This is a genomic window from uncultured Tateyamaria sp. (assembly GCF_947496075.1).
Lineage (GTDB): Bacteria > Pseudomonadota > Alphaproteobacteria > Rhodobacterales > Rhodobacteraceae > Tateyamaria.
Window position 1 is genome coordinate 113040 of record NZ_CANMBJ010000001.1, and the last position, 113279, is coordinate 226318.

Here is a 113279-nt window from a genome sequence, read left to right on the forward strand (position 1 = left end):
AAACGAAAGGAGCCGCAAGCCGCCTTGAGCCATCGGCAAGTCCGCCGGTGGCAAGCTGCAAAGGAGGTCCAACATGTTGGATTTTTCGCAAGACACCCTGCGGGATTTTCGGGGGTTCGTTCAACACCATCGCGAGGGGCTGCAAAACGCATCCCTGCTTCTCGGAGGGCAAGCCTGGCTACAGCGCATGCAGGCGCTCATCGACGACGTGACTGGATCGACCGTTCTGACACGTCGGATGAGCGTAGAGCTGCAGGCTCCGGGCGATTTGCTGTCACTGGAGAATGTCCATGACGTTGATCGTATCGAGGCTGCCTATTTCGCGGATCTGGATCCCGCGTCGCCCTATGTCGAGGATATCTGCCTTCTCGCCGAGGCGATGAAGGATCAGACGCTTCGGTGCGGCGCGATCGACGCTGTCCTTCGGCCGGTCCTGATGATCGCTTCCTGAAATGAAGGGCCGCCACCGTTGTTTGCGATCAGAGGCGGTCGCCAATCCCCAGATCAGGAAAAGTGAAAGGATACCCAATGCAAGCGACATTGCAGGACGAACTCGAACGGCTGGTTCTCACGGCCATCAGGAAGGGGCGCTGGCTGGCAGAAGGCTGGCGCGACGCAGGTCTGACCGTGCAAGACCCGTTGAAACGGCTCCTGCCCCAGACGCTGGATCGTCTGACTGCGGGAGAACAGATGGCCATCAACGATGAAACCGCGCTGGACCTGATGGGTGACGCCATCAGAAAGGCGCTGAACGAATTCAGCCCGAAATACGGAGACGTTGTTATGCGAGAAGAATTCTCCGAGCAGGTGTTCCTGCGCGAACGTATCGAGACGCTTCGAAAGCTGGCGGAGCGCTGGAAAGCATATCAGCGTGCCCGCCGCAATGTCCGCGACAGCATCGCCGCTGTGAAGCAGTCATCCTGGTTGCTGCGTCGCGAGTGTATTTAGGTTCGGCAACAGCCAAATCGTGGGGGTGCCCCGAAGGGCACCCTCAAATTCAAAATCGGGTATCGGTAAGAATTTTGTCGATCAACTCGGAGATTCAACCGTCTCAAGAGTGTCGATCAGCGGCGAAATATTCTCCGCGTCGAGCATGCAATATTGTGAGGATCCGCACTCAACCCCGCAAAAACTCGGAAAAGTATTGTTTGATTTCCGATGCTTATAAGAAACTTTGATGTTCGTGCTTCTTTTTTTGTTTGGCTAATGTTCTTTCCGCCAAACGCAACGAAGCAAGGAGCCTCAGCGAGCAAATAGGGACCGGAATTGAGTCGTTCAAGTCCAGTCCACATTCCATCGCTGCAAGAGCAGCAGCCACCCCGAAACATCTTGTTGCGGTCGCTGTGACCGCCCGGACCGACAGGTCTGTAAAAAACCGGAAAAAAGGAAATGGTCATGGAAAACGTCTTTACCCTCCAACAATTGGCTGAGCGCTGGAAGTGCTCGCCTCAAACCATCAGGTCTGCCATCGATAGCGGTCTGGTGCCGTGCTTCAAGGTCGGCAGGATGACCCGCGTCTCGAAGAAGGTCGTCACCGCCCACGAGCGGCGCACCTAAACACCCCAACAATGAGAGCTGATGGCGATCTCCGGAGCCGAGCCTCCGGCCAGTGACCTGCGTCCGATCGCCATCGGCTCTCGGAAAGGACAGACAAGATGGAAAAAAGTTCGACACCCGAGCAGCTCGCAAAGCGCTGGCACTGCTCTTCCAACACCATCCGGAATCTCATCTCAGCCGGCAAACTCGACGCCTACCGCGTCGGAAAAAAGCTGCTGCGCATCCCGGCCACTGCAATCGAGGAGTATGAAAATTGCACGACATCAGAATAGGAAAATATCGCGGTGGTTTTTGCGTCACGTGGTATGAGGTTGTTGACGGAAAAAGGTAGCGGCGTCGGTTCCAATTGGAGGCCAAGACTCTTTCGGAGGCCAAACCGGAAGGGCAAAGGGTCTACAATTCCCAACTTCTATTGTTGGGGTCCGAACTGACCTTCAAAAAGGTCTGGGAGGCCTTAGGAGAGGATCTCGAGGGCCGCCGCACAGCTGAGCAGATGAAATCGATTTGGAAGAACGTCGGACCGTTTTTCGGAAGCTACCATCCTCTCGAAATCGACGACGCATTGGTCAGAAAATATCTGGAAGTGAGCCGAAAAGAATTTCAAAAGAAAAACGGGCGCGAGATCTCAAGAACGACGCTCTTTCATGACGTTAACTTTGTCCAGATGGCGCTTAACTTTGCAAAGCGAAAAAAGTTGATCAAGGAGTCGCCTCACCAGCTAAGGAAACCATCAAGATCACGCCCGGTGGACCGCTGGCTCACACAGACGGAAATCGATACTTTGCTGGCCGAAACCCTGCAAACGCCACATCTTCACATCGCCACAGTTCTTATGCTATCAACTGCTGGCAGATTGGGAGCAATTCTGGAACTCACCTGGGACCAGGTCGACTTCACCAATCGAACGATCGATCTCAGGGACGATGAATTAGAACACGTCAAAAATCGTGCCTTTGTTCCAATGAATGACGGAACAACGGATTTGCTCCTGGATTGGCGTGAATCCTGCTATTCGGACTTTGTGGTTGAGTACAAGGGTGATCGGGTTCACAGCATCCACAACGCGTTCAGGAAAACCGTAAAGCGCGCGAAGCTACCTGGCAAGGTGACACCTCATGTGTTGCGCCACACTTCTGCAGTGCATCTCATCGCCAATGGCCACGAAATGTCCCGGGTATCGCAATACCTTGGACATTCCTCGGCCAAGGTGACCGAAAAGATCTACGCTCGCTATGCGCCGGATCATCTTCGAAAGGAATCAGACACGGTAGACTTCACCAAAGGGCGAGGCTTCCAACTGAGAAAACCTGTATCAAGGAAATAGGGTTTGCTTCCAGAGGGCTTCCATGAGACCCGGCCCGCCGATCGAGGCGGGCCTATTCGTTTTACCACTCCGGTCTTAGACTGAGATCAAGTATCGATCGTTGATCGTTCGTGGTGCTCGGCTATTCACTTATGACGTTGGAGACAACGCTACTATTTGTGCGCAGGTTCAAGGAACCAGGGTCCCGCTTGAAAGGCGCCTCGGATGCATGAACCCATGTGCCAAACACGCCCATATGCACCAAATATCAATAGGTTAGCTGCAGAATACCTGGCTGTTAATCAATTGGTCGTAGGTTCGATCCCTACCGCCGGAGCCAATTCCCCCAAAATAAAATGCGTAGTCAGAACTGCCGCGCCGATTCCGCTGTCAGTCAGATCGCATTGCTGATGCCTGTAACCGGTGTTGTAACGCCAGTGATAGCGGATAGCGCTTTCAGAAATTGGGTGTACGGAGCCTCTACCGCATACAGAATGTCACCATCCCCGATGTTGAACCGTCCGCCAAAGAACAGGTCAGATGGTTGGGTCAGATCAAAGGCATAGATGGCTTGCTGCTGTCCGGTAAAGGCCGCGCCTGCCAACTGTTGCTACCTCTCCGGGGACTCTTCGCCCAGGACAAACACGCTGCTGGGATAGCCCGATTGCGGTGCCAAGCCGCCGACGAGGCCAAGTGTTTCAATCAGGTTGATCGTTGGTTTCGGAAACTCGACAAGGGCCTGCCCGCTCACCGCGCCGATCCCGGTAAAGGCACGTCGGTCCTGCCGGACCGTGATCTGATCCCCCGGGAGCAAAGCAACGTCAAACCGCGGCTCTGCCAAAAGATCATCCAGCCAATATGCTGCCGGTCGTTTCACCGCGTTGTACCAGAACCTCGGTCAGTTCCGATTCGACCGTAAACCCACCTGCACCTCGGTCAGCGTGGTGGGTCCACCAACCGTTTCAAACAGTCCATCATCGACGTTTTCTGAGATCGTCAGGTTCAACAGATCGCCGGAATAAATCAACTCCGCGTCAATGCGGCCATGGGCCAGAAAGCTGTTCGGAAAGCAGCTTCGCGCGCTGAAGTCCTCTGACCCAGCAATGCGTGCAACACGGGCGTCGACGGGAACAGCCAGCACTTCTGCATTCAACGCCTCTGCCAATGCAAGTATTTCACGTGCATTCGGTCCGGGACGCGGGAAGCCGCATGCGACAAGGGCGCAGCAAAGAAGCCCAAGTTAGAGAGTTTTCCGCACCATCCCGATACCGCCGAAACAAGTCTTGCGCACCTGTCGGTGCTGCCGAAAAAACGAGCCGCTCAAATACCAACGCGGGAAAAGGTCTGCCGAACATCCGGCCCTGTCCCGAGCCAACCGGCAATCACATTTGCAACATGGTTCACGATCCGAACGCGCTGGGTCTGCCCCGCCGCCTCTGCATCCAGAGCTTGCTGCCCGCTAAAGGCGACAAGATCTGCCGACACGTCCGGCTCCGCCGCCAGAACCGCACCGCTGCGCGCATCGACGACCTGAATGGCAAAGTTGATGTTGTGCACACCCGCAGCCGAAAGCTGCCTCCGCGTCCGATCCGTCACTGCGTGAAAGCGGGTCACCGTCACGCGCAGATCGACGGCACGCCCCCGATTCCGCAACCCCGCGGCTCCCTTTTCGATTGCCTCGCGCATAATGCGTTCGACCTGTGCGTAGCGGTCACCGGGCAGCTCACCGCGCCACACGATATCTGCCTCTGCAGAGAACGTATTGGCTTCGGTAACGGTCAGCGTCCGCGGTACGTCCACCGACACAGCATTCAGTCGCCAACCTTTCGATTGTTCTGCGCTGGGATTCTGATCGTAGTTCGTTTCCCAAACCTGCGTGCAAGCCGAAAGCGCGAAGGCTGCGAAAACCCCCAAACTGATCTTCCGAAAAGCACGAACTCTTCTCGTCAAACTCACCGTCAAAGCCTTGTACACCTTGAAACCTCAAGCTCTTAGAAACGCAACTCCACACATTCAAAAATCCCGGACACCAGCATCAACGCGGCTTCGTTTAATGCAATAGGGGAAAGGCCAAGAGCACATACACCAGTACACCCTCGAAACTTCTCATGTCCCCCAATACGCAGCACCTGGCAGCATGTTCGGCACGGAGTATCTTTTTACGGTAACGTGTGCTGTCGCGATGTAACAAGCCAGTCGTTTTCAACCGGAACAATTCCGCCGACACGAAATCAAGCGGGACTTCTCCGTCATCAAACGGATCAACGTCGGCTGGCAATCAGTGCCTTGTGCTCCGCACAGCAGTTCAAGGAAATCGAGCCTACCAACCCGCACAACCACCGGCCTGGAACACCGTGGTGTGCGCACCAAAGGAGCCTGTCAAAAACGCTTCGTCCGTCGCACATGCGTTCAAAAGGGAATAGTTCCACTCAAAGGCCGGAATACACGCCGCACGACACAGGCAGCAAGGATCAAGGCAAGGCCAACGTTGCCGGTGGCGCAGATCTGCTTGTTCACCGGCGCACGTAACACGGTACAGGCGTTACGAGCCAGCCAAACAGCCAATCCGATATTTCAACACCCGGAAGCACCGCAGCCCGCTTTGGCGTGCGGCAAAGTCCTGGCCTCGACCACACAAACAGTGTCGGCGTTTTGTATGCCTCAGGCCCCAGCGGTGAACCCATTGCGGAATACTTTGATCACCCCAGCGAACACCGGCACATCCACGACACGCCATAAGATGTCATTTTCATGGATGCGCCGATTGAATACGATGCTTTCTAGCAGTTGACCCATCGCACGGATGGTCGTCAGCGTTCGGCCTTAATCAACCGTTTGTAGGCCGCGCGTAGGCGCAGGAACACAGGGCCGGCCTTGCCGCCGCCAATGACGCGACCGTCAATCTCGAACACGGGCGTTTGCGCACCGAAGGTTCCTGTCAGAAACGCCTCGTCCGCCGCATAGGTGTCCACCAGAGAATAGTTGCGCTCGAAGACGGGGATGCCCTCGGTCCGGCACAGATCAATGACCTTCTGCCGGGTGATCCCGTTCATGCAGTAATCCCCGGTCGACGTCCAAACCTCGCCCTTCTTCACGATAAAGAAGTTGCAGGCATTGGTGGTGTTCACAAAGCCAAACGGGTCAAGCATCAACGCCTCGTCCGCTCCGGCCCGTACGGCATGATTCAGGGCGATGATACAGTTGAGTTTGGAATGAGAGTTGAGTTTCGCATCCTGCGTCAGCGGCAGCCCCCGGTGATGCGGCACGGTATGGAGGCGAATGCCACGCTCGACCACGCTCTCATCGGGCTTTGAATGCTCGGCAATGATGACGATGGTCGCCCCCCACAGGCTCAGATGCGGGTGCTGGAACGGCTTGGCCTTGCGGCCCCGCGTTACCATCAGGCGGATATGCACATCCGTCTCCATCCCGTTGGCAGCGAGCGTATCCCAAACGGCCTGCTTCAGCGCTTCGCGGCCCAGCCCAATCTCGATCTCGGTATACGCCGACGCCTCGAACAGCCGATCCAGATGATCATCAAGGAACGGGATATGCCCATCATACAGGCGCAACCCTTCCCAGATCCCATCACCCAACATGAAGCCACTGTCGTAGACAGACACGACAGCCTCCGCCCGCGGGACAATGCGCCCATCCACATAGATCAGGATGTGATCGTTGCGATCATCCGCCGCCGCATCGTGGGTCGAGATTGGTGTGTCTGTCATGGATGGCCCCCTTGCAGAACCTCATGCCACCGCATTGCGGTACGGGGCAAGAGTGCGCGATTGCAAAACCTGCGGCACGGGGATACGACCGCGCTTACAGACGCTCCATCAACTCGATCCGATTGCCAAATGGGTCAAAGACATAGGTGCGCGCAAACCCTTCCAGTGGCTGGTCGTCAACACAGGCAACACCCGCCGCGTCGCACCGCCCCCGCATCTCGGACAGATCATCAACCACAAAGGCAGGATGCGCCTTTGCGGCCGGACGAAAGTCCTGCATCACGCCAAGGTGCACCTTGACACCACCACGCTGGAACCAGCAGCCGCCGCGTTTCGCAAGACTCTCGGGTTTCGAAACTTCGGAGAGCCCCAGAACACCGGCATAGAAGGCGCGCGCCGCATCTTCCTCCCCTTGCGGCATGGCCAGTTGCACATGGTCGATGGTTTTCAGCATGCCGCCTCTCGGGTTGGATTGTAGTTCCAAGCTGCCATTGCGCACAGAAAAACGAAAGTAAGGACCCCATCGCACAGCGGACGTTTGCCGGAACATGACGAATGCACATTTGCGTCACTCGGTGCACCTTGCCATTCTGTCTGCAAGTGCGGCGCCAAAGTGACCCGCTCCAACCGCCAAGAGCCAGACAACGGGGAACCTCGAAATGATCGGGTATGTGACACTTGGAACCGATGATCTGGACAAAGCCAGGGCATTTTATGCGCCGCTCTTTGAACACATGGGGCTTCCACTCTGCTTTGAGGACCCGCAGGTGGTATCATGGGGTGACAAGGATGACGAAACCGTGCCCCGGTTCTTTGTCTGCTATCCATTTGACGACAGACCTGCCAGCACGGGTAATGGAACCATGACGGCCTTCCGGGTTAAAACCGCGTCCGATGTCGACACGCTGTACGAGACTGCCATGCGCGGCGGTGGCTCTGACGAAGGCAAACCGGGCTTCCGCCCCGAAAGCTACGGTGACAAATTCTATGTGGCCTATGTGCGCGATCTGGACGGAAACAAGCTCGCCTTTGCGTGCTATGATGGCAAAGAAAACCCACATAATTCAGAGGGATAGACGCGCCTCACTCGGCGCCACGGTCACGCAGAAAAACACGTCCGTCGGCATCCCGCCTAGCCCGTATTGCCTGTTTGCACCTGACTGCTCCCTTTGACATTGTGCAGGCATGAGCACCACATACTCCATCCGTTCCAACCGTCTGATTGCCACCTTCGATCCCGACGGGGCGCGCATGCGCAGCCTGTGTTTGGACAATGGGCCAAACCTTGTTCTGGACGTAGATGATACAACGTCCCAAGAGCTGCGCGATGCCTATGGCGGCACCATCGTGGGACCAGTAGCAAACCGGGTTCGCGGGGGACAGGTATCAGTCGGCGAAACGACGCATCAGATGCCATGCAACGAAAACGGAACCACGGCGCTTCACAGCGGACCGGATGGGCTGGATCGGGCCATATGGACAGTCGCCGCACAAGACCGCACCGCATTGCAACTGACCCATCACCTGCCAGACGGTCACGGCGGTCTGCCGGGAAATCGCGATATCGAAGTCTGGTTCGAGGTTGCCGACAACACACTGACATTCCGGGTCACGATGACAACGGATGCCCCGACACCCGCTTCTATCGCGCACCACCCCTATTGGCGCGTCACGCCCGAACATACGCTCCACATCCACGCCTCGCACTACCTCCCCGCGGATCATGCCAATCTGCCAACAGGCGTCATTGTGCCCGTTGAGGATACCCCATTTGACCACCGGACCGCGCGGCCCATCGACCCGGGCACAGATCATAATTTCTGCGTTGCCAAACAGGCGAAGGCTCAGCCAGCCCCCATGGCAACACTGACAACACCCTCGTATGTTCTTGAGATTGCCAGCACCGAACCGGGGTTGCAGGTCTATTCTGGAGCTTTCCTTCCCACGATCCCTGAAGCAAACATTGCAACACTGACAGGCGTTGCGCTGGAACCTCAGGGGTGGCCGGATGCGGTCAACCATCCCGACTTTCCAAACGTGATCTGCACGCCCGATCACCCGTATTCACAAGTCACACAGTACACGCTGCAACCCGCCACATAATTGCCACATTTGAACCATCCCGGTGGCACAATTCCATGCTGGGCTGTGTTTACCGCGCACACGAACGCGGAGTGTTCAATGTATGAGGTGTCAAAATGTCGAGCAAAGAACGTCCCAAGCCCCCCAAACAGGGGTCCAAGAAGGACACAAAACCAGCGCCCTACTTTACCGACTACGCCAGCATCTGATCGCAGGTGACAGCACCCGGGGCTGCGGCTAATCTTGCGCCATGAGTGATCCTGTTTCTTCGATCCGCAACCTTGGCCCTGCCATGGACGCAGCCTGCGCGAAGGCTGGCATACCAGATGCTGACGCATTGCGTACGCTTGGTGCGGATGACGCATATGCCCGCCTGTTGCGATCCGGCATGCGCCCCCATTTTATCGGCTACTACGTGCTGGTCATGGGGTTGCAAGGCCGCCCTTGGAACGACTGCAAGGGCGAAGAGAAGAAAGCGCTGCGCAAACGCTTTGACGCGATCAAGGCCCAGGCCTTCGACAAGGGGCTGAGCGATTTTGAGCGGACCTTGAACGAAATCGGCGTCATCGCCAAAGCCTGACCCGTGCCCCTGCCACCGCACGGTGCAGTGACGCGATCTTAACCCGAACCAACAACAGTCTTGGCCGCGCAACATGTTGTATCGGCATCTCTCGTGACCCCAAAGACGGTGTACGGGGGGTGCACAGGGGGTGTACGCATGGTGTACAAAGGGCACCGATGAAATGAGATGGTAAATCTGTTTAATTACAGAACATTAAATAATGATCCTCATGTTGCTCTCTGCAAAAATGATAACCGTTGCCCGACCGCTCCATTAATCCTTGATCAACAAAAGAAAACCGGCGCGCCCATGGGGCACGCCGGTGTCATGTCTCTGCACGGGATGTGCCAGTGGCTTAGCCGACCAGCTCCAGACCCGAGAAGAAATACGCGATCTCAACCGCAGCCGTCTCAGGCGCGTCCGACCCGTGAACCGAGTTCTCGCCAACGCTCTCGGCAAACTCGGCACGGATGGTACCGGGGGCTGCATCGGCAGGGTTGGTGGCACCCATCACTTCGCGGTTCTTGGCAATAGCGCCCTCGCCTTCCAGAACCTGTGCCACGATCGGGGCCGACGCCATAAATTCGCACAGCTCGTCATAGAAGGGACGCTCGGCGTGCACCTTGTAAAACTCGCCCGCTTGCGCCTTTGTCAGGTGGATGCGCTTTTGCGCAACGACACGCAGGCCAGCTTCTTCGAACTTGGCGTTGATTGCGCCTGTCAGATTGCGGCGGGTTGCATCGGGTTTGATGATGGAAAAGGTGCGCTCGAGGGCCATGGGTGTCTCCTGTCAGCCGCAGCCGGGACCGTCCCGACGCGAAAATCTGGGCCCCCGTATCATGGGGTTTTGTGCTTGGAAACCCCTGTCTCGCCCGGCTCCCAAGCGGCGGCAGCGACCGCCATTGTCAACGCCAGGGCAAGCGCCGAAAGCATCAACAAGAGCAGGCCCTCGGGCGTCGCGCCATCGCCCAACACGGCTGTGGTCAACCAACTCAGCACCGCGCCAAGCCCCAACGCGACCGCTCCGCTGAACCCCGATGCGCTACCCGCAAGGTCGGGTCGAACGGACAACGCACCGGCATTCGCATTGGCCAGCGACAACCCGTTGCCGATCCCGACCACAATAGTGCTCAGGAACAGCGGCACCACCAAAACGCCCCCGTTCATGTAGTAGATGATCGCCACCCCCAGCGCCAAAATCGGCAACGTCCGCCCGATCAAGATCAGGCGCATTGGTCCAACCCGCTCAACCAATCGCGCCGACAAACCGGCGCCGAACATAAAGCCAGCAGTTGTCGATCCGAGCGCGATACCGATCTGCGCAGGCTCCAGACCAAACACATCTGCCGCAACAAAAGGTGCCCCCGTCAAAAACATGTAGAACGCGCCGACCCCCAGCGCCTGCACCCCAACATAGGCCCAGAACAACCGTTCACGCAGCAACGCGCCCACCCGCATACTGCGCCCCGGGCCGGGCGCGTGCGTCTCTCCCAGATCGCGTAGGCACCATAGCAGCAACACGGTTCCAAGCAGCGCATAGGTCACAAAGACCGAACGCCAGCCAAATGCCGTTTCCAACAGCCCCCCCACCATCGGGGCAAGCATCGGCGCAATCGCCATGGCCGAGGCAATCAACGACAACTTCGCCGCCGCCAGACGCCCCTCGTACATGTCACGCACCACGGCAGAGGCCAGAATACCGCCACCCACCGCCACGGCTTGACCGGTTCGCGCAATTAGAAAAAGCGTAATGTTCTGGGTCAAAAGACACAGCACGGACGCCACAGCATAAAGGACCAGAAGCCCCAGAATGACAGGCCGCCGCCCCAACCTGTCCGACAGCGGACCCAGCAGCAGTTGCAGCACCGCCGCCGCCAACATGTAAAGCGAGATCGACCGCCCCATGACCGCCTCGGACACGCCAAATGCCTCGCGCATGGCAGGCAAGGCGGGCAGGAACATGTTCAACGTCAGCACGCTCAGCGCCGTCAGCAAAACAAGGGTCGCAAGGTGTGGTTGGGTTCGGGTCATCCGCAGGGGCTAGCACGCCCCTGCCCCCTCTGCTAGAGCGCGGCCATGCTGCGAATATCAGACATCACCTACGCCATTGCAGGACGCCCTTTGTTCGAGGGTGCCAGCGCCGTAATCCCCGAAGGACACAAGGTTGGCCTCGTGGGCCGCAACGGCACGGGCAAGACCACGCTCTTTCGCCTGATCCGGGGGGAGTTGGCCTTGGAGTCCGGCGATATCGCCCTGCCCTCCGGCGCGCGGATTGGTGGTGTGGCACAAGAAGTTCCAGCCTCCGACACATCCCTGATCGACACAGTTCTGGCGGCGGATACGGAGCGCGCAGCCCTGTTGGCCGAAGACACCGATGACGCCACACGCATTGCCGAAATCCAGACGCGCCTGGCCGATATCGACGCTTGGTCAGCCGAGGCGCGCGCCGCCACGATCCTCAAGGGTCTTGGTTTTGACGATGACGAACAGCTCAAGCCCTGCGCAGATTTCTCCGGGGGCTGGCGCATGCGCGTGGCACTGGCTGCGGTGCTCTTTGCACAACCCGACCTGCTGCTTCTCGATGAACCAACGAACTACCTCGACCTCGAAGGGGCGCTGTGGCTGGAATCCTACCTTGCCAAGTACCCGCACACGGTCGTCATCATCAGTCACGACCGTGGTTTGCTGAATCGGGCGGTGAGCGCGATCCTGCACCTCGAGGACCGCAAGCTGACCTACTACCAGGGCCCCTATGACCAGTTCGCGCGGCAACGGGCCGAAAAGTTGGCCAATGCCGCCGCGATGGCCAAGAAACAGGAAGCCCGCCGCGCCCACCTGCAATCCTATGTCGACCGCTTCCGCTACAAGGCCGACAAGGCCCGGCAAGCGCAATCGCGGCTCAAGGCATTGTCCAAGATGCAACCCATCACAACCCCGCAAGAAGCGGGTCTGAAGCGGTTCGACTTCCCCAACCCCGAGGAACTGTCGCCGCCCATTATCCACCTCGATGGCTCCAGCACCGGCTATGGCAACACCACCGTTCTGTCCAAGCTAAACCTGCGCATCGATCAGGACGACCGCATCGCGCTGCTGGGCAAGAATGGTCAGGGCAAATCCACCTTGTCCAAGCTGCTCAGCGATCGCCTGCCGTCCATGTCTGGCAAGATGACCAAATCGTCCAAGCTGCGGATCGGGTACTTTGCGCAGCACCAGGTGGACGAATTGCATGTGGATGAAACCCCGCTTGATCACCTGCGCCGTGAACGTCCCTCGGAATCCCCTGCGAAATGGCGCGCACGGCTGTCAGGTTTCGGACTGATGGCAGAACAGGCCGACACCTTGGTCGGTCGGCTGTCTGGCGGGCAAAAGGCACGCTTGTCTCTGCTGTTGGCAACGCTCGATGCGCCTCACATGCTGATCCTCGACGAACCAACCAACCACCTAGACATCGAAAGCCGCGAAGCCTTGGTGGAAGCCCTGACGAACTACACGGGTGCCGTCATCCTGGTCAGCCACGACATGCACCTGCTCAAACTCGTCGCGGACAGGCTGTGGCTGGTGTCCAACGGTACGGTCAAACCGTTTGAGGACGACCTCGAAGCGTACCGCAAGCTGCTGCTTAGCGATGGCAAACCTGCAAAAGGGGCCAAGGCCGAACCACCGAAAGCCAAAAAGCCCAGCCGCGAAGTTGTCGTCGCGCTGCGCTCCGAACTGCGCAAATCCGAGGCGCGCGTGGAAAAGTTGAACCAGATGCGGAACAAGCTCGCCAACAAACTGGCTGATCCGGACCTCTATGAAGACGCCAAGATCAGAGAGATGGAGGTCTGGCAAAAGAAGTATGCCGAGGTCATGGACGCGCTCGATCGCGCCGAAGCCCTATGGATGCAAGATCTGGAGAAGTTGGAAACCGCGGAAAAAGCCTGACTCTTTCTTCTGACCGAAAATACCACGGGGAGTGTGAGGGGCGGCGCCCCTCATCCCAGAAGGATCAAACGCGCCGAAGGCGCCCCATGTGAAAACACCATGATAGACACCGCTTTCCTTATCACCGCCTTCGTGACCATGTTCGTGGTGATCGATCCCATCGGCCTTGCCCCGCTTTTCGTGGCCCTGACCCAAGGCGTGCCCGAACGCAAGCGCCGCGCGATAGCGGTGCGAGCCTGCGGCATCGGCATGATCATCCTGATTGTCTTCGCCCTGTTTGGCGAGGCGGTGCTGGGCTTTGTCGGTATCTCGATGCCTGCGTTCCGGGTCGCAGGTGGTGTTCTGTTGTTTCTCACCGCGCTCGACATGCTGTTCGAACGGCGCACCAAGCGCCGCGAAGATCAAGCTGACGACGAAGATCATGACGACCCGTCGGTCTTCCCCCTTGCAATCCCCCTGATCGCCGGTCCCGGTGCCATTGCATCAGTCATCCTCCTGACAGGTCAGAAACCGGGGGTTGAGGGATTGGCGCTCGTCCTGGCGATCACCGCCCTCGTATTGGGCGTTTGTCTTGTGCTCTTTCTTGCGTCCGGCATCCTCGAACGCGCGCTGGGAAAGACCGGGATCACAGTTGTGACGCGCCTTCTTGGCATGTTGCTGGCCGCGCTTTCGGTTCAATTCGTGCTGGATGGTCTCAGTAATTTCGGCCTGATGCCGGGCTAACAAACCCCAACACTTGGCTTATATGTGACCCATGAGCGGCGACAACATTGCACAACTGATCTATCTTGGAACCTTCGCGCTGGTGTTGGGGGGCGGGTTTCTTCTGACCTCGAAACTCAAGCTGGGCCAGACGATGCAGATGGCAGCGATCTGGGCTCTGATCTTTATCGGGGCGGTTGCAGTTGTGGGGCTGTGGGGCGATATTCAGGACGATTTGCTCGTCAATCAGACCCGGTTTGATGACAGCGGCACCATCACCATCCCGCGCAGCTTTGACGGGCATTACTACCTGACCCTCGACATCAACGGTCAGTCCACCGATTTCATCATCGATACCGGCGCGACAGATATCGTGCTGAACCGTGCCGATGCCGCTGCGGCCGGATTGGATCCGGCAAATCTGAATTTCCTCGGTCGCGCCGCCACAGCCAATGGTGAGGTGCGCACAGCGCCTGTACGCCTTGATACGGTGGCCATTGGTCCGCACGAAGACACCAACGTGCCTGCTGTCGTCAATGACGGTGCGCTTGATCAATCGTTGCTCGGAATGGGCTACCTACAGCGCTGGGGTCGCATCGAAATCGCGGGCGGAGAAATGACGCTCAGCCGCTAGGCCGCCCCGACGCTTTTGTCAAAAAACCGGCCATGTTCAGGTCTCGGCCTTCTTTTCCCACCGGCCACTTTCTTCGGACCAATACTGTGCGGATGCGCCCGCGTCCTTTAGTGCCTTCCACTGGGCCCGGGCCACGTCCAGCGCAGCAGGATCATTCCCGTCGAACAGGACGCAGACCCGATCAAGCTGTGCCACCTCATCGGCTGTCACCTCTGCTCCATCAATACTCATCACGCAGGTCGCCCCATTGGCCGCTGGTCCGGTGGTCAGCAAGACTGGCTGATCGGCATCATGCGGGCCACCGGCCATCCCGTGCGGCAGAAAACCTTCATCTACTCCGAGCCACAGCTTTTCATCCAGCCACCCCAACCGAGCAACATCAGGCCCACGCACGGCTACACGCCAACCCGCTTGCAAGGATTTTCCCAGAAGCATGATCAGCGTGTCCTCAAGCGGTCGCCGAGTCAGGTGATAGAAATAGGCAGCCCCCATATCACTCCGTCTCGTAACCATCGGCCACAAGGCGGCTCAATGCCATCACCCCCCAGCCGGTCGCACCGGCGGGTGCCAACGCGGTCGCTGACTTGACGGATGCCACGCCCGCAATGTCCAGATGAATCCAAGGCGTTTCGGGTTTGACAAAGCGTTGCAGGAATTGCGCCGCCGTGACGGAGCCTGCAGGCCGACCACCGATATTTTTCATATCCGCAATCCGCGACTTGAGCAGATCGTCATAAGCTTTGCCCAACGGCATGCGCCATGCGCCCTCCTGCTCCTTGTCCGCCGCCTTCAGGAACGTATTGCAGAAGTCATCATTGTTGGAAAACACACCCGCGTTCTCGTGTCCCAGACCGATGATGATGGCACCGGTCAACGTTGCCAGGTCAATCATGCCAGCAGGTTCAAAGCGCTCTTGCGCGTACCACATGACATCACACAGCACCAAACGACCCTCGGCATCCGTGTTGATGATCTCAACGGTGTCCCCCTTCATCGAGGTCACGACGTCTCCGGGCCGGGTCGCATTGCCGGAAGGCATGTTTTCAACCAACCCGACCAGTCCGACCACATTGGCCTTGGCCTTGCGCTTGGCGAGTGCGCGCATGGTGCCCGCGACGACACCGGCACCGCCCATATCCATGGTCATGTCTTCCATGCCCGCTGCGGGTTTCAGGCTGATGCCTCCAGTATCGAACACGACACCCTTGCCGACCAGCGCCAATGGTGCGTCGTCCTTGCCCCCGCCCTTCCACTGCATGACCACGACCTTGGACGGGCTGTCAGACCCCTGCCCCACGGACAAAAGCGTACGCATGCCCAGTCGCTTCAGATCGGCCTCTTCCAACACCTCGACCTCAAGCCCAAGGTCTTTCATGTCGGCCAGGCGATTTGCAAATTCTGTCGTCGTCAGCACGTTGGCTGGCTCATTTACCAGATCGCGCGTCATGAAGGCGCCATCCGCAATTGCCATCAGCGGACCGGCCGCTGCTTCGGCATCTTCCGGTTTTGAGCACATGATCGACACACCGGTGTCCTTGGCCTCTGCATCGGTCTTGTGCGCCGAGAAGTCGTAATCACGCATTACCAGTCCAAATACGATCTCGGCGACGCGCCGCGCACCATCGGCAGCCAGCAGCGCAGCCTTGCCACCGCGCAATTTCCCGAGGGCCGCACCAGCCTTGCGTGCATCTTCCACGGAATGGTTGCGCGCCAAGCAGATCACGTCGAGCGATTCTGCTGCTAGGCCAACGGGCCAATCAAAGGTCGTAACCTGCCCCGCTTTGACCTTCTCGAACGCAGCACTGTCGACAAACCGTTGAATTGCCCCTTTGGTTAGGCGGTTCACGCGACGCGCGCTTTGCTCCAACTTGCCTTCGGGTGTGACAATAACGGCCACCCGCCCTTCGTGCCCGGCAAGAGCATCCAAATCTGTGGCGGTGAAGGTGACGGGGGTCAGGTCAGTCATCATATGCTCCGTTGGTTTGTCTCAGACAGACGTAACCCGGCGCTGCTGGACTGACCAGTAGAATGGACAGTTTAGGAGTTTTCCCCGTCGATCCGTTGAGATAGGTTCGCGGCACACGCTGCCGCGTCTCAATGTAACTAAAAGACACAACCGGGGGGCTCTTGGTCAAGTTCGACCGCTATATGTTGTCACAGCTTCTGTGGCTCTTTGGCTTTTTTGCCCTTGTGCTGGTGGCCGTATTCTGGATCAACCAGGCCGTGCAATTGTTTGATCGCTTGATCGGTGATGGACAAACAGCGCTGGTCTTTCTGGAATTTTCGGCCCTTGGCCTACCGCGGCTAATCACCACGGTTCTGCCGATCGCAACCTTTGCAGCGGCCGTTTACGTTACCAATCGCATGAACAATGAGAGTGAACTGACGGTGATGCAGTCCACCGGATCATCCCCATGGAGGCTTGCGCGACCGGTAGCCGTGTTCGGCTTGATTTCGGCGTTGATGATGTCCGTTCTTAGCCACATGCTTGTCCCTGCCGCCAGTCAGCAACTGTCGGAACGTGAGGCCGAGATATCCAGAAATGTCACCTCGCGGCTGTTGACTGAGGGCGCGTTCCTAAACCCGACCCGCGGCGTTACCTTTTACACGCGTGCCATCGGCGAAGACGGCGTTCTGCAGGACGTGTTCCTCGCAGATCGACGCGCTCCGAATGAGCGCGTGATCTACACAGCAGCCGAGGCATATCTCATACGCAATGGCGACGGCACATCGCTGATTATGGTGGACGGGCTTGCTCAGCGTCTTGCAACGTCTGACAATCGGCTCTCAACCGCGAAATTCCAGGATTTCTCCTTCGATATTTCGCCGCTGATGAGCACTGATGAACAAGTCGCACTGTCACTTCAATTCTTGCGCACTGATGCATTGCTGACCAACTGGGGTCTGTTGGCGGAGTCTCTTGGAACGACAACTGGTTCGATCGCCGAAGAATTGCATAGCCGCTTCGCCCGTGCCGCATTTTGTTTTGTCACGGCTATGATCGGTTTCGCGACGCTTCTTGTTGGTGGGTATTCGCGTTTTGGCGTCTGGCGCGAGATCGTCATCGCGTTTCTCTTGCTGATCGCACTCGACGGAATGCGCAGCACGTTGTCTGGCCCAGTGCTTGCAGATGCGCGTATGTGGCCGATCCTCTATACGCCTTCAGTCATAGGGCTGGCGCTGATCACGGGGCTGCTTTGGGTTTCGTCGAGCGGTGGCCTTAAGCTGCGTAGATTGCGGGAACGCTTTACATGATCCTGCACCTTTACTTCGCGCGGCGTTTTGCTCTGGCTCTGCTCACGATCGCCGCAGTTTTGACCGCTCTTGTTGTTCTCGTTGATCTCATCGATCAGACCCGTGAGTTCGCGGATTTCGATGTTGGGTTTGGTCAGCGGATTGGCCTGACCATGCTCAACGTGCCGAAGACGCTCAATCAGATCCTGCCTCTGATCATGATACTCGGTACGATCGCCCTTTTTGTTTCTCTCGCCAGGTCATCCGAATTGGTGGTGACACGTGCGGCAGGACGATCCGCGATACGCGCACTTATTGGCCCGGTGGCGGTTTCTATCGTTATTGGAGTTCTGGCCACCACAACACTCGGTCCTATCGTTGCGGCCACGTCCAAGCAGTACGCAACCCTCGCTGAAACCTATCGTTCAGGTGGCGTATCTGCAGTATCCATTTCAGAAGAAGGCCTTTGGCTCCGGCAAGGTGGAGAAACGGGCCAAACCGTTATCCGTGCGGCGCGATCAAATGCAGATGCGTCGGTGCTTTATGACGTTACATTCGTTGCCTACGCACCGAATGGAGGACCCGTCCGTCGAATCGAAGCAGGCAGCGCGGCACTGCGGGACGGTGCGTGGTCGCTGCGCAATGCAAAAGCCTGGCCTTTGGCCACCGGGATCAATCCAGAGGCAAACGCAGTCGAGCAGGATGTCCTCGAGATTCCTTCGACCCTAACGCTCGACGGCATACGCGAACGTCTTGGCACACCGGCGGGTGTGTCAATTTGGGATATGCCCGAGTTCATCACGCAACTGGAACAGGCAGGATTTTCTGCACGCAAGCATGTGGTCTGGATGCAATCCGAACTCGCACGCCCAATCTTCCTCATGGGCATGGTTCTTGTTGCCGCAGCGTTCACGATGCGCCATACCCGCTTTGGGGGGACCGGCACGGCTGTGCTGGCTGCAGTGTTGCTGGGGTTTGGTTTGTACTTCATCCGGAGCTTTGCACAGATACTGGGCGAAAGTGGCCAGATACCAGTGCTTTTGGCGGCATGGGCACCACCTGTGGCCTCCATTCTTCTGGCAATGGGCCTTCTGTTGCAGGCCGAGGACGGATGACGTGCGGTTGACCATCAAACACATTGTCACCGCCGTAATTCTTCTGCTGGGAGCGGCCGGATACGCCAACGCACAGGCACAACCTGAGACGCCGACAGATCGACCAGCCCCTGCTGTCCTTGTTGCAGATGACATTGAAGTGACTCGGGATCGTCGACTGATCGCCCGGGGCAATGTTGAGGCATTCCAAGGCACCACGCGGTTGAGCGCGCAGTCCATCGAATACAACGGAGACACCGGGGCACTGACCATCACTGGGCCTATCGTAATCGATGATGGCGCGGGCATCGTCATACTGGCCAGCCAGGCAGAACTGAGCGAAGACCTTCAGAACGGCCTGCTGACGGGCGCAAGGCTTGTGCTGAACGATCAGGTGCAATTGGCATCGGTGCAAATGAACCGCGTTGGCGGGCGGTACATCCAGCTCTACAAGACGGCCGTCACGTCCTGCCGTATATGCGAAAATGACACACGCCCACCCCTTTGGCAGATCAGGGCCAAGCGTGTTGTGCATGACCGAGAAGCGCGCCAGCTTTACTTTGACGGGGCGCAAATCCGGGTACGGAACACGCCAATCATCTACTTGCCGCGTCTTCGCCTTCCGGACCCGACACTTGATCGGGCATCCGGTTTCCTATTTCCCGAGATACGGTCAAATTCGCGTTTGGGTAACGGGCTCGCAGTTCCCTATTTCATCAAGATTGGCGACCATAGAGACCTGACCCTGATTCCGTACCTGACAAGCAAGACACGGACACTCGAATTCCGATATCGTCAGGCCTTCGAACGCGGTCGTATCATCGTCCAGGGTGCATATTCTGACGATGACCTACAGCCCGATGACAAACGCGGATACCTGTTCGCGGCGGGTGAGTTTGCGTTGAATCGCGGCTTCGTGCTCGAATTCGATCTCGAATCCGTGTCTGACGATGCGTACCTCAATGACTATGGTTTTTTTGGCAAAGACCGCCTCGACAGCACGATCCAGGTAGCCCGCACGCGCAGGGACGAATTTATCCAACTCTCTTACGTGAACTTCAAGTCGCTCCGGGATGATGAAGATGATGACCTGTTGCCATCGGATGTTGTTGATGTGCTCTATGAAAGGCGCTTTCACCCAAGCCTGATCGGGGGTGAGATTCGCTTGTCAGCCGAAGCGCATGGGCACGAGCGTCCCTCAAATGTGAACTTCGATGCCAACGGGGATGGCATCGTGGATGGGCGTGATGTCTTGCGTTTCAATTTCGAAGCAGAGTGGTTGCGCACATACCAACTGGGTGGGCTACAAGTACAAACCGATTTGGGTATCGCTGGTGACATTATCCGGGTGAGCGATGACATAACCTTTGACGAAGATAATGGGTTGGCACCAAAGGTTGGTGTAACTTTGCGCTATCCGCTCGTGCGCCTTGGAAACAACGGGGTAAGGCAATTCTTTGAGCCGCTGGTTCAGTTGTCATGGGTCGGCGGCGATGGTCTGAACGTCCCGAATGAGGAAAGCACACGAGTCGAGTTTGACGAAGGCAACCTGCTGTCGCTCAGCCGCTTTCCGGCACCGGACAGACGGGAACGGGGCTGGGCTGTCGCCTATGGCGGCACTTGGGCGCGGCTTGATCCGAACGGATGGTCCGCGACCATCACGGCGGCCCAGGTGCTGCGGGAAAAGGCACAAGCCGATTTCAATGACACCTCCGGGCTTTCCGGCACCGCCTCCGATTTCCTGCTGGCAGGGAAACTGGAATTCGAAGGTGGTTTTGCCATGTCGGGTCGCACACTGTTTAACGAGAGCTTTGATGTGGCCAAGGCCGAAGTGCGGGGTGATTGGAGCAACACTCGTGTGGATGTTGGTGGCAGCTATGTCTGGATCTCGGAAGATACGGACATCGATTTACCTTCCCCTATCGGTGAGGTCACATTTGACGGGTCGTACAAGATTGACCGCTTCTGGACGGCAAGTGCGAACTGGCGCTACGATCTTGAGGAAGGGCGCGCCGCGACTGCAGGGGCCGGAATTGCCTATTCAAATGAATGCGTACGCGTGGGGTTGTCGATCAATCGCAGCTTCGCGGACTCGACAACTCTTGAGCCCTCGACCAGTCTGGGGTTAACAGTGTCCTTGCGCGGGTTTTCGGTCAACACCGGGGACCGGGTGGAAACACGATCATGCGGAAAGCGGGCGAAATGAGCGGTAAGAGAATTCGGCAATCGGTGATTGCGGCATGTGCCTTGGCACTTTGCACAGTTCAGGTATCTGCACAGAACCTATTTGCCCCTGTGGCGGAGGTGGACCAGCGCGTCATCTCGGAATTTGAAGTGCAACAGCGGCAGCGCTTTCTAAGGATATTGGGCGCCAGTGGTAGCAGCCGGACGGAAGTCATCGAAGAACTGATCCGGGACCGCCTCCGCGAGACTGAAACGCGTCAGGCTGGCATCGTTTTGTCCTCGGAAGAGCTGGCACAGGGGCTAAGCGACTTCGCAGCACGCGCTGAGCTTTCGACCGAGGAATTTGTTCAAGGTCTCGCCAGCGAAGGCATCGCGGAAGAAACATTCCGCGACTTCGTGAACGTGTCTCTGGTGTGGCGCGACTACATCCGCGCCCGCTACGGCAACCGGGTACAGATCGATGACCGCGAAATTGATCGCGCTGTTGCCAGTGCGCGCGGCAATTCCGGCATTGAGGTTCTGGTGTCCGAGATCATCATTCCCGCCCCGCCAGCAGAGGCAGAGCGGGTACTGGAACAAGCGGAAATCATTGCGCAAACCACGTCGGAAGCCGAGTTTTCCAACTTTGCGCGCCGCGTCTCCGCAACGGCTTCGCGCGGTGCCGGGGGCCGTTTGCCCTGGACCCCAATCAGTGATTTGCCACCTGTGTTACGTCCCCTGCTCTTGGCGCTTGGCCCGGGCCAGGTCACGGCTCCGCTTCAGATTCCGAACGCGGTGGCGCTTTTCCAACTGCGTGACATCCGTGAAACTGAAGCGCCTCAACAAACGTTTTCGTCCATTGAATACGCGGCATATTACATCAATGGCGGTCGCACGCCGGAAGGTTTGTCACGGGCCCGTGCCATTTCCGCAAGTGTGGATCGCTGCGATGACCTATATGGCATAGCGCAGGGCCAGCCTGAGAATGTGCTGGATCGCGGCAGCCTGCCGCCCGAAGAGATCCCGGATGACATCGCGATCGAGCTGTCAAAACTCGATCCGGGCGAAGTGTCGACTGCATTGACCCGCGCCGGGGGCAATACATTGGTGTTCCTGATGCTCTGTGGCCGCACACCGGCGTTGGAGGAAGATCAGGAAATTGACCGTAATGCGATCGCCAACCAGTTGCGAAATCAGCGCCTGAACGCATTTGCCGAAACGCTGCTGGCAGACCTGCGTGCGGAAGCCGACATACGCATCCTCGAATGACCACAGCTCCGGTCGCCATCTGCTGTGGCGAGCCCGCGGGTGTCGGCCCTGAAATTGCGGCCAAAGCATGGGCCGCTCTCCGGCATGATGTGCCCATGATATGGATCGGTGACCCTCGTCACCTGCCCGGCGACACACAGTGGACCGAAGTTGCGGAATGCGCTGACGCTGTAAGTACTAAGGCGCTTCCTGTCTTGCGTCACGATTTCCCGGCCAGCGCGACACCGGGTCACCCAAATATGGAAAACGCGCAGGGTGTCATCGACGTGATCGCGCGGGGGGTAGATCTGGTAATAAGCGGCGAGGCATCTGCGTTGTGCACGGCCCCCATCCACAAGAAAGTTCTGATGGACGGCGCGGGTTTCGCATACCCGGGCCACACCGAGTACTTGGCCGCTCTGACACAAGCACCACGCCCCGTGATGATGTTGGCATCAGACGCGTTGCGCGTTGTCCCGACAACGATCCACATCGCCCTCGAAGATGTGCGCACAACTCTGACGCCAGACCTGTTGCGCGAGACAATCATGATCACCGCACAATCACTCCGGGATCAATTTCACATCCTTGAGCCGCGCATAGCAGTCGCTGGTCTCAACCCCCACGCAGGCGAAGGGGGGGCCATGGGTACTCAGGAAGTGGAGTGGATCACGGCACTGGTTGCCGATATGGCAGCGGATGGTATCAATGTCACCGGCCCATGGCCTGCCGATACAATGTTTCATGCCGTAGCGCGTCGCCGCTATGACGCTGCCGTATGCATGTACCATGATCAGGCCCTGATCCCAATCAAGACATTGGACTTTGATCGCGGCGTCAACGTAACGCTGGGCCTGCCCATCATCCGGACCTCGCCAGACCACGGCACCGCCTTTGACATTGCAGGACGCGATATGGCCAATCCCACCAGCATGATCGAAGCAATCAAGCTGGCGTATCAAATGGCAAGTGGCACATGAGTGCCATTGATGATCTGCCGCCCTTGCGCGATGTGATCGCGACCCATGGGCTGAGCGCGCGCAAGTCGCTTGGGCAGAATTTTCTTCTGGACCTGAACCTGACAGCCAAGATCGCGCGGCAAGCCGGAGACTTGAGCGGGTCTGACGTACTCGAGATCGGCCCTGGCCCCGGCGGTCTGACCCGAGGTTTGTTGTGCGAGGGCGCACGCAAGGTTCTTGCCATTGAAAAGGACGCGCGCTGCCTGCCCGCCCTCGCCGAAATCGCTGACCGCTATCCCGGTCAGTTGCAGGTCATCGAAGGTGACGCGCTGGATATCGATCCGCTTGAACATCTGACGCCACCGATCAGGGTGGCTGCCAACCTGCCCTATAACGTCGGCACCGAACTTTTGGTTCGCTGGCTCACGCCCCCTACCTGGCCACCCTTCTGGCAGTCTTTGACGCTAATGTTCCAGCGCGAAGTCGCGGAGCGTATCGTCGCGCAGCCCGGATCGAAGGCATATGGCCGCTTGGCCGTCCTGGCGCAGTGGCGGTCTGATGTCCGGATCGTCCTGTCGCTGCCACCGGAGGCATTTACGCCACCCCCCAAAGTATCCAGCGCAGTTGTCCACCTGACTGCCCTGCCTGCGCCAAGGTTCGACGCGGACGCCGCTGTCCTGAGCCGCGTCGTCGCCGCCGCCTTCAACCAAAGACGCAAGATGCTGCGCGCTGCTTTGAAGGGCACGGCGCCCGACATCGAAGATCGGTTGCTTGCTGCGGGCATCAAGCCAACGGATCGGGCGGAACAAGTGCCACTTGAAGGTTTCTGCGCCCTTGCACGTGAAGTGGCCAAGGGCTGAAACGAAAAAGGCGCGCCGCCGGCGCGCCTCGTTTCAAATTGGAAGCACAGCTTACTCTGCCGCTTCAGGTGCTGGCCCATCCGCATCGGGTTGCGGCGCTTCAGGCTGCTCGGCAACCGGTTCGGCCTTGGGCTTGCGCGAGCGGCTGCGCGTTGATTTCGGCTTGGGCTTGGGTTGGCTTTCCGGTGTTTCGACCAACCCGGTTTCTCCCGCAGGTTCGACAATGTCGGGCTGCGGGGCCTGCGCAGGATCGGCACTCGCTTCCTGCTCTTGCCGAGAGGAGCGTTCACGATCACGCTCTGCCTGACGCTCGCGGTTCTGGCGCTCCTGCTCTTCACGGCGCGCCTCAATCTCGCGTTGGGCTTCGGCCAGCATCCGCAGATAGTGCTCTGCATGCTGCTGAAAGTTCTCAGTCGCGACGCGGTCACCAGACAGCTGTGCGTCGCGCGCCAACTGGTTGTACTTGTCAATGATCTGTTGCGGCGTGCCGCGGACCTTGCCCTCCGGGCCGGAACTGTCGAACACGCGGTTGACGACGTTGCCGCCACCCCCACCGGAATTGCGGTTGCGGTTGTTCTTGGACCGGGACCGTGATCTCGAAGACTTCATGGATATATATGGCTCTCTGGCATAACTCTTTGTGATCGCCCGTGCCGCATCATCTTGGTTGCGTGTCACAGTCTCTTGGCGATCTTGTGGATGGGACGCTGTTGCAAGGCAGAAGCCGGTGCATCTGCGTCTGATAAATGAATAAGCACGGACATGGCCCGCCGACAAGGGTTAAAGCCAAATTTTCGCTATTTTTGATCGTTTCATGCTGGATTCCGCGCAAGAATGACACGGTCGCGTCCATCCAGGTCTGGCAACACGTCCACGGTACCCCACCCGCTCCGTTCAAAAATGGTGCGCACTTCAGCGCCCTGTTGCCAACCAATCTCGCACAGAACACGGCCATTGGCCGTCAGATAGCTACCTGCTTGGTCTGCAATCGTTCGATAGGCCGACAGCCCGTCGCCCTCATCGGTGAGTGCCATGCGCGGTTCGTGCTCGCGCAACTCGGGCGACACCTCCTCCATCTCGAAAGCAGAAAGATAAGGAGGATTCGCCACAATTAGGTCAAAACGACCATCGACGGGATCGAACCAATCCCCCTGCTTGATCTGCACGCGTGACGCGACCTCGTGTAGCGCAACATTTGCAGACGCCTGCAAACATGCCGCTTCAGACAGATCGACCCCCACCCCGATGGCATCCTCGCGTTCCGCCAGCAACGTCACCAGCAAACAGCCTGACCCGGTGCCAAGATCCAAAACACGTTCGAAGTCTTCGCTCAATGCCGCTTCGACCAGCGTTTCGGTTTCAGGCCGAGGATCCAACACATCGGCACTGATCTTGAAACGGCGGCCATAAAATTCGCGCTCACCTATCAGGTGGCTGACAGGCACCCGCACTGCGCGCAAGGCAATCAGATGGTCATAGCGGTCCGCTATGTCAGGCGCGATGTCCTCTGGGGCAATGAGTGTGATGCGGGCGGCATCGACTTGCGCCGCATGCGCCAGCAGCACACGCGCATCCCGCGCAGGATCCGGCACACCCGCCGCGCGCAGCCGCGCCGTGGCGGCCACCATGGCTTCGGCGGCGGTGGTCACGTGCCCATCTCGGCCATCAGACGGGCCTGTGAGTCTGCGGTAAGTGCGTCAATCACCTCGTCCAGATCACCCTGCATCACTTGGTCCAGCTTGTAGAGCGTCAGGTTGATCCGGTGATCAGTCATGCGCCCTTGCGGAAAGTTGTAGGTGCGAATGCGCTCGGACCGGTCTCCCGATCCAACTTGCGCGGCTCGGTCAGCCGAGCGTTCGCTGTCTACCCGCGACCGCTCCAGATCATAGAGCCGCGCCCGCAAAACCTGCATGGCCTTGTCGCGATTGCGGTGCTGCGATTTCTCGGAACTGGTCACGACAATACCTGTGGGCAAGTGCGTGATGCGCACAGCACTGTCGGTCGTGTTCACGTGTTGCCCGCCCGCCCCGGAGGATCGCATGGTATCAATTCGAATATCTTGCGACGCAATTTCGATATCGACGTCCTCAGCCTCTGGCAGAACCGCAACGGTCGCAGCCGAAGTATGGATGCGCCCTCCGCTTTCGGTCGTTGGCACACGCTGTACCCGGTGCACCCCGCTTTCATACTTCATTCGGGCAAAGACATTGTCGCCGGTGATGTGGGCCACAACCTCTTTGATGCCGCCAAGTTCGGTGGCCTGCTCTTCGACAATGTCGATCTTCCAGCCCCGCGCCTCGGCATAGCGCTGGTACATGCGCAAGAGGTCTCCCGCAAAAAGCGCGGCCTCGTCTCCTCCGGTGCCCGGACGGATTTCCAGCATGGCAGGCCGCGCGTCCGCTGCATCCTTTGGGAGCAGCGCAAGTTGCAAAGCGGCCTCCGCATCCGGCAACGCCGCCTTGAGCCGCGGCAGCTCTTCTTCGGCCAGTTCAGCCATGTCCGGGTCGGACAGCATCAGCTCGGCCTCTTCCATGTCCGTCACGATCTGCTGATAGGCTTCGATCTGATCAACAACGGGTTTGAGGTCGGAATATTCCTTGGCCAATGCCGCGATGTCGCCGGACCCATCGGCCATAGCGGCTTCAAGATACTGAAAGCGCTGAGTGATCTGGATAAGGCGGTCTTGGGGGATCATAACGTCGGTTTGATCCAAGGCAGGGTATTGGTCAAGGGGCCGGGTGTGCTATATTGCCCAAGATGATGCGCAACGCCTTGATATTCTTGCTCATGGCCAGCCCGACGTTGGCGGATGTCACCTCACCCTCTGGCAAGACGGTTGAGTGTTATTGCACCGACAAATCCGGCGCCCGAGTCGAGTTAGGTCAAACCATCTGTCTTCAGGTGGATGGGCGTATGTTCATGGCGCAATGCCAGATGTCTCTGAATTCGCCCATGTGGCGTGAAGTTCAAGAAGGGTGCCTCAGCTCATCCCTCTTGGGCGGCAGCCAGCAACCGCTCCAATCGTTCCCTGTTGACGCCAAAATCTGAACGGCCAAACCTCAGTCTGGCGTGCATCTTTAGTAGGCCGTCGCTGTATTCAACCGTCGTATAGTCGGGAAAACCAATCCATTTGGACCGAGTCACATACGTCACGCGTCCTTCATCGACAGAGCCGGCGACAACTTGGGTGCGAGACAGAGCGCGCGCGGCAGCATCAACGCGTGCGAAAGCCATATCGTCCGCCTCTACAACGCGGATTGCACCGCCCACCATGTTCTGACTGTTCGTCTCGGCAATGAGCACATGCCACCGCGCAGGATCGGTCGGTGCCAGGCGTACGAAAGCAAGTAACCCCACCAAAACAATACAAATTAAAACAGTGGCATACATTGCGAACTTCATTTCACTTCTTCAATTCCGCCTGATGGGTCCCAGTCGGGATGTTTCCAGCTCAACGGTAGGTAACACCCGGAAGAACACACAACAGTTCGTACAGAATATTGGCCCCAGTCAGGGCAGTGTTGCCTGAGGTATCGTAGGGTGGCGAAACTTCGACAAGATCACAGCCCACAATGTTCAGACCCTTGAACGCCCGTATCAGCTGCAGTGCCTGCGGAGTCGTCAACCCACCAATCTCCGGTGTGCCCGTACCCGGAGCAAAAGCTGGATCAAGGCTGTCTATGTCATAGGTGACATAGGTTGGTACGCTGCCGATATCACGCCTGATCTCCGCGCCCAATTGACCCAGATCGCGCCCCCACAGCTCATGCGCAGGAAACTGTTGGAACCCCCACCCCTGCGCTTCGGTAAAATCCTCGGCCGTATATCCGGTACCGCGCAAACCAACCTGATAAACCTTTGACGGTTGGATCAGCTCTTCTTCATAAGCGCGCCGAAAGACGGTTCCATGCGTTTCCCGCTCACCGAACATTTCGTCGTTCACATCCGCATGGGCATCCACGTGGACCAGCGCGACAGGCCCATGCCGTTTGGCAATTGCCCGAAGAATCGGGAGTGTGATCGAATGATCGCCACCGATGGCCATCGGAGTCGCGTCATAGTTCAGGATCGCCTCATAACTCTCTGCAATAATGCGCAAACTGTCAGCGAGCGAGAAAGTATTGATTGCCAAATCACCAATATCTGCAACATGCAGATTGTCAAAGGGCGCCGCCCCGGTTTGCAGATTGTAAGGGCGGATCATCGCAGATTCTGATCGGACCTGCTTGGGACCAAACCGCGTGCCCGACCGCCAGGAGGTGCCAATGTCCATCGGCACGCCCAGAACAGCCACGTCCAGCTTGTGCAATTCATTCGAGAACGGCAGACGCATGAATGTGTTGGGACCCGAGAACCGAGCCAGGTCATTGCCGCTGAGCGGTTGATTCTTAGGCGCCACCGCGCATCCTCCATCCCAAAAGCTGGCAAATTTCGGTCGCGACATGCGCGCCCGCGATGGCAGTAGCCCCGGTTGTATCAAAAGGTGGGGACACCTCGACAACATCGCCGCCTTGAATGTTGATCCCGGCAAGCCCGCGCAGCAAGGCCGCTGCCTGCGCCGAACTCAGGCCACCCCACACAGGCGTGCCTGTACCGGGGGCAAATGCGGGGTCAAGACCGTCAATGTCAAAGCTCAGATAGACGGGCCTGTCGCCAACGATCTCACGCGCGCGCTTGGCCGCCGCAGCGGGTCCAATGCGATGAAATTCGGGGGCGTCGATGATGTTGACGCCAAGCGTGTCCTCGTTCGTGGTGCGAATGCCGATCTGGACCGAGGTCGCAGGATCCACGATGCCGGATTTCACCGCCTTGTAGAACATGGTGCCATGATCCACCCGGCTCATGTCATCATCGGCCCATGTGTCCGTATGCGCGTCGATCTGGATCAGGGACATCGGCCCGTGTTTTTCTGCATATGCCTTGAGAATGGGGAAAGATATGTAGTGATCCCCCCCAAGCACCACGCTCGCGGCACCGGCGTCCAGAATACCGCGTATATGGGCGGTCAGAGTGTCCGGGAAGGCAGGGATGTTGGCGTAATCAAAGGCCACATCACCATAGTCGATGATCGTACGTTCGCTAAGGACGTCAAAAGGCCAGCCATAGGGCGCATCCGGTGCCTGCAGGCTCGATGCCTCGCGGATCGCGCGAGGGCCCAACCGGGTGCCCGGCCGGTTCGTAACCGCCTGATCAAACGGCACACCGGTCACTGCGATATCCACATCAGTCAGATCCTTAGTGTAGCGCCTTCGCAAAAAGGATGTTGCCCCGCCAAAGGTCAGTTCAAACGACGGCCCGCGCGGATCATCACGTGTAAACGCATGATCCATCTGGTTCTTTGCATCTTCCAGGGCCATCAGCGCCCCACCGGCTGCGCTGTTTCGACAAGGCGCGCAAAGAACGATGCGCCGATGGGCGCAATCTCGTCATTGAAATTGTATTTCGGGTGGTGAACGCCTGCGCCGTCACCCTGCCCTAGCATCAGATAAGCGCCAGGCCGCGCCTCCAGCATGTACGAGAAATCCTCGGCGCCCATGACGGGCTCGACATCTGGATCAACCCCCGGCTCCCCCGCGACATCGGCGGCGATGCGCGCTGCGAACTCTGCCTTGTCCGCATCGTTGACCGTTGGGGGATAGCCAAATTCGAGCTCTAGCTTGGCCTCGCACCCGTAGGCTGCCGCGGTGCCGTCAACGACCGCCTCCATGCGACTTACAACCATTGCCTGCACCTCTTTACTGAAGGTGCGGACGGTGCCGTTGATATAGGCGGTCTCGGGGATCACGTTGTCGGTGGTGCCGGTGTGGATCTGGGTAGTGGAAATCACCAGCTGCTCCAATGGCTTGTGATTGCGGCTGACGATGGTCTGCAAGGCCGTGACGATCGCGCATGCCGCAACCACCGGATCGACCGTGTCATGGGGCCGTGCCGCATGCCCACCTTTGCCGGTAACATGGATATGAAACGTGTCCGCTGCCGCCATGATCGGTCCGCCGCGCGTGTGGAACTTGCCGAAATCCTTTCCGGGGGCGTTGTGGATTGCATAGACCTCGTTGATCTCGAAACGCTCCATGATACCCTCCTGCACCATGACCTCGCCGCCCCCGCCATCTTCCTCGGCAGGTTGAAAGATCAGCGCGACCCGGCCCGAGAAATTCCGCGTTTCGGTCAGGTACTTCGCTGTCCCAAGCAGCATCGCAGTATGTCCGTCGTGACCACAGGCGTGCATCCTTCCTGGATGGGTTGAGGCATAGTCAACTCCGGTTTCCTCTTCGATGGGCAAAGCATCGAAATCCGCGCGCAAGCCAATCGTCGGACCGTCCCCTTGGCCGTTGATAATGGCAACGATGCCTGTCTGCGCGATGCCGGGATGCACTTCATCCACACCTATCTCGGCCAGCCGTTCTTTGATGAACGCTGACGTCTTGGGACAATCAAAGGACAGTTCAGGGATCGAATGCAGGTGCTGCCGCCACGCGGCCATGTCGGGCGCAAGATCGCCGATGCGGTTGATGATGGGCATGGGTGGACTCCGGTCCCTGAGATACGTCACATGTCAGCAAACCTGAAACCGCGAGGGGCTGCAATGGGTGACGATCTGATCCACGATCAAACGGCGGGCATCGAACGGCTTTTGGAAATCATGCGCCGCCTGCGTGACCCGGAAACGGGCTGCCCCTGGGATGTCGAACAAACCTTTCGCACCATCGCGCCCTACACCATCGAAGAAGCCTACGAAGTTGCCGATGCGATTGAGCGCGAGGACTGGGGTGAGCTTGAGGGCGAGCTGGGCGATCTGCTGCTGCAATCGGTGTATCACACGGCCATGGGGGAAGAGGCCGGACATTTTAGCTTTCAGTCTGTTGTGACCAACATCTCGAACAAGATGGTGGACCGTCACCCTCATGTCTTCGGTGACGAGTCTCGTGACAAATCATCCGAACAGCAAACCCGCGACTGGGAAGCCATCAAAGCCGCGGAACGCGCTGGCAAGGCGCAAAAAGGGGCACTGGATGGCGTGGCACCCAACCTGCCCGCACTTCTGCGTGCTGTGAAGCTGCAAAAGCGCGCCGCCCGTGTGGGCTTTGATTGGCCAGAGACAGCGCAGGTGCTGGACAAGATCAAGGAAGAAGCCGCCGAGCTGGTCGAGGCCCGAGACAGGATGGACCACGAGGAAATGGTGAACGAGATGGGCGACTTGCTGTTCGTCGTTGCCAACCTTGCCCGCCACCTTGGGGTTGAGCCGGAGGAAGCCTTGCGACGCACAAATGCAAAGTTCACACGCCGGTTCACTGCGATCGAAGCGGCACTTGCGGCCAAGGGACGCGCGCCGCAAGACAGCACGCTCGAAGAAATGGACATGCTATGGGACGCGGCAAAGGCCGCTGAACGCACTAGGCGAAATTGACGCTCTTCATCCACTCGATCTGCTTCAAGTCTGATGCGTAGCGCGCTGAAAGTTCTGCTTTTTCATCCTCACTGAATGCAGCAAAGCCAGTCTTTGCCGTTTCACCCGCATACTGACTGATAACCGCCTGCCAATCGCTGCGCGACAGGTTTTCACCGCAACGATACCGGACTTGAAGCGCTTCCAATGCGGCATCTGTGGCACTTTGGTTCAAGATGCGCTGCGGCTCCACCAACCCCTCTACCGAGAGGCTTGGCACAAGCCGCTTGAGCAAATCTGTGCTGGTTCCACGCGCCTCGTAGGGGACAACTGTTATGGCTTCGGGCTTCAATATGTCTTGCATCAGTTGGACAAGGTCGGGCCACCCTCTGTCCATATTCATGTAGTTACCGCTTACGTCGCAGAAGTCAGACATTTCATTATCTTCGGCGCGTTTGCGGAAAGCGGACTCAAACAGCTGGTCATATGGGCGCACGACCAGCATCAAATGCGCAATTGGACCTGTCCATGCCGCCCGTAGAGCGGTGCAGCGCATCTCCGCGAAGGGATAGAATTGACCTTGCAGAAAGTGAAACATGCGACCGGGAATATTCTCCTCGGACAAGATGACTGGACGGCCATCCCGATAGGCGTCCAGACCCAGCTTGGCCTTGATCGCGGCGGCAGCGTGATCAACGCGATGACCGGACGGAAGGCGCAGCGCCAACTCTCCCGAAGGGTTGCCATCACGCCCAGGATAAGCGGTTGTCCATCCCTGGCGATCCAATAACTGCCAGTTCTCATGCAAACACATCTGGAAAGACGAAGTGCCCGTGCGATGCGCGCCAGCGTGAATATAGATCGGAGCATCAGCCATAATATTTGCCCTTACGCCAGCCACCCCGCGTCACGCAAGGTTTTGCGCACGGCTGTTCGCCGCTTCTGGACAAGAGTTGCCAAAGAGGCCACGTTGCGCGGAAATCGGCTGGAGAGACCATGGCACCCCGCAAGATCATCATTGACACGGATCCCGGACAGGATGATGCGGTCGCAATTCTGCTGGCTCTGGCCAGCCCGGAAGATGTCGATGTGTTGGGGATCACGGCTGTTGCGGGCAATGTTCCGCTTGAACTGACAGCGAAAAATGCCCGCATTGTATGCGAATTGGCTGGCAAAACTGATGTTCCGGTATTTGCCGGATGTGACCGGCCCCTTGGTCGAGACCTCGTGACGGCAGAGCATGTTCACGGCAAGACCGGGCTGGACGGGCCAAGTTTGTCGGACCCCCAAATGCCCCTGCAGGAACAGCACGCCGTCGACTTCATCATCGAAACGGTGCGCGCTCATGATACTGGCACCATAACGCTGTGCCCCTTGGGTCCGTTGACGAACGTCGCGACAGCATTTCAACGCGCCCCGGACATCGTTGAGAAGGTTCAGCAAATCGTGCTGATGGGCGGGGCGTATTTTGAAGTTGGCAACATTACCCCCACCGCTGAATTCAACATTTATGTCGATCCCGAAGCAGCTGATATCGTTTTTAAAAGTGACGTCGATATCGTCGTCATGCCGTTGGATGTTACGCACAAGGCACTGGTGACAAAACCACGCAACGACGCCTTTCGCGCTTTGGGCACACCCGTTGGCGTAGCGGTGGCCGAGATGACCGACTTCTTCGAGCGGTTTGACAAAGAAAAATACGGCTCTGCCGGGGCGCCACTGCACGATCCCTGTGTCACGGCCTATCTGATCCGTCCGGACCTGTTCACTGGGCGGCATGTCAACGTTGAGGTTGAGACATCGTCAGATCTTACCATGGGAATGACCGTCGCGGATTGGTGGCGCGTGACTGGCAGGCCTGCGAATGCCATGTTCATGGGCGATGTAGACGCGGATGGCTTCTTTGGTTTGTTGACCGAACGGTTGGCCCGACTGTGAGCGCCGCACTTACCCTTGCTACGCCAGAGCATTTTGCACGACTTGATGCGTTGGTCGCTGCTTTTCACGCAGAAGAAGGGATCACCCTGTCTGACGACGCGCGGGCTGCCGGGTTGCAACCGCTGTTGGATGGTATCCCGCATGGGGCCGCATATCTGATTGGTCCGCCGCGTGCGCCCATTGGATATGTTGTGGTCACCTTCGGCTGGTCGATCGAATTCGGTGGAATGGATGGGTTCGTTGACGAAATATTCATTCGACCCGGCGTGCGCGGTCGCGGCATTGCCACCGAGGTGCTGTTGGCCCTGCCCCGCGCTTTGGGTGGCGCGGGCGTCAAGGCCCTGCATCTGGAAGTCGCCACCGACAATACCACCGCACAGCGTCTCTATGCCCGGGCCGGCTTCCGTTTGCGCGACGGCTACCATCTGATGACACGTATGCTCTAGTCACGCGGTGCGTTGCCGCCTATCTCATGACCATGAGCCTGCACATCCCCTTCGACAACAGCTACGCCGCCCTCCCAAACGGGTTTTACAGCCGTTTGGACCCAACACCCGTCAAAGACGCGCATATGCTGGCGTGGAACGAAAAACTCGCCTCCGAGTTGGGGATCGAAGGCACCGACCCCACCGTGTTCGCTGGGTCCCGCGTCCCCGACGGGGCGGCACCGCTGGCACAGCTCTATGCCGGGCACCAGTTCGGCAGCTATAACCCTCAACTGGGCGACGGGCGCGCCATCCTGTTGGGCGAAGTGGTGGACACGCACGGTCAACGCCGCGACATCCAGCTCAAGGGATCGGGCCCCACCCCCTATTCCCGCATGGGCGATGGGCGGGCCTGGCTGGGCCCGGTCTTGCGCGAATATGTGGTCAGCGAGGCCATGCATGCCCTTGGCATCCCCACGACACGCGCGCTGGCGGCGGTTGCAACGGGCGAACCGGTCTATCGCGAACAAGGTGCCCTGCCCGGCGCTGTCCTCACCCGCGTAGCATCAAGTCATCTGCGCGTCGGGACCTTTCAGATCTTTGCCCATCGTGGGCAGATCGACGAATTGCGCACGTTGGCCGACTATGCCATCGCGCGCCATCACCCCGACGCAGACGGCCCCATGGGCTTGCTCAGCGCCGTATGCGCGGCGCAAGCCGAACTTGTCGCTGGATGGATGTCTGTCGGCTTCATTCATGGCGTGATGAACACCGATAACTGCACGATCTCTGGTGAAACGATCGACTATGGCCCATGCGCATTTATGGATGCCTTTCACGAGGGCCGCGTGTTCTCCTCCATCGACCAGATGGGACGCTATGCATTTGGCAACCAGCCCCGCATCGCCGTTTGGAATATGGCGCAGTTGGCCACGGCATTGATCCAGCTTTTTGATGACAAGGATCAGGCTGTAAAGGATGCGACAGCCATCGTTCACGCCATGCCGCAGCAGTTGGAAGACGCATGGCTGCACCGCTTCGGGGCCAAGCTGGGCCTGGCCGATGTCACTGCAGATGATCAGCCCTTGATCGAAGACCTCCTGAACCTCATGCAGGCTGACGGTGCCGATTTCACCAATACGTTCGCGGCCCTGCACACAGATGCTGCGCGCGATCAATTCACCGACCGCGATGCGTTTGACACATGGGCCCAGCGATGGTCGCAACGCGGCCCGGCCGTGGATTTGATGCAACGTACGAACCCACGGATCATCCCGCGCAACCATCGGATCGAAACGATGATCGAAGCAGCCGTGTCAGGCGACATGGTACCCTTCGAACGGCTCATGTCGGCACTGGCAACACCTTATGACGTGCACAGTGACTTTGACGACCTGCGCCGCCCGCCAACACAGGCCGAGATCGTGCCCGCCACCTTCTGCGGCACCTAGCGTCTGTTGATCAACACCAGTCCGACGGCCACCAAAGCAAGAGCCGCCCAGATTGTGACTGTGATATCCTCACCCAAGATCAACCAGCCAAGAACAACGGCAAAGACGGGCGACAAAAAGCTGAACGATGCAACGCCTGAGGCCGGGTAAATCTTCATCAGGAAGAACCAGAACAGAAACCCGAAGCTCGCGATAAACACGATCTGATAGGCAAGACCGACAACGTGAATCATCTCCAGATCACGCAAAAGCGGGCCGAAGGCAGGCGCAAGGATCAGCAAGACTGGGGCTGAGATCAGCAGCTGCCAGAACAGCTGCTGCTCCGCCGGAATACGGCTCAGCGGCGTGACCCGCACGCATAGGGCAATGCCCGCCCAGCACAGCGCCGCCCCCAACGCAAAGACGTCTCCCAACAGATTGCCCTGCCCCGCATCGCGGTCCGCCAGCGCCAACACCACGCCCCCCATGGCAAAGGCAAGACCGATCAGGCGCGTGCCGTTCAGGCGCTCGCCCGGCAGCAGCACATGTGCTGCAAGGGCCAACCAGACAGGCATTGAATAAAACAGGATCGACGTCCGCGCGACGCTGGTCAGATCCAGCGCGATAAACAGGCAAATGAACTCAACCGCGAACAGCAAACCGGCGACAATTCCGCCAGTCCTGCCTTCGATTGGCAGGCGCAATGGTATCCCGCGCGCGCGCATCCAAAGCCCCAGCAACACAAGCGCCCCGAGCGAACGCAGGCCAGCTAAGAAGACCGGTTGAAAGCCAGCGTTCGACACTTTGATAACGACCTGATTAAAGCCCAGGTTCAACGAAAACAGCGTCAGCGCCACGGCACCGATCAGGTCGATATGCGACTTTCGATTCATCGGTGCAGAACGGCCGGTTTAAGGGTCAATGTCAATCGACCCCGAACATTCCCCCCCGTTTGGTCGGCAATCTGTGCAAGACTGCGTCCCAACGATTCCCGGGGAGATGGAGAACATACATGAGCTTGATGAAAACACTGGCAAAAGTGGCCATCGGTGTTGCGGTAGCCAAAGGTGCAAGCGCGATGATGCAAAATCGTAGCGGGTCTGGTCGAGCAGCGGCTGGCGGTGGCCTTGGCGGCTTGCTGGGCGGACTGAGCGGTGGGCAAGCCCAGGGCGGCGCGGGTCTACAAAACATGTTGGGCGGCCTGATGGGCGGCGCGCAAGGCGCTGGCTCCACCGGCGGCATGGGCGGGCTTGGCGGCTTGCTCGAGGGTCTGGGCGGCGCAGGTGGCCAGGGTCAGGGCTTGCAGGGGATGCTCGGCGGTCTGGCCGGTGGCGCGGGCGCAGGTGGCCTTCTGGGTGCCTTGGGCGGTGCCATGGCCAAACGGCCAGCCGACAATGGCGCAAGCTTCGGTCAGGTCCTGAACTCGAACTTCGACCAGACGCCGGAAGATCCGATTGAACCGACAGCAGATCAAGAAGCCGCTGCAGCCCTCATGCTGCGCGCCATGATCCAGGCAGCCAAGTCCGACGGCCAACTGGATGACGCCGAGCAGGAAAAGCTGATGGGCCAATTGGGTGGCGACGTGGATGCAGAAGAGGCCGCTTTTCTCCGCACAGAGATGCAACGGGATGTCGACGCAACCGCCCTCGCCCGAGACGTTCCAAATGGTATGGGCCCGCAGGTCTATGCCATGTCGGTCCTTGCCATCGATCTCGATTCACAGGCCGAGGCAAAGTACCTGCATGGCCTTGCGCAAGCGCTTGGGATGGATGCAGCAAGCGTAAACGACATCCACGCGCAGCTGGGCGTACCCTCACTTTACGCCTGAGCAACCAGGCATATCAGGTGCGCGGCCCCTTGGGCTTCGGCTTCCGACGCCGACGGTTCGACGGTTTGGACGTACCTGGCGCACCGGGTCGCCCACCACCGGGCTTGCCGCCCGGACGGCCGCGCCCGCCACCTCCCCGACCACCTGCAGGCTTCGCGTTGGGATCCGCTATCGGTTCCCACGCACGGCCCGACAGGACAGGAATGGTCATTTTCATGACCTTCTGAATGTCCTTGAGATGATCTATCTCTTCGGGCGCACAGAACGCCACGGCAGAGCCGTCCTTGCCCGCCCGCGCCGTGCGACCGATCCGGTGCACATAGGCTTCGGGCACGTTCGGCAGTTCATAGTTGTAGACGAATTTGACGTCTGGAATATCCAATCCACGGGCGGCTACATCAGTTGCAACCAGCACACGCACCTCGCGCGCCTTGAACGCCGCAAGGGCACGTTCCCGCTGACCCTGGCGCTTGTCGCCATGAATGGCCGCCACGGCAAATCCCTTGCGTTCCAGCGCGCGCGCCAAACGATCCGCTCCATGCTTGGTGCGGGTGAAAACCAATGCTCGGTTTTCCCGATGTTTGTCGAGTAGTTCAATCAGAAGTGCCGATTTTTCGGCTTTGGCGATGAAATGCACCCCTTGAGTGACCTTGTCGGCCGCCTTGCCCGGCGGGTTCACCTCGATCCGCATCGGCTCGTGCAGATAGGATTGCGCGATCTCGTTCATCTGCTTGGGCATCGTGGCCGAAAACAGCATCGTCTGCCGGTCATCACCCATCAGCGATGCGATCTTGCGCAGGGCATGAACAAAACCAAGGTCCAGCATCTGGTCCGCTTCGTCCAGAACAAGGAACCCGGTATGCTCAAGCTTGACAGCCTTGCGCTCAACAAGATCCAGCAAACGCCCCGGGGTTGCCACCAGAATGTCGGCCCCCTTCGCCAACCGCTGGATTTGCGGGTTGATCGACACACCACCCACCACGATCTGCACACGCATCTGGGTCATGGCCCGCAGCACTTGCGCGATCTGGCCAGCCAGCTCCCGTGTCGGCGCGAGGATCAAGCCGCGCGCGGTCTTGGGGGCGGCACGTCCGCCCTCTTCCATCAACCTTGCAATCAAGGGAATGCCAAAGGCAGCTGTCTTGCCTGTACCCGTTTGCGCCAACCCCATCACATCGCGCCCGTTCAGCGCATGGGGAATTGCCTGCGCCTGAATAGGTGTCGGTTGGGTCAAGCCCATCTCGGCCACGCGTTTCGCAAGGTCCGCGGGCAGGTTCATCATGTCAAAATCGCTCATGCCCCCCAGTGAACCCATACCATACCAGCGTCAACCGCAATTGCCCCTGCCTGCAAGCTTCGTTAAACCCCACGGCATGACAGCAAATCGTGCCAGTATCCGCGACCGCAGCGAAGCCAAGGGGCTGCGCATGACCCAGCCCCGCCGGATCATTGCCCAGGTGCTTGAAGAGTCCGACGACCACCCGGATGTCGAAGAGCTGTACAATCGCGCGAGCGCCGTCGACCCCGGCATTTCCATCGCCACGGTGTACCGGACTGTCAAATTGTTCGAAGAGGCTGGCATACTCGACAAGCTGGAATTCGGAGACGGTCGCGCCCGGTACGAAGACGCGGAACGTGAACACCATGATCACCTCATCGACATGAACTCTGGCGAAGTGATCGAGTTCGTCGATGCAGAAATCGAAGCCCTGCAGGAAAAGATTGCGGAAAAGCTGGGCTATGAGTTACGTGGCCACAGGCTGGAACTTTACGGCGTGCCGCGCAAGCGCCAGTAAACAAGCACATTCTTCTTCATCTTTGTCGCCGCTATATGCGCGACCAGAATAAACCCGGCATATCGGCCAAAAGACTAAGGGCACCACCATATGGACAACTTGCGTGGCGCCGGGCTGATGGTTCTGGCGATGCTATGCTTCGCCATCGAAGACATGTTCATCAAACTTCTGGGTGGTGCGATTCCGATTGGGCAGTTGCTGGCCCTTCTGGGCGCAGGCGGCGCGTTCATCATGGCGGGCGCTTGCGTACGGCAGGGACAGCCATTGGTCAGCCGCGCACTGCTGGGTCGCGCGATGCTGATCCGCAACGCAGGTGAAGTGATTGGGTCCCTGGGCTTTGTGACAGCGCTCGTGTTGGTCCCATTGGCGACGGCCTCCGCCATCTTGCAGACGACACCGCTGATGGTCACTCTCGGCGCCGCGATTTTCCTAGCCGAACCGGTGGGTTGGCGGCGTTGGGCAGCCATCTTAGTTGGGCTCTGCGGCGTTCTACTGATCGTACGACCGGGGATCGAGGGTTTTGATTGGAACGTCTTGTTCGCGGTTCAGGGTATGATCGGCCTGTCCATCCGTGATTTGGCCACGCGCCGCGTGCCCGCGACTCTGTCGGCCCTTCAACTCAGCTTCGTAGCCTTCGCGTTACTTGTGCCTACGGGTATGGGTCTCACGCTGGCATCGGGCACCAGTTTCGTTGCGCCCACCCCGAACGAATGGGGCCTGCTTGCCATTGCGTCAGTCATCGGCGCGATCTCTTACCGCTTCATCGTTATGGCGATGCGTATGGGCGACGTCAGTTTCGTCACGCCATTTCGCTATACGCGGATGGTGTTTGCACTGATCATCGGCGTTCTGATCTTTTCCGAAGCACCCGACATGTTGACGCTGATCGGCGTGGCAATCATCATTGCGTCCGGCCTCTTCACCCTATGGCGCGAGCATATCAGGAAAACGCCAGATGCGGCGTAAAGACCCTTGTTGTTAGCGCCAACATCACGTTAGACGCTGCGTAACTTCCCGCTACAGGAGCCTCCTCATGAGCACCATCATCGACATTCATGCCCGCGAAATCCTCGACAGCCGGGGCAACCCCACCGTCGAAGTCGACGTGACACTTGAGGACGGCACCATGGGCCGCGCCGCAGTTCCTTCTGGCGCATCGACCGGCGCCTACGAAGCGGTGGAAAAGCGTGACGGCGACAAGGCCCGTTACAAGGGCAAGGGCGTACTGGAAGCTGTCACGGCGGTGAATGGCGAGATTGCCGAGGCACTGGTTGGCATCGACGCCACCGAACAGGTCGAACTGGACCGCGCCATGATCGAACTGGACGGCACAGACAACAAGGGCCGTCTGGGCGCCAACGCGATCCTTGGTGTTTCCCTTGCCGCCGCCAAGGCCGCTGCCGATTGGACCTCGCAACCGCTCTATCGCTATGTGGGTGGCACCTCGGCCCGTGTCCTGCCCGTCCCGATGATGAACATCATCAACGGCGGCGAACATGCCGACAACCCGATCGACATCCAGGAATTCATGATCATGCCGGTGGCCGCCGCGAATATCCGCGAGGCGGTGCGCATGGGGTCCGAAGTCTTCCACACCCTGAAGAAAGAACTCAGCGACGCAGGTCTGTCGACAGGTATCGGTGACGAGGGCGGCTTTGCTCCCAACATATCTTCGACCCGCGACGCGCTGGATTTCATCCTGAAATCGGTAGAGAAAGCGGGCTACAAGCCGGGCGAAGACATCCATCTCGCCCTCGACTGTGCCGCAACCGAGTACTTTAAGGATGGTGCATATGTGCTTGCAGGCGAAGGCAAAACATTGTCCTCAGATGAGAATGTCGCCTATCTCGAAGCGCTGGTGAATGACTATCCGATCATCTCGATCGAAGATGGCATGGGCGAAGACGACTGGGACGGCTGGAAAGCACTGACCGACGCCATCGGTGATAAGGTCCAACTTGTGGGCGACGACCTGTTCGTGACCAACCCGGTGCGCCTGGCCGACGGCATCGCACGTGGCTGCGCCAACTCCATGCTGGTAAAAGTCAACCAAATCGGCAGCTTGACGGAAACACTTCAAGCGGTCGATATGGCCCATCGTGCGCGCTACACCAACGTGATGTCCCACCGCTCGGGCGAGACCGAGGACGCGACCATTGCCGACCTCGCCGTTGCGACAAACTGCGGTCAGATCAAAACCGGGTCGCTGGCCCGCTCGGACCGGCTCGCAAAGTACAATCAGCTGATCCGGATCGAGGAGATGCTGGGTGAAAGCGCGGAATTTGCAGGTAAGTCCATCCTGAAGTAATCGATGGTGTCGTCGAACCGTGGGCAGCTGCGTTGCCCACGGACGCAACCGCGCAGACCCAAAACCGACGCGGCGCACAGATTGGGCACTCAACGATCCCTTTTGCATATTGCGCCAGAACGTCTGTGCGATTTACTCCTGTGCCATGATCGATCTTGAAATCCATTCAGCCCGCCCCTCCGACATGGACGATGTCGCACGCTTGTGCTGGGCCTACCGTGACCTTCTGATCGAACGATCCGTTGACCTGCCGCAGATGGTCGAAGCCTACTATGCCAAGGACAGCTATGCGGCGCTGGTTGCGGACCTGCCGCGCATCCACGCGCGTCCCAAGGGTGACATCCTTGTCGCGAAACTCGGCAATCAAATCGTCGGCTGCGCCATGTACTACCCATTGACCGCGGCGGGCACGACGGAAATCAAACGCGTCTATGTCGCTCCATCCGCGCGGGGGTCAGGGGCTGGCCGCGCGTTGATCCAGGAGTCCATAGCCCGAGCCAAGGCCGACGGTTACGCCCGAGTTGTTCTTGATACCATGAGCGGACTGACGGAGGCCATTGCGCTCTACGAACGGCTCGGCTTCCAACCCTGCCCACCCTACTACGACGCAGAGCCTTCTTTCCTTCCCTATCTGCGCTTCTTCGAGCATCCTCTTTGAACGATGACCATGACCGCCGAACAAATCATTGCTCACCTGAACCTACAACCGCACCCGGAAGGTGGACACTACCGCCAGACCTGGGTTGCTGAAAATGACGGGCGACCGACCGGCACCTGTATCTATTTCCTGCTCGCCGCGGGAGAGCAAAGCCACTGGCACAAAGTCGATGCGACCGAGATTTGGCTTTATCACGCAGGCGCTCCATTGATCCTGTCGATGAGCAGCAGTGACGATGGACCAGCAGAGGATCAGGTGTTGTCCCCCGATCTGAACGAAGGCGCGCCCCAGATCATCGTGCCCGAGGGGCATTGGCAAGCCGCACGCAGCGCCGGTGACTACACGCTCGTCAGTTGCACCGTCTCACCGGGCTTCCAATTCGAAGGATTCACGCTTGCAGAACCGGGTTTCGACATCCCACGTCAGGGATAGCTGACCGTCCCGCCCCCCACGGCGGCCCGGACACCGGTTGTCCCGGGACAAGATGTCGGCAGACCACGCGCGACGCGCACCGCCAGATAGGCAAAGGCCTGCGCCTCTAACATATCACCGTTCAGTCCCACGGCTTCGACGGGTTGCACCGGGCAATCCAACGACACCTCCAGCATCTTCATCAGAACCGGGTTATGCCGCCCGCCCCCGGTCACGAGCACCGTCGATGGCGGACGCGGACAGTGCTGCATGGCTTCTGCAACTCCCGCAGCACACATGGCTGTCAGCGTGGCCGCCGCATCCGCATCGCTGAGTTCGTGGACCAATTCCACCATTTCGGCAAAATCGTTCCGATCGAGTGACTTTGGAGGGATGCGCGCAAAGTAAGGCTCTGCCAGGAACAGCTCAAGCGCGCCCGCTTCGACAGTCCCCGAAGCGGCAATGCGTCCGCCCTCATCAAAGGGCAACCCAAGCCGGGCCTGCATCAGATCATTGACCGGCGCGTTGGCGGGGCCCGTATCAAAGGCCAAAAGCGCACCCTCGCGTTCCGGGGCATCCGCTGTGGGATCAACCCAAGTCAGATTGCCCACCCCACCTAGGTTCAAAAATGCAACCGGGCTTTTCGCCCCCATCCACTTGGCGCAAGCAAAGTGAAAAAACGGAGCCAGCGGCGCGCCTTCGCCCCCCAGCTCAACATCCGCCGTCCGAAAATCCCAAACAACAGGCACTTGCAGCGCGCGAGCCAGCGCCGCACCATCACCCAGTTGCAGCGTTCCCTGCGCGCGGGGGGCATGCGCCACAGTCTGGCCGTGAAACCCAACCAAATCGACACCGTCGAAGCCGCTCAAAAGCGCCTTATGCGCCGACATAACCACGCCCGTTGCTGGTTCCAGCGACGGTCCGGCCCAATGCCCAAGGGCGGTGCGCAGAACAGATTGTTCCTCGGCAGAATACTGATGGTAGTCATCTGCACCAAAGCCATCAATGACGACGCCATCGGTCCGCAACACTGCTGCATCGACCCCGTCCAGCGACGTCCCGGACATCGCGCCCAGAGCGGTAACAACCGCGCCCTTGTCTCTGACCTTATCCATGGTCTTTTCCTTTGCCCGTCCCCCGCTTATAGACTGCGACGGAGCCGTTCCAAGGACAAGCCAAATGACTTACACACCCCGATCCGATTTTTTGCACGTGATGCAAAGCCGCGGGTTTCTGGCCGACTGCACAGACATGCAGGCGCTGGACGACGCATTGCTGGTTCCGGGGCAGACCGCCTATATCGGCTTTGATGCGACAGCCAAATCGCTGCACGTTGGATCGCTGATCCAAATCATGATGCTGCGCTGGTTCCAGAAAACCGGGCACAAGCCAATCACGCTGATGGGCGGTGGTACGACCAAGGTGGGCGATCCGTCTTTCCGGGCCGATGAACGCCCCCTGCTCGACTCTGCCGCGATTGATGCCAACATCGCTGGGATCAAACAGGTGTTTTCCGCTTACATCGACTACGACGATGGCGCGCAGATGCTGAACAATGCCGAGTGGTTGGATGATCTGAACTACCTCGATTTCCTGCGGGATATCGGGCGCCACTTCTCGATCAACCGGATGCTGTCATTCGAAAGTGTGAAATCCCGGCTCGACCGTGAACAGTCGCTGTCGTTCCTCGAATTCAACTACATGATCCTGCAAGCCTATGACTTCATGGAGCTGAACCGCCGCTATGGCTGCATCCTGCAGATGGGAGGCAGTGACCAGTGGGGCAACATCGTCAACGGCATCGACCTGACCCGCCGGGTCATTCAGAAAGAGGTGTTTGGCCTGACCTCGCCGCTTCTGGAAACCTCGGATGGCAAGAAGATGGGCAAGTCGCAATCGGGTGCGGTCTGGCTCAATGCGGACATGCTGTCGCCTTACGAGTTCTGGCAGTTCTGGCGGAACACGACGGACGCGGATGTGGGTCGGTTCCTGAAACTCTACACCGAGCTACCGCTTGACGAATGCAACCGTTTGGGCGCCCTCGAAGGGTCCGAGATCAACGAGGCCAAAGCCCTGCTTGCTTCTGAGGTGACAACCATTTTGCACGGTGCTGAAGCCGCAACAGCGGCTGCGCAGACGGCCAGAGAAGTGTTCGAAAAGGGCGGCGTGGGCGACGACCTCCCAACCCTGACCCTCAGCGCGGATGACGTGGGCGATGGAATTTCCATCGTGCAGCTGATCGTAAAGTCCGGTCTAGCTGGGTCCGGAAAAGAGGCCAAGCGTCTGATCGCCGAAGGCGGAGCGCGGATGAACGACGCGCCGCTGACCGAAGCGGGCACGATGATTGATCGGGCCGCTCTGGCCGCACCGATCAAGTTGTCAGCGGGCAAAAAGCGCCATGCGCTCGTTCAAATTGGTTAAGGTTTGACCGTACGGTAAATTCTGTCCCCGCGGGGACAGATCACCCCAGCCGTCCGAGGACAGCCCGCGCCGCGCGCAGTCCAGGGTCCTTCCCACCGCGTCCCAGGCGGTCCATCGTCAGCTCCATGGCTGCGCGTTGATCCTCAGCGCCTGCGAGCAGGCCCTCCATCGCCGACACCACGTTCTCAACGTTGAAGTCCTTGCCAACGACCTCAGGCACCACTCGGGTATCCGTCACATGATTGATCAAACTGCCTGTATCGGTCGTCACCATTCGGCTGATGATGGCACGGCTGAGCCAGTGCAGATCATAGGCGCTGACCATCGGGGTTCCAGCCGCTGCCAGTTCCAAAGACACCGTGCCAGAGGTTGCCAGCGCCACATCCGCCGCCGCGAAAGCAATCCGCTTTTCCGTCAGCGCCGCATCTTGGTCGTTCCCTGTGGGATCAAGAACCAGGGGTGCAACAGGCCACTTCACAACCTCATTATGCACCAGATCTACAACTGATCCGGCAGCGGGTAGAACCATTTTCAAGGCTGGCCGCGTCTGCGCCAATCGACCAAGGGCTTGGCCGAAGACCGGGCTCATCCGCGTGATCTCTCCTCGGCGAGAGCCCGGGAGGACAAGCACCAACGGATCGGCGGCCTCCAGCCCGTGATAAGCTCGGAATGCGGCCTTCTCTGCAGCGGTCGCGCGTGGGACAGTGGCGGCAGGGTGCCCAACGAAATCACACTCCATACCTTCCGCTTCCATGTACGGAGGTTCGAAGGGAAACAGAGCGAGGACCTGATCGATGACCTTCGCCATCTTCTTGGCCCGCCCGGGCCGCCACGCCCAAACGGTGGGTGCCACGTAGTGCACGGTCCGAATATCGGAGCGCGCCTTGACCAGCTTGGCAACACGAAGCGAAAAGTCCGGGCTGTCGATTGTGATCAACACGTCGGGCCGCGTGTCGATCACGGCCTGCGCCGTCTCGGCAATGCGTCGTTTCAAATGACGGTACTTTGGCAGCACCTCGGCAATGCCCATGACCGTCAGTTCGGACATGTCGAACCGGCTTGTCAGCCCCTGCGCCTGCATGAGCGGCCCGCCGATGCCGTCATAGGTCACATCCGGCGCTTCGCGGTTCAGGCCCGCCATCAATGCCCCACCCAGGGCATCACCCGAAGGTTCACCCGCAAGGATAAAGACCTTTAGCGCACCCAAAGGAACAGCCCCGCGTCATCCAAGAGGCGCACGACCTCTTCCCGCTCAAGCACCATCACGCCTTCTGCAGCGATGACCATACCATCAAGTCGTGCTTGGATTACGGCGCGCGCGGTTTCAGGCCCGATCGTGGGCAAGTCGATCCGTCGATCCTGACCTGGTTTGGGCGCTTTGAAGAACACGCCACCCTTAGGTTTTGCCCGCGCTTCCGCTACAGGACCAGAAAGCCAGTCCGCCGCGTCGTCGAGCATGTCACCAACAAAATCCATTGCCGCCCCGAATGGATCGCCTTCGGTTGTCGGCATCGGGCGCACATCGTTTTGACACAGGCCGCGCAGCATCGCGTCAGTGCCCCGCGCGTCTTCACGCGCAATGACCTGTTCGTCGCGAATGACACAGGACTGGCCCTCATCCGCGCGGCCCTGTTCTATCGAAACTTGCTCGGCAGCCTTGATTTGCGCCTCAATATCCTGGGGGACCGGTGTACGCGTCAAAATACCCGGCTGCGGCAGCAGCTCGGGCACAAAAGCATGAGCGCCTTTCGCAATCATTCCGCGTTTCTCGAACAGCCCAAGGATGGCCCGCAGAGCGGCATCTTCACCATCCTTGACTGCCCTTGCCAATGTCGGCACCAGCGGCATCGTCCGAGCATCCAGTTTCAAAGGGCTGAAGCCAGGCCTTTGAATGGCTCCGCAAAAGCAGACCTCTGTTACGCCCAATGCCACGAGCTTGTGCAACAAGGTCCCGATTGTTTCGAGCCGGAACCAGATGTCCACGTCCAGATTCTCGGGCTTGTGCCCGTCGAGAGCACAAACGATCGGTCTGGTTGGTTGGTGCGTTGCAACGATCGAGGGCAAGGCGCCGGTCCCGGTGATCAGGGCCAGCATCAGCGCGGCGTCAGGAACGACCGGTCACTGTCGCCCATGACGAATTCGACAATTTCCCGGACATAGGCGCTGTCGGTTTCCTTGCCCAATCGCTCAGCCCGATTGTGGAACGTACCCTCGCCTTGCGCCAGCATCTGGAAGGCCGCACGCAATGCCGTGATGTCGCTGCGACTGACACCACGCCGTTTCAGGCCGACAAGGTTCAGTCCATCCAGCTCTCCGCGTTGTGCCTGGACCAGTCCGTATGGGATCACGTCATTTGTCACCATGGTCACAGCACCAATGATTGCACCGCGACCGATGCGTACAAATTGATGAATGCCCGACAGGCCCCCAACAATCACGTCGTCCTCAAGCACGCAGTGCCCGGCCACCGCGGCTGAGTTCACAACGATGACCCTGTCGCCGACTTGCGCGTCATGTGCGATGTGGCAGCCCGCCATGAACAGACCATCATCGCCGATCCGCGTGATGCCGCCGCCGCCTTCGGTGCCACAGTTCATTGTCACATGTTCGCGAATGCGATTGCGTTTGCCGATAACCAGACGACTTGCCTCGCCCTTGAACTTCAAGTCCTGCGGCACTTCTCCGATCACGGCGAAAGGAAACACGATTGTTCCCTCACCCACCTCGGTATGGCCTGTGACAACCACGTGGCTTTTCAGCACAACGTCTGGGCCGATCACAGCATTCGGGCCAACCACGCAAAAAGGCCCTACAACGGCCGTTGGATCAACCTGCGCGCCCGGTTCCACGACCGCCGAGGGGTGAATACCTGCATCGCTCATGTGGTTGGCAAATCCATCATCGCGGTGAACTCGACCTCACAGGCCATTTCACCATCAACCTCTGCAACACCGGCGAATTTCCAAACTTTTCCCCCCGGCTTGCCGCGGGTTGTTTTGAGGTTCAGTTTCAAAACATCGCCAGGAACAACCATCCGGCGGAATTTGCATTTGTCGATGGCCATAAAGTAAACAAGCAGGTTCTTGTCAGCCAGATCAAGGGCAACGCCGACCATGACTGCTGCCGTTTGCGCCATCGCTTCGACGATCGTCACGCCTGGCATGATGGGTTGCCCCGGGAAATGACCCTGAAAGTGCGGCTCGTTCATCGTGACATTCTTGATGCCAGTTGCCGACTGATACCCGTCGATGTCTTCGACACGATCCACCAGAAGGAAGGGATAACGGTGCGGGATCAGGCGTTGTATCATCCCGATGTCGGCGGATTTCAATTCTGTTATCATGGGACGCCCGAGCCTTTTGTCGTTAGTCTTATCATCGAAAGGTGCCTAGCAAGACAGACGCAGCCTCGCAAGCGCGGCTATTGCTACTCGGTTCCGTCACCCAGGGTCGCATCCATCCGTGAAATCGCAAGATCCGTAATGTCGATCGCATTCGCGCTAACAAATACACTGCGTTGTTCAAGGATAACGCCAGCGCCAGCTTCGCGCATGATGACTTCTAGAACGGGCGCGGCTGACACCAGAAACCGATCGCGGTTTTCTTCCAACAAGTCGGCGATGCTGCGACTTCTGTCTTCGCGTTCATTGCGTATGCCCTCGACCCGTGCATCAAACGCATCCGCGAGTGCGCGAAACGCCTCTGGTTCCATATCCGGACGTTGATCCGTTAAGGCCTGCTCTTCCGCTTCCAACTCTGCCTCAAGACGGCGATTGTCTTCAGCGAGTATCGTTGTCTGTTCCTCGATCTCAGCAAGTACACGCTGGCCGAACGCGCTGTCCCGATAGAAGCGTTCGCTATCAATTGTCAGGATCGGGCTGCGAACGTCTTGCGAGAGGGTTGCCGTGGCCCAAATGAGGGCCACGACCAAGAGTGCACCGGCTTTGCCAAGCCTGCCCATCACATCAGAAGTTGGTTGAGATGGTCAGGTCGAACGACTGCTCACGGTCGAACTCTTCTTTGCGCAGGGCATTGGAAAAGTTCAGACGCAATGGCCCGATGGCCGTATCCCAGAAGATCGAGAAACCAATCACGTGACGGAAGGATCCGCCTTCGCCCTGGACATCCCCACCGGACAGATCGACCTCGTCCAGATCCCACAGGTTGCCCACGTCATAAAACAGCCCGCCACGAATACCCAACTCCTCTGGCAGACCGAGCGGGAATTCAGCTTCAAACCGTGCAGCAACGAACAGGTTACCACCCAGCGGATCGGGATCATCGCCCGCCGCATTGAAATCCCGGGGTCCAATGCCGCCAGGCTCAAACCCTCGGATGATGCTTGGTCCAAGAACAAACCTGTCGACCGTCCGGTTGGTACCGCCGTTCCATGCCAAGTATCCGCCCTCGAGCGTCGCACGGAGTGTGACCTCTTCATTGAACGCAAGTCGTTGACCAACAATGCGGCCACGCGTTCTTATGAATTCGGCATCACCACCCAAGCCAGCAAAATCCTGAGAAAGCTCAAGGAGCACGCCCGCCGTTGGGTTCAAGCCACCTTCGCGTGTGTCATATGTGTACGTATATCCAATCGACGATGCGGATTGTTCGCCGACATCAATCTCACGCTGAACGATCGGGCCGTTCACAACTGGGTCGCGCACAAGCATTTCATTTTCAAGGTAGCTGTAGTTCAGAGACAGCCTCGATCGCTCACCAATGGGGAAAGTCAAACTGGGGCGAAATGTAAGTGACTCGGTATCGTAGTTGGCGAAACTTGAGTCAGACTCGCTGTACTGAAGGTTCAAGCCAAAGGCGACATCACGACCCAAAAACGCCGGCTCAATAAAATTGATACCGTATTGCTCGGACTCTTCCGCTGTTGAGAAGTTGAATCCAAGCGTCTGACCTCGGCCCAAAAAGTTGCGCTCGGTGAAACTCACAATAAGCCCAAAGCCGTCGTCTTGCGAGAATGCACCACCGAAGTTAAGCGAACCGGTTGGACGTTCTTCCACGTCCACATCGATAACAACTTGATCCGGGCTCGATCCCTCCCGGGCGTTAACGTCAGCAGCTTCGAAGTACTCAAGTGCGCGAATACGCTCAGCCGCATCTCTGATTTCCCGTGGATTGAACGGGTCACCTTCGGCGACCTTGAATTGACGACGGATTACACGATCAAGCGTCGTTGTGTTGCCCTCGATATCGATGCGCTCAACAAATACACGTGGACCGCGGCTGAGCACAAATTCGACATCAAGCGTCAATTCACGATCATTTCTGACGATCCGTGGTTCAACCCGTAGAAAATCAACGCCCTCTCGTTGTCCCTGGCGTTCAAGACGGGAAATCTCCGCTTCCACCAATGTGGGAGAGTAAATGACGCCTGGGCGCACTTTGATGAGCTGTTGGTATGCGTCACCGTCAACATTCGGCAGCTCGCTTACAACGGTGATTTCGCCGAAGGAAAATTGCTGTCCTTCCTGAACATTGAACGTCAGGAAAAAGCCGTCGCGTTCTTCGGTCAGTTCGGCATTTGAACTTACGACCCGGAAATCAACATAGCCGCGCGAGTTGTAGAAATCGGTCAGAACTTGTTTGTCGAACTCAATGCGGTCTTCAACCAATGTGTCTGTCTGGATCAGAAAGCGCAGGAGACCAGCCTGCTTGGTTTCGAGCACTCGGCGCAATCTGCGGTCGGAATAGACGCGGTTACCAACAAAGCTGATACGTTCAACTTCGACAACATCGCCTTCGAAAATTTCAAAAACCAGATCAACGCGGTTGTCCGAACGTCGAATGATGCGGGGGCTTACACGCGCCGCAACGCGGCCTTGAGTGCTGTAAGCTTCGGCAATCGCACTTGCATCCCGTTCTGCCTGAGCAGGTGAAAACACCCGTCTCTCTTGGCTTTGAATGATGGCGGACAGCGCCTCGTCGTCCACGCGGCGGTTTCCTTCGAAGGTCAGGCGGTTGATCGTCGGAAACTCCGTGACCGTAATCAGGAGGGTACTGCCTTGCGGTTCTACTGAAACGGTTTCGAACAAGCCGCTTGTTTCAAGGTTGCGGCGCGCATCGTTCACTTGCCCGGCTGACAGCGTTTGCCCCGGAGCGATTCCGGCTCTTGCCAGGACCGCGGAGTCGCCCACGCGCGTGTTTCCATCTACAACAATGCGACTGAATTGAAAATTCTGCGCCTGTGCAGGGGTCAGTGTTCCGACCCAAACCGCTGACAAAAATACGAAAAATGCTAGAATACTCTGCGCCATACGCCAGCACGATTGTACTCGCCCTGCTGCGCCCCTCATCCCCAGTCCCATGGTTTTGCCCCACGTGTTCAGACATACAATAGTCACGTGACTAACGGCATTGCGAGGTGTTGTCAAAAGCGCAAAACCCCGTGGGTCACCACGGGGTCACTGGCACATCTTGTGGATAAATCTGCGTTTTAGAGGCTGCCCAGCCATGCACCTGCCGCAAGAGCGGCCATCAATGTCAGGCCATGAAGTGCACGATCCCAATTCAGCAGCATCAAAAGGCTCAGGCCACGGTATCCGGTTTGAATCATCTGCATCGGTTCATCCTCTGTGTCGAGAATGGGATACAGGGTTAATGCGGCAGGACATGGGATTAATGATGGCAAGAATAAGGCGCTCAACCCAATCTTCCTAGGGACAGAAGATATCGTTCCCCAACGCAAATAGCATGAGCGACAACACGAGGGTCAGCCCAACTGCCATCAAAACACGCAGGGCGCCATCGCTTGGCGGCTTACCCGTGACCGCCTCATAGGCGTAAAACACCAGATGACCGCCGTCCAACGCCGGGATGGGAAACAGGTTCAGAAGGCCAACGGCAGTCGAAAGTACCGCGATAAACCAGATGAAGTCGCTGAGGCCATGACTTGCTGTCGTACCTGCAACCTGTGCAATGCCGATAGGCCCGGACAGATTGCAGGAGCTGATTGCACCTGTAATCAAGTGTCCAAGACCGTTGATGGAACCCGTGATGACCCCAATCATGCGTTCATATCCGCCAGACAATGCCTGCAGCGGTGCGGGTGCTTCGCGGCCCATTTCAAAAGCCTGGCCTCCGCCAAGGCCGATCCGCCATTTCTTTTCAAAGCCGCCCTGCCCGTCTGGTTCGTCAACCAGTTTGGGCGAAAGTTCGATTTGCATTTCTGCGCCTGCGCGCCAAACGGTCAGTTGCACGGGTGCACCGTCAGCGTTCTCGATGACCTCTGGCAGTTGCCCAAATCGAAATACGGGCGCGCCATTGATCGATGTGATCACGTCGCCTGCTTCGAACCCGGCCGCAAGCCCTGCGCTGCGCGGAACGACCCGCGTCACGAGCGGTGGGAACATATAAGGTCCCGTGACCGTCATTACGTCGCCGTCACGATCGACAAGATATTCAAGCTGCGGCTTTTCCGGGATCGTTTCAACAAATGCGGCATAGTCCTCGGAGTTGATGCTGGGCACGGCTTGGCCCTCGATTTCGCGAACGATATCCCCTTCGCGAAGTTCGTACGCGCCAGCCGGGAGCGGCTTGATCTCACCAACTGTCAGCGGATCACGCGGCACGCCCGTGAAGAAGATCACGGCGGCAAATACGATAATCGACAGCGCAAAATTGAAAACGGGACCTGCGGACACTGTAGCAGCGCGCGCCCAAAGAGGTGCACCGTGCATTGTGCGACGCAAGGCGGCAGGATCAGCGGCTGCGTCCTCCATCGCGTCAACATCTTTGCCAGATGCCGCATTCGCATCGCCAGCGAACTTCACATAGCCGCCAAACGGCAAGGCTGCGATCTGCCAGCGGGTGCCCCGCTTGTCCATACGGCTCCAGATCACAGGGCCAAAACCGATCGAGAACACATCCGCCTGAATGCCTGACCAGCGACCAACAATATAGTGTCCATATTCATGAATGGCGACGATGACACTCAGCGCCACGACGAAAAAGAAAATGGTCCAGGCAAAACCGCCAAAGGCGGGAATCACGGCCGAAATATCCAAGGTTTTATCCTGCTCTTTGCTCGATCACGTCGCGGGCGGCTTGTCGTGCCATTTGGTCCGCTGTGAGTACATTATCAAGGGTCATTGGGGCATCAATATGGCCCGGATCAGTACAGTTGAGCACCTCATCGACCACTTCAGCCATCGCAGGAAAGCCTATGTTGCCCGCTATAAACCCATCCAACGCGGTTTCTTTGGCGGCGTTGAATACGGCGCCGGATAGCCCGCCGCGCTCCATCACTTCGCGGGCCAGCCGCAAGGCGGGCCAACGCACTTCGTCAGGCGCACGGAACGTCAATGAACCGATCTGCGCCAGATCAAGGCGCTCGACGGGCAATGGCTGGCGATCGGGCCAATTCAGGGCATAGCCAATTGCGTGGCGCATGTCGGGCGGACCAACATGCGCCATCAACGCGCCGTCATTGAAGCCGACCATCGCGTGGATCATGGATTCCGGGTGGACAAGCACCTCGATCTGATCACCTCTGACGCCGAAATATTCTCGTGTTTCAATCAGTTCCAAGGCCTTGTTGAACATCGACGCGCTGTCGATTGTGATGCGTTGCCCCATGTCCCAGTTTGGGTGCGAAGATGCCTCTGCCAATGTCGCCTTCGCCAGCTTGTCCAGCGGCCAATCGCGGAAGGCGCCGCCGCTGGCGGTGATGATGATCCGCTCAACTGCTGACATATCTTCGCCGACGAGGGCCTGAAAGACAGCTGAATGCTCACTATCGACGGGCAGCAAGCGCGCATCATGAGCCTTAGCCGTAGAGAGGATCAGTTGACCGGCGCACACAAGGGATTCTTTGTTGGCCAAAGCGAGGGTTGCCCCCTGCTCGAGTGCACACAGCCCCGGTGCGAGGCCAGCCGCCCCCACAATTGCGGACATGACCCAATCGGAGGGACGGCAGCCCGCCTCGGTCAATGCGGCCTGCCCTGCGGCTGCTTCAACATCGCTGCCGCTGAGGGCTGCACGCAGGTCATCCAGCCGTGCCTCATCTGCCGTCACAGCCACATCAGCGCGCAGGCGGATGGCATCCTGTGCAAGTTGTTCAATATTGGATGACCCGGTCAACGCCACAACGTCGTAGGCGTCCGGCGCTCTGGCGATCAGGTCGATGGTGTTTTGACCAATCGACCCCGTCGCGCCGAAAATCGACACGCGGCGCATGTTAACCAAGCCCCCAGGGGAAAGCCGCAATCTGAGCAAACATCAGGAAGAATACCGAAGCACCCAGCATGCCGTCAAACCGGTCCAGCACGCCGCCATGCCCGGGGATCAGCGACGAGCTGTCCTTGACGCCCATTCGCCGCTTCATCGCGCTTTCTGCGATATCGCCCATTTGGCTGGCCATGGACACGGCAATGGACACGCCGATCAACTGCAGCGACACGCCAGTGTTGATCGCGAAGAGTGCACCGACAATGCCTGCGCCAACCCAGCCTGAGGCGGTGCCAGCCCATGTCTTCTTGGGGCTGACGCGCGGCCAGAATTTCGGTCCGCCAATCAGGCGACCCGCAAAGTAGCCAACCACATCAGTGACAACGACCACCGCCACCAGCCAGACCATCCAGCCAAAGCCGAGATCATCGCGGACATGCATCATTCCGTATCCGGCCATCAACACGAGCAGCGTGAAGATCATGTAGATCGAACGGTTCTGCTTCAATTGCCCCAGACCAACCATGCAAGGGGCCAAGAGCAACGGCAGCGCAAAACCGGTCGGTAGATACACGGCAAGAAGCGTCGCAACGCCAGACACTGCGCCCAGCTGCACGGCGAGCGATGGGTGATCAGGCGAAATGATGCGGACCAACTCCCACACCATCAGGCCGCAAATCAATGCAATCAGGACATGGAAAACGTCACCGCCAACCCAGATGCCCCAGATACCGACAAGGACCATGACCAGACCGGACGCCATGCGTGCCGCAAGATCTGACCACCGTTCGGTCACCGCTTCACCCCACCGAACCGCCGTTCGCGTCCGCCATAGGATGCACAAAGGCGGGTGAACTCTTCCCTGCTGAAGTCAGGCCACAGAGTATCGATGAATTCGTATTCGGCATAAGCCGATTGCCAGAGAAGGAAGTTTGATATCCGCGCCTCTCCACTGGTACGGATCACCAGATCGGGGTCGGGCAGCACATACGTATCCAGGTATTTTGGAAGCGTTTCCTCGTCCACACTCTCTGGCCGCAGTTTTCCATCAGCAACGTCTTGTGCCAAACGTTTGGTCGCGCGCGCAACCTCATCCCGCCCGCCGTAATTCAAGGCGATTGTCAGGTTCACGCTTGTGTTGCCGGATGTCAGCGTCTCCAACTCATCCATGAGGGAGATCAGCTTGGCATCCAAACGCACACGATCCCCGATGAAGCGCACACGTACCCCAAATTCGCTAAGTGCGCGGGCTTCTTTCGAGATGTAGCGGCGAAACAGGCTCATCAGCCCAGCCACTTCGACCTGCGTCCGTTTCCAGTTTTCGGTCGAGAACGCGAAAATGGTCAGGTATTCGACACCTATATCGGGGCAGGTTTCCACAACTTCGCGGACCCGCCGCGCACCGGCGTGGTGGCCAAACAGGCGCGGCCGTCCTCTTTGTGTTGCCCAACGCCCATTGCCGTCCATGATAATGGCAACGTGGCGCGGGCCGGTATGTACGGTGTCTGTGATAACGCTGTCCTTGGAATGTCTGCGCAAATCCCGTCAACCGGGGGTCCAACTTTGATGACCCAAACACCCCCACGGAGCGTTTGCCCCGACCACATGGCCGAGGTCCGGTTTTCAAACCTGCATGATCTCGGTTTGTTTGGTTTCAAGTGCGCTGTCCACGGACTTGATGAACTTGTCCGTCATCTCTTGCACCTCATCTTCCCAAAGCTTCTGGTCGTCCTCGGACATACCGTCAGCCTTGGCTTTCTTGATCTGGTCCATGCCATCGCGGCGCACGTTGCGGATGCTGACGCGGGCATTTTCGGCGTAACTGCCAGCAACCTTGCCCAACTCACGGCGGCGTTCTTCGTTCAGTTCGGGGATTGGCAGCATGATGATCGTGCCGTTCAGCTGGGGATTGATGCCCAGACCACTTTCGCGGATGGCCTTTTCCACTTTTCCGACCAGACCTTTGTCCCAGACATTGACGGTCACCATGCGCGGTTCAGGTACATTCACCGTACCAACCTGGTTGATCGGCGTCAGGGCCCCATACGCATCCACCATCACCGGCTCAAGCATCGAAGCCGAAGCTCGGCCCGTCCGCAACGATGCGAATTCGGTCCTGAGGTTCGCCATGGCACCATCCATCCGGCGCTCAAGGTCATCAGTGTCGAGCATAAAGTCGTCAGACATTGTATTCCCCGTGTTCGTCCTGGCCCGTTCGGGCGTCTTTCATTTGGGTATAGTGCAACGGGCGGGCGAATTGCCAGAGCGGTTTGAGCTATGCTCAATTTGGCGCTCTGGCGCGCAATAGCGTCAAACTGCAAACACAATCTCTGGTTATCTGAAATCCGCTTTGACCCGGAATCAGAACATGTCAGACAGTTTAAATGCAATAGTCGAAAGAGCTGCCCGCATACTTGGTGTCGCTGAGGCGGATATCGACGTGAATGCTGACGTTGCCGACCTTGGTCTCGATGCAGACGACGTGCATGACATCTTGGAAGAAATCGCGGAAATGTTCGGTGCGCCTTTGATAGACATCGTCAACACGGTTCCGATCTATCGGATCAAGCGCGGCGACATGACGATGGCCAGCTTACAGGACATCGCCGCGTTCTCACCCTGGGCATCAGCGTTGTTATCGGAGCTGACGACCAAAACGGATATCGAGACGTTGACCAGTTTGGCCGCCTCCATTGATGCAGGGCGCTATGTCCCAAGTGGACGAAAGTCAGAAGATCTTCATCTCCCCAAACCGCCAGAGTGGGTCATCGCAAAGGCTGTTGGCATCTGGGCCGCGGCACTTTTGGTTCCGTTGTTCAACGTATTTCGTCCGTGCAATCCATTGGCGCAGTTCTGTTTTACACCAGCTGCTGAACGGTTCTGGCATGTCGCCAGTTACTCACTCACGATTGCGGCGGTGGTGACACTGGTTTGGCTGGTGCCGGGTTTGCACGAATTGTCAGACGACATTCGAAAGCAGAAGGCTCGGCTCAAACGCGGTGCGGGTGAAGCGTAACGCGCGAACAAATTTCACTGCGGATTACCCCTGCACCCGTGTGAAGGTCCCCTTGCCTTCCAAGATCTCCTTGAACCCGCCGGGTGTGTCCAGCGGGAAGACGATCAAGGGAAGGTTGTTGTCGCGCGCGAGCGCGATGGCTGATGCGTCCATGACGCCAAGGCGCTTTGCCAGAACCTCGTCATAGGTCACGACATCATAGCGTTTGGCATCATCATGCTTGGCCGGGTCCTTATCGTAGACCCCGTCCACACCGTTCTTCCCCATGAATATAGCCTCACAGGACATCTCATTGGCGCGCAAGGTCGCGGCTGTGTCAGTGGTGAAATATGGGTTACCCGTCCCGGCGGCAAAGATGCAGACACGTTTCTTTTCAAGGTGACGCACTGCGCGGCGGCGAATGTAGGGTTCTGCAACCTCGTTCATCGTGATGGCGCTGATGACGCGGGTAAAAACGCCCAGCCCCTCAAGCGCGGACTGCATGGCAAGGGCGTTCATCACGGTGGCAAGCATGCCCATGTAGTCGGCCGTTGTACGCTCCATCCCCTGAGCCGAACCCTGTAGACCGCGGAACACGTTGCCGCCGCCAATCACCATGCAAATCTCGACCCCCATATCGTGAACGGCCTTCACTTCCTGTGCGATGCGTTCAACCGTTGGAGGGTGGAGCCCGAAGCCCTGATCGCCCATCAGCGCCTCGCCCGAGATCTTTAGCATCACCCGTTTGAAGGTGGTTGGTGTCTCTGTCTCGGTCATGGTGCGCCCCCGCTCTTTCAAATTGCGCGCAACCTGTCCTAAATGCGATGGGTTTTCAATGGATGACACCACATGATCCGCGATGTAATCGCATCTTTGCCAAGCGAGCTTCCAATACTGATCGCCGGACCGACCGCGTCGGGGAAATCTGCGCTCGCCCTTGCCATTGCAGAGGCGCAGGGCGGCGTCATCGTGAACGCGGATGCAAGCCAGGTATATGACTGCTGGCGCGTCCTCACCGCGCGCCCCTCTGCGCAAGAGGAATCACGCGCTCCGCACCGGCTTTATGGAAACCTCCCCTTTGATGCGCCCTATTCCACTGGCCACTGGTTGCGTGAGGTAACGCCTCTCTTGTCTGGCGAGAGGCCGATCATTGTTGGGGGGACCGGGCTTTACTTTACCGCGCTGACACAGGGTTTGGCGGACATTCCGGCTACGCCACCGGAGTTGCGAAAACATGCAGACCAAATGGACATGGCCGCGATGTTGACGGAGTTGGATGCAGACACGATCACGCGCATCGATGTCGCAAATCGTGCGCGTGTGCAGCGCGCTTGGGAAGTCCTGACCTCCACGGGTCGCGGGCTTGCCCATTGGCAAGACAACACCGCATCGCCGTTGTTGCGGGCGGGGACATATGCGGGGATCGTCATGGACAGTCCCAAGGAGTGGCTAACGCCCCGCATTGCGACCCGGTTTGACGACATGCTGAGTGGCGGTGCACTTGAAGAGGCGCGCGCCATGCAGAACCGCTTTGACCCGGCCCTGCCTTCGTGCCGGGCCATCGGGGTCACGGAAGCGATGGCCCTTCTGCGCGGTGAGATGGATCACGACACGGCTGTTGAGCAGGCCACCATTGCGACGCGACAATATGCAAAGCGCCAGCGCACTTGGTTTCGAGCCAGGATGGCGGATTGGCGCTGGATCACGTCATCTGAGCTGGCCAAAATTTGACCTTTTACGCGTTTCGCGGCACAAATGTCAGTGTAAACCGCGCGCCATATTGTCGAAAACGGACAAACACACATGTCCCTGCCTCCGATCGAGATAAAGCCGCTGGTCCAGCTGATCGCTGGTCAGGATTGGCGCGTGTCGCTTGCGCATGACCGACCGCAACATGTCATCATCTGGATCACCCGCGGACAAGGGCGGCTCTTGCTCAACGGCACCCGACGCGGTGTGGGAACACACAACGCGCTTACCATACCTCCACACACGCTGTTTGCGCTTGAGTTAGGTCGGCAGGGCAGCGGGATGGTGGCGTTGATCCCGGACGGGACGGAGATTCGGTGGCCGACCCGCGCACGGCAGTTGCGTGTGAGAGACGTGGACAGCATTGGCGAAATGACAGCCATATTCGAGGCAGCCCATCGTGAGGTCACACAGGCACGCCCACTGGCCCAAGATGCAATCGACGCGCACATGGCACTTATGTCAGTTTGGTTGCGGCGACAGATCGCCCTGCCCGATCACCTGCCCATCACGATGAACGCGGCCGCGCGGTTGAGTGCGCGGTTTTGCGAACGTGTCAGCAAAAACTACGCCGACGGATTGACGATGGCCGACCATGCTGCCGCACTGGGTGTCACCGCAACCCACCTGACACGCGCGTGCAAAGCCGCCACCGGACGGACTGCGGCAGATTTGCTGACCGAGCGTACGCTTTATGCGGCGCGCATTGCCCTTACAGAAACCTCCGTGCCCGCACAGGATATTGCAAGACACCTCGGCTTTGGATCCGCCGCATATTTTACGCGCTTCATGCAACAGCACACCGGACAAACACCAACCGCTTTGCGAAAGGCAGCGCGGCAAACTCATTGACGCTTTACGTTGCGTAAGGCGGTAGATGTCGCAAATGGAACAGGCAAATGTCGCAAACGTGTAATGATTTTTGAAACCGCACCGTTGACCTGTGTGCGCTTCTGTTGCCTCATGGGTCAGGGAACAAAATGATCGCACGCGCATCGCAACACCTCAGCCACTTTGAGGAACATGCGCCAAGCCCAGATCAATGGGGCACGCGAACACGGGGGAAGTAGGTGTAAACAAATCCGTCACATCACGAGGGCAGCCCGCTAGGGCAGCACCCGAGGCGTACAACCAAAACAAATTGCGCCCGGCAAGCAACAAAGGCGGCACGCACCCGCCTCAAGCCACCCAACAGGGGCACTAAATGGGACTCTTCATACTCAGACGGCTGGGCGTGATGCTACTGACGGCACTTTGCCTGACGTTCATCGTGTTCTTTCTGACCAATCTCTATCCAAACCTTGAGAAACTGGCCAAGACCCAAGGCAACTTCCGCATGACGGACGAAGCTGTTGCAAGCTGGTTGGATGATCGGGGCTATATCGACAATACATTCGTCAAATACGGGCGTTGGCTGGGTGTAGCGCCCGGTTGGGTGACCGAGAAAGAGGATGGCACTATCACCGGGCAGTGCTTCAAAGAAAATGCGCCTGTCGAAGAGCGGCCCACGTTTTGCGGTGTTTTGCAGGGCGATTGGGGCTTTTCACTGGTGTTCAAGGATGAGGTCAGCAGTCTGGTCGCAATACGGCTTGGCGCCACCGGCAAACTGATGGGATTTGTTCTTTTGGTCATGGTGCCGATGTCGCTGATCGTCGGTGTGCTCGCCGGTATGCGCGAGGGTTCGGGTCTGGATCGGTCGCTTTCTACCTTCTCGATCGCGACGACGGCCACGCCTGAATATGTCTCGGGCGTTATCTTTATCGCCATATTTGCGTCATCCGCATTCGGGCTCAAGTGGTTCAAGGGATCCGCAACGCAAGCCATTGAGAATGCAACTTTTGAGAACTTCACGCTGCCGGTCCTGACCATCGCTCTTTATGGCATGGGATACATCGCACGGATGACACGCGCGAGCATGACCGAGGTGATGACCGCGCAATACATCCGGACCGCGCGACTCAAAGGGGTCAGCTTTGGCAATATTGTCCTGAAACACGCGCTCAGGAATGCGCTCATCGCGCCCTTCACCGTCATCATGTTGCAGATCCCATGGCTGTTGAATGGCGTGGTGATTGTCGAGACGCTCTTTAACTACAAGGGCTTTGGTTGGTTGCTGGTGCAGGCGGCGGGCAACAACGACATCGAACTGCTTCTGGCCGTGTCGGTTGTGTCGGTTGTGGTGGTGCTGATCACCCAGCTGATTTCCGACATCGGCTACGTGTTCCTCAACCCGCGCATCCGCATTTCTTAAGGGAGGCTAACCATGGAAGCTTTGACATGGACCGGCCCTCTTGGGCAATTTTTGGACCCGGTGCTGTATGTGCTGTCTGCAATCTTCTTGGTGGCGATCGTCATACAGATCGTACTGGGCCTTGCCAGCGGTGGATCCCGCGTAGTGACAAACCCCGATGGCACACTCAGTTCTGCCGGAGGCGCCTATGACTTTTCGTCGACGGCAACGCGATGGCTGGGCCTTGGGCTGTTCCTGATTGTATTGGCATATGTCGTCATCGGCATTTTTACCGGCCCGCAGGTCGCCGGGATCATTGGTGGGATGAGCCAGCAACTCATGCCGGTCTGGATCGCGCTGATCCTGACCTTCATTGTGTCGATCAGGTTCAAACGCAAGCTGGGTCTTTACGGCAAACTCTTTGACTCCACCGTTGGCATGATCGGCTTTGCGCTTGTGATGTTCTGGGTCTACGCCGGTGTGATGGCTGGGCTGTTCGATTGGATTACGACACATGACAGCCTGAGCCAGGTGTCAGGTATGAAAAACAAGGTGCCCGGGACGCCGATGCGTAGCACTGAGGACGGTGAATATGCCTGGTATCTTCTGGGCGGTGACAACCTGGCCCGCGATGTGTTCAGCCGCCTGTTCAAAGGGGCTTGGGTCGTGGTGCAGATCGCCCCGCTCGCCACGGTCTTTGCCTTCATGGTTGGCATCACTTTGGGTCTGCCAGCCGGGTTCTATGGCGGTCGCCTCGACACGCTGCTGTCGTTCCTTGCGAACCTCATCCTCGCCTTCCCGGTCATCCTGCTGTTCTACCTGCTGGTGACCCCGGAAATCGTAGCGACGGGCATTCCGAACTACATGGCGACGGTCCTGTTTGTCTTCCCGCTGATCTTTGTGGGTGTGCTTCTGAACTCGCGCTACTACACGCAACCCAGTTTCCGCACACCGCTGCTGATTGTCGTTCTTGGGATCATGGGGTGGATATACCTGTCGCTGATCTCCGACGGCGGCACGAAAGTGGCTGTGCTGCCGGAGTTTTTGGACTTGTTCGACATCGACCCCGGCATTCTTGTCGTGTTCGTCTCGGTCGTTTTTGTGAACGCACCCACCGTTTTCCGGATCGTCCGTGGCCTCGCCATGGACATCAAGACGCGGGACTACGTGGCGGCGGCGCAAACCCGTGGTGAGGGTCCCTGGTACATCATGCTGTGGGAGATTTTGCCCAACGCGCGCGGGCCCCTGATCGTCGATTTCTGTCTGCGGATTGGATACACCACGATCCTTCTGGGCACTTTGGGCTTCTTTGGGTTGGGCTTGCAAAGCGAGAGCCCGGATTGGGGCACAACGATCAACGCCGGTCGGCGCTTGTTGTCCGCCTACCCGCACCCGGCGATCGCACCTGCCCTGTCCCTGCTGACCATGGTTCTGGGATTGAACCTGTTGGCGGATGGGCTGCGTGAAGAAAGCTTGAAGGACTGAGTTGAAACGGGCGGACCGGGGGCCAGTCCCCGGTCCCCAGAAGTTTATTTGGCAAGATGAAGGGCAAGACATCTTCACAGCCAAACGGGAGAGATGAGAATGGCAAAACTGGACTATGACGGCCCGATCCTCGAGATCGACAAGCTGAGCATCTCCTTCTTCACGCGGTTGCGGGAAATTCCGGCGGTCATGGACTTTTCGGTGACTGTGAAGCCGGGAGAGGCCGTGGGTCTCGTTGGTGAATCCGGGTGCGGCAAGTCCACTGTCGCCCTCGGGGTCATGCAGGACCTTGGCAAGAACGGGCGCATCGTCGGCGGGTCGATCAAGTTCAAGGGCCGCGACCTGCAAGAGATGAGCGCGGAGGATTTGCGCGACATCCGCGGGTCCGAGATTGCCATGATCTATCAGGAACCGATGGCATCGCTGAACCCGGCCATGAAGATCGGCAAGCAGTTGATGGAAGTGCCCATGATCCATCAGGGCATGTCGGAAAAAGATGCCCGCGCGCGTGCGCTGCAGGTGGTCACAGACGTCAAGCTGCCCGACCCCAAGCGTATATTGAACAGTTTTCCGCACCAGCTGTCTGGCGGGCAGCAGCAGCGTATCGTGATCGCCATGGCACTGATGTCCGAGCCATCGCTTCTGATCCTTGATGAACCAACCACTGCTTTAGACGTGACCGTAGAAGCTGCGGTTGTCGAACTGGTCAAGGACCTGGGCAAGAAATACGGCACCTCGATGCTGTTCATCTCGCACAACCTCGGCCTTGTGCTCGAAACATGCGACCGGATCTGCGTGATGTATTCAGGCGAAGCCGTTGAACGCGGGTCGATCAAGCAGGTGTTTGACGAGATGCAGCACCCCTACACCCAAGCGCTTTTCCGTTCGATCCCCCTGCCCGGCGCAGACAAGAACGCGCGCCCGCTTGTTGCCATCCCCGGCAACTTCCCCCTGCCGCACGAACGTCCACCGGGTTGTAACTTCGGCCCGCGCTGCGACTACTTTGAAGACGGTCGGTGCAACCAGGACACGACCATCCCAATGGCAGCCGCGAATGAGGATGCAAGCCACGAAACCCGCTGTCTTCGCTTTCAGGAGATTGATTGGAATGCGCCGATCACCCTGGGTGAGCAGAAGGAAAAGGGCGAAGTTGGCGATGTTGTTCTTAAGATGGACAATCTCAAGAAGTATTACGAGGTCGCTGCATCAGCCTTGTTTGGGGGTGGTGACAAGAAAGTGGTCAAGGCCAACGAAACGCTCAGCTTCGAAGCACGCGAGTCCGAAACACTCGCCATCGTGGGCGAATCCGGTTGCGGTAAATCGACCTTCGCCAAGGTGTTGATGGGCCTTGAGACAGCGACCGAAGGGACCATCACACTCGGCAACAAAAACATTCAGGACGTGCCAATCGAGGACCGAGACACGCAAACGGTCGCGGACGTGCAAATGGTGTTTCAGAACCCGTTTGACACATTGAATCCATCAATGACCGTTGGCCGTCAGATCATCCGGGCACTTGAGATTTTCAAGGTCGGCAATAACGAAGCCGACCGCAAACAGCGGATGCTGGAGCTGTTGGATCTTGTGAAACTGCCACGCGCCTTTGCGGATCGTATGCCGCGTCAGTTGTCCGGGGGACAGAAACAACGCGTCGGCATCGCCCGCGCCTTTGCCGGAGACGCCAAGATTGTCGTCGCGGACGAACCTGTTTCAGCGCTCGACGTATCGGTTCAGGCCGCTGTGACCGATCTTTTGATGGAGATCCAGCGCGAGCAGAAGACGACATTGCTGTTCATCTCGCACGACCTGTCGATCGTCCGCTATCTCAGCGACCGAGTTATGGTGATGTATCTGGGACATGTGGTCGAACTTGGCTCGACCGAACAGGTCTTTGCCCCGCCCTACCATCCATACACCGAGGCATTGTTGTCAGCCGTGCCAATTGCCGACACGTCGGTGGAGAAGCAGCACATCGTGCTGGAGGGCGACATCCCATCCGCTATGAACCCGCCACCGGGCTGCCCGTTCCAGACGCGATGCCGGTGGAAGTCGGACGTGCCCGGCGGACTCTGCGAGAAGGAGGTGCCGCCGGTGCGTTTCCTTGCTGAAGGGCATCAGGTCAAATGTCACCTGGCGGAAGATATACTGGAACGGATGGAACCTGTCATAAAGGTTGCCGCTGAGTGATCAGAGATATTCCGACGCGGCAGTGTAGTTAGACATGAACTGCCAAAAGGCGGGGATAGCGACCGTTTCGGCCCAGTAACGCAGTTCAGTGAAATTGGCGGCCAGAACCCCAATCATGTAAGCCGTCCAGAACTGCCACGCGCGCTGCGCCGTTCGTGAGAAGATTAGTGTCACCAGAAAGGCGACCGGGGCAATCACAACTGCTGCGATGTAACCGGCAATTTTGAAGTCGGCGAGGATAAGGCCGTAAAGCGTCAGATAGTCGAGCGTGATAATGAACAGGAAACCAATGTTGGATGCAAAAAGAAGGCCCGCGATGCCGCCTGCAAGCGCCCCAGCAACCAACATATCAAAGTGAAACCTCCGGTCCTTGTACGCCTCGTGCACAAGCTTTGCCCTGGGTATCACGACGTCACTGGCGTTTCGCGCTTGGCCGTTGTTTATGCGGTTCAGGCGTTCTTCGAATGTCGATTGACCAGGTTTCATGCTTGCCCCTTTCGCTACCACACATTTCCCGGCGTACGTGCATGGGATGGCGCATTTAAGGCAAAATCGGCGCAATCGAGGGGCGCGCATAAAATACGCCCCGAACGGACGGATTAGCTACCCCAGATGATTTTCACATAGTTCCTGGTTTCACGGAATGGCGGAACGCCGTTGTACTTCTTCACAGCCCCCGGCCCGGCGTTGTAGGCCGCCAGGGCAAGACGCCAGCTGCCAAAAGTGCGGTACTGCGCCTTGAGATAGCGTGCACCGCCTTCAAGGTTTTCGGCTGGATCGTTTCTGTCCACGCCCAAACTGCGCGCGGTTGCAGGCATCAATTGCGCAAGGCCGTACGCACCTTTGTGCGATTTGGCTTTCGCATTCCAGCCGCTCTCCTGTTGTACAAGGCGCAAGAACAGGTCTTCGGGCACCCCGTGACGGCGGGCAGCATCCTTGGCCATATTCAGATACGGGCCGCGGTATTTTCCGCGAAACTTCTTCGTCTCGGTGTCCCACTTGGTTGGGGTCACCACCTTGGGCGGCTGCAAACGCACGGAATTGGAGTACTGCGTCGAAGCGCGGCTATCCAACACCTTGGTTTGAGATTTGAACAAAGAACCACGGCTTTTGGTCGAAAGCGTCTGCGCCGCTCCAGCCTCAACCATGAAGGCAGCGATAATCGCCCCAGCCCAGAGTGCTCGCATCTTTCACTATCCCCAGATCTTACACTGCCACCATTTCTTGACGCGCAATATACGGCTTTTTTGCCATCGCGCCAGTCTTACGCGGTTTTACCCTGCATTAACCACGTGTAGTCTAGCCAGAACGCAAGGCCGTGGCTCGGAATCAGCCCGGCATGGGACAAAAGGGGAAGAACATGGCAGGGTCCGTGAATAAGGTCATTCTGATCGGCAATTTGGGACGCGATCCCGAGGTGCGGACATTCCAGAACGGCGGCAAGGTGTGCAACCTGCGCATCGCAACGTCCGAGACATGGAAAGACCGCAACACCGGCGAACGCAAGGAGCGTACAGAATGGCATTCCGTTGCTATTTTCTCCGAACCGCTGGCACGGGTGGCCGAGCAATATTTACGCAAGGGCTCGAAAGTGTATCTGGAAGGTCAGCTTGAGACACGCAAATGGCAGGACCAGTCGGGTCAGGACCGGTATTCAACCGAAGTGGTGCTGCGCCCCTATACGTCGACCCTGACCATGCTGGACGGCCGTGGCGAAGGTGGTGGCGGCGGTAACGTTGGCGGCGGCGGGGGCGGCGGCCAGATGGGCTATGATGATCGTGACGGCGGCTATGGTGGCGGTGGCAGTGGCAGTGGCAGCAGCCAACCCAGCCCGGCCCCAAGCCGCGATCTGGACGACGAAATTCCGTTCTAAGCAGCTCAGTCAAAAACAAAGGGCCCGTGTTGAAGACGCGGGCCCTTTGCTATTCAAACGCTGTATTCAGTACAACGTGTCTCGATACATTTTTTCGACCGCATCCTGACCCGTTCTTTCGTCCGGAAGCGAGGTGTGATCCCTAAGCATCTCAAGCAAGGTCGCAACTGGGCGGTTCGACGGCCAGCTGTCGGGCTTCCAAAGACCACCGCGCATCGGGGCCTTGCCGCAATGGGTATAGATTTCGTCTGCCGTGATGCGCAGCACTGTCTTGGGGCTACGACCGTTCACCTGGAACTGTTCACATAGCGCAGGATCATCGCTGATCTCCGCCGTCCCATTCACGCGCAAGGTTTCATCCACGGTCGGGATCAAAAACAGCAGCGCCACTTTTGGATGCGCCAGAATGTTCAACAAGCTGTCGATACGGTTGTTGCCGGGACGGTCAGGCAACAGCAGCGTGGTGTCCGTTTCAACCGTGACGAACCCAGCCGGATCCCCTTTGGGTGAAATATCGAGGTTTTGCCCATCAGACGTGGCGAGCACGAGAAAAGTGGCATGTTCAATGAACTGTCGGCAATGCGTATCGAAGGACGTTATGACCTTTGCTGCAGCCCGTTCATGAACCTCACCATAAAGTGCCCGCAATCGTTCCGGTGTCATCTTACAATCTCCCTCTTCAAATAGTCACTTGTCCCGCAGTGCATCCTTCAAAACAGACATCACAGTATCCTCAGGGACATCCGATGTGACAAAGGCCTGACCTATGCCGCGGGCCAGGATGAAATTCAGCGTACCCGCCACAACCTTCTTGTCCTGCCCCATCAGGTTCAACAGACCAGCCGCATCCGGCAAATCGCCCGGAATGTCGGCAATGTCTGCCTTCATCCCCATCGCCTTGATATGCGCGCGCACCCGGCTGGGATCTTCCTGCGAACACAGCCCCAATCGCGCCGACAACTCGAAGGCCAGACCGCAACCGACGGCAACGCCCTCGCCATGCAGCAAGCGGTCCGAGTATCCAGTAGCAGCCTCTAGCGCGTGGCAGAACGTATGGCCGAGGTTCAAAAGCGCCCTGTCCCCCTGCTCCGTCTCGTCACGGGTCACGATTTCAGCCTTCATTTCGACAGATCGTTTCACGGCCGCCACACGCAGTTCCATGTCACCTGCCGCCATCGCAGGCGCATTCTCTTCGAGCCATCCAAAGAACGCGGCATCGCCTAACAGGCCGTATTTCATCACCTCGCCGTATCCCGCAAGGAAATCGCGCGCGGACAGGGACGCCAATACGTCTGTGTCAGCCAGAACTAGGCTGGGCTGGTGAAAGGCGCCTGCAAGGTTCTTGCCCTGTGCCGTGTTGATCCCGGTTTTGCCCCCGACCGAACTATCGACCTGAGCCAGCAAAGACGTTGGGACCTGCACAAACCGCACACCACGGCGCAGGATGGCACAGGCAAAGCCCACCAAGTCGCCAATGACGCCTCCGCCGAGGGCTACAACAACGTCGCGACGCTCGATCTTCTGGTCCAGCAACCACTCGGTGACCTGAGCGAGATGTGCCCAGCCCTTTGTGGCCTCACCGGGCGGCAACTCCATTGCAACCGCCTCAATCCCCGCATCGGCCAGGCCCGCGCGCAAAGCGTCACGATGCAGCGCCGCGACCCGCGTTTCAGTCACGATGGCAACACGTTGGCGCGGCAAGAGCGGCGCAATCAACGTGCCAGCCTCGGCCAACAACCCGGGCCCGATCAGCACATCGTACGCCCGGTCGCCCAGAGGCACGTGGACAGTCTCACGCATCCGTCTTCTCCAACACATCGGGCCGTTCCGCCAGCAACGTGGCAATCACACGGTCCACCATTTCCTCGATACTCAGGTTCGGCAGAGACACAACGGCCACATCCGCCAGCGCATAAAGCGGCACGCGTGCATCATAAATCTCGCCCAAGGTGGCGCGCGGATTGGGTGTGCGCAGCAAAGGCCGTGTATCTTTGTGGCGGACCCTTTGCCACAGCAGATCAAGGCTTGCATTCAGCCAGACAGACACGCCGCGGGCCGTGATGTTGGTCCGGTTTTCTTCCGCCAAAAAAGCCCCACCACCGGTCGATAAAATACCCCGTTCTTCGTCCAAAAGACGGGAAATCACCTGTGTTTCCTTGCTTCGAAAGAAAGGCTCGCCATCTCGCTCAAAAATCTCGGGTACGGTCATGTTGGCGGCGCTTTCAATCTCTGCGTCGCTGTCCAGAAACGGCACCCCCAGCCTCTGAGCCAGCGCACGACCCACGGCCGTCTTTCCCGCCCCCATCATGCCAACCATGACAACGGTCTTGTTCAGTCGGAAGCCTGCCCCCAAGTTGTTATTATGCTGATTTTCGCTCATATGGCCGTCAATGACGTGATTTTGCGAAAAAGGCCATATATGCTTTGAGCAAAACAAAGAACCACCAACAAGAATTCTGGGGCAGGCAAAAACATGATCCGTCTATTCAAGCTGTTGATCTTTCTAGCGATCATCGGATTTATTGGGCTGGTCGGGTATGCCTATGTGGGTGAGTATTTCGGCGCCAACTTCTCGCCACCACAGGATGAAACGCGCGTGCCCGTCACACTGGATGCAGAATAGCTTTGGCCCTCTTCTTGCCGCGCTGATCAGCGCTGGCACCGGTCTGAATGGACAGGAACAGGCCACAGCCCCGCTGAGCGTGATAGACTGGCTTGATACGCAAGAGGCGGTTCAGGCGGCTCAACCCGTTCAACCTGAACCGGATGTCACGTCCAGCGGCATCGTACCGCAAGTCACCGTGCAACCGTTGGGCGATGATGCGGCACAGCGCGTCGGGCTCGCGCCCTCGAACGTGACCGGCTTTCCCGACACGCTTTGGTCTGCCAGCAACGGATCCGACTTGGCCGAAGCGGTCAAAGATCTGCCCGATACGTCATTACCTGCGCTGCAATCCCTCATCATGACCTTATTGCTGGCTGAAGCGAACCCGCCAGGTGGCGATGCGTCGGCCTTCGATCTGGCAAGGGTTGATGCACTTATGCGGTTCGGGGCGTTGGACCCCGCGCTTGCGCTGCTTGAACAGACTGCCGTGAACCGCAGTTCCGCACACCTGAAACGCTACCTCGATTTATCGCTGATCGCGGGAACCGAGGGGGGTGCTTGCGCTCTAACCACGCAAAACCCAAGTCTTTCACCCGCCAAGGTCTACGATGTCTTTTGTTCGGCGCGAGCCGGGGATTGGGATGACGCCGTACTGGTTTTAGGCACGTCTCGCGCCCTCGGCCTCATTGAACCAGCGATGGCAGACGCGCTGGAGCGATTCCTAGATACCGAGCTGTTCGAAGGTGAGCCGCCCCTGCCCGTCCCGTCTACACCGGATCCGCTGGCTTTCCGCCTGTTCCAAGCCATTGGCACGCCAATCCCGACACGCGGATGGCCCGTTGCCTACGCCAACGCTGACTTGTCGCCCAACTCCGGCTGGAAGGCACAGTTGGAAGCAGCAGAGCGTCTGGCACAACGCGGTGCGCTTGGTGACAACCGTCTTCTGGGGCTCTACACACAGCGCCGACCTGCAGCATCAGGCGGTGTGTGGGACCGGGTCGCCGCCGTTCAACGGTTCGAAACCGCGCTTTCGACAGGCAGCCCGGCCGCGGTCTCCAAGACGCTTCCCCGCGCATGGCGTGCAATGCGTGATGCTGGCTTGCAAACCGTCTTTGCCGGACTGTTCTCCGAAAAACTGTCCGAATTGGTCCTAAGCGGCGCAACAGCCGATCTGGCATTCGAGGTGCTATTGCTGTCCCCAAACTATGAAATGGCCGCCGCACAGTTCCCCGCCCGCGCCATGCGCCGCCCGGTGTTAAGCGCCGTGGCAGCGGGTGACATACCGCCCGGTCTCAACGCAGATGGGATTGAAGGGGCGGTCGTTGCCGCATTCTCTGATGCACCACCCGACCCTAAAATCGTGGAATTGGCGCAGTCGGACGCTCTCGGGAACGCACTGCTGCAAAGTATTGCACTGGCCCATGCCGGCAGTTCAGGCGACGTGGCGCAACTGACCACCGGTCTTGCGACCTTGCGCGCGCTTGGCCTCGAAGACGTGGCGCGACGCACTGCGCTGCAGGTTCTTTTGCTGAGAGGAACAGGATGAGCGACCGCTGGATCTCGACCTTTCTGGATGCGCAAGCGGCTGAACTGGGCGCTGCGCGCAACACGCTGTTGGCCTACGGTCGCGACCTCAAGGATGTTGGCGCTTGGCTGGCAAAGCAGAATGCCGAATTTGAAACCGCAACAACCGCGCAGATCGAAGCCTACCTGATCCATTGCGACGCGCAGGGCCTTGCCAAGTCCACCCGCGCCCGACGTCTGTCCGCCATCAAACAGCTTTATCGCTTCGCTTTTGAAGAAGGATGGCGCAGCGAAAATCCCGCAATCCAGATCGCAAGCCCCGGCCAGGACAAACGTCTGCCCAAAACGCTGGACGAAGATGAGGTGGAGCGTCTTTTGACATCGGCCCGCAGTTTTGGGCGTGGCGAACATGACCAGCTGCGGGACACCTGCCTGATGGAGCTGCTCTATGCCACGGGCATGCGGGTCAGCGAGCTGGTCAGTCTGCCCGTATCATCGGCACGCGGCGATCCCCAGATGCTCCTGATCTTGGGCAAAGGCGGCAAGGAACGGATGGTTCCCCTGTCGCCCTCGGCCCGTCTTTCGTTGTTCGAATGGATCAAGCTGCGCGACGCCAAACAACAAAAACTGGAAGACAAGGGCGCCGCGCCATCTCGCTTCCTCTTTCCCTCCCGCGGGGCATCCGGATATTTGACCCGCCACTGGTTCTACGCCCGGATCAAATCACTGGCTGTGCATGCCGGTGTTGATCCCAACAAGGTGACCCCGCATACCCTGCGCCACGCCTTTGCAACACATCTCTTGGCAGGCGGCGCTGATCTGCGGGCGATTCAGACAATGCTGGGCCACGCCGATGTCGCAACGACCGAGATTTATACGCACGTGGTCGATGAACGCCTGACGCAACTTGTGCTGGATCATCACCCACTGGCCAAAGACAGCCGTAAATCAGGGGGCAACACATCCTCCGAAGGCCAGTGACCCGAGCGCAGAGCCTCGTGATACCCATGCGTCAAACCGGCGGCTTCCATGTCTCTGACAGCACCGCCCACATCATATTTCAGACGATGCAGGCTGAGCTGCCCAGATGTCAGCGTTGCATAGGCCGTGTCACAGCTGCCGTCATGCGGAGGCATGCCAACGACGCCCGCATTGATCCATTCACCAGTGCCAACCGGGCGCCGAAACGGAATGCCCGAATGACCAGAGATCACATGATCCAGCGGACCAATGCTGGCCTCCAAAGCCCGGTACTCGACCTCGAACGCATCTGAGGGTGAGGTTGACCACAAAAAGCGGGCCACGTCCGTCACCCCGCCGTGAATGACCCCATAGCGCGCGCCGCAATGTGAAAAGGTTATGATGTCGGGCAAGGCCCGCATCCAGTTGCGATCCTCAGCCCCGATCTGACCGTCGGCAAACCGATACCATCCCACAGACAGCAGGTCGCATGAGCTTCCCTCTTCAAACCCGCATCCGCAATCAGCGGCCCCCTCCGCCAACTGTATCTCGCAATTGCCTGCAACCACCGCGCATCTCGCAGCGCGGATCGCGGCAACGGTTTCGGCAGGCCGCCCGCAATAGGCAACCACGTCGCCTGTGCAAATGGCATATGCGCCTCGCGCCCGGGCCTCCGCCAGAACCGCCTCAGTCGCCTGAAGGTTCGAGTACGGCCCCCCAAAGACCAACACCTGATCATCAATCACGCCCAGATCCTGCACGCGCATCCTGTCGCATCCCTTGATTGCGTCGTCTGTCACCCCCATAACCGATCCAAGATCAAAGGATAAATCACGAATGGACGACCCCTCATCGACGCTCGACGCGGCGTTCTGGATTACAAGCGCTGTGATCCTCGGCTTGCTGGTCATGTCCGGCTTCTTCTCAGGCTCGGAAACAGCACTGACCGCCGCGTCGCGGGGCAAATTGCGGGCCAAGGCCGACAAAGGATCGCGCGGTGCCGAACGGGCACTTCAGATCACCGAGGACAACGAACGGCTGATCGGCTCGGTCCTGCTGGGCAACAACCTCGTCAACATCCTTGCCACGTCGCTGGCCACGGCGATCTTCACGCGGGCCTTCGGGGAATCCGGCGTGGCACTGGCCACGTTGGTCATGACATTGCTGGTGTTGATCTTTGCAGAGGTGCTGCCAAAGACCTATGCCATCACGAACTCCGAAACCGCCGCATCGCTTGTCTCGCGCCCGATCTCTCTGGTGGTGACCGTCTTTTCCCCGATTGTTTCGGCGGTTCGCCTGCTGGTACGCGGTGTCTTGCGGGTGTTTGGCGTCACGATTGATCCCGACAGCCACATCATGGCGGTGCGCGAGGAGATTGCGGGCGCCCTGCAACTGGGGCATTCCGAAGGCGTCGTCGAAAAGGAAGATCGTGACCGCATCCTCGGCGCACTGGATCTGGGTGACCGTGTGGTCGAAGAAATCATGCTGCATCGCTCTGGTATTGAAATGATTGATGCAGAGGACGATCCGCAGGCCATCCTGGAACAGTGTCTGAAATCAAACCACACGCGCCTTCCGGTCTATCGCGGAGAGCAGGAAAACATCACCGGTGTGATCCACGCCAAGGACCTTTTGCGCGCCATGTATCAAGTGATTGGCGGACCCGAAGGGGACGCAGCGGCGCTTAAATCATTCGACATCAGTCAGGTGGCAATGCCGCCCTACTTCGTGCCCGAGACGACCACTCTCGATGACCAGATGCGGCAATTCCTACGCATGCGCACCCACTTTGCACTTGTGGTGGATGAATATGGCTCGCTCCAAGGTCTGATCACGCTTGAGGACATCCTCGAAGAAATCGTTGGTGAGATCACGGATGAGTTCGACCCGGACGGTGAGCATGCCGTACAACGTGGCGAAGACGGGCATTTCCACATCGACGGCGCCATGACGATCCGCGATCTCAACCGTGCAACGGATTGGAACCTGCCAGATGACGAAGCAAACACCGTTGCGGGGTTGGTGATTCACGAGGCCCAGACAATCCCCACAATCGGTCAGGTCTTCAGCTTCCATGGTTTCCGGTTCGAAGTGACAGCGCGCGAAGGAAACCGGATCACGGCGTTGAGAATTCAGACACTCGACTAGCGTGTCTTACAAAAGCTCTTTTGTATCGCTGTGCGTGTTGACCCACGCGCGCACATCATCGAGACGACCGCGGGCAACAGGGATTTCCTGACCATCGGTCAGGGTCAATTTCGAACCGGACAAGGATCGCGCAGTCTGGCGAGCAACCCAATGTGACCGGTGCGTTTGGATTCCATCTTCCGGGCTGACCTGGTCGAGGAATGTCGCCATACGTTCGCGGATAATCTCCACGTTGCCGGACATGTAGATTTCCAGATGGTGCTCAGCCGCCTTGACGCGCGAAATTTGTGTCAGCCCCACTTTGCGGCCTGCCAAAGTGATATCTCGACCCGCACTCTTGATTGCCTTGCGTGCACGCTGCGCTGGTAACAGCCAAAGCAAGGCCACAGTTTCGAAGACATGAGCAACGAACACGTTCCTCAAATTCATCTGCCACGTCATGGAACCAAATGCAGGCTTGCCAGGTTCAAACAAGATCGTCAGCCCGCCGGCCGTAAGGTAAGTGGAAGCCAGCACCAATGGAGATGAGAGGATAATCAAGGGAATCGGGCCGCCAAAGGTCGACCGCCAGATTCGGCAGGTGGCCAGCGCATAGAACATGGACAAGAACAGGTACAAAAAAAGCGCTACAAACCAGAAGGCCAACCGTAGTCCGAAGCTTTCAAACTGCGGCAAAGTCACAGGATGGCCGGTCGCCATGATGAAGAAGCCGACGAGCACCAGAAGCCACATCTGCCAAGACGTATACAGCTCGTGCATTTCGCGTATCGTGAAGTGTGCCTGGTCGCCATTCGAGACAAAAACCTGCACTTCGTGGTTGAAAACCTTCCCCAACATGAGCGCTGCCTACCATGTGACGCTAATTAGAGTAAATGCGTTGCAAAGGTCTATTGGGTGTAGACGGCAGGCAATTCGGTGTCAGTTACAGGTTTGTATCGATTGGTGTTTCCTTTCGTCTACACCGTGCACATCATGATCTCAGGCGAGTACCATCCGGGTCGAACGGAGGTTTTTCCAGTATCTTTGCCCTATGGCTCCTCCCAAGAACCATAACGTCAACCAGATCCCCCGGCTTTGCCCCACTAACGAACCCCAGCGCAAGGCTCATTCCGACGCTGTAACCATACGCACCCGACGTGACCCTGCCAATTCCAACACCGTCTTGAAAAATGGGCTCTCCGCCCGTGGCGTCAGCACCGGATGCACGCACGTTCGCCTCATCCAGATGCAATAGCACCAGCGATTCGCGTGAAGGTTCAGCGATGGTTTTCTCGACGGCCGCCTTGTTCAGGAAATCCTTGTCCATTTTCACCAAACTGTCCAAGCCAACTTCTTGCGGCCAGTATTCCGGACTGTATTCCCGGCCCCAGGATCCATACCCTTTCTCAATCCGAAGGCTCGTCAAAGCGCGACTGCCAACGGGGCCAACACCCATATCCGCGCCCGCATCGATCAATGCAGTGTACAGCCGTATTTGATCTTCGGCGCGGCAATGCAATTCCCAGCCCAGATCTCCTGTGAAAGAAACACGCAGAGCCAGGGTTTTGACCCCCGCAACCTCAATCCACTGCGACCGCATGAACGGAAACGCATCAGTGCCCAAGGACGTGTTGGTCAAGCGCTGCAACAGCGCGCGGCTGTCTGGACCGGCAACATTGAACCCACACATTGCGTCTGTACAGCTTTCAAAGGTGGTTCCAAGGGGCAGAGGTATCTCTTTGAAAAAGCGCTGGTGATAGCGCTCGGCCATGCCAGAACCGATGATCCAAAACTCTTCCTCTGCCAGTCGGGTCACAGTGAAGTCCCCGGCAATTCCACCGCGTTTTCCGATCAGCGGCGTCAGACAGGAACGTCCAACAGCTTTCGGCATCCGGTTGGCAAAGACCGCGTTCAGCCAGTCCTCTGCGTCCGGGCCCTTGCACACATATTTGGCGAAATTCGAGATATCGATGATCCCGACCCGGTCGCGCAGCATGCGGGCTTCGGCCCCGACCACATCCCACCAGGGCTGACGCGTAAATCCGGCGGTATCCTCCACATCACCGAAGTACAACGGATGCTCCCATCCGTAATTCAGGCCCATCTTGGCCTTCATGTCGCGCTGCATCTCGTAAACGGGACGGGTACGCACGGGCCGACCGGCCTCACGCTCTTCCCCTGGAAAATGGATCTTGAACCGATGCGCATATTGATCACCGACACGCGCCTTCGTGAATGCTTTGCCCGCCCACTGGCCAAACCGGGCCATATCCCAAGCAAAAATGTCGTAATTGGTTTCCCCCTCGACAATCCACTCTGCCGCCAACAGCCCCATCCCCCCGGATTGCGAGAAGCCCGGAATGATACCGTTGCAACAAAAGTAACCGGTCAGTTCCGGCACCGGGCCAAACAAAACATTCGAATCCGGTGACCAGATCATCGGGCCATTGATCACCCGTTTGATCCCGGCGGTCCCGATGACCGGCACCCGCTCAATGGCGCGCATCATGTTATCTTCGATACGCTCAAGATCATCCGCAAACAATTCATGGCCAAAACCCTGCGGCGTACCGTCCTCCGCCCAGAACCGCACGTCCTTTTCGTAGGCGCCCACAAGCAGGCCCTGCCCCTCTTGGCGCAGGTAATATTCGCCATCCCGATCCGCGACAGAGGGCAAACGGCGGTCCATCGCCGCCACCTCTGCGATGGTGTCCGTCACGAAATACTGATGCTCTGTCGGTTGCAAAGGCAGGTCAACCCCAGCCAGTGCAGCCACCTCACGTCCCCACAGTCCGGCAGCATTCACAACCCACGGCGTTGCAATATCGCCCTTCTCTGTCCGGACAATCCAAGTGCCATCCGCTTGCTGCTCTGTCCCGGTGACCGGGCAAAACCGGATGATCTCCGCCCCGTTCTGGCGCGCACCGGTCGCATAGGCATTGGTGACCCCAGATGGATCGACATTCCCTCCATCCGGCTCCCACATGATGCAACGCACACCGTTGAAGTCCACCAGCGGATGCAACCGCTCCGCCTCGTCTCGACTGACCTCGTGGAAGTTCATCCCGTACAGCTTGGCCTTGCCCGCTTGCAGCCGCAGCTGATGCTCACGCGCCTCGGTCTGGGCCAGGTACAACGATCCTGGCTGAAAAACCCCGCAGCCTTGCCCGGTTTCCTGCTCCAACTCCTTGTAAAGTCCCATGGTGTAATGCTGAATGCGGCTGATGTTGGTACTGTCGTGCAGGCCGTGGATATTGGCAGCCGCGTGCCACGTGGACCCGCTGGTCAGCTCATCCCGTTCCAACAGGACAACGTCGGTCCATCCCAGTTTCGTCAAATGATACAGGATCGAACAGCCAATGACGCCGCCGCCAATCACGACGGCCTGTGCATGGGTACGCATGGGGGGTGCCTTTGCAACTGTTTCGCTGACGTTCACCCTGCGTCCGAGTGCGGCCCGTTGATTGCCCCGGCGCGACATGCCGCGTCGCTCGCGGAATAACGCGGGCGGATTGCCCATTCTCCGGCTCCCGGAACAATCGGGATGTTGCTGTTGGCACATCAGGCGCGTGCCAGCGCATCAAAACACCCGCAGGATGCCTTGAGCGACATGACCCGTCGCATTCGCGCTTTCCTCAAGCGCATCCATTGGGCTCTATCGGCGCATCAATCAAGGGAAAGCCCATGCAGACCACAACTCGTGTCGCCGTCATCGGCGGTGGCGTCGTCGGCGCCTCTGTCCTTTATCACCTGACGAAACTTGGCTGGTCCGACGTCATGCTGCTGGAACGGTCCGAACTGACCTCTGGCAGCACGTGGCATGCGGCAGGCGGGTTTCATACGCTGAACGGCGACACCAACATGGCCGCGCTGCAAGGCTACACCATCCGTCTCTATAAAGAGCTGGAAGAGATCACGGGGATGTCCTGCGGGCTGCACCACGTGGGCGGGATCACATTGGCCGACAATCAGGACCGGTTCGACATGCTGCTCGCTGAACGGGCCAAGCACCGGTTCATGGGGCTGGAAACTGAAATCGTCGGTCCGGAAGAGATCGCCAAAATCGCCCCGATCACCAACACAGACGGCATCATCGGTGCACTCTACGACCCCCTCGACGGGCACCTCGATCCTTCTGGCACCACGCACGCCTATGCAAAGGCCGCGCGCATGGGCGGCGCCACCATCCACACCCACACCATGGTGCAGGAAACCAACCAGCGCCCAGATGGCACATGGGATGTGGTCACAGACAAGGGCACCATCCATGCCGAACACGTGGTCAACGCCGGCGGCCTTTGGGCACGCGAGGTGGGCGCGATGGCAAGCGTCTACCTGCCCCTGCACCCAATGGAACACCAGTACATCGTCACGGACGACATCGCCGACATCTACGAACGGGGTGAAGAGCACCCGCACGTCATGGACCCCGCAGGCGAAAGCTATCTCCGGCAAGAGGGTCGCGGCCTCTGCATCGGCTTCTATGAACAACCCTGCCGACCCTGGGCCGTTGATGGCACACCATGGAGCTTCGGCCACGAACTCCTCCCTGACGATTTCGACAAGATCGAAGACAGCATCGCCTTTGCCTACAAACGCTTCCCTGTCCTCGAAACCGCTGGAATCAAATCGGTCATTCACGGCCCCTTCACCTTCGCCCCCGACGGCAACCCGCTGGTCGGCCCTGTGCCGGGCATGCGCAACTACTGGTCCGCATGCGGCGTCATGGCCGGGTTCAGCCAAGGCGGCGGCGTGGGCCTGATGCTGGCGCAATGGATGATCGAGGGGGAGTGCGAACGCGACGTGACCGCCATGGACGTGGCCCGTTTCGGCGACTGGATCAGTCCCGGTTACACACGCCCCAAGGTCATCGAAAACTATCAAAAGCGGTTCAGTGTTGCCTACCCGAACGAAGAACTGCCCGCCGCCCGGCCCAACCGCACAACGCCCATGTACGACATCTTCACCGATATGGGCGCCGTCTGGGGCCAGCAATACGGGCTGGAAGTACCCAACTACTTTGCGCGGGGCGATGAGCCCGCCCATGAGACCCCAAGTTTCCGCCGCTCCGATGCATTCGCTGCCACCGCACGCGAGGTGGCGGCAGTCCGAAACGGCGTCGGCATCAACGAAGTCCACAATTTCGGCAAGTATCTCATCACGGGTCCAAGGGCGCGCGCATGGCTCGACCGCATCATGGCAGGCCGCGTGCCACAGCCGGGCCGTGTGTCACTGACCCCCATGCTCAGCCCCAAGGGCAAGCTGATCGGTGACTTCACGATGTCCTGCCTGACCGAGACAGAGTTCCAGCTCACCGCAAGCTATGGCGCGCAAGCGGTGCATATGCGGCACTTTCGAATACATGAAGAAGACGGCGCAAACATTGAAAATATAAGTGATAAAAGGAACGGCTTCCAATTGGCTGGGCCAAGTGCGCGCGATGTGCTGCAGGCCTGCACGCGCTCGGATATCGCGGATATGAAATTCCTCGACATCCGGCCCCTCACCGTCGGCATGACCGACTGCATCGCGCAGCGGGTCAGCTACACCGGCGATCTGGGCTACGAAATCTACTGCGATCCCATGGCCCAACGCCAATTGTGGTGGACATTGTGGGAAGCCGGACAGGCCCACGACATGGCGCCGTTTGGCATGCGAGCCATGATGTCCCTGCGCCTCGACAAGTTCTTCGGCTCCTGGCTGTCGGAATACTCACCCGATTACACAGCCGCCGAAACCGGATTGGACCGCTTCATCTCGTGGACAAAGAACGCGGATTTTGTCGGCCGCGCCGCAGCAGAAGCCGAACGCGCAAAGGGCCCCGCGCGCAAGCTCTGTGCCTTTATCGTTGATGCGGATGATGCCGACGCCCATGGATATGAACCCATATGGCTGGACGGGTCCGTTGTCGGTTTCTGCACCTCCGGCGGCTTCTCGCATCACATGAACGCATCCATCGCGCTGGGGTTCCTGCCCCCACAGCATGTGAAAGAAGGCCAAGATGTCGAGATCGAAATCCTCGGCAAAATGCGCAGGGCGACAATGACCAAAACACCACTCTTTGACGCTGACGGCGCCCGCATGCGCGGCTGATCCCCTGCTTCCCTGTTTCAGGAAAATCCTGGGGGGAGGCGCAGCCGGGGGGCTAGCCCCCCTCATAATGTCGTCGCGCGCAGGCGCGGCCGTGTTGCGACAGATGTTTGACAGCCCTAGGGTTCAAAAATGATGCCGATCCTCATCCTCGCCGCCGGTGCCGCCTCGCGCATGCGTGGCACTGACAAGCTGATGCAAGACGTGGACGGCCAACCGCTGCTGGCACGGCAAATCCAAATCGCGCAAGCCGTCAGCACTGATGTACGCGTGGCGCTGCCGCCACCTCCGCACCTCAGATATGACCTTGTCGCACAAACAACAGCACATCCCGTCACTGTTAAGGACGCCGCCCAAGGGATGGGCGCAAGCCTGCGCACGATCTTTGCCACGCTGGGCCCGCAGCACACACACGCCATGTTGCTCCTGGGCGACCTACCCGACATCACCGAGAATGATCTCCGAAAGGTCCAGCAAGCGATACGCACCTGTCCCGACGCGCTGATCTGGCGCGGCGCAACAGAAGATGGGCGCGGCGGGCATCCGATCATCTTTGAACGCACGCTTTTTCCAGCGTTCGCAAAGCTGCTCGGAGACGATGGCGGGCGCGATATTGTCAAACAGGCGGGCAACAAGGTTCACTTGGTTCCCCTGCCCGGCACGCGCGCGCGTCTGGATTTGGATACGCCCGAGGACTGGGCCGCTTGGCGCGCGACCCGTCACATCACCTGAGACGATCCACGAGGGTGCGTGCCTCGTGCTGCTTCAGTGACAATCGCGCCGAACTATACGTGTCCAGTCCCGCCAGTGTGTCAAGTTCTGGGAACAGGGTCAGAATCTCTTGCCGTTGCTCTGCACCGATGCCGCGCAAGGAGTGATCACCCGGTTGGAAGCTTTCTGACCACGCGCCCTCCGCCAGCACAACCTCATGCTGATCGAACATCAGGTGCAGATAACTGACAGCACCGGTCTCGACCTGATCCACACCGTCCAGGCCGGTCAGGTGCTTGGCGGCAATCAGAACTTCGCGCTCCTGGAACATCATCTCCGCCAGATCGGATTTGACCAGCATGCGGTGCTGCGGCGATACAAGCATATCGCGCTCGGGAAGTTCCTTGCCAAGCGCACCAGCACGGATCAGGACCGGTTGGAACGCCGCGTTCATGCGCATTTCGTCTGGCGTCAGATCACGGCGTCCGACCCAGCGCAGGGTCTGTGCGCCATTGTCACGGGTAATGACCTTGTCGCCCGTTTTCAATCTCTCAACGGCGATCTCGCCTTTCGGTGTCGCGATACGCGTACCCGGAGTGAAGCAAATGATGATCTGCTCGATCTCGGAATAGGTGACGCGACGCGCCACGTTCCCATTGTCGTCAAGCAATTCGACCGTGCCGGATTCCGACCCCGGACCATCGGGCAGAACGTTCGCCCGCACGCCAGACAGATCAAGAACGTCGATATCCATTCCATCGGCATCTTCACCGCCGACAATGTTGTGATTGCCCAATCCGTCGAAATTGAACCGGTCAGATCCTGTTCCACCCTGCGCCTGATCGTTGTCCGGACCAAGGGTGATCAGATCCTCGCCGTCGCCGCCCAGAAGCGTGTCGTCACCTGTGCCGCCCACAAGGGTATCGTCGCCGGCACCGCCGATCAGTTCGTCCTGACCCTGGCCGCCATCAAGAAAATCGTTGCCCTCGCCGCCGTCGATATCGTCATCGCCTTGACCGCCGGACAGGCTGTCGTCGCCGCCCTGACCAAAGATCACGTCCTGACCGCTGCCACCATCAATGGTGTCATCCCCGGCTTCGATCGGCGTCACAACCGGATCGTCGATCAGATCGCCCGAAAACGAGAAACCGGAATTGGTGTTGCGTGCTTCAAGTGTGAATTCGATGAATTCGCGATTTTCAAACGACGCGGAAAACCACGCCTCCTGATCGTCGGGATTGTTGTTGCCACGGCCCTCGGCCGTCACCTGGCCATTGCTTTCAATCACGTTGAGAACAGAATCGCTCGACGTGGCAAAGGCGCTGAAGCTGCTTGCGTTGATCGTGACAGCTTCCTGGTCTCCGGGGCTGTTGCGATCAAGGTCATTGATCGTCGCCGTCGAATTCAACGCAACCGGCGTGCCGGTGGTCGCATTGGGCGTGTCCGGGATGAAGAATTCCATGCGGAAATCGGCGGTGTCCCCACTGCCGCGCCCGTTCATCAGGATTTCGAACCCGTTGCCGCCGTTGAGATCCACGGTCAAACGGTTGTCGGATTTGGACACAAGGACCAGCCGCGCCGAAACCTGGGTGCCGTCCTCAAGCTGGGCGACGTTCTTGTAGACGGCGGATGCACCGGCGTTCACATTGCCGGTGTTCGGCGTCACCAAGTTGTTGATGTCAAGCACCAATGGGGTCGCGTCATTGCCGGGCGCCGTGCCTTCGCCCACATCACCGAACAGGGTGTCATTGCCACCGCCGCCCAGAATGCTGTCGTCGCCGCCTTCCCCTGAAACCAGATCCGCACCTCCAAGGGATTGGATCGTGTCATCCTCATTCGTTCCCTGCAGGGTGTCGTTGTTCGACGTTCCGTTGATGTCGGCCATAGCAGCTGCCCTTCATATCCGCACACAATGAAAGGGGTTATGAACTGCCCCCACAGACCAAACACCCAGGCCACGGTAGTAATTCAAAGTTGAGCCAAATTCAGGGGGAAAAACTGCAAGAAAGTAAACGTGCACGTTATTCGTGCACAAAGATGCCGCAATGCAGTGCCATACGCTACCGTAGAAGAAACAATTGGGCATTATTGCCCGTATTGAACACAGAAAACGGGTGCACCCCCCAATGCCCCGTTCCCTGCGCCCCCGCGAATCATCGCGAGGAACTGCGCATATCTCTCAACACCGTGGCGAATGCTCAATGCGAGAGAAGATGCGCTTCGTGTCTCTTGAGGCTCCGCCGAGCGGAAGCGTAGACACCTGATCCTTGGCCATTTTCCAGTTCCGGGAACAGCTCCAGGATTTCGCTGCGCTGCGCATCCGTCATCGCATTCAACGTCATATCACCCGGCTGGAAGCTTTCCGTCCATGCGCCATCGGACAGGATGACTTCGTGCTGGTCAAACATGACATGGATGTAGGTCGTACCCGACACGTCCACGACATCGATGCCGTCCATGAAAGTCAAATGCTTGGCCGCCACCAGCACTTCGCTTTCGTCGAAATACAGTGCCGTCTTGTCACTCGCCATCAACACACGGTGCTGAGGTGACACAAGCATGTCACGCTCCGGAAGGCCCCTGCCAAGCGCGCCCTGTCGGATCAGGACCGGACGAAGATGCTGCGCACGGGCAAGTTCTTCACCCGACATGTCACGGCTGCCAACCCAACGAATTTCTTGAATTCCATTGTCACGGGTGATCACCCGATCGCCAACCCTAAGGTCCTCGATCCGACGCTCACCTGTTGGTGTCGCAATCAGCGTACCCGGCGTGAAGCAGGGAATGACCTCTTCGATATCGGTGAAAGTCAACGTTCCGGCAGGATCGCCGTTCTGGTCGAAATAGTTGACCACACCGTCAAAGCCGTTGCCCCCCGCATCGGGGTTGGTGAGCACCACCTGAAGAGAGCCGTTGTTTGGCGCTGACCCACGCAGGTCCAGCACGTCAAAGTCGTCGCCACCCCCGCCACCGTCAACCTCTTCACCCGCATCAACATTGATGAACAGGTCACGGTCGTCGCCACCGGACATGATGTCCTGACCACCGTTGCCACCATCGATGGTGTCGTTACCGGTGCCTCCTTCGATGACATCATCACCGGTAGATCCAAGGATCGAGTCGTTGCCGGCATCACCGCTCAGCGTGTCGTCACCAGTGCCGCCGTCGATCACATCGTCGCCTGCACCGCCAGACAGATCGTCCGCACCGTTGCCGCCGATGATGGTGTCGTTGCCGTCACCACCGTCCACCGTGTCGGCCTGGCCGCCTCCGTCGATGACGTCATTGCCTTCGCCGCCCAGAATGGTGTCATTGCCCTGACCACCAAGCAGGCTGTCATCACCGATACCGCCGTCGATCAGGTCATCATCGATCTCGCCGTCGATGGTGTCGTTGCCTTCCTCACCAAACAGCTCGTCATCATCATCGGCGCCAAAGATGAGGTCGTTGCCCTCACCACCGAACACCGTGTCCATGCCGTTGTCAGGGCGCGGATCGGCCGGTAAGATCGGGTTCGATCCGTCATCTTCGATATTCAACTGGTCCAGCCCCAGATCGGGGTCATTGCCCGCAAAGATGGTGTCGTCGCCAACGCCGCCTTCAATCAGGTCGTTGCCTTCCCCCCCCACGATGCGGTCAGTGCCTTCATCGCCGGAAATCTCGTCATCGTCGATGCCACCATCGATGACATCATTGCCGGTGCCACCCACGATGGTGTCCGCGTCATCTCCGGTGCTGATCGTGTCGTCACCTGCACCACCATCAACAAAGTCGAGGTCGTTGTTCGGATCATCATCCGCCGGGAAGCCGAATGGGAAGCCGGGAACAGGTGTACCGTCGTCGTTGGGAAAGCCAAGATCCGGCGCAATGTCGCCGTTGCCGGTTTCGATCAGGTCATCCCCGTCGCCGCCGTCAACCACGTCATCACCCTGACCGGCGATCACCGTGTCGTTGCCACCACCCGCTTCGATGATGTCGTCGTCCGCGTCTTCAGGATCGTTCGAGAAGATGTTGTCGCCACTGTCGACCATATCCCCTTCAGGATCGCCCTCGTAATCCTCGTCGATCAGTTCGCCATCATCACTGCCCTCGACAATCCCGTCGAGCGGGTTCGGCTCGACCGTCACGGTAACCTCAGCGCTGTCAAAGCCGCCCTGGTCATCCGTAATGGTGTAATCGATGACCGCGTCGCCCTCGAACCCGTCATTGGGTGTGAAGGTCAGCGTTCCATCGCCGTTGATGACCACGTCCCCATCGGGCGAGGTCGCCTCGGTCACGCGCAGCGCGTCGCCGTCCACATCCGTGTCATTGTCCAGCACGGGAATGGTGACAGCCGTATTGAACTGCGTGGTTTCCGCGTCATCGGCGGCTTCGGGTGCATCGTTGACCGGGGTCACTTCGATGACCAGATCAGCGGTGTCATTACCGCCATTGCCGTCTGCGATCGTGTAAGTGATCGTCGCGGTACCGTTGAAATTCTCAGCCGGAGTAAAGGTGATCGTACCATCGGGATTGATGGCAGCTTCACCCTGCTCTGACGGCACTACAGCGGAAATAACGGTCAGATCATCGCCGTCCGCATCGCTGTCATTGCCAAGTACATCGACGGTGACCGGCGTGTCTTCGTCAGTCGTGTCAGCGTCGTCCTCTGCAACAGGACCGTCATTGACGGCGCCGACGGACACAATGGCCTCGCCCGTATCTTCCCCGCCATTCCCGTCAACAACCGTGTAGGTGATTGTCGCCGGGCCGTTGAAGTTCGGCGCAGGTGTAAAGGTCACGGTGCCGTCACCATTGTCGACAACCGAACCTTCAGCAGGATCAACGCTCAGCGATCCGATGCTCAGGTCATCGCCGTCCACATCGGTGTCGTTGCCCAGCAGGTCCACGACCACGGCCACGTCCTCGTCCGTGGTTTCGATATCGTCTACAGCAACCGGATCATCATTGACCGGGTTCACCGTCACAGCGACTTCGGCAGTAGACGTGCCACCATGTCCGTCCGTGATCGAATATGTGATGGTCGCATCGCCGTTGAAGTTTTCGGCAGGGGTGAACAGCAACTCGTTGTCCACAATCTCGACCGTACCCTGATCGGCTGGCACCGATGCGCCCGTAATCGTCAGATCATCGCCGTCCGGGTCCGTATCATTGCCAATCACGTCGATGGTGACAGGCGTATCCTCATCCGTCGTCGCGGTATCGTCGTTGGCGGTTGGACCGTCATTGACCGCACCAACATTCACGATGGCCTGACCATCATCGGTGCCGCCATTGCCGTCCGATACGGTGTAGTCGATGGTCGCGGTACCGTTGAAGTTCGGTGCCGGGGTAAAGGTCACGGTGCCGTCACCGTTATCGACAACCGAACCCTGATCTGCGGGGACAGAGACAGACGCAAGTGTCAGATCATCACCATCCACGTCGGTGTCATTGCCCAGCAGATCAATGACAACCGCTTCATCTTCCATCGTGTCGGCCAGATCATCGACCGCGACAGGATCGTCATTGACCGGGTTGACCGTGACCACGACCTCGGCCGTGTCAGTGCCGCCATTGCCGTCCTCGATGGAATAGGAAATGGTCGCATCGCCGTTGAAATTCTCGGCAGGGGTGAACAGCAACTCGTTGTCCACAATCTCGACCGTACCCTGATCCGCAGGGACCGATGCGCCAGTAATGATCAGCGCGTCGCCATCCACATCCGTGTCATTTGCCAGCGCGTCGATGGTGACGGGCGTGTCTTCGTCCGTCGTGGCGGTGTCGTTGACCGCATCAGGTGCGTCATTGACCGGGTTCACCGTCACGTTGACTGTCGCTGTGTCTTCACCACCCTGATCGTCGGTCACGGTGTAGGTAATGGTCGTCGGGCCGTTGAAGTTCTCGTTCGGCTCGAAGATGAGCGTACCATCGGGGTTGATCGTGACAACCCCGTTAGGCGACGTGGCTTCCGTCACGCGCAACGGATCGCCATCGGGATCGCTGTCATTGCCCAGCACAGCGATATCGACGCTGCCGTCTTCATCAACTTCTGCAGTATCATCAACAGCATCGGGACCGCGGTTGATCTCGTCGCCAACGACCTCTTCGATTTCGGTAAAGGTCAGGGTCAGCCCATTCGGATTGCCGTCCGCATCCACGAACACGACCGTGCCGTTGATGCCGTTGCCATTGCTGTCAGGCGTCACGTTGTCCAAAAAGAACGGCCCCTGCCCGGTCAGGTCCAGAACATCCCGATCAGTGTTGTCGGCCGGATTGGTGCTGAAGCCACCGGCCCCGCCATCAACCTCGTCACCTGCACCGCCAAAGATCGTGTCGGCGTCGTCGCCACCGCTCAGCAGGTCAGTTCCCGCGCCGCCCGAGATGACGTCATTGCCCTCTTCACCAAAGACCATGTCGCTGCCGGCATCACCGTTCAACGTGTCATCACCGGATTGGCCATGGATCCAGTCGTTGCCAGTGCCGCCATCGACCGAGTCGTTGCCGGACCCCATCCAGATCTCATCATTGCCAGCGCCACCAAAACCGGTGTCATCACCCGATCCGCCAATCAGGAAGTCGCGCCCGGCACCACCGCCCAGAACGTCATTGCCCCGACCGCCCTCAAGGCGATCATTACCGTCGCCGCCGACAAGGCTGTCATTGTCATCTTCACCGCGCAGCGTGTCATGGCCGCCCTCGCCGAAAATGGTGTCGTCGCCGTCACCACCTTCCAGTGTGTCATTGCCGTCGGCGCCGTCATCCACGATGGGTGCATCGAAATAGACGTCGGTGATGTTGATGCCTGAATTGTCGCCGCCATCCTGTTCATGCTCGATGACAATGCGGGCCACGGGACCCGGAATGCTGACAAGTAGCGAATACTCTTCGGACGTGTCCGCCAGATAACCGCCATTGCTGTCGGCGGTGTCGTTGCCCGCAACGCCATCCGTGTCCAGCAGGGTCAGATTGCTGCCACCTTCCAGGTTGACAGTGATCTGTTGTCCGACGGCGTCATACGCAATGACGCGCACGACACCATCGCCGTCGATGTCATTGATACGGAAAGACACATCTTCGACCGAGGCCGAGAACTCAAGTTGGTATTCCGCCGAATTTCCCTGACCATTCAGAATGTTGTCGAGCGAACTGTTGTTATCGCTCGAATTGCCGTCGCCATCGATGTTCTGAATATTCTGCGTGTCGTTAGACTGGATCGTGCGGGACGCACCGGATTGATCGAGGACTGAAAACGACACTTCGACATTGCCGGTGTCCTGCGTGAAATTGCCCAGAGTGTTGCCATCGCCAAAGGGCGACTTTTCCCATTCAAAGACTTCACGTTCCGACGCGCCCGCACCAGGGCCAGTATAATTGCTGTCGCCAAAGATGACATCATCACCGTCGCCGCCCTGCACGCTGTCATTGCCGCTGCCCGCATACACTTCGTCGTCCGCACGACCGGCCTCAACCGTGTCGTCCCCACCCAGGGCATCCACAATGTCATCATCGCGGCCTTCACCCGGCAGGACTTGATCGTTGGCGTCAATACAGTCGCCTTCCGGATCTTCATCATAGGCTGCGTCGATCAGGTTGCCGTCGTTGTCCCCTTCCACCACGCCGTCAAGGCCAGAGGTATCGAACACAAGGTTGTCGATGGCGCCCGAACCTTTCAGTTCGACTTCCATCCGCGTCACACCTGATACATCGAAATCGACGATCGACTGACCATTGTTGTCCGTATCTTCGATCTTGATCTTGTCGATCTCATTCCCGTGGGCATCGTAAAAACGCACATACGCGCCTTCCTCGATGTCGAGGAAGGTCAGCCGGTTGATGACGGAAGGTTCGTCAAAGACAAAGTTGATCTTGCCACCGCTGCCATTGTCATCCGGGTCACTACTGTCGCCGTCTTCCGAGATGATCAACGCACCCCCGAGGTTCGTGGTCGCCAGATCGCTATCCTGCCCAGTCGGCTGCGCCGTGTTGAACACCATGGCTTGATTTGCCCCACCAGTGGCCGAAATCGTCACGCCTTGGGTGCTGAATTCGTTGTCGACAACAGTGCCCGAAGCGAGGGCGTTGAAATCAATAAACTTGGTCATGTGTCGGAACTCCTAGGCGTGGTTGCGCGCAGCACGCAACGCGACCGGAACAATTGCACAATAAACGGAGATCTTGGCCGCTACGGCCAGGGCTACGAAACGGCAGGTGATTGCCATCTTAGGCATCAACTCTCGGGTGATTTGCCACATCGGTCCGTCTCCATCATTAACTCACTCTTCCCCAAGACGAAGCGACGCACCTATCGGTCGGGCGATCCGCATACACGCCTAACAAATGGAGGGAGAAATGGTCGGCTGCGACACGCAAACCGATACGGACCCGGCAAACGCATCTTTCAGCGGTTGCTCGGCAACGTTGCGAACACACTCCCCACATCTTTCAATGCGTCTTGTGCGGTCGCCCCCTTGACCTAAAGACATCGCCCCCCAGTTGGGCAAGATTGTTCTTACGGTCAGCATTGATGCAAAAAAAGGGAAAAATGTCTGAAAAGTGGCACTATCCACGCAAACAGACGCATACATCGCCCATTTATGTGAAAACTTTTGCCACCCCTGATTGTACTAATATACGCAAAGTACGCACATGTATGGGCAAATACCCGCCTAAATCACTGTAGAAGAACATTTTAAGTGCATTCCCGTTTTTTAACAGATTCACCTTCAAGTTCGCTCCATCACGACAGTTGACCACAGATAATTTTGCCGTGTTTCTGCCAGATTTTGTGGTGCTTATGTTCTCAAACCGCGATCAATGGACAAAAAGATACCATAATGATGCGATCTGCCCAACAAGACAGTGGTTGCCGCGAATCGCTTGGGATCGATTTTCCATAATGACATCGCCGTATAGCGATCTTGCAGTTTCCAAAGCGCTTCGAAAAGGCAATGTCGTCCTCGCCGTCTAACGCAAAGCACTGTCAGGGTTCTAGACAATTGTTATTCAAGATATCGAACAGACCAATCTGAGCACGCCAAAACTGGCCATGCATGATCACATTAGTAGTCAGAGGCTGGTACCCAAGGCCGGACTCGAACCGGCACGCCCGCAAAGGCGGGGGATTTTGAATCCCCTGCGTCTACCATTCCGCCACTTGGGCCTCAGGACTGCCGGATACCGAAGTGCTGCGTCAGGGGCAAGTGCAAAGCGACTTGACCTCCCTTCCCACCCATGGTCTGCCGCCCCGCATGATAAAGCGACTGTACGACTGGACCATGGGATGGGCCAATCACCCCGGCGCGCTCTGGGTTTTGGCCATTGTTGCGTTTGTGGAAAGCTCGATCTTTCCGATCCCGCCCGACGTCCTGATGATCCCGATGATCCTTGCCGCGCCACACCGTGCGTGGCTCATTGCAGGTGTGGCCCTGATCGCGTCGGTCCTGGGCGGATTGCTGGGCTACGCCATCGGGATGCTGGCGTTTGACACGATTGGGCAACCCATTCTGGCCGCCCTGGGCAAAGCGGACGCGATGGAAGCGTTCAACACGCGCTTCAATGATTTTGGCTTCTGGGCTGTGCTGACCGCTGGTGTGACCCCCTTCCCTTACAAGGTGATCACGATCATGTCCGGTTGGACGGGGATGCCGCTTGCCACCTTCATGGCCACATCCGTCCTGGCCCGCGGGCTGCGCTTCTTCATCGTTGCAGGATTGCTTTGGAAATTCGGCGCGCCCATTCGTGATTTCATCGAGCGTCGTCTCGGGTTGATGTTCACCCTGTTCGTCGTGATCCTTGTGGGCGGATTCCTGGCTGTGGGGGCACTATGAAACGGCAAAACCTTGTCGCATTGGCCGCAGGTGGCTCGGTGGCCTTGCTGTTGGGGGCGTTTGCCTTCCAGCACCTCGGCGGTCTGCCGCCTTGCAAACTGTGTATCTGGCAGCGCTACCCACATGTGGCGGCCATCGTCCTTGGTGCTGTGGCGTTGTTTGTGCCTCTCCCCATTTTCATCGCATTGGGTGCAATCGCGGCTCTCAGCACGGCGGGCGTCGGAGCCTATCACGTTGGTGTCGAGCAAGGCTGGTGGGAAGGGCCGACCAGTTGTTCGTCCGGTGCCATCGACACCCTCGATCCCAATGCGTTGTTCGATCAGATCATGGCCGCGCCGCTGATCCGCTGTGATGAAATCGCCTGGCAGTTTGCAGGGCTGAGCATGGCCGGATGGAACATGGTCCTTTCGATCCTCATCGCCGCGGTCTGGATCGCGGCCCTGCGCGTCAGGCCGACTTCCGCGTAGACAGCAGCAACGACGTTTCGCTCGCCACCACCCCATCCAGCTTCCGGATGCGAAACAGAACACTGTCGAACTGTTCCAGCGTGTCGGTGCCAATCTCGACAATCACGTCCCAACGGCCATTGGTCGAATGAACGGCACGTATTTCAACCATACCCTGCAACTGGCGTATGATACGTTCGGTCCCCCGCCCCTCGATCGCGATCATCATCAACCCGCGCACCGGATCGCGGGCAGTGTCTGCGCGCACAACGACGGTAAACCCCAATATGTCACCGCGCGCCTGCAACTTCTCGATCCGGGACCGCACCGTTGTGCGCGACAGCCCCAGACGGATGGACAGATCGGACAGGGACGCGCGTGCGTCGTGACGCAGGGCAGCAATCAACCGATTGTCAGTTTCATCCATTTCCGCCTCCATTTTGATCAATCGTAGTTCGATACGGACAAAATGATCGCTTGTCCACGACACGAATTGCGCAAATCTGTGGTGCAACAGCGATGAGGTGCGGAATGGAAGCCAGAACAATCGATTTGATCGGCGTGCCGATGGACAGCGGCAAGCGCCGCCAGGGCTGCCTCATGGGCCCGGATGCCCTGCGCACGGCTGGCCTGCACCGGGCTTTGGCTGATCTCGGCCACACCGTTTCAGATCACGGCAACGTATCACCTGCTCCCTTCACCGAAGAAACAGACGGACGACTACACGCGCCGCAAGAAACAATCGCATGGACCCACGCCCTGTCCGATGTGGCCCAGAGCGCGTCCGCAACGTCCGTCCCGATCTTCATGGGTGGCGATCATGCGCTGGCGCTGGGAACAGTCCGCGGGGTGGCGAATGCTGCGGCTCAGCGCGGTCGCCCCCTCTTCGTCCTGTGGCTGGACGCACATACCGACTACCACACACCGGCAACCACGGCGTCGGGCAACCTGCACGGCACTCCGATGGGATATGTGACCGGGCGGCCCGGGTTTGACGGCTTTCCCCAGATCACGCACCCGGTCCAGCACGAACACATCGCCATGCTTGGACTGCGCTCCGTCGATGCGGAAGAGCGCGCGGCGCTCGAACAAAGCGACGTTACTTACGTCGACATGCGCCAGATTGACGAACACGGCATCGCAAAACCTCTTGCCGCGTTCCTCGACCGGGTGACCAGGGCAAACGGCCTGCTGCATGTCTCGCTCGACGTCGACTTTCTGGATCCTTCGGTTGCCCCGGCCGTGGGCACAACAGTGCCAGGCGGCGCCACAATCCGCGAAGCCCACCTGGTGATGGAGATGATCTGCGACAGCGGGCTTATGACCTCACTCGATATCGTGGAACTCAACCCTTTTCTGGATGAACGCGGACGCACCGCCCAGCTGATGGTCGACCTTGTCGCCTCGGCCTTTGGCCGCCGCATCTTCGACCGCCCCACCCGCGCCTATTAAGGACCCCGCCGCATATGCTCCAAGCGCCCACTGATGTGGTTATGATCCGACCACACAACTTTCATCCCAACCCCGAAACCGCCAAAGACAATGCGTTCCAGACGGCGGCCACAGGCGACATTGCAGCACAGGCCCGGCAGGAACACGACGCCGCCGTGACCGCACTCCGCGCAGCCGGGATCACAACCCACGTGTTCGATGATCTTGGCACCGACACCCCGGATTCGGTTTTTCCAAACAATTGGTTTTCCACCCATTCCGGTGGCCGCGTCGCGGTCTACCCGATGTATGCCCAAAACCGCCGGCGCGAGCGACGCTGGGATGTGATCGACACGCTCAAGACCCGTTACAGGGTGCAGGATGTCATCGACTATTCCGGGCTGGAACACGATGGCCTCGCGCTCGAAGGGACTGGCGCCATGGTGCTCGACCATATCGCCCACGTGGCATATGTCGCGCGCAGCAACCGCGCCGATCCGCTCTTGCTGGAACGGTTTTGCACACATTTCGGGTTCGAACCCATCGCCTTTGATGCCTGCGACGCCACGGGCACAGCGATCTATCACACCAACGTTCTGATGTGCATCGGCACACGCTTCGCCCTGATCGGGGCCGAGATGATCCGCGACAACGCTCGCCGCCACGAGGTTATCGCACGCCTGGCCGAAACAGGGCGCGACGTGATCCAGCTCAGCGCCGAACAAATCGGGGCCTTTGCCGGCAACGCGATCGAACTGACAGGCCCCGAAGGGTCGCGCCTCGCCCTGTCGACAACCGCTATGGCTGCGCTGACCCCCCATCAACAAAACACCCTGGCGCGGCACACGACCTGCCTGCCACTTGATATCCCCACCATCGAAACAGCCGGAGGCTCGGTGCGCTGCATGATTGCAGGGCTGCACCTGGCCCGCCGCCAAGGAGTAACCCCATGACCCCATCCGACAAGGCCCTCGTGCCCTTTGTGTCCGTCGATCACATGATGCAGCTGATCCACCACGTCGGTGTGCAGAATATGCTGCGCGGGCTCGCAGGCTATATCGAAGACGATTTCAAACGGTGGGAGCGGTTCGACAAAACACCGCGCATTGCTAGCCACTCTGCCGAAGGGGTCATCGAACTGATGCCCACGTCGGATGGCGAAACATACGGCTTCAAATACGTCAACGGCCACCCCAAGAACACGGCTGAAGGGCTGCAAACGGTCACCGCATTTGGCCTCCTGGCGGATGTGGACACAGGCTACCCTGTGCTTTTGACCGAGATGACGATGCTGACGGCCCTGCGCACGGCAGCGACATCCGCCATGGTGGCGCGTGCACTTGCGCCCAAGGGCGCCAAGACGATGGCGATGATCGGGAACGGCGCGCAATCCGAATTCCAGTCGATGGCCATGCAGGCCATTGCCGGTATCAGCGAAGTAAGGCTTTATGATATCGACCCAGCGGCCACCGCCAAATGCGCTGCCAACCTCGCGGGTTCGGGGCTCAAGGTGACGGCCTGCACGACCGCCGAAGACGCCATTCAAGGCGCCCAGATCCTGACCACCTGCACCGCGGACAAGGCCTATGCCACGATCCTGACGGACAACATGGTAGGCGCAGGCGTGCACATTAACGCCATCGGCGGCGACTGTCCCGGCAAGACGGAAATCGCACCAGCCATCCTGAAACGCGGTGACATCTTCGTCGAATACCCGCCGCAAACGCGAATCGAAGGCGACATCCAGCAATTGGCAGATGACCACCCGGTGACCGAGATCTGGCAGGTCCTTGCTGGCCAGGCACAGGGCCGTACATCGGACAAGCAGATCACGATCTTTGATAGCGTCGGTTTTGCAATCGAGGACTTTTCAGCCCTGCGCTTTGTACGCAATCAGATCGAAGAGACAGCATTTTTTCACCCGCTTGATCTGTTGGCGGACCCAGATGATCCCCGCGACCTGTTCGGAATGCTCACACGGGCCAAGGGGTAGCGACCAGGGCAGATACCCAGCCATTGTCGACCCGGTTTGATGGGTCGAAATGCAAAGTAAAGCCAGGTTTGCGGATAAGCTGCTGATCGCTGATCTTATCTTACCGAGTTGCGAGCATTGGCAAGATCAGGCCCCACTGTGTTTCTTGAGGTGGTCCAACCGGTTCGAAGCCCAGTTTTCGATAGACCGAAATCGCGCGCTTGTTTTCAGGGTCTGGATCAGTCGCGATCACCGGAGCGCCTTGATTAAAGAGGGTTTGCATCCTCATCCCGATAAAGGTTGAGCCATGCCCGACGCCGACCAGCTCTGGATCGCCAACATACTGATCGATCCCCCGTGACCCCTCGGGGAGGTGAGCAAAATGATGATTTTCCCATCCGTGCACGGTGTAGTCCTGCATGTACGCAAAGGGACGTTCATCTAACGAGACGATCCAGCGAGACACCCGAGGATCGCTTAACTCCTCCTCATCATATGGTTCGTCTGAGTCCCACCATTCTCGAACATGTGGCTCTGCCTGCCACTTAATTAGCAGATCGAGGTCGTCCATTGTCACACGGCGAAAACAGTATCTTTTGGCAGCGATCATTCCAACAAAATAGCACAGTGTCGGTTTGTCTGGGTTCAAAGCGGCATCCAATTTGCGAGGTACCTTTATAAAAGCGCTTTCACCAGACCAGTCTTTCATCGTCTCGAGTGACTCGGCTCCGCCTGCGCACCTATTCTGACAATATACCCAAGCGCGGTTCTGTCAGTGAAGTGACCACAACCCGACCGTCGGGCAGGGTCACGGCGCCTGTGGTCAATGCATAGGCTCCGCTGGGGTCCTGAAGCGTTTCGATCACCTCGCCGTTCTCTGCCACACGCAACACAAAGCCATATCGCGTGGGCGCGGGACGCAACGCGTCTGGAAGGCGCATGATCATGCGGCGCCAAAAAGGCGCCTCTGACAAACTGTCCATGATCGCGTTGCGCGGGCTCACGAGCCCAACCCAGAACGTCCCGTCTGACGCCGGATTAATGTTGTCCGGAAAACCTGGGAGATTGTCCAAAATTACCTCTCCTGATCTTCCATCCAGCGGAAAACGCCAGATCCGGTAATCTCCTGTCTCCACAACAAAAACTTCATCTTCGCTTTCGTTAAGCGCCAATCCATTGGCAAAGGTCAAATCTGACGAGAAAACTGTCGTTTCGCCCGTAACGGGATCATATTTCAACACGCGTCCATTTGCCGAATGCTCAACCAAATCCAGCACGGAGGCTGCCAGCGTTCCACCGCTTGCTTCAGCGCCAAAACGGGTTGAGGCATCGGTGAAGTAGACCACACCGTCCGCCGTTACGTCGAGGTCATCGGCATAAAGGATCGGACTGCCGTCATCCGCCGCGTCCGTCAGCAGTGTGACCACGCCTGCGCGATCAATAGCCAGAAGACCACGGTAAGCGTCCGCCACATAAAGTGTACCTTCGGCACCAAACTCAATGCCCAAAGGCCTGCCAGCTGTTTGCGCAAAGGATGTGATGTTGCCATCGTTTTCGATGCGGATGATTTCGCCCTCATGGGTCGCTGCATAGACTAGGCCATCGGGCCCGACATCCGTATCCTCCGGCCCGCTGCGCCCATCGAGGTCGATGAACTCTAACGCCGTGAGCCGGTTGTTCGCAGCAAAAGCTCCAACATAGCCTGCATCCTCTGGCGCTGACCATGCTACAGGTTCCACTGGTACCGGCCAAAGCGCCAGGTAGGCGATAAGGCCTACGACGATCGCTGCAATTCCACGAAACACAAGCTTCATGCATCCTCTCCGTCAGGCAGCATAACACTGCCGAAGCCAAACCGTTCTGCAAGCATATCAAGCGCCATCCGGCGGTACCTTACATCATCGTGAGCAATCCGTACGCTACCCTTCGAACGCAAACACAAGGCGCAGCTTTGCGCGCAAGTGGCCGCGGACAGCGCTCCGAGTTCCGAAAACCTCGATGTACTTGCGCATACGTTAACCTGCCGAGCTAAAACAAAAAGGTAGTCAAAGCGCGCGCGCCATCAAAGGGCCCAGATCGCCGACGCCCATAGAGACTTCTCGACACAGCCCACTTTCGAGAATTTGGTCAGCCGCAAGACAAACAGTTTTTTTGCCACATGTCGTTGTTCGGGACGGAAACCCGCCCCGACAACTCGCCATATTGCAGAAACATCGGCTCAGTCGTCGCGATGCACCTTCTCACGGCGTTCGTGACGTTCCTGAGCTTCCAGGCTCATCGTTGCGATCGGACGCGCATCCAGACGTTTCAGCGAAATCGGCTCGCCCGTCACGATGCAATACCCGTACTCACCTTCATCGATCCGGCGCAATGCGCTGTCGATCTTGGCGACCAGCTTGCGCTGGCGATCACGGGTGCGCAGTTCAAGCGCGCGGTCCGTTTCCTCGGATGCGCGATCCGCGACATCGGGAATGTTGCGCGTGCCGTCCTGCAACCCTTCGATTGTATCCTTGCTGCCTGCCAGCAACTCGGACTTCCAGTTCAGCAGTTTGCGACGAAAATACTCGACTTGCCGGTCATTCATGAACGGCTCGTCTTCTGCCGGGCGATAGTCATCCGGCAGGAACACTTCCTGTTTCATTAGCTTCCCCTCGATACGACTGACGTTGGCCATCAACGGTTCCCCAGTTGGTCCAGTGTTTTGCCCCGATCAGCTCCCTGCCGCAGCGTCTATCCGAGGGGCGGAGGATTGTCACTACCCATTCCCACACCAGATTGGCTAAAAGCAGCTTGATCAACACAATGCCGCAACAGGATGAACAAACATGAAATTCCAAGGCACTGATGCCTATGTCGCGACCGACGACATGACCATTGCGGTAAATGCTGCCGTTACGCTTGAACGGCCCCTGCTGGTCAAGGGCGAGCCGGGCACCGGCAAAACCGAGCTGGCCAAACAAGTGGCCCGCGGCCTGGGATTGCGGCTGATCGAATGGAACATCAAATCAACGACACGGGCACAGCAAGGCCTTTATGAATATGACGCTGTCAGCCGTTTGCGTGACAGCCAGCTGGGCGAAGACAAGGTTCACGATGTCTCGAACTACATCAAGAAAGGCAAGCTCTGGGAGGCGTTCGAGGCGGATGAAAAGGTCGTTCTGCTGATCGATGAAATCGACAAGGCGGACATCGAATTCCCCAACGACTTGTTGCAGGAACTCGATAAGATGGAGTTCTTTGTCTACGAGACCGGCAAGACGATCCAAGCGCGCCAGCGCCCTGTGGTGATCATCACCTCGAACAACGAAAAGGAACTGCCCGACGCGTTCCTGCGCCGCTGTTTCTTCCACTACATACGTTTCCCCGACATGGAGACAATGAAGCAGATTGTTGCCGTTCATCACCCAGGCATCAAGGAAAGCCTGTTGACCATAGCGCTCACACAGTTTTTCGAAATCCGCGATCAGCAAGGGCTGAAAAAGAAACCATCAACATCCGAAGTGCTGGATTGGCTCAAGCTGCTTCTCGCCGAAGATATGAGTGCCGAAGATCTGAAATCAGACGGTGCCAACGCCCTGCCCAAACTGCATGGCGCATTGCTGAAGAACGAACAGGATGTTCATCTCTTTGAACGCCTGGCCTTCATGGCACGGGGCCAGCGCTAGATCTGAACGTTCTGCACTTGATTTTGCACCCCGGTACGCGCTGGCGGTAGCGTTGCCAGCGCGCTGCTTTCTGAACTCGAATAGTCAGCCGTTGGGGACATTCACCTCCCGCCAAACACAACAGCGGACACGTAAACCGAGTCTTTTACGCCACAGAAATCTGCTGCAGGCGGACCGCACAAGAATTGTGAATAAAAAGTCTTTCTTTTGCCTGAATTGCTCCATAACTTGACTGCGATGAGAGGCGAAAACGCCCGCATCCAAAATGCTAAAAGGCAGGCAGGCAGTAATAATGACCGGTTCCGACGCACTTACTGTGCGCCCTCTTATCTTGTCGGATCGCCCCGCTTGGGGTGATCTGTGGACAGCATATCTGGCCTTTTACGAAACCACTCGCCAGCAAGACATCTACGACACATATTTTGAACGTCTGTTGGGTGACGACCCGCAAGACTACAATTGTCTTGTTGCGGAACTTGATGGCAAACTGGTCGGCCTGACCCATTTCCTGTTTCATCGCCACGGCTGGAAGGTGGAAAACGTCTGCTATCTGCAAGACCTGTATGCGGACCCCACGGTACGTGGCCGTGGCATTGGCCGCGCGCTGATCGAAGGCGTATATGCAGCCGCTGATGCTGCTGGTGCGCCGTCCGTCTATTGGCTGACACAGGACGTAAACACCGAGGCGCGCCAGCTCTATGACCGCATCGGCACCCTTTCCCCCTTCATCAAGTATGAACGGGGATAAATGCGATGAGTATGATGCGCCGCTTTGTTCTGCCCTTCGTGCTTGCGCTCAATGCGTGTGTGCCGGTTACCCCTGGTGACACGCCGACCCGCGCCCTACCTTACAGCTCTGATCTGCCGCCGATGAAAACATTTGGGGCACCGCGCCCCGACAAACCGATCCGATCCAACAACGATCTGGCTCTGGATTTCATCGAGCTCAGCTTCCAACTCGAATCCGGCCGTGCCCTGCCCGTGTTCACGCGGTTCGAGGGTCCGATCGCGGTCCGGGTGACGGGCAAGCCGCCCGCATCTCTCGGCACCGATTTGCGCCGTCTGATGCACCGCCTGCGCACCGAGGCAGAGATCGACATCTACGAAGCAGCCCCCGGCAACGCAGCGAACATCACCATCGAAGCCGTGTCGCGCAAAGACATTCGCAAGGCCCTGCCCCACGCTGCCTGCTTTGTGGTGCCCAACATCACGACAATATCGGAATACAAGGCGAACCGCCGCACGCCGCGCACAAGCTGGAGCAACCTTCGCACGCGCAAGAAGCTGGCCATCTTCCTGCCTAATGACGCCAGCCCACAAGAGGTGCGTGATTGTCTGCATGAAGAGCTTGCGCAGGCAATTGGCCCGCTCAACGACTTATATCGCCTGCCAGACAGCGTCTTCAATGACGACAATGTACATACCGTTTTGACCGGTTTCGACATGTTGGTGCTCAAGGCATATTACGCGCCTGAACTGAGGTCCGGCATGACCCGCGGCCAAGTCGCTCAGCGCCTGCCGCAGATCTTCGCCCGCATCAACCCCGCGGGAGAGAACCTGCCTGCGAAGTTCGCAACCCGCACGCCGCGTGCTTGGAGCCAAGCGGTGCAAACCGCCCTCGGTCCGGGAGCGACCACAGGACAACGCAAGGAAGCTGCTGAACGCGCGCTGGAAATTGCACGGGCCATGGGATGGCGCGACCACCGCCGCGCCTTTGCACATTACGCCAATGGGCGCTTGCTCTTGTCCAGTGATCCCAAGGCAGCGCAATCGCATTTTCGTGCAGCCGACCAGTTCTATGCCGCCACGCCCGGTGCCAACCTGCACCGCGCATATGTTGCAACCCAGTTGGCCGCCTATGCAATCAGCCGTGGCGATGGGGATACAGCTCTTGTCACGCTGGCCCCCCACATCGATCTGGCCGCGCGCAACGAAAACGCCGCGCTGTTGTCGACCCTTCTCTTGCTCCGCGCAGAAGCGCTTGATCTGCAGGGCCGCACCGCGGAAGCACGTGCCGTCAGGCTGGACAGCCTTGGGTGGGCGCGCTACGGATTCGGCTCTGACTGGGCGGTGCGGGCCAAGCTGCGGGAAATCTCTTCGCTAAGCCCGCTCAAGGGGTGAGATGTCCGCCCCAACACATTGAGGGGCAAGATAAATGATAGTTATCGCAGCGGCTGTACTTGGCGCGTTGATCGGTGGTTTCACCGCAAAAAGGCGCAATGGCAACCGGCTGGACATCCTGCAATACGCGGCGGGCTATGCCCTCGCCTTCGTCATCGTTGGCATGATCGCAACCGTGCTGGTCGACCGCGCGATGCGAGGCTGACATGTTCCTGCCCTTCTTCGAAAGCTTGCGAAAGAACGGCGTGCCCGTGTCATTGCGCGAATTCCTCGTCTTTCTTGAAGGGATGAAGGTTGGACTTGCCACTTACGATGTCGAGGCCTTCTATTACCTTGCCCGCGTGGCGATGGTGAAGGACGAACGGAACATCGACAAGTTCGATCGCGCCTTTGCTACAGCGTTCGAAGGGCTGGAACAGATCAGCATCGATCAGGTGCTTGAGGCCGTAGACATCCCGCAGGACTGGTTGGAAAAACTGGCCGAAAAGCATTTGTCAGAAGAAGAGCGGAAAGAGATCGAGGCATTGGGCGGCTTCGACAAGCTTATGGACACGCTCAAAAAACGCCTCGAAGAACAAAAGGGCCGACATCAGGGCGGCAACAAATGGGTTGGTACTGCAGGTACGTCGCCCTTCGGCGCTTATGGCTACAATCCGGAAGGTGTGCGTATCGGCCAAAAGGAAAGCCGTCACCAGCGCGCCGTCAAGGTCTGGGATAAGCGTGAATTCAAGAACTTGGACGACACAGTTGAACTTGGCACGCGCAATATCAAGGTCGCATTGAAGCGTCTGCGTCGCTGGGCACGCGATGGTGCCGCCGAAGAGTTGGACCTGAATGGCACAATCCGTGCCACTGCCGAACACGGCTATCTAGACGTCAAAACCCGGCCGGAACGCCGCAACGCGGTGAAGGTGTTGCTGTTTCTTGATGTGGGCGGCTCAATGGACCCGCATGTGAAGATCGTTGAGGAGCTTTTCTCGGCAGCCAAATCCGAGTTCAAGCATCTCGAACACTTTTACTTCCACAACTGCCTGTATGAAGGCGTGTGGCGGGACAATCGCCGCCGCTGGGACGCACAGACACCCACACACGAGGTGTTGCGCACCTATGGCCCCGACTACAAATGTATCTTTGTGGGGGACGCCAGCATGTCCCCTTACGAGATTGCGTATCCTGGCGGAGCCAACGAACACTGGAATCAGGAAGCAGGGCAAGTATGGCTGGCCCGTGCCCGCGACCAATGGGCGTCGAACCTGTGGATCAACCCGGTGCCCGAGAAGTATTGGCCCTACACCCATTCCATCAGCATGATCCAAGAGATTTTTGGAGCCGAGGCGATGGTGCCCATGACGCTCGAAGGGCTCAGCCGCGGGATGCGCGCTCTGACCCGTTAGGCCGGACAGCGGGCCCAAGTGATTGGCTGATGCCGAACCACCGGTTGGTTTTCCAAACGCACACGACGGATCTACAGGACTTTCCCCAGCACGCTGCGGATCGTAGTGTTCCGCACATGTCCAATGCTCCCGTTGTCTCGATCGATCCTGCGGCCTTTCACGCTGATCCCTATCCCAGCCTGGCACAGATGCGCGAAACGGCCCCTGTGTGTTTTGTGCCAGAATTGGGTGCGACTCTGTTCACTCGGCGCGACGACGTGTTTCGCGAAGAGAAACGGATCGACCTGTTTTCGAGCTATCAACCGGATGGATTGCTGACCAAGGTCATGGGCTCGAACATGATGCGCAAGGACGGTGAAGCGCACATGCGTGAAAGAAAGGCGCTGTTTCCTGCACTAAGTCCCCGAACCGTGCGAGACATACTGGCGCCGCAGTTTCAGGACATCGTCCAGCGTCACATCGACCGCCTGAAGCCACTTGGTGGCTGTGACCTGGTGACCGAGTTCGCAATGCCTGTTGCAGCGGATGCTTTGCGCCTCATGACTGGCCTGACCAATATGGAACCCGCCGAAATGGATGCGGCGAGCCAAGCGATGCTGGATGCAGCAGCGAACTATCAGCGTGACCCTGACGTAGACACGCGCGGATATCGCTATGCAGATCGCGTACAATCCCTGATTGAGGCGCGTTTGCCAGAACTTCGGGCGCATCCGGATCACTCCATCATTTCAGTTCTTGATCAGGCGGGGCTGACACTCGATGAGATCGCAGGGAATGTTCGTGTCATCATCGGCGGCGGCCAGAACGAACCCCGCGACGCCATCGCGGGAACCGTTTGGGCACTGCTAACCCATCCAGACCAATATGCCCGGATTGCGAACGGCGCGGCGACATGGGGCGATGCCTTTGACGAATACGTGCGCCTTGTCGCGCCAATCGGTATGTCGCCTCGTCGTGTTGCCCGGAATGACACGGCCTGCGGCGTCGACTTTGACGAAAATGAACTGATCTTTTTCATGTTTGGATCAGCGTGCCGGGATGCAGCCCATTTCCATGATCCAGACCGTTTTGACCTGAGCCGCGACACTGGTCCTGCCCTCCCGTTCGGGGCTGGCCCGCACTTTTGCGCAGGTGCCGCGGCCTCCCGCAGCCTGATCGCGGGTCATGCCCTGCCCATGCTGTTTGATCAGTTCCCCTACCTGCGCTTGGAGGGTGATGTCACCTTTGCCGGATGGGCCTTTCGCGGTCCCTTGACCGTTCCTGTCAGCTGGCATGTCACAGCAAGCTTGCCGATGTCTGAAAACGCCCCCATATCCTCAGTATGATCAAGTTTCTGCCCATCCTCCTCGCCCTTTTGTATGGGCTGGCAATGTACCGTTTTTCGGTCTGGCGCACTGCACGCGAACTGGACGAGAAATCCACAGAACTCGCTGATCCAATGTTGCGTCAGATGTGTGACCAGATGGCAGCCGCGCTCGACCTGGATCGCATTCGGGTCCACATCTACGAGATTGAGCCGGTAAATGGCCTCGCAGCGCCGGATGGGCGCATCTTCATCACACGCGGGTTCTACAACAAGTTCAGGCAAGGTGGTGTTTCCGCGTCCGAAATGGCAAGTGTGATTGCGCACGAATTGGGCCACGTCGCCCTTGGACACAGTCGGCGTCGCATGATTGATTTTTCCGGGCAGAACGCACTGCGCACAGCGCTGGCCATGGTACTTTCGCGGTTCATACCCGGTATTGGCGTCTTGATTGCCAATGCCTTGACCACGCTGCTGGCAGCACGTCTTTCACGCAGCGATGAATACGAGGCGGATGCCTATGCCGCGGCTTTGCTGACCAAGGCCGGCATCGGGATTGGGCCCCAGATATCACTTTTTGAGAAGCTCGAGATGTTGACCAAATCCAATTCCGGTGCTGTCCCGGCGTGGTTGATGAGCCATCCGAAGACACGAGAACGGATCAAGGCGCTCGAAGCACTGGATGCCAAGTGGAAACGTGTACCCGCGCCCTAGACCATCGGCGCAGTTCTGGCATTCCATTCACGGTCCAGCGACCTTATGCAGACCGTTCCAGTGCCTTACCCAAGCGCGGCAAACGCGCCTTTTTCATCAGACCTCGCATCTGCCAATCTTCACCAGACAATCGCCGCGCCTCGGACAGCACTTTTTGAGCGGCGTAGTTCACTGCATCCGGCTGCGCCTCGAAACACCCCAGAAGGAACCCGTCAGGATCAGCACGCGACAGCCCTTCCTCGGCCAGAATGTTGCGTGGGAAATCCTTGGCATTTGACGTCAGAATGATGTCGGACGATCCGGCAATTGCGGCTGCCAGAACATGCACATCCGCAGGGTCCGGTAGCCACAGCCGATGCTCCAACTCGGACGGGTGCTTCACATTTGACCGTGGCCACCGGGCACCAAGCATCGCAATCTCACCCCGTGCCTGTGCCTCACCATCGGGGCCCAACCGTGCAGCGGCGCGCGCCCATTCTTCAAGAATTCGGTCAGACCATTGCGGTGCGAACAGACCAGCCGCAGCCACGCCAAGGACCACTTCGCGCATGACGGTGGGGTATAGAACGTTGGCGTCGATCAGCACCTTCATAGGCGGAAAAACAACGCCTTGAGGTAACCGCTTTCTGCCAGTTGTGGCAGCTGAGGATGATCGGGGCCTGCAAATCCGGTATGAAGCAGAGCTGGCGATCGCCCTGCCCGCCCGATGCCACGCGCAGATGCTGCACGAAACTTCGTCAAGTCCGCAGCGTGGGAACAGCTACAGAGCCCCAGAATACCCCCCTCGGCCACCAAGGGGGCCGCAAGACGCGCAACCCTTTCATAGGCCCGCAAACCGGCATCCAGAGCTTTCTTGGACGGAGCGAAAGCCGGCGGGTCACAGATCACGACATCGAACTGCGCGCCTTCGTCATGCAAGGCCGCCAGAACGTCAAAGGCATCACCCTGTCGCGTTTCAAACCTGTCCGCTGCGCCCATCGCCTTCGCGCCATCGGACGCAAGCGCCAGCGCTGGCACAGACCCATCAACACAAAGAGCGGACTGAGCGCCACCGGCAAGCGCCGCCAGACCAAAACCACCAACATGCGAAAACATGTCTAGCACGCGTGCATCAGATGAAACAGATTGGGCAAAAGCGTGGTTCGGTCGCTGGTCGTAAAACAGCCCTGTTTTCTGTCCGGCGGCGACGTCCGCCATATAGGTTGCTCCATTCATTGGAACCGGAATGGGACCCTCGGGCATCTGGCCGGCAAGAATGGCATTCTGATCATCCAGCCCCTCAAGCGCGCGTGTTCGCCCGCTGGCATTCTTGATCAGATTGGGAATTTGCGTGACGCTTTGTATGGCTGCAACGAGATCATCCAAGCGCGTGTCGACCCACGCCGCGTTTGGTTGGACCACGGCGGTATCACCGAACCGATCAATGATCACGCCAGGAAGCCCATCCGCCTCGGCATGGATCAAACGATAGTATGGCGCATCGAACAACGTCTCGCGCAACGCCAAGGCACGGGCAATGCGTCCTTCGAACCACGCTTGGTCGACAACAGCATTCGGGTCACGATCCAGCACACGCCCCACGATCTTCGACAACGGATTGACCGCCACGAGACCAAGCGGTGCGCGGCCATCGTCTTCCAAAACGGCAATAGTGCCGGGCGACAATGCCTTGGTTCGACGGTCCAAGACCGTTTCATTGCCATAGACCCATGGAAACCCGTACCGAATGCGACGCGCATCTGTCTTGGGACGCATACGCAGTTTCGGGCGGTCGGACGGAAAAGAGGGCGCTGTCATGGCGCCCTCCTCTAATCCTATCGACTGTCTTGTGAAAGATCAGATTTGATTCATCGCCTGGATGAAGCCCAATTGCGGGTTCTTGTACCCTTCAACTGTCGTCAATTCCTGGCGGATGACTTCTGCCAAGTGGTTGGTGATCCGCACCTTCTGAGTAAGACCGCGTGCCTCGGCCTGCAAGGCTTGCTGCCCACCAAACCCGTCAAGATCTGCGCGCACCAGGCGAGGCTCGGTCAGCAGTGCACCCGTCTTGGGATTGCGGAGCGTCAGCTCGAAATTGATGTTATGCACACCGCCTACGGTGTAGCGTGCCTTTTCCGACAGAGCATGAAAACGCAGCACTTTGACGTCCAGCGCGACTGGTACAGTGCCGGAGAGCGGATCTGTACCGCGACGCATAGCCGTGTCAAAGATCGCCGCAACTTGCGCATGACGATCACCGATCGCATCACCACGCCACACGATATCGGCTTTGGGCAGATAGCGGTTTGCCTCAGAGACGGACAATGCACGCGGCACACGCACGGTGACGCTGTCCACCCGCACATCGGTCAGCGGGGCAACCAGAGACGTCGCTTCCACCGGTGCAGATTGCGCAAAGGGCAGCGCAGGTGCTTCGAAGGGAACGTTACGCGAGGCAACATTTGTATTTGCACAGGCCGAAACAAGGCCACCCATCGCCAACAGCAATACCAGTTTCATGCGTTTCATCTTGGTCTCCAGTCAGGCCACATTCACTGCGCCCTTTGTGTTCTGGAGTTCAACCTGCGGGGAGAATGGGGCAGAAATTGGACAAATTTGGTTCAAATAAGCGATTGTTTAGAGACGTGGAACAGTTTCAGGCATCGCGCTGGCGGCTGCGCCAACCACCGCGACGGCGAGGTTGCGCGATCTGTTCTTGCCCATCGCGTAAGGTCTGTGTCATCGGGTGATCCGGGAAGTCATCCCCGTACTGTTTCAGCAAGCCCAACAACAAATCCGCCGGAACATGTGTGCCCGGTACGCTCAACGCCCAATCTAAAAAAATGGTCCTGCATTCAGCTGTAGTGATCCCATCAATGCGGTAAGCCTCGAAAATGAGACCCTTTGGGTCCAGGTTATCACCTTTTGGCATCACTCACGTTCCTCGCCTTGCGTGGCCGCATCAATGATCGCAGCGGCACGTTCCGTCATCTCAATCAGTCGGTTTTCTGCCGCGCTCCTTGTTTCCAACTCCACCGCCCGCATCAATACCTCTTGGCCCCCTGCCCCCAGCGCATCCGGATCAACTGCATCCACACTGAGCAAGCGCGAGGCAATCTGCACACGCCACAATAGCGCGTGGGTTTGGGAAAGATGCTGTGCATCCACGTCACTCAAAATGCCTGCGGCGACACAGGCATTCAGACCGTCCCGAACCCCGGACCTTACCTCGCCCGTCAGCACGGCACCAGTTTGTGCGAAAAGCTCGATGTCCTGCAGACGTCCAGCACCAGTTTTTGCATCCCACACAGATGAGGGTTGTCTGGCACCTGCGATGCGTGCCCGCATATCTGAAAGTTCAACGAGGACCGCGCGACGATCACGCACTTGACCAATTATCGAACGACGAAACTGCTCTACATCTTCAGCAAAGCTGTCAGGCCCTGCCACAACTGTTGCACGCACCAGGGCCAAATGCTCCCACAACCATGCATCTTCGCGCTGATACCGCTGGAAGGCGGACCAGCTCGTCGCGACAGGCCCCTGATTGCCTGATGGGCGCAGCCGCATGTCGGCCTCGTAGAGCCGTCCTTGAGCAGTTTGTGTTGTGATCGCCGTAATCATGGCTTGCGTCAGGCGTGCGTAGTAGCTGCGGGTTTGTAGCGGTCGGGGGCCATCGGACTGATCAACACCATCCGGATCATAGACCACAATCAGATCAAGGTCGGATTGGGGGGTCAGGTGCCCGGCCCCCAAACTGCCCATACCAAGGATGACACCGCCGCGTCCTGGTGGGGGACCGTGCCGTTTGGCAAAATGTGCCTGCACTTCTGGCCAGAGCGCTGCGATACTGGCCCTGGCAAGGTCGCTGTATTGCTTCCCGGCCTCTGTCGCGGTCGTCAGCTGGCGCAAATGGTGCACGCCTATGCGAAAATGCCATTCCTTGGCCCAAGCGCGTATGGCGTCCAACTTGCCTTCGTAGTCCGGTTCAGCCGCCAAACGGGCGATGGCCAGATCGGTCAGAGCAGATCCGCCCGGCCACGCGTCAAAGAAGCTGCCGCCAATCACGGCATCGAGCACACCGGCATTGCGCGACAGATATTGTGCCAATGCGGGCGACGTTCCAACGATATCGACCAAAAGGTCGATGAGTTGCGGGTTCGCCTCGAACAAGGAAAACAACTGCACACCCGCAGGCAGACCTGCAAGAAATCCGTCAAACGCGGCCAGCGCCTCTTGCGGTTTTGTGGCCGACGACAGACGCTCAAGCAATACAGGCTCAATGCGGTCAAACAGGGCCGCGCCCCGCACACTGCGAAGCGCAGGATAGCTGCGCCAACGCGCTTGCATCGCATCATCCAGTACCATACTCGGTTTGGGATCGCGGGCGTCCGGAGCAAAGAAACCCTCAGTCTCTGCATGCACGGACGACAGGCGATCCTTCAACTCTCCTTCAAGCGCCGCCCGCTCTGTACCCATCATGGCAGCCAGCCGCTCGAATCCCTCATCGCTGCCCGGCAACTTGTGGGTTTGCGCGTCGCGCTGCATCTGGATGCGGTGTTCAACGGTGCGGGCGAAGCGGTAATGATCCGTAAGTGTCTCGGCAGTGGCAGCAGGCACCCAGTCCTTAGCGGCGAGACGGCTCAGCCCAGTGACCGTATCGCGCACCCGCAAGTCCCGGTCGCGCCCGCCCGCGATCAACTGCCGGGTTTGGGTAAAAAACTCGATTTCACGAATGCCGCCCCGCCCCAGTTTCATATCATGACCGGGCAAGGTTATGGGGCCACCAGTTCCCTTGTGCGCGCGGATCGCCAGACGCATGTCATGGGCGTCCTGCACTGCTGCAAAGTCCAGATGCCGACGCCACACAAAGGGGCGAAGCTCGTCCAGAAAGGCTCGCCCAGCTGAAAGATCGCCTGCACAGGGACGCGCCTTGATGTAGGCCGCCCGCTCCCACGTCCGGCCGAGGCTCTCGTAGTAGCGCTCGGCCGCGCCGGTCGACAACACAACCGGCGTCACCGATGGATCAGGCCGCAAGCGCAGATCGGTACGAAAAACATACCCATCCTCGGTCAGGTCGCTAAGGAGCTTGCACATCTCCTGCACCGCACGCACGCACCCTTTGCGCACACTCGCATAGTCAGACGGATCATGCCGCGTTTCATCAAAAAGGCAGATGAGATCAATGTCGGATGAATAGTTCAGCTCAAACGCGCCCATCTTGCCCATGGCCAGCACAAACAGGCCGACCTTAGTGTCCGGCAAGCGCCCACGGCGCACCTGCTCTTCGACGGCGGCAGACAAAGCAGCGTCACAGGCCATATCTGCAAGTCGCGTCAACGCGCCTGTCACATCCTCAAGCGACCACGCCCCGGCCAAATCTGCTAAAGCCGCCAACAGGGCAACACGGCGCTTCGCCTGCCGAAGGGCCGGCTTCAGCCTGCTCAAATCTTGGCTTGGAGGCGCAAGCACTTGCTCAAAAGCAGCATCAAGGTCGTCCAACGCTGTTGGCAGCCAATCGGCCTCTTTTTCGATCAGCCCTGCCAGATAAGGACTGCACCCTGCCGTTCCCACAATCAGATCGTGCAAGGCTCCGCTGACTGCGGGGACTGAAGACGCCGCCGCCTGTCCCCGTTCAAGGTCAAACGGGCGGGGCATCCGCGTGATATGATCCTTCAAACGCATGGCCGCACCATCAAAGGCAGACTAAGCGCCGTCAATGGCCCTTGCGCATGGTAGCGCGCTAAACGACAACTTCAGATTATGAGTAAAAGCCTGAAACGTGTACGCGCTGCGCTGGACGCGGCAAAGATCGATACCCGGATCATGGAAACGCCGCTGGCCCGCACCGCTGCCGATGCTGCAAACGCCATCGGATGCGAGATTGACCAGATCGCGAAGTCGATCATTTTCCAGGGGCAAGACAGCGGCAGGGCCGTTCTGTTCATCACCGCGGGCGGCAACACCGTTGATGCGACCAAGGCGGCTGTCGTTGCGGGCGAGGCGTTGGGCAAGGCAGATGCTGCCCTCATCCGCGCCCAAACAGGCTTTGCGATCGGTGGCGTTTCTCCCGTGGGACATCTGAATCCGATCCGCACATATTTGGATCCACGCCTTGTGGATTTCGATGTTGTGTGGGCTGCTGCGGGCACACCGCATCACGTTTTCAGGATCAAACCAGACGACTTGCGCGAAATTTCGGACGCACAACCATCTGATTTTGCATCACAATAAGCGGGCATGTGAAAAAGATTTACATTAACCCTTGCAACCCGGGTCCGTGATGCCAATTTTTAGTGATGTGAAACGGCTTCACATACAATCACACATCTTCGGGGCGCCGTCCCCGCATCACGCGAAAGGTTCGAAAATGACGTCCATGTCCACCACTGCCCCCGCCCAGCACAGCGCAGGCGGTTGGTTTTCCAAGACCGAACGCTGGCTTGACGACCGCGGCAAAGGTGCCTGGATCGCGGCGATGGTCCTCGGTTTCATCTTCTTCTGGCCCATCGGCCTTGCCCTTCTGGCCTACATGATCTGGAGCAAACGCATGTTCTCTAAATCCTGCACGACGCGCCGCATGAGCGGTGCAATGACCACGATGCGCTCGACCGGCAACTCGGCATTCGATGCCTACAAGGCGGATACGCTGCGTCGGTTGGAGGAAGAACAGCACAATTTCGAAGCCTTCCTTGAGCGCCTGCGCGAGGCCAAGGACAAGTCCGAGTTCGACCAATTCATGGACGAACGCGCAAAGGCGGCGAAGTCCGAAGACTAAATACATCGGTCCCGGCATTATGTTCGGGACCGCCTCCATTCTTCCCTTCGGAGCATATGAATGCACCTCGCTGACCCAATTACACAACCGCAGTTTTATCGCGACGTGGCCGGGAAACGGTTCATGGCGTGGATCTTGGACACGATCATCATCGGCCTCATCTGCGCGTTGATTTTGCCATTCACCGCCTTTATCGCCGTGTTCTTCTGGCTGGGTTTGTATGCAGTTGTTGGCTTTATGTACCGGACAATCACCTTGGCGATAGGATCGGGCACCTGGGGCATGCGCCTTATGGCAATTGAAATTCGGGACTCATCCGGCGCTCGCCTGGATTTGGGTCAGGCATTCCTGCACACACTGGGATATACGATCAGCTGGGCTGTTGCGCCCCTTCAACTGATTTCAATCGTGTTGATGGCGACATCCAATCGCGGTCAGGGTTTGACCGATATTGTGATGGGAAGCGCTGCATTAAATCGGCGCGCGCGCGCCTGAAGCCACGTTACGCACTTGCCAGCAATGCGTGCACTGGTATCATTTGCGCGAACTTTTGCTGGATACTTATGCGCCACACGCTTCCCCTTGCCCCGCAGTTTTATGTGACTGCGCCTCAGCCCTGCCCGTATCTGGACGGGCGGATGGAGCGGAAGCTGTTCACGGCCCTGCAGGGTGAGAACGCTGAAAAACTGAATGATAGCCTGAGCCAACAAGGCTTTCGACGGTCGCAAAATGTACTGTATCGTCCATCTTGCGCCGATTGCTCCGCCTGCCTGTCCGCACGCATCGACGTGTCCGCCTTCAGCCCGTCAAAAAGTCAAAAACGCACCATTAAGCGCAATGAAAGCCTTGAACGCCGCGCGACATCGCCATGGGCGACCGAGGAACAATACGCCCTTTTCCGGGACTACCTTGATAGCCGACACGCCGACGGTGGCATGGCGGATATGGACGTTTTCGAGTTCGCCGCAATGATCGAGGAAACACCGATCCGCAGCCGGGTGATCGAATATATCGACAAAGATACAAACGAATTGACTGGCGTCAGCCTGACCGACGTGCTGACTGACGGGCTGAGCATGGTCTACAGCTTTTACAAGCCGGGCCTGCAACGCCAATCCTTGGGAACGTACATGATCCTCGATCACGTTCGGATCGCGCAAGAGGCTAATCTGCCGTACGTATATCTTGGCTATTGGGTGCCCGGCAGTCAGAAAATGGGCTACAAATCCAAGTTCTCGGGACTTGAGGTTTATATTGGTGGTCGGTGGCAAAAGATGCGCAACCCGGAAACCTTCAGCCCGGATATGCATCCTCTTTCTACCGATCCTATTGCAGAACAAGTCGCAAACATCTCGCTGCCGGACACACGCCCCACACGCTAACCCTCAGGGACGCCGCTGGCCCTTGATCTGGTACGCAATGGTATTGCCGCACATGCATTTCCTCAGGCGTCCGAATACCTGACTGCCGTCCGTTTCCGCGAACGGATCAATCCAAGTCTCTTCCGCCGTGCTAAGCCTTTGGCATCGCCAGCAGTGCAGCAGCATGAACCGCCCTGCAAACAGGTCCGGGTTGAAATCCACCGGCACTTCTGCAGCTCCGATGTCTATGTGCAATGCACCGCCTTCAAGACCTGTCACGCGCGTCTGAAATGCACGCAATCGGCCAAGCTCTTCCGAAGGTTGCGACACACCGTTGTCCAGTGACGGATACTGACGCATCTGCGAGATCTTGTTGTTCAATGCCTGCGCAACCCGGTCCAGTAAATCGTCAACCGGTAGATACGCACGAAACCGGCCGTCCAGCGCGGAGTAGTTCCAACTGTCGTTTCGAACAGACACCAGCCAGGCCGACATCATCACATCCTCATTCGAACCCCTACAGGTACTGCCTGCCATCCGCCATCAACGGAGGCCAGCGGATACATCGCATCGCGTTTGGAACGAAACGCTAAACGCTTCGCGCCATAGAAAAAGGGCGGCCTACTGGCCGCCCCATATTCGGTTCACTGAACACTTAGTTCGGAATGAGGTCCGGTATCAACGTCACGATGCCGGGGAACGTCCAAAGCAAGGCCAGCCCAGCCACCTGGATCAACACGAACGGAATGATCCCACGGTAGATGTGGCCCGTCGTCACTTCCTTCGGCGCGACCCCTCTTAGATAGAAAAGCGCAAACCCGAAGGGTGGTGTAAGGAACGACGTCTGCAGGTTCACCGCAATCATGATCGTGACCCATTTCGGATCAAACGTGCCGCCGTAGATGACCGGCCCCACGATGGGGATCACGATGTAGATGATCTCGAGGAAATCGAGCACGAAGCCCAACACGAACAACACCAGCATCACGATCAGGAACACCGTGAACTCGTTGTCAAAGGATTTGAGGAACTGCTGGATGTAGTGCTCTCCACCAAAGGAGATGACCACGAGGTTCAGAAGCTGCGAGCCGATCAGAATGGTAAAGACCATCGACGTAACTTTGGCCGTCTCGCGCACCACCGGGCTGAGAACGCCCGAAGTGTAGAGGATCCAGCACGAGAACAGCAGACCGAACAGGGCATACAGGTACGCGCCGTAAGCTACGAAGAACGCGAACCAGCTTTGTGCAGACACACCGCTTTGGTTGATACGCAGGTCAAAGTTCACACCGACGAGGATACAAACGATGATCGCCAGCGTGGACCAGATGATCACCTTCGGGCTGCGGTCCATGTCTGTCAGCTTGCGATAGGCGGCCAGCATGATCGCACCACCGGCACCTAGAGCCGCCGCAGGCGTCGGGTTGGTGATACCGCCCAGAATCGAGCCAAGCACCGCCACGATCAGCACCAAAGGTGGGAACACAACACGCACCAGCTCGTTCTTTGAACATCGCTTCACACCCTCAACCGCACCGTAAAGGATCAGTGCAAAGGGAATGAACATGACCGCCACATAGTAGCCCGCACTGTTGAGCGGCCCGATAAGCAGAATGTCAGCCAGCAGCGCAAGGACCACACCAATACCGCCGATGATCAGTGGCTGGTTTTCCTTGCTTGGTGCGATGCCCTTGGCCGTGGTCAGGATCAGGCCCAGCAGGATCAGCAGGATCGCTGTGCCAGTGCCGATGGGGGCAGCCGACGCGACCTTGGCCTCGATCGCTGCGGCGAGTTCTTCCTCGCTCAGACGTTCAGATTGCTGGACGCCACCCGATGAGTCGATTTCCTCTTGTTGTGCAACAGCGTCGTCCCATGCAGCTTGGCCGTGCAACTCGATCATGGACGCCTTGCACTCTTCTCCGACATTCGTGCGTAGGCT

114 protein-coding genes, 1 tRNA gene and 1 pseudogene (1 of these 116 only partly in view) are annotated in these 113279 nt (G+C 58.4%); 58 read left to right on the forward strand and 58 right to left on the reverse strand.

All coding sequences use genetic code 11. The features are described from left to right. The first annotated feature begins 73 nt into the window (after positions 1–73). The 5 genes from Q1A51_RS00545 (at position 74) to Q1A51_RS00565 (ending at position 2881) form a co-directional block, all read left to right on the forward strand. Entirely contained in the window at positions 74–451 is a 378-nt protein-coding gene (locus Q1A51_RS00545) for a hypothetical protein (RefSeq protein WP_299605675.1), read from the forward strand. A 77-nt stretch (positions 452–528) separates the two neighbouring features. Continuing rightward, complete coding sequence (locus Q1A51_RS00550) at positions 529–948, forward strand: hypothetical protein (RefSeq protein ID WP_299605676.1); 420 nt, start codon at positions 529–531, stop codon at positions 946–948. A 447-nt stretch (positions 949–1395) separates the two neighbouring features. Further along, positions 1396–1557 carry a helix-turn-helix domain-containing protein gene (locus Q1A51_RS00555; protein ID WP_299605679.1) on the forward strand — a complete coding sequence of 54 codons (162 nt, stop codon included), beginning with the start codon at positions 1396–1398 and terminating at the stop codon, positions 1555–1557. Between the two features lie 98 nt (positions 1558–1655). Continuing rightward, a complete protein-coding gene (locus Q1A51_RS00560) occupies positions 1656–1829 on the forward strand; it encodes a helix-turn-helix domain-containing protein (RefSeq protein WP_299605681.1) in 174 nt (57 codons plus the stop codon). 74 nt (positions 1830–1903) lie between these two features. Beyond that, the gene (locus tag Q1A51_RS00565; RefSeq protein WP_299605684.1) at positions 1904–2881 is read left to right on the forward strand and encodes a site-specific integrase; all 978 of its coding nucleotides are present in this window, start codon (positions 1904–1906) and stop codon (positions 2879–2881) included. Between the two features lie 373 nt (positions 2882–3254). On the opposite strand, the gene Q1A51_RS00570 is transcribed toward Q1A51_RS00565, so the two are convergent. The 8 genes and pseudogenes from Q1A51_RS00570 to Q1A51_RS00605 all read right to left on the reverse strand — a co-directional run bounded on the left by Q1A51_RS00570 (position 3255) and on the right by Q1A51_RS00605 (position 7042). Beyond that, positions 3255–3464, reverse strand: a complete 210-nt coding sequence (locus Q1A51_RS00570) for a hypothetical protein (RefSeq protein WP_299605687.1) — start codon at positions 3462–3464, stop codon at positions 3255–3257. A gap of 6 nt (positions 3465–3470) precedes the next feature. Then, positions 3471–3737, reverse strand: coding sequence for a hypothetical protein (locus Q1A51_RS00575; RefSeq protein ID WP_299605690.1), 267 nt, complete (start codon positions 3735–3737; stop codon positions 3471–3473). 21 nt (positions 3738–3758) lie between these two features. After that, entirely contained in the window at positions 3759–4025 is a 267-nt protein-coding gene (locus tag Q1A51_RS00580; protein ID WP_299605692.1) for a hypothetical protein, read from the reverse strand. A gap of 155 nt (positions 4026–4180) precedes the next feature. Beyond that, positions 4181–4774 carry a DUF6778 family protein gene (locus Q1A51_RS00585; protein WP_299605695.1) on the reverse strand — a complete coding sequence of 198 codons (594 nt, stop codon included), beginning with the start codon at positions 4772–4774 and terminating at the stop codon, positions 4181–4183. Between the two features lie 436 nt (positions 4775–5210). Then, positions 5211–5321, reverse strand: a pseudogene (locus tag Q1A51_RS00590) (aminotransferase class IV); the annotation flags it as partial. A 200-nt stretch (positions 5322–5521) separates the two neighbouring features. Continuing rightward, a complete protein-coding gene (locus tag Q1A51_RS00595) occupies positions 5522–5656 on the reverse strand; it encodes a hypothetical protein (protein WP_299605698.1) in 135 nt (44 codons plus the stop codon). A 14-nt stretch (positions 5657–5670) separates the two neighbouring features. Continuing rightward, positions 5671–6588 carry an aminotransferase class IV gene (locus Q1A51_RS00600; RefSeq protein ID WP_299605700.1) on the reverse strand — a complete coding sequence of 306 codons (918 nt, stop codon included), beginning with the start codon at positions 6586–6588 and terminating at the stop codon, positions 5671–5673. Positions 6589–6682: 94 nt separating this feature from the next. Further along, positions 6683–7042, reverse strand: a complete 360-nt coding sequence (locus Q1A51_RS00605; protein WP_299605703.1) for a VOC family protein — start codon at positions 7040–7042, stop codon at positions 6683–6685. A 205-nt stretch (positions 7043–7247) separates the two neighbouring features. Here Q1A51_RS00605 and Q1A51_RS00610 point away from each other — a divergent pair, with 205 nt between their 5' ends. The 3 genes from Q1A51_RS00610 to Q1A51_RS00620 all read left to right on the forward strand — a co-directional run bounded on the left by Q1A51_RS00610 (position 7248) and on the right by Q1A51_RS00620 (position 9250). After that, complete coding sequence (locus Q1A51_RS00610; protein WP_299605706.1) at positions 7248–7664, forward strand: VOC family protein; 417 nt, start codon at positions 7248–7250, stop codon at positions 7662–7664. A gap of 109 nt (positions 7665–7773) precedes the next feature. Then, the gene (locus Q1A51_RS00615; RefSeq protein WP_299605708.1) at positions 7774–8691 is read left to right on the forward strand and encodes an aldose epimerase family protein; all 918 of its coding nucleotides are present in this window, start codon (positions 7774–7776) and stop codon (positions 8689–8691) included. A 229-nt stretch (positions 8692–8920) separates the two neighbouring features. Then, positions 8921–9250 carry a TfoX/Sxy family protein gene (locus tag Q1A51_RS00620; RefSeq protein WP_299605711.1) on the forward strand — a complete coding sequence of 110 codons (330 nt, stop codon included), beginning with the start codon at positions 8921–8923 and terminating at the stop codon, positions 9248–9250. A 337-nt stretch (positions 9251–9587) separates the two neighbouring features. Here the strand turns inward: Q1A51_RS00620 and ndk are convergent, their stop codons facing one another. Both ndk and Q1A51_RS00630 read right to left on the reverse strand, forming a co-directional pair. Next, positions 9588–10010, reverse strand: a complete 423-nt coding sequence (gene ndk / locus Q1A51_RS00625; RefSeq protein ID WP_265020699.1) for a nucleoside-diphosphate kinase — start codon at positions 10008–10010, stop codon at positions 9588–9590. Positions 10011–10069: 59 nt separating this feature from the next. After that, positions 10070–11263 (reverse strand): multidrug effflux MFS transporter, encoded by a 1194-nt coding sequence (locus tag Q1A51_RS00630; protein WP_299605714.1) that lies wholly within the window; start codon positions 11261–11263, stop codon positions 10070–10072. Positions 11264–11308: 45 nt separating this feature from the next. On the opposite strand from Q1A51_RS00630, the gene Q1A51_RS00635 reads away from it, so the two are divergent. From Q1A51_RS00635 to Q1A51_RS00645, 3 genes are all read left to right on the forward strand, one after another. Further along, positions 11309–13156, forward strand: a complete 1848-nt coding sequence (locus Q1A51_RS00635) for an ABC-F family ATP-binding cassette domain-containing protein (protein ID WP_299605715.1) — start codon at positions 11309–11311, stop codon at positions 13154–13156. 99 nt (positions 13157–13255) lie between these two features. Beyond that, positions 13256–13879 carry a MarC family protein gene (locus Q1A51_RS00640; RefSeq protein ID WP_299605717.1) on the forward strand — a complete coding sequence of 208 codons (624 nt, stop codon included), beginning with the start codon at positions 13256–13258 and terminating at the stop codon, positions 13877–13879. Positions 13880–13910: 31 nt separating this feature from the next. Next, positions 13911–14492, forward strand: coding sequence for a TIGR02281 family clan AA aspartic protease (locus tag Q1A51_RS00645; RefSeq protein ID WP_299605720.1), 582 nt, complete (start codon positions 13911–13913; stop codon positions 14490–14492). Between the two features lie 36 nt (positions 14493–14528). Here the strand turns inward: Q1A51_RS00645 and Q1A51_RS00650 are convergent, their stop codons facing one another. After that, positions 14529–14984 carry a DNA polymerase III subunit chi gene (locus Q1A51_RS00650; RefSeq protein WP_299605723.1) on the reverse strand — a complete coding sequence of 152 codons (456 nt, stop codon included), beginning with the start codon at positions 14982–14984 and terminating at the stop codon, positions 14529–14531. Position 14985: 1 nt separating this feature from the next. After that, entirely contained in the window at positions 14986–16458 is a 1473-nt protein-coding gene (locus Q1A51_RS00655; protein ID WP_299605726.1) for a leucyl aminopeptidase, read from the reverse strand. A 161-nt stretch (positions 16459–16619) separates the two neighbouring features. Between Q1A51_RS00655 and lptF the strand changes: the two genes are divergently transcribed. From lptF to rsmA, 6 genes are read left to right on the forward strand one after another with little or no spacing between them, the layout of a single operon-like run. After that, positions 16620–17747, forward strand: coding sequence for an LPS export ABC transporter permease LptF (gene lptF / locus Q1A51_RS00660; protein ID WP_299605728.1), 1128 nt, complete (start codon positions 16620–16622; stop codon positions 17745–17747). After that, entirely contained in the window at positions 17744–18841 is a 1098-nt protein-coding gene (gene lptG / locus Q1A51_RS00665) for an LPS export ABC transporter permease LptG (RefSeq protein WP_299206918.1), read from the forward strand. Before lptF ends, lptG begins: the two co-directional genes overlap by 4 nt. A gap of 1 nt (position 18842) precedes the next feature. Continuing rightward, positions 18843–21026, forward strand: a complete 2184-nt coding sequence (lptD, locus tag Q1A51_RS00670) for an LPS assembly protein LptD (protein ID WP_299605731.1) — start codon at positions 18843–18845, stop codon at positions 21024–21026. Further along, entirely contained in the window at positions 21023–22252 is a 1230-nt protein-coding gene (locus tag Q1A51_RS00675; RefSeq protein ID WP_299605734.1) for a peptidylprolyl isomerase, read from the forward strand. The genes lptD and Q1A51_RS00675 overlap by 4 nt, the downstream gene beginning before the upstream one ends. Next, positions 22249–23211 carry a 4-hydroxythreonine-4-phosphate dehydrogenase PdxA gene (gene pdxA, locus Q1A51_RS00680; protein ID WP_299605736.1) on the forward strand — a complete coding sequence of 321 codons (963 nt, stop codon included), beginning with the start codon at positions 22249–22251 and terminating at the stop codon, positions 23209–23211. The genes Q1A51_RS00675 and pdxA overlap by 4 nt, the downstream gene beginning before the upstream one ends. After that, on the forward strand, positions 23208–24050 hold the full coding sequence (gene rsmA, locus Q1A51_RS00685; protein WP_299605738.1) for a 16S rRNA (adenine(1518)-N(6)/adenine(1519)-N(6))-dimethyltransferase RsmA: 843 nt from the start codon (positions 23208–23210) through the stop codon (positions 24048–24050). The genes pdxA and rsmA overlap by 4 nt, the downstream gene beginning before the upstream one ends. Before the next feature lie 51 nt (positions 24051–24101). Here rsmA and Q1A51_RS00690 read toward each other — a convergent pair whose 3' ends face one another. The 3 genes from Q1A51_RS00690 to prfA all read right to left on the reverse strand — a co-directional run bounded on the left by Q1A51_RS00690 (position 24102) and on the right by prfA (position 26745). After that, the gene (locus tag Q1A51_RS00690; RefSeq protein WP_299206926.1) at positions 24102–24659 is read right to left on the reverse strand and encodes a DUF4167 domain-containing protein; all 558 of its coding nucleotides are present in this window, start codon (positions 24657–24659) and stop codon (positions 24102–24104) included. Between the two features lie 203 nt (positions 24660–24862). After that, complete coding sequence (gene prmC / locus Q1A51_RS00695; RefSeq protein WP_299605963.1) at positions 24863–25678, reverse strand: peptide chain release factor N(5)-glutamine methyltransferase; 816 nt, start codon at positions 25676–25678, stop codon at positions 24863–24865. A gap of 17 nt (positions 25679–25695) precedes the next feature. After that, complete coding sequence (prfA, locus tag Q1A51_RS00700) at positions 25696–26745, reverse strand: peptide chain release factor 1 (RefSeq protein ID WP_299605741.1); 1050 nt, start codon at positions 26743–26745, stop codon at positions 25696–25698. Between the two features lie 65 nt (positions 26746–26810). Between prfA and Q1A51_RS00705 the strand changes: the two genes are divergently transcribed. After that, positions 26811–27098 carry a hypothetical protein gene (locus Q1A51_RS00705; RefSeq protein WP_299605966.1) on the forward strand — a complete coding sequence of 96 codons (288 nt, stop codon included), beginning with the start codon at positions 26811–26813 and terminating at the stop codon, positions 27096–27098. Here the strand turns inward: Q1A51_RS00705 and Q1A51_RS00710 are convergent. From Q1A51_RS00710 to Q1A51_RS00725, 4 genes are all read right to left on the reverse strand, one after another. After that, positions 27036–27407, reverse strand: coding sequence for a DUF1499 domain-containing protein (locus Q1A51_RS00710; protein WP_299605969.1), 372 nt, complete (start codon positions 27405–27407; stop codon positions 27036–27038). The two genes, Q1A51_RS00705 and Q1A51_RS00710, sit on opposite strands and share 63 nt — an antisense overlap. Before the next feature lie 94 nt (positions 27408–27501). Beyond that, positions 27502–28449, reverse strand: coding sequence for an agmatinase (speB, locus tag Q1A51_RS00715; protein WP_299605972.1), 948 nt, complete (start codon positions 28447–28449; stop codon positions 27502–27504). Beyond that, entirely contained in the window at positions 28439–29407 is a 969-nt protein-coding gene (gene speB, locus Q1A51_RS00720; protein ID WP_299605744.1) for an agmatinase, read from the reverse strand. Before speB (Q1A51_RS00720) ends, speB (Q1A51_RS00715) begins: the two co-directional genes overlap by 11 nt. Then, positions 29407–30573, reverse strand: coding sequence for a M20 aminoacylase family protein (locus tag Q1A51_RS00725; RefSeq protein ID WP_299605747.1), 1167 nt, complete (start codon positions 30571–30573; stop codon positions 29407–29409). The genes speB (Q1A51_RS00720) and Q1A51_RS00725 overlap by 1 nt, the downstream gene beginning before the upstream one ends. Before the next feature lie 63 nt (positions 30574–30636). Between Q1A51_RS00725 and mazG the strand changes: the two genes are divergently transcribed. After that, positions 30637–31458, forward strand: a complete 822-nt coding sequence (gene mazG / locus Q1A51_RS00730) for a nucleoside triphosphate pyrophosphohydrolase (protein WP_299605749.1) — start codon at positions 30637–30639, stop codon at positions 31456–31458. On the opposite strand, the gene Q1A51_RS00735 is transcribed toward mazG, so the two are convergent. Continuing rightward, positions 31445–32314 carry a hypothetical protein gene (locus tag Q1A51_RS00735; RefSeq protein ID WP_299605752.1) on the reverse strand — a complete coding sequence of 290 codons (870 nt, stop codon included), beginning with the start codon at positions 32312–32314 and terminating at the stop codon, positions 31445–31447. The two genes, mazG and Q1A51_RS00735, sit on opposite strands and share 14 nt — an antisense overlap. Before the next feature lie 119 nt (positions 32315–32433). Between Q1A51_RS00735 and Q1A51_RS00740 the strand changes: the two genes are divergently transcribed. Genes Q1A51_RS00740 through Q1A51_RS00750 form a run of 3 tightly spaced genes read left to right on the forward strand, consistent with a single transcriptional unit; the run spans position 32434 to position 35251 of the window. Continuing rightward, complete coding sequence (locus Q1A51_RS00740) at positions 32434–33375, forward strand: nucleoside hydrolase (RefSeq protein ID WP_299605754.1); 942 nt, start codon at positions 32434–32436, stop codon at positions 33373–33375. Then, the gene (locus Q1A51_RS00745) at positions 33372–33821 is read left to right on the forward strand and encodes a GNAT family N-acetyltransferase (RefSeq protein WP_299605756.1); all 450 of its coding nucleotides are present in this window, start codon (positions 33372–33374) and stop codon (positions 33819–33821) included. Before Q1A51_RS00740 ends, Q1A51_RS00745 begins: the two co-directional genes overlap by 4 nt. A gap of 32 nt (positions 33822–33853) precedes the next feature. Continuing rightward, positions 33854–35251 carry a protein adenylyltransferase SelO gene (locus Q1A51_RS00750; protein WP_299605975.1) on the forward strand — a complete coding sequence of 466 codons (1398 nt, stop codon included), beginning with the start codon at positions 33854–33856 and terminating at the stop codon, positions 35249–35251. Here Q1A51_RS00750 and Q1A51_RS00755 read toward each other — a convergent pair. Next, positions 35248–36123, reverse strand: coding sequence for a DMT family transporter (locus Q1A51_RS00755; protein WP_299605758.1), 876 nt, complete (start codon positions 36121–36123; stop codon positions 35248–35250). The two genes, Q1A51_RS00750 and Q1A51_RS00755, sit on opposite strands and share 4 nt — an antisense overlap. A 119-nt stretch (positions 36124–36242) precedes the next feature. On the opposite strand from Q1A51_RS00755, the gene Q1A51_RS00760 reads away from it, so the two are divergent. After that, a complete protein-coding gene (locus Q1A51_RS00760; protein ID WP_299605760.1) occupies positions 36243–37058 on the forward strand; it encodes a DUF533 domain-containing protein in 816 nt (271 codons plus the stop codon). 13 nt (positions 37059–37071) lie between these two features. On the opposite strand, the gene Q1A51_RS00765 is transcribed toward Q1A51_RS00760, so the two are convergent. Further along, a complete protein-coding gene (locus Q1A51_RS00765) occupies positions 37072–38355 on the reverse strand; it encodes a DEAD/DEAH box helicase (protein ID WP_299605762.1) in 1284 nt (427 codons plus the stop codon). A 76-nt stretch (positions 38356–38431) separates the two neighbouring features. Between Q1A51_RS00765 and Q1A51_RS00770 the strand changes: the two genes are divergently transcribed. The 5 genes from Q1A51_RS00770 to Q1A51_RS00790 all read left to right on the forward strand — a co-directional run bounded on the left by Q1A51_RS00770 (position 38432) and on the right by Q1A51_RS00790 (position 42252). Then, positions 38432–38854, forward strand: a complete 423-nt coding sequence (locus Q1A51_RS00770) for a Fur family transcriptional regulator (protein ID WP_299206952.1) — start codon at positions 38432–38434, stop codon at positions 38852–38854. 90 nt (positions 38855–38944) lie between these two features. Then, positions 38945–39820 carry a DMT family transporter gene (locus tag Q1A51_RS00775; RefSeq protein ID WP_299605764.1) on the forward strand — a complete coding sequence of 292 codons (876 nt, stop codon included), beginning with the start codon at positions 38945–38947 and terminating at the stop codon, positions 39818–39820. A gap of 67 nt (positions 39821–39887) precedes the next feature. After that, complete coding sequence (eno, locus tag Q1A51_RS00780; protein WP_299605766.1) at positions 39888–41162, forward strand: phosphopyruvate hydratase; 1275 nt, start codon at positions 39888–39890, stop codon at positions 41160–41162. A gap of 145 nt (positions 41163–41307) precedes the next feature. Continuing rightward, the gene (locus Q1A51_RS00785; protein WP_299605768.1) at positions 41308–41820 is read left to right on the forward strand and encodes a GNAT family N-acetyltransferase; all 513 of its coding nucleotides are present in this window, start codon (positions 41308–41310) and stop codon (positions 41818–41820) included. A 9-nt stretch (positions 41821–41829) separates the two neighbouring features. After that, the gene (locus Q1A51_RS00790) at positions 41830–42252 is read left to right on the forward strand and encodes a cupin domain-containing protein (RefSeq protein ID WP_299605770.1); all 423 of its coding nucleotides are present in this window, start codon (positions 41830–41832) and stop codon (positions 42250–42252) included. On the opposite strand, the gene Q1A51_RS00795 is transcribed toward Q1A51_RS00790, so the two are convergent. Continuing rightward, entirely contained in the window at positions 42243–43346 is a 1104-nt protein-coding gene (locus tag Q1A51_RS00795; RefSeq protein ID WP_299605773.1) for an anhydro-N-acetylmuramic acid kinase, read from the reverse strand. The two genes, Q1A51_RS00790 and Q1A51_RS00795, sit on opposite strands and share 10 nt — an antisense overlap. 64 nt (positions 43347–43410) lie before the next feature. Between Q1A51_RS00795 and tyrS the strand changes: the two genes are divergently transcribed. Continuing rightward, positions 43411–44652 (forward strand): tyrosine--tRNA ligase, encoded by a 1242-nt coding sequence (tyrS, locus tag Q1A51_RS00800; RefSeq protein WP_299605776.1) that lies wholly within the window; start codon positions 43411–43413, stop codon positions 44650–44652. Between the two features lie 40 nt (positions 44653–44692). On the opposite strand, the gene lpxB is transcribed toward tyrS, so the two are convergent. The 12 genes from lpxB to frr all read right to left on the reverse strand — a co-directional run bounded on the left by lpxB (position 44693) and on the right by frr (position 56018). After that, positions 44693–45859 (reverse strand): lipid-A-disaccharide synthase, encoded by a 1167-nt coding sequence (gene lpxB / locus Q1A51_RS00805; RefSeq protein WP_299605779.1) that lies wholly within the window; start codon positions 45857–45859, stop codon positions 44693–44695. Next, positions 45847–46746 carry a UDP-2,3-diacylglucosamine diphosphatase LpxI gene (lpxI, locus tag Q1A51_RS00810; protein ID WP_299605781.1) on the reverse strand — a complete coding sequence of 300 codons (900 nt, stop codon included), beginning with the start codon at positions 46744–46746 and terminating at the stop codon, positions 45847–45849. Before lpxI ends, lpxB begins: the two co-directional genes overlap by 13 nt. Then, the gene (lpxA, locus tag Q1A51_RS00815) at positions 46746–47534 is read right to left on the reverse strand and encodes an acyl-ACP--UDP-N-acetylglucosamine O-acyltransferase (protein WP_299605784.1); all 789 of its coding nucleotides are present in this window, start codon (positions 47532–47534) and stop codon (positions 46746–46748) included. The genes lpxI and lpxA overlap by 1 nt, the downstream gene beginning before the upstream one ends. Continuing rightward, complete coding sequence (gene fabZ, locus Q1A51_RS00820; RefSeq protein ID WP_299605787.1) at positions 47531–47995, reverse strand: 3-hydroxyacyl-ACP dehydratase FabZ; 465 nt, start codon at positions 47993–47995, stop codon at positions 47531–47533. The genes lpxA and fabZ overlap by 4 nt, the downstream gene beginning before the upstream one ends. Positions 47996–48078: 83 nt before the next feature. Then, complete coding sequence (locus tag Q1A51_RS00825; protein ID WP_299605789.1) at positions 48079–48612, reverse strand: OmpH family outer membrane protein; 534 nt, start codon at positions 48610–48612, stop codon at positions 48079–48081. A 4-nt stretch (positions 48613–48616) separates the two neighbouring features. Then, positions 48617–50920 (reverse strand): outer membrane protein assembly factor BamA, encoded by a 2304-nt coding sequence (gene bamA / locus Q1A51_RS00830; protein ID WP_299605978.1) that lies wholly within the window; start codon positions 50918–50920, stop codon positions 48617–48619. Between the two features lie 179 nt (positions 50921–51099). After that, positions 51100–51225 carry a hypothetical protein gene (locus Q1A51_RS00835; RefSeq protein ID WP_299206976.1) on the reverse strand — a complete coding sequence of 42 codons (126 nt, stop codon included), beginning with the start codon at positions 51223–51225 and terminating at the stop codon, positions 51100–51102. Between the two features lie 94 nt (positions 51226–51319). Then, on the reverse strand, positions 51320–52669 hold the full coding sequence (rseP, locus tag Q1A51_RS00840) for an RIP metalloprotease RseP (protein WP_299605791.1): 1350 nt from the start codon (positions 52667–52669) through the stop codon (positions 51320–51322). A gap of 4 nt (positions 52670–52673) precedes the next feature. Further along, complete coding sequence (gene dxr, locus Q1A51_RS00845; RefSeq protein ID WP_299605794.1) at positions 52674–53840, reverse strand: 1-deoxy-D-xylulose-5-phosphate reductoisomerase; 1167 nt, start codon at positions 53838–53840, stop codon at positions 52674–52676. Position 53841: 1 nt separating this feature from the next. Beyond that, complete coding sequence (locus Q1A51_RS00850; protein WP_299605981.1) at positions 53842–54594, reverse strand: phosphatidate cytidylyltransferase; 753 nt, start codon at positions 54592–54594, stop codon at positions 53842–53844. A 29-nt stretch (positions 54595–54623) separates the two neighbouring features. Beyond that, positions 54624–55370 carry a polyprenyl diphosphate synthase gene (uppS, locus tag Q1A51_RS00855; RefSeq protein WP_299206983.1) on the reverse strand — a complete coding sequence of 249 codons (747 nt, stop codon included), beginning with the start codon at positions 55368–55370 and terminating at the stop codon, positions 54624–54626. A gap of 84 nt (positions 55371–55454) precedes the next feature. Then, complete coding sequence (gene frr / locus Q1A51_RS00860) at positions 55455–56018, reverse strand: ribosome recycling factor (RefSeq protein WP_299605798.1); 564 nt, start codon at positions 56016–56018, stop codon at positions 55455–55457. A 181-nt stretch (positions 56019–56199) separates the two neighbouring features. Between frr and Q1A51_RS00865 the strand changes: the two genes are divergently transcribed. Further along, complete coding sequence (locus tag Q1A51_RS00865) at positions 56200–56847, forward strand: acyl carrier protein (protein ID WP_299605801.1); 648 nt, start codon at positions 56200–56202, stop codon at positions 56845–56847. A gap of 24 nt (positions 56848–56871) precedes the next feature. Here the strand turns inward: Q1A51_RS00865 and pyrH are convergent, their stop codons facing one another. Beyond that, on the reverse strand, positions 56872–57603 hold the full coding sequence (pyrH, locus tag Q1A51_RS00870; RefSeq protein ID WP_299206990.1) for a UMP kinase: 732 nt from the start codon (positions 57601–57603) through the stop codon (positions 56872–56874). A gap of 72 nt (positions 57604–57675) precedes the next feature. On the opposite strand from pyrH, the gene miaA reads away from it, so the two are divergent. From miaA to Q1A51_RS00895, 5 genes are all read left to right on the forward strand, one after another. Next, positions 57676–58557 carry a tRNA (adenosine(37)-N6)-dimethylallyltransferase MiaA gene (gene miaA, locus Q1A51_RS00875; protein ID WP_299605806.1) on the forward strand — a complete coding sequence of 294 codons (882 nt, stop codon included), beginning with the start codon at positions 57676–57678 and terminating at the stop codon, positions 58555–58557. 72 nt (positions 58558–58629) lie between these two features. Further along, positions 58630–59427 carry an AraC family transcriptional regulator gene (locus Q1A51_RS00880; protein WP_299605809.1) on the forward strand — a complete coding sequence of 266 codons (798 nt, stop codon included), beginning with the start codon at positions 58630–58632 and terminating at the stop codon, positions 59425–59427. A gap of 352 nt (positions 59428–59779) precedes the next feature. Beyond that, the gene (locus tag Q1A51_RS00885; RefSeq protein ID WP_299605811.1) at positions 59780–60826 is read left to right on the forward strand and encodes an ABC transporter permease; all 1047 of its coding nucleotides are present in this window, start codon (positions 59780–59782) and stop codon (positions 60824–60826) included. 12 nt (positions 60827–60838) lie between these two features. Then, positions 60839–62290, forward strand: a complete 1452-nt coding sequence (locus Q1A51_RS00890; RefSeq protein WP_299605813.1) for an ABC transporter permease — start codon at positions 60839–60841, stop codon at positions 62288–62290. Positions 62291–62389: 99 nt separating this feature from the next. Next, positions 62390–64477, forward strand: coding sequence for an ABC transporter ATP-binding protein (locus Q1A51_RS00895; protein WP_299605816.1), 2088 nt, complete (start codon positions 62390–62392; stop codon positions 64475–64477). On the opposite strand, the gene Q1A51_RS00900 is transcribed toward Q1A51_RS00895, so the two are convergent. Next, the gene (locus Q1A51_RS00900; RefSeq protein WP_299605819.1) at positions 64478–64963 is read right to left on the reverse strand and encodes a hypothetical protein; all 486 of its coding nucleotides are present in this window, start codon (positions 64961–64963) and stop codon (positions 64478–64480) included. It lies immediately after the preceding gene. Between the two features lie 113 nt (positions 64964–65076). Beyond that, positions 65077–65664 (reverse strand): lytic transglycosylase domain-containing protein, encoded by a 588-nt coding sequence (locus Q1A51_RS00905; protein ID WP_299605821.1) that lies wholly within the window; start codon positions 65662–65664, stop codon positions 65077–65079. A gap of 173 nt (positions 65665–65837) precedes the next feature. On the opposite strand from Q1A51_RS00905, the gene ssb reads away from it, so the two are divergent. Then, positions 65838–66350, forward strand: a complete 513-nt coding sequence (gene ssb / locus Q1A51_RS00910) for a single-stranded DNA-binding protein (RefSeq protein WP_299605824.1) — start codon at positions 65838–65840, stop codon at positions 66348–66350. Between the two features lie 66 nt (positions 66351–66416). On the opposite strand, the gene Q1A51_RS00915 is transcribed toward ssb, so the two are convergent. From Q1A51_RS00915 to Q1A51_RS00925, 3 genes are read right to left on the reverse strand one after another with little or no spacing between them, the layout of a single operon-like run. Beyond that, entirely contained in the window at positions 66417–67013 is a 597-nt protein-coding gene (locus Q1A51_RS00915; protein ID WP_299605827.1) for a pyridoxamine 5'-phosphate oxidase family protein, read from the reverse strand. A 24-nt stretch (positions 67014–67037) separates the two neighbouring features. Then, on the reverse strand, positions 67038–68150 hold the full coding sequence (gene aroB, locus Q1A51_RS00920) for a 3-dehydroquinate synthase (protein ID WP_299605829.1): 1113 nt from the start codon (positions 68148–68150) through the stop codon (positions 67038–67040). Continuing rightward, positions 68143–68730 (reverse strand): shikimate kinase, encoded by a 588-nt coding sequence (locus Q1A51_RS00925; RefSeq protein WP_299605831.1) that lies wholly within the window; start codon positions 68728–68730, stop codon positions 68143–68145. The genes aroB and Q1A51_RS00925 overlap by 8 nt, the downstream gene beginning before the upstream one ends. 93 nt (positions 68731–68823) lie before the next feature. Between Q1A51_RS00925 and Q1A51_RS00930 the strand changes: the two genes are divergently transcribed. Genes Q1A51_RS00930 through Q1A51_RS00940 form a run of 3 tightly spaced genes read left to right on the forward strand, consistent with a single transcriptional unit; the run spans position 68824 to position 71460 of the window. Beyond that, the gene (locus tag Q1A51_RS00930) at positions 68824–68973 is read left to right on the forward strand and encodes a hypothetical protein (protein WP_189368471.1); all 150 of its coding nucleotides are present in this window, start codon (positions 68824–68826) and stop codon (positions 68971–68973) included. Next, positions 68963–70501, forward strand: a complete 1539-nt coding sequence (locus Q1A51_RS00935; RefSeq protein WP_299605834.1) for a hypothetical protein — start codon at positions 68963–68965, stop codon at positions 70499–70501. Before Q1A51_RS00930 ends, Q1A51_RS00935 begins: the two co-directional genes overlap by 11 nt. Beyond that, positions 70498–71460: a site-specific tyrosine recombinase XerD gene (locus tag Q1A51_RS00940; RefSeq protein WP_299207019.1), complete on the forward strand. Its 963-nt coding sequence runs from the start codon at positions 70498–70500 to the stop codon at positions 71458–71460. Before Q1A51_RS00935 ends, Q1A51_RS00940 begins: the two co-directional genes overlap by 4 nt. On the opposite strand, the gene Q1A51_RS00945 is transcribed toward Q1A51_RS00940, so the two are convergent. Next, the gene (locus Q1A51_RS00945; RefSeq protein WP_299605837.1) at positions 71400–72239 is read right to left on the reverse strand and encodes a metallophosphoesterase family protein; all 840 of its coding nucleotides are present in this window, start codon (positions 72237–72239) and stop codon (positions 71400–71402) included. The two genes, Q1A51_RS00940 and Q1A51_RS00945, sit on opposite strands and share 61 nt — an antisense overlap. A gap of 37 nt (positions 72240–72276) precedes the next feature. On the opposite strand from Q1A51_RS00945, the gene Q1A51_RS00950 reads away from it, so the two are divergent. After that, entirely contained in the window at positions 72277–73587 is a 1311-nt protein-coding gene (locus tag Q1A51_RS00950) for an HlyC/CorC family transporter (protein ID WP_299207023.1), read from the forward strand. 6 nt (positions 73588–73593) lie between these two features. Here Q1A51_RS00950 and Q1A51_RS00955 read toward each other — a convergent pair whose 3' ends face one another. Both Q1A51_RS00955 and Q1A51_RS00960 read right to left on the reverse strand, forming a co-directional pair. After that, positions 73594–74187, reverse strand: a complete 594-nt coding sequence (locus tag Q1A51_RS00955; protein ID WP_299605841.1) for a LytTR family DNA-binding domain-containing protein — start codon at positions 74185–74187, stop codon at positions 73594–73596. 370 nt (positions 74188–74557) lie between these two features. Continuing rightward, positions 74558–76969: an FAD-dependent oxidoreductase gene (locus Q1A51_RS00960; RefSeq protein ID WP_299605984.1), complete on the reverse strand. Its 2412-nt coding sequence runs from the start codon at positions 76967–76969 to the stop codon at positions 74558–74560. A 281-nt stretch (positions 76970–77250) separates the two neighbouring features. On the opposite strand from Q1A51_RS00960, the gene Q1A51_RS00965 reads away from it, so the two are divergent. Together Q1A51_RS00965 and Q1A51_RS00970 are read left to right on the forward strand one after the other, a co-directional pair. Beyond that, positions 77251–79659 carry an FAD-dependent oxidoreductase gene (locus Q1A51_RS00965; protein ID WP_299605843.1) on the forward strand — a complete coding sequence of 803 codons (2409 nt, stop codon included), beginning with the start codon at positions 77251–77253 and terminating at the stop codon, positions 79657–79659. Between the two features lie 129 nt (positions 79660–79788). After that, the gene (locus Q1A51_RS00970; RefSeq protein ID WP_299605845.1) at positions 79789–80388 is read left to right on the forward strand and encodes a nucleotidyltransferase family protein; all 600 of its coding nucleotides are present in this window, start codon (positions 79789–79791) and stop codon (positions 80386–80388) included. Here the strand turns inward: Q1A51_RS00970 and Q1A51_RS00975 are convergent. From Q1A51_RS00975 to Q1A51_RS00985, 3 genes are all read right to left on the reverse strand, one after another. Beyond that, positions 80381–82252, reverse strand: coding sequence for a Hint domain-containing protein (locus Q1A51_RS00975; protein WP_299605848.1), 1872 nt, complete (start codon positions 82250–82252; stop codon positions 80381–80383). The genes Q1A51_RS00970 and Q1A51_RS00975 overlap by 8 nt on opposite strands. 313 nt (positions 82253–82565) lie before the next feature. Further along, complete coding sequence (locus Q1A51_RS00980) at positions 82566–88451, reverse strand: cadherin-like domain-containing protein (RefSeq protein WP_299605851.1); 5886 nt, start codon at positions 88449–88451, stop codon at positions 82566–82568. A 972-nt stretch (positions 88452–89423) separates the two neighbouring features. Further along, positions 89424–89509 (reverse strand) — tRNA-Leu (locus tag Q1A51_RS00985). A gap of 88 nt (positions 89510–89597) precedes the next feature. Here Q1A51_RS00985 and Q1A51_RS00990 point away from each other — a divergent pair. Continuing rightward, on the forward strand, positions 89598–90176 hold the full coding sequence (locus Q1A51_RS00990) for a YqaA family protein (RefSeq protein WP_299605854.1): 579 nt from the start codon (positions 89598–89600) through the stop codon (positions 90174–90176). Next, positions 90173–90643 (forward strand): disulfide bond formation protein B, encoded by a 471-nt coding sequence (locus tag Q1A51_RS00995; RefSeq protein ID WP_299605857.1) that lies wholly within the window; start codon positions 90173–90175, stop codon positions 90641–90643. Before Q1A51_RS00990 ends, Q1A51_RS00995 begins: the two co-directional genes overlap by 4 nt. Here the strand turns inward: Q1A51_RS00995 and Q1A51_RS01000 are convergent. After that, positions 90624–91049 (reverse strand): Lrp/AsnC family transcriptional regulator, encoded by a 426-nt coding sequence (locus tag Q1A51_RS01000; RefSeq protein WP_299605860.1) that lies wholly within the window; start codon positions 91047–91049, stop codon positions 90624–90626. The two genes, Q1A51_RS00995 and Q1A51_RS01000, sit on opposite strands and share 20 nt — an antisense overlap. 104 nt (positions 91050–91153) lie before the next feature. Between Q1A51_RS01000 and rocF the strand changes: the two genes are divergently transcribed. Genes rocF through Q1A51_RS01015 form a run of 3 tightly spaced genes read left to right on the forward strand, consistent with a single transcriptional unit; the run spans position 91154 to position 94046 of the window. Continuing rightward, entirely contained in the window at positions 91154–92074 is a 921-nt protein-coding gene (rocF, locus tag Q1A51_RS01005) for an arginase (protein ID WP_299605863.1), read from the forward strand. A 41-nt stretch (positions 92075–92115) separates the two neighbouring features. Next, positions 92116–93006 carry a citrulline utilization hydrolase CtlX gene (gene ctlX / locus Q1A51_RS01010; protein ID WP_299605866.1) on the forward strand — a complete coding sequence of 297 codons (891 nt, stop codon included), beginning with the start codon at positions 92116–92118 and terminating at the stop codon, positions 93004–93006. After that, positions 93003–94046: an ornithine cyclodeaminase gene (locus tag Q1A51_RS01015; protein WP_299605869.1), complete on the forward strand. Its 1044-nt coding sequence runs from the start codon at positions 93003–93005 to the stop codon at positions 94044–94046. Before ctlX ends, Q1A51_RS01015 begins: the two co-directional genes overlap by 4 nt. 100 nt (positions 94047–94146) lie before the next feature. Here the strand turns inward: Q1A51_RS01015 and Q1A51_RS01020 are convergent, their stop codons facing one another. The 3 genes from Q1A51_RS01020 to dksA all read right to left on the reverse strand — a co-directional run bounded on the left by Q1A51_RS01020 (position 94147) and on the right by dksA (position 96666). Next, positions 94147–94635, reverse strand: a complete 489-nt coding sequence (locus Q1A51_RS01020; RefSeq protein WP_299605987.1) for a GNAT family N-acetyltransferase — start codon at positions 94633–94635, stop codon at positions 94147–94149. 130 nt (positions 94636–94765) lie between these two features. Further along, entirely contained in the window at positions 94766–95839 is a 1074-nt protein-coding gene (locus Q1A51_RS01025; RefSeq protein ID WP_299605871.1) for an SMP-30/gluconolactonase/LRE family protein, read from the reverse strand. A 404-nt stretch (positions 95840–96243) separates the two neighbouring features. Continuing rightward, positions 96244–96666: an RNA polymerase-binding protein DksA gene (gene dksA, locus Q1A51_RS01030; RefSeq protein WP_222520910.1), complete on the reverse strand. Its 423-nt coding sequence runs from the start codon at positions 96664–96666 to the stop codon at positions 96244–96246. A gap of 184 nt (positions 96667–96850) precedes the next feature. Here dksA and Q1A51_RS01035 point away from each other — a divergent pair, with 184 nt between their 5' ends. From Q1A51_RS01035 to Q1A51_RS01065, 7 genes are all read left to right on the forward strand, one after another. Then, entirely contained in the window at positions 96851–97690 is an 840-nt protein-coding gene (locus Q1A51_RS01035) for a MoxR family ATPase (RefSeq protein ID WP_299605874.1), read from the forward strand. Between the two features lie 292 nt (positions 97691–97982). Next, positions 97983–98438 carry a GNAT family N-acetyltransferase gene (locus tag Q1A51_RS01040; RefSeq protein ID WP_299207054.1) on the forward strand — a complete coding sequence of 152 codons (456 nt, stop codon included), beginning with the start codon at positions 97983–97985 and terminating at the stop codon, positions 98436–98438. Between the two features lie 14 nt (positions 98439–98452). Continuing rightward, a complete protein-coding gene (locus Q1A51_RS01045; RefSeq protein ID WP_299207165.1) occupies positions 98453–99811 on the forward strand; it encodes a DUF2927 domain-containing protein in 1359 nt (452 codons plus the stop codon). Positions 99812–99845: 34 nt separating this feature from the next. Then, the gene (locus tag Q1A51_RS01050; RefSeq protein WP_299207056.1) at positions 99846–100016 is read left to right on the forward strand and encodes an apolipoprotein acyltransferase; all 171 of its coding nucleotides are present in this window, start codon (positions 99846–99848) and stop codon (positions 100014–100016) included. Between the two features lies 1 nt (position 100017). Next, positions 100018–101205: a VWA domain-containing protein gene (locus tag Q1A51_RS01055; protein ID WP_299605879.1), complete on the forward strand. Its 1188-nt coding sequence runs from the start codon at positions 100018–100020 to the stop codon at positions 101203–101205. Positions 101206–101321: 116 nt separating this feature from the next. Next, a complete protein-coding gene (locus tag Q1A51_RS01060) occupies positions 101322–102530 on the forward strand; it encodes a cytochrome P450 (RefSeq protein WP_299605882.1) in 1209 nt (402 codons plus the stop codon). Continuing rightward, positions 102527–103222, forward strand: a complete 696-nt coding sequence (locus Q1A51_RS01065; RefSeq protein WP_299605884.1) for a M48 family metalloprotease — start codon at positions 102527–102529, stop codon at positions 103220–103222. Before Q1A51_RS01060 ends, Q1A51_RS01065 begins: the two co-directional genes overlap by 4 nt. A 43-nt stretch (positions 103223–103265) precedes the next feature. On the opposite strand, the gene Q1A51_RS01070 is transcribed toward Q1A51_RS01065, so the two are convergent. From Q1A51_RS01070 to Q1A51_RS01090, 5 genes are all read right to left on the reverse strand, one after another. Further along, the gene (locus tag Q1A51_RS01070) at positions 103266–103814 is read right to left on the reverse strand and encodes an RSP_2648 family PIN domain-containing protein (protein WP_299605886.1); all 549 of its coding nucleotides are present in this window, start codon (positions 103812–103814) and stop codon (positions 103266–103268) included. Continuing rightward, on the reverse strand, positions 103811–105019 hold the full coding sequence (locus Q1A51_RS01075) for an RSP_2647 family RNA methyltransferase (protein ID WP_299605888.1): 1209 nt from the start codon (positions 105017–105019) through the stop codon (positions 103811–103813). Before Q1A51_RS01075 ends, Q1A51_RS01070 begins: the two co-directional genes overlap by 4 nt. 39 nt (positions 105020–105058) lie before the next feature. Further along, complete coding sequence (locus Q1A51_RS01080; RefSeq protein ID WP_299605890.1) at positions 105059–105730, reverse strand: DUF6778 family protein; 672 nt, start codon at positions 105728–105730, stop codon at positions 105059–105061. A gap of 127 nt (positions 105731–105857) precedes the next feature. Then, complete coding sequence (locus Q1A51_RS01085) at positions 105858–106133, reverse strand: hypothetical protein (protein WP_299605892.1); 276 nt, start codon at positions 106131–106133, stop codon at positions 105858–105860. Further along, positions 106133–108886: a glutamine-synthetase adenylyltransferase gene (locus Q1A51_RS01090; RefSeq protein ID WP_299605894.1), complete on the reverse strand. Its 2754-nt coding sequence runs from the start codon at positions 108884–108886 to the stop codon at positions 106133–106135. The genes Q1A51_RS01085 and Q1A51_RS01090 overlap by 1 nt, the downstream gene beginning before the upstream one ends. Positions 108887–108964: 78 nt before the next feature. Here Q1A51_RS01090 and Q1A51_RS01095 point away from each other — a divergent pair, with 78 nt between their 5' ends. From Q1A51_RS01095 to Q1A51_RS01110, 4 genes are all read left to right on the forward strand, one after another. Beyond that, positions 108965–109435 carry a YbaK/EbsC family protein gene (locus Q1A51_RS01095; protein WP_299605896.1) on the forward strand — a complete coding sequence of 157 codons (471 nt, stop codon included), beginning with the start codon at positions 108965–108967 and terminating at the stop codon, positions 109433–109435. A gap of 136 nt (positions 109436–109571) precedes the next feature. Next, on the forward strand, positions 109572–109979 hold the full coding sequence (locus tag Q1A51_RS01100; RefSeq protein ID WP_299207077.1) for a DUF2852 domain-containing protein: 408 nt from the start codon (positions 109572–109574) through the stop codon (positions 109977–109979). Between the two features lie 60 nt (positions 109980–110039). After that, complete coding sequence (locus Q1A51_RS01105; protein ID WP_299207079.1) at positions 110040–110474, forward strand: RDD family protein; 435 nt, start codon at positions 110040–110042, stop codon at positions 110472–110474. 68 nt (positions 110475–110542) lie between these two features. Then, positions 110543–111361 (forward strand): arginyltransferase, encoded by an 819-nt coding sequence (locus tag Q1A51_RS01110; protein WP_299605899.1) that lies wholly within the window; start codon positions 110543–110545, stop codon positions 111359–111361. A gap of 3 nt (positions 111362–111364) precedes the next feature. Here the strand turns inward: Q1A51_RS01110 and Q1A51_RS01115 are convergent, their stop codons facing one another. Continuing rightward, a complete protein-coding gene (locus tag Q1A51_RS01115) occupies positions 111365–111838 on the reverse strand; it encodes a hypothetical protein (protein WP_299605901.1) in 474 nt (157 codons plus the stop codon). A 157-nt stretch (positions 111839–111995) separates the two neighbouring features. Beyond that, positions 111996–113279, reverse strand: partial view of a TRAP transporter large permease subunit gene (locus tag Q1A51_RS01120; RefSeq protein ID WP_299605904.1) — the 3' portion only. The gene runs 1071 nt beyond the window's last position; only the last 1284 of its 2355 coding nucleotides appear in the window; the start codon falls outside the window, past its right edge — the gene reads right to left on this strand; its stop codon occupies positions 111996–111998.

Excerpts from the sequence above, each read along its gene's own strand:
- Q1A51_RS00545 (WP_299605675.1), top strand. The coding sequence starts at position 74 with ATGTTGGATTTTTCGCAAGACACCCTGCGGGATTTTCGGGGGTTCGTT.
- Q1A51_RS00550 (WP_299605676.1), top strand. The coding sequence starts at position 529 with ATGCAAGCGACATTGCAGGACGAACTCGAACGGCTGGTTCTCACGGCC.
- Q1A51_RS00555 (WP_299605679.1), top strand. The coding sequence starts at position 1,396 with ATGGAAAACGTCTTTACCCTCCAACAATTGGCTGAGCGCTGGAAGTGC.
- Q1A51_RS00560 (WP_299605681.1), top strand. The coding sequence starts at position 1,656 with ATGGAAAAAAGTTCGACACCCGAGCAGCTCGCAAAGCGCTGGCACTGC.
- Q1A51_RS00595 (WP_299605698.1), bottom strand. The coding sequence starts at position 5,656 with ATGGGTCAACTGCTAGAAAGCATCGTATTCAATCGGCGCATCCATGAA.
- Q1A51_RS00600 (WP_299605700.1), bottom strand. The coding sequence starts at position 6,588 with ATGACAGACACACCAATCTCGACCCACGATGCGGCGGCGGATGATCGC.
- Q1A51_RS00605 (WP_299605703.1), bottom strand. The coding sequence starts at position 7,042 with ATGCTGAAAACCATCGACCATGTGCAACTGGCCATGCCGCAAGGGGAG.
- Q1A51_RS00610 (WP_299605706.1), top strand. The coding sequence starts at position 7,248 with ATGATCGGGTATGTGACACTTGGAACCGATGATCTGGACAAAGCCAGG.
- Q1A51_RS00615 (WP_299605708.1), top strand. The coding sequence starts at position 7,774 with ATGAGCACCACATACTCCATCCGTTCCAACCGTCTGATTGCCACCTTC.
- Q1A51_RS00620 (WP_299605711.1), top strand. The coding sequence starts at position 8,921 with ATGAGTGATCCTGTTTCTTCGATCCGCAACCTTGGCCCTGCCATGGAC.
- ndk (WP_265020699.1), bottom strand. The coding sequence starts at position 10,010 with ATGGCCCTCGAGCGCACCTTTTCCATCATCAAACCCGATGCAACCCGC.
- Q1A51_RS00630 (WP_299605714.1), bottom strand. The coding sequence starts at position 11,263 with ATGACCCGAACCCAACCACACCTTGCGACCCTTGTTTTGCTGACGGCG.
- Q1A51_RS00635 (WP_299605715.1), top strand. The coding sequence starts at position 11,309 with ATGCTGCGAATATCAGACATCACCTACGCCATTGCAGGACGCCCTTTG.
- Q1A51_RS00640 (WP_299605717.1), top strand. The coding sequence starts at position 13,256 with ATGATAGACACCGCTTTCCTTATCACCGCCTTCGTGACCATGTTCGTG.
- Q1A51_RS00645 (WP_299605720.1), top strand. The coding sequence starts at position 13,911 with ATGAGCGGCGACAACATTGCACAACTGATCTATCTTGGAACCTTCGCG.
- Q1A51_RS00650 (WP_299605723.1), bottom strand. The coding sequence starts at position 14,984 with ATGGGGGCTGCCTATTTCTATCACCTGACTCGGCGACCGCTTGAGGAC.
- Q1A51_RS00655 (WP_299605726.1), bottom strand. The coding sequence starts at position 16,458 with ATGACTGACCTGACCCCCGTCACCTTCACCGCCACAGATTTGGATGCT.
- lptG (WP_299206918.1), top strand. The coding sequence starts at position 17,744 with ATGATCCTGCACCTTTACTTCGCGCGGCGTTTTGCTCTGGCTCTGCTC.
- Q1A51_RS00675 (WP_299605734.1), top strand. The coding sequence starts at position 21,023 with ATGAGCGGTAAGAGAATTCGGCAATCGGTGATTGCGGCATGTGCCTTG.
- pdxA (WP_299605736.1), top strand. The coding sequence starts at position 22,249 with ATGACCACAGCTCCGGTCGCCATCTGCTGTGGCGAGCCCGCGGGTGTC.
- rsmA (WP_299605738.1), top strand. The coding sequence starts at position 23,208 with ATGAGTGCCATTGATGATCTGCCGCCCTTGCGCGATGTGATCGCGACC.
- Q1A51_RS00690 (WP_299206926.1), bottom strand. The coding sequence starts at position 24,659 with ATGAAGTCTTCGAGATCACGGTCCCGGTCCAAGAACAACCGCAACCGC.
- prmC (WP_299605963.1), bottom strand. The coding sequence starts at position 25,678 with ATGGTGGCCGCCACGGCGCGGCTGCGCGCGGCGGGTGTGCCGGATCCT.
- prfA (WP_299605741.1), bottom strand. The coding sequence starts at position 26,745 with ATGATCCCCCAAGACCGCCTTATCCAGATCACTCAGCGCTTTCAGTAT.
- Q1A51_RS00705 (WP_299605966.1), top strand. The coding sequence starts at position 26,811 with ATGCGCAACGCCTTGATATTCTTGCTCATGGCCAGCCCGACGTTGGCG.
- speB (WP_299605744.1), bottom strand. The coding sequence starts at position 29,407 with ATGGCCCTGGAAGATGCAAAGAACCAGATGGATCATGCGTTTACACGT.
- Q1A51_RS00725 (WP_299605747.1), bottom strand. The coding sequence starts at position 30,573 with ATGCCCATCATCAACCGCATCGGCGATCTTGCGCCCGACATGGCCGCG.
- mazG (WP_299605749.1), top strand. The coding sequence starts at position 30,637 with ATGGGTGACGATCTGATCCACGATCAAACGGCGGGCATCGAACGGCTT.
- Q1A51_RS00735 (WP_299605752.1), bottom strand. The coding sequence starts at position 32,314 with ATGGCTGATGCTCCGATCTATATTCACGCTGGCGCGCATCGCACGGGC.
- Q1A51_RS00740 (WP_299605754.1), top strand. The coding sequence starts at position 32,434 with ATGGCACCCCGCAAGATCATCATTGACACGGATCCCGGACAGGATGAT.
- Q1A51_RS00750 (WP_299605975.1), top strand. The coding sequence starts at position 33,854 with ATGAGCCTGCACATCCCCTTCGACAACAGCTACGCCGCCCTCCCAAAC.
- Q1A51_RS00755 (WP_299605758.1), bottom strand. The coding sequence starts at position 36,123 with ATGAATCGAAAGTCGCATATCGACCTGATCGGTGCCGTGGCGCTGACG.
- Q1A51_RS00760 (WP_299605760.1), top strand. The coding sequence starts at position 36,243 with ATGAGCTTGATGAAAACACTGGCAAAAGTGGCCATCGGTGTTGCGGTA.
- Q1A51_RS00765 (WP_299605762.1), bottom strand. The coding sequence starts at position 38,355 with ATGAGCGATTTTGACATGATGAACCTGCCCGCGGACCTTGCGAAACGC.
- Q1A51_RS00770 (WP_299206952.1), top strand. The coding sequence starts at position 38,432 with ATGACAGCAAATCGTGCCAGTATCCGCGACCGCAGCGAAGCCAAGGGG.
- Q1A51_RS00775 (WP_299605764.1), top strand. The coding sequence starts at position 38,945 with ATGGACAACTTGCGTGGCGCCGGGCTGATGGTTCTGGCGATGCTATGC.
- eno (WP_299605766.1), top strand. The coding sequence starts at position 39,888 with ATGAGCACCATCATCGACATTCATGCCCGCGAAATCCTCGACAGCCGG.
- Q1A51_RS00785 (WP_299605768.1), top strand. The coding sequence starts at position 41,308 with ATGATCGATCTTGAAATCCATTCAGCCCGCCCCTCCGACATGGACGAT.
- Q1A51_RS00790 (WP_299605770.1), top strand. The coding sequence starts at position 41,830 with ATGACCGCCGAACAAATCATTGCTCACCTGAACCTACAACCGCACCCG.
- Q1A51_RS00795 (WP_299605773.1), bottom strand. The coding sequence starts at position 43,346 with ATGGATAAGGTCAGAGACAAGGGCGCGGTTGTTACCGCTCTGGGCGCG.
- tyrS (WP_299605776.1), top strand. The coding sequence starts at position 43,411 with ATGACTTACACACCCCGATCCGATTTTTTGCACGTGATGCAAAGCCGC.
- lpxI (WP_299605781.1), bottom strand. The coding sequence starts at position 46,746 with ATGCTGGCCCTGATCACCGGGACCGGCGCCTTGCCCTCGATCGTTGCA.
- lpxA (WP_299605784.1), bottom strand. The coding sequence starts at position 47,534 with ATGAGCGATGCAGGTATTCACCCCTCGGCGGTCGTGGAACCGGGCGCG.
- fabZ (WP_299605787.1), bottom strand. The coding sequence starts at position 47,995 with ATGATAACAGAATTGAAATCCGCCGACATCGGGATGATACAACGCCTG.
- Q1A51_RS00825 (WP_299605789.1), bottom strand. The coding sequence starts at position 48,612 with ATGGGCAGGCTTGGCAAAGCCGGTGCACTCTTGGTCGTGGCCCTCATT.
- bamA (WP_299605978.1), bottom strand. The coding sequence starts at position 50,920 with ATGGCGCAGAGTATTCTAGCATTTTTCGTATTTTTGTCAGCGGTTTGG.
- Q1A51_RS00835 (WP_299206976.1), bottom strand. The coding sequence starts at position 51,225 with ATGCAGATGATTCAAACCGGATACCGTGGCCTGAGCCTTTTGATGCTG.
- dxr (WP_299605794.1), bottom strand. The coding sequence starts at position 53,840 with ATGCGCCGCGTGTCGATTTTCGGCGCGACGGGGTCGATTGGTCAAAAC.
- Q1A51_RS00850 (WP_299605981.1), bottom strand. The coding sequence starts at position 54,594 with ATGGCGTCCGGTCTGGTCATGGTCCTTGTCGGTATCTGGGGCATCTGG.
- frr (WP_299605798.1), bottom strand. The coding sequence starts at position 56,018 with ATGTCTGACGACTTTATGCTCGACACTGATGACCTTGAGCGCCGGATG.
- Q1A51_RS00865 (WP_299605801.1), top strand. The coding sequence starts at position 56,200 with ATGTCAGACAGTTTAAATGCAATAGTCGAAAGAGCTGCCCGCATACTT.
- pyrH (WP_299206990.1), bottom strand. The coding sequence starts at position 57,603 with ATGACCGAGACAGAGACACCAACCACCTTCAAACGGGTGATGCTAAAG.
- miaA (WP_299605806.1), top strand. The coding sequence starts at position 57,676 with ATGATCCGCGATGTAATCGCATCTTTGCCAAGCGAGCTTCCAATACTG.
- Q1A51_RS00880 (WP_299605809.1), top strand. The coding sequence starts at position 58,630 with ATGTCCCTGCCTCCGATCGAGATAAAGCCGCTGGTCCAGCTGATCGCT.
- Q1A51_RS00885 (WP_299605811.1), top strand. The coding sequence starts at position 59,780 with ATGGGACTCTTCATACTCAGACGGCTGGGCGTGATGCTACTGACGGCA.
- Q1A51_RS00890 (WP_299605813.1), top strand. The coding sequence starts at position 60,839 with ATGGAAGCTTTGACATGGACCGGCCCTCTTGGGCAATTTTTGGACCCG.
- Q1A51_RS00895 (WP_299605816.1), top strand. The coding sequence starts at position 62,390 with ATGGCAAAACTGGACTATGACGGCCCGATCCTCGAGATCGACAAGCTG.
- Q1A51_RS00900 (WP_299605819.1), bottom strand. The coding sequence starts at position 64,963 with ATGAAACCTGGTCAATCGACATTCGAAGAACGCCTGAACCGCATAAAC.
- Q1A51_RS00905 (WP_299605821.1), bottom strand. The coding sequence starts at position 65,664 with ATGCGAGCACTCTGGGCTGGGGCGATTATCGCTGCCTTCATGGTTGAG.
- ssb (WP_299605824.1), top strand. The coding sequence starts at position 65,838 with ATGGCAGGGTCCGTGAATAAGGTCATTCTGATCGGCAATTTGGGACGC.
- Q1A51_RS00915 (WP_299605827.1), bottom strand. The coding sequence starts at position 67,013 with ATGACACCGGAACGATTGCGGGCACTTTATGGTGAGGTTCATGAACGG.
- aroB (WP_299605829.1), bottom strand. The coding sequence starts at position 68,150 with ATGCGTGAGACTGTCCACGTGCCTCTGGGCGACCGGGCGTACGATGTG.
- Q1A51_RS00925 (WP_299605831.1), bottom strand. The coding sequence starts at position 68,730 with ATGAGCGAAAATCAGCATAATAACAACTTGGGGGCAGGCTTCCGACTG.
- Q1A51_RS00930 (WP_189368471.1), top strand. The coding sequence starts at position 68,824 with ATGATCCGTCTATTCAAGCTGTTGATCTTTCTAGCGATCATCGGATTT.
- Q1A51_RS00935 (WP_299605834.1), top strand. The coding sequence starts at position 68,963 with ATGCAGAATAGCTTTGGCCCTCTTCTTGCCGCGCTGATCAGCGCTGGC.
- Q1A51_RS00940 (WP_299207019.1), top strand. The coding sequence starts at position 70,498 with ATGAGCGACCGCTGGATCTCGACCTTTCTGGATGCGCAAGCGGCTGAA.
- Q1A51_RS00950 (WP_299207023.1), top strand. The coding sequence starts at position 72,277 with ATGGACGACCCCTCATCGACGCTCGACGCGGCGTTCTGGATTACAAGC.
- Q1A51_RS00955 (WP_299605841.1), bottom strand. The coding sequence starts at position 74,187 with ATGTTCTATGCGCTGGCCACCTGCCGAATCTGGCGGTCGACCTTTGGC.
- Q1A51_RS00960 (WP_299605984.1), bottom strand. The coding sequence starts at position 76,969 with ATGCGTACCCATGCACAGGCCGTCGTGATTGGCGGCGGCGTCATTGGC.
- Q1A51_RS00965 (WP_299605843.1), top strand. The coding sequence starts at position 77,251 with ATGCAGACCACAACTCGTGTCGCCGTCATCGGCGGTGGCGTCGTCGGC.
- Q1A51_RS00970 (WP_299605845.1), top strand. The coding sequence starts at position 79,789 with ATGATGCCGATCCTCATCCTCGCCGCCGGTGCCGCCTCGCGCATGCGT.
- Q1A51_RS00975 (WP_299605848.1), bottom strand. The coding sequence starts at position 82,252 with ATGGCCGACATCAACGGAACGTCGAACAACGACACCCTGCAGGGAACG.
- Q1A51_RS00980 (WP_299605851.1), bottom strand. The coding sequence starts at position 88,451 with ATGACCAAGTTTATTGATTTCAACGCCCTCGCTTCGGGCACTGTTGTC.
- Q1A51_RS00990 (WP_299605854.1), top strand. The coding sequence starts at position 89,598 with ATGATAAAGCGACTGTACGACTGGACCATGGGATGGGCCAATCACCCC.
- Q1A51_RS00995 (WP_299605857.1), top strand. The coding sequence starts at position 90,173 with ATGAAACGGCAAAACCTTGTCGCATTGGCCGCAGGTGGCTCGGTGGCC.
- Q1A51_RS01000 (WP_299605860.1), bottom strand. The coding sequence starts at position 91,049 with ATGGATGAAACTGACAATCGGTTGATTGCTGCCCTGCGTCACGACGCA.
- rocF (WP_299605863.1), top strand. The coding sequence starts at position 91,154 with ATGGAAGCCAGAACAATCGATTTGATCGGCGTGCCGATGGACAGCGGC.
- ctlX (WP_299605866.1), top strand. The coding sequence starts at position 92,116 with ATGATCCGACCACACAACTTTCATCCCAACCCCGAAACCGCCAAAGAC.
- Q1A51_RS01015 (WP_299605869.1), top strand. The coding sequence starts at position 93,003 with ATGACCCCATCCGACAAGGCCCTCGTGCCCTTTGTGTCCGTCGATCAC.
- Q1A51_RS01020 (WP_299605987.1), bottom strand. The coding sequence starts at position 94,635 with ATGATCGCTGCCAAAAGATACTGTTTTCGCCGTGTGACAATGGACGAC.
- Q1A51_RS01025 (WP_299605871.1), bottom strand. The coding sequence starts at position 95,839 with ATGAAGCTTGTGTTTCGTGGAATTGCAGCGATCGTCGTAGGCCTTATC.
- dksA (WP_222520910.1), bottom strand. The coding sequence starts at position 96,666 with ATGAAACAGGAAGTGTTCCTGCCGGATGACTATCGCCCGGCAGAAGAC.
- Q1A51_RS01035 (WP_299605874.1), top strand. The coding sequence starts at position 96,851 with ATGAAATTCCAAGGCACTGATGCCTATGTCGCGACCGACGACATGACC.
- Q1A51_RS01040 (WP_299207054.1), top strand. The coding sequence starts at position 97,983 with ATGACCGGTTCCGACGCACTTACTGTGCGCCCTCTTATCTTGTCGGAT.
- Q1A51_RS01045 (WP_299207165.1), top strand. The coding sequence starts at position 98,453 with ATGCGCCGCTTTGTTCTGCCCTTCGTGCTTGCGCTCAATGCGTGTGTG.
- Q1A51_RS01050 (WP_299207056.1), top strand. The coding sequence starts at position 99,846 with ATGATAGTTATCGCAGCGGCTGTACTTGGCGCGTTGATCGGTGGTTTC.
- Q1A51_RS01055 (WP_299605879.1), top strand. The coding sequence starts at position 100,018 with ATGTTCCTGCCCTTCTTCGAAAGCTTGCGAAAGAACGGCGTGCCCGTG.
- Q1A51_RS01060 (WP_299605882.1), top strand. The coding sequence starts at position 101,322 with ATGTCCAATGCTCCCGTTGTCTCGATCGATCCTGCGGCCTTTCACGCT.
- Q1A51_RS01065 (WP_299605884.1), top strand. The coding sequence starts at position 102,527 with ATGATCAAGTTTCTGCCCATCCTCCTCGCCCTTTTGTATGGGCTGGCA.
- Q1A51_RS01070 (WP_299605886.1), bottom strand. The coding sequence starts at position 103,814 with ATGAAGGTGCTGATCGACGCCAACGTTCTATACCCCACCGTCATGCGC.
- Q1A51_RS01075 (WP_299605888.1), bottom strand. The coding sequence starts at position 105,019 with ATGACAGCGCCCTCTTTTCCGTCCGACCGCCCGAAACTGCGTATGCGT.
- Q1A51_RS01080 (WP_299605890.1), bottom strand. The coding sequence starts at position 105,730 with ATGAAACGCATGAAACTGGTATTGCTGTTGGCGATGGGTGGCCTTGTT.
- Q1A51_RS01085 (WP_299605892.1), bottom strand. The coding sequence starts at position 106,133 with ATGCCAAAAGGTGATAACCTGGACCCAAAGGGTCTCATTTTCGAGGCT.
- Q1A51_RS01090 (WP_299605894.1), bottom strand. The coding sequence starts at position 108,886 with ATGCGTTTGAAGGATCATATCACGCGGATGCCCCGCCCGTTTGACCTT.
- Q1A51_RS01095 (WP_299605896.1), top strand. The coding sequence starts at position 108,965 with ATGAGTAAAAGCCTGAAACGTGTACGCGCTGCGCTGGACGCGGCAAAG.
- Q1A51_RS01100 (WP_299207077.1), top strand. The coding sequence starts at position 109,572 with ATGACGTCCATGTCCACCACTGCCCCCGCCCAGCACAGCGCAGGCGGT.
- Q1A51_RS01105 (WP_299207079.1), top strand. The coding sequence starts at position 110,040 with ATGCACCTCGCTGACCCAATTACACAACCGCAGTTTTATCGCGACGTG.
- Q1A51_RS01110 (WP_299605899.1), top strand. The coding sequence starts at position 110,543 with ATGCGCCACACGCTTCCCCTTGCCCCGCAGTTTTATGTGACTGCGCCT.
- Q1A51_RS01115 (WP_299605901.1), bottom strand. The coding sequence starts at position 111,838 with ATGATGTCGGCCTGGCTGGTGTCTGTTCGAAACGACAGTTGGAACTAC.